Source organism: Micromonospora sagamiensis (assembly GCF_014680085.1).
Classification (GTDB): Bacteria; Actinomycetota; Actinomycetes; order Mycobacteriales; family Micromonosporaceae; genus Micromonospora; species Micromonospora inyonensis.
Genome location: NZ_AP023438.1, coordinates 3,326,344 through 3,441,444, shown reverse-complemented (window position 1 = coordinate 3,441,444; position 115,101 = coordinate 3,326,344). Strand labels below are relative to the sequence as shown.

Sequence of the window (115,101 nt, the reverse complement as noted above, 5' to 3'; positions counted from 1 at the left end):
CGAAGGCGGCGATCGCCACCAGCACGGCGGAGATCACCGCGGAGAGGTAGAAGGCCCGGTTGATCGCGGTCAGGCCGGAGCGGTCCGAGGCGCGCAGCCGGGTGATGAAGACACCGATGATCGCGATGACCACACCGATCGTGGAGATGATCAGCGGGAAGACCAGGCCCTCCTCGCCGAACGCGGCCCGGCCGAGGATCAGGGCGGCGACCAGGGTGACCGCGTACGACTCGAACAGGTCGGCGGCCATGCCGGCGCAGTCACCGACGTTGTCGCCCACGTTGTCGGCGATGGTGGCCGCGTTGCGCGGGTCGTCCTCGGGAATGCCCTGCTCGACCTTGCCGACCAGGTCCGCACCGACGTCGGCGGCCTTGGTGAAGATGCCGCCGCCGACCCGCATGAACATGGCCAGCAGGGCGGCGCCGAAGCCGAAGCCCTCCAGCACGGTCGGCGCGTCACCCCGGTAGAGGAGGACGACCAGCGCCGCGCCGAAGAGGCCGAGGCCGACGGTGAGGAAGCCGACCACACCACCGGTGCGGAAGGCGATCTTCATCGCCGCCTCGCGACCGCCCTGCCGCTCCCGGGCCGCTGCGGCGACCCGCAGGTTGGCGCGGGTGGCCAGCCACATCCCGGCGCCGCCGATGAAGGCGCTGAACACGGCGCCCACGACGAAGAAGGCCGACCGGCCGATCTTCACCATGGTCTCGCTGCCGTCGGTGTCGTGCACCGGCAGCAGGAAGAGAAGCACGACGGCGACGACCACGAACACCGCGAGTGTCCTGAACTGCCGGAGCAGATAGGCCGAGGCGCCCTCCTGGACGGCCCCGGAGATCTCCTGCATGTTGGTGGTGCCCTTACCGGCTGCCAGTACCGCCTTGGTCAAGGCGGCGGCGAAGACGAGCGCCACCAGCGCGATGACCGCGGCGATGACGACGTACGACACGTTGGCGCCGGTAAGGGAGAGCTTGCCGCCGTCGGCGGCCAAGATCCCGGACATCTGTGTCCTCCTGTACCGAACACTCGCGTCGGCCGGTGGGACGTACCGGCCGGACGCCTGGATGCGGACTCGCAAGCGGAGCCGGCCCACCACCGATACGCGGACAGCGAAGATCACCTATAGCCGCTGGTGATGGGCGGGACACTTGCTGACAACCCGCGTACTGTAGCCCCATCCAGTGTCAGAGGTCACACCGAGGGTACGCCTCGCGTGGATGATCTTCATCGCTGTGATATGTGAGGAAATCTGATATAGGCGGGGATCACGACGAGAAGGTCGTGCCCCGTCGGCGGGGACACGACCTTCGTTGATGTCCGGAGACTTCGCCGACGGGGACGCGATTCGTCGACGTGACGCCTGAGCGGCCCGTGGCCGGCGGAGGTGCCCGGAAGCTGCGGGCGTCAGCGGCCGACGGGCCAGACCATCCGGACCTCGGTGCCGATGCCCTCGTCCACCGGCCGCACCTGGAGGTCCTCGACGAAGCCCGCGAGCAGGGCGAAGCCGACGCCGGTGGTGAGGGCCTCGTCGGTGAGGGACTCGTTGGCCAACTGGTCGGCGTCCAGCGCGGCCAGGCCGAGACCGGCCTCGATCGGAGCCCGGTCGACCACCCGCACCGCGTACGCCCCGCGGTCCGACATCTCCACCAGCACCGGGTCGGGGATGTCGTACTGCCGGTGCAGGGCGACCGCCCGGGTGCACGCCTCACCGATGGCGAGGCGAACCTCGTCCAGCAGATCCTCGCGGACCCCGGCCCGTCGGGCGACCGCCACACCCACCAGTCGGGCGGTGCGGACGTGGACCGGCGCGGGTGAGAAGGAGAGCCGGACCGTTGCCATCACGCGCCCGGGGCGGACGGGTCGGCGGCGACCGCCGCGTCGACCGTCGGGTGCAGCGGGAAGACCTGGTCGAGCGCGGTGATCCGGAAGATCTTGAGCAACGGCTCCTTGTCGCAGACCAGAGCGAAGGTGCCGCCGGCCGACCGGAGCCGCTTCAGCGCCCCGACCAGCACTCCGAGACCGGTGGAGTCGAGGAAGTCGACCCGGCCCAGGTCGACCACCACCCGCCGCGCACCGCCGTCGATCAGCTCGATGAGACGCTCACGCAGACGGGGGGCGGTGTAGACGTCGACCTCACCACCGACCTCGAGCACCGTGTGCTCCCCCACGGCGCGGGTCGCCAGTGACAGCTCCATCGGTCCCTCCTCGCAAGAGCCCAAACTCTCCTGGGCATCTAACCATCTCCGCCGCCGCGCCGAACGGGTCACCGGTGGCGGGAACCTCCTTACCCGGGTCCGGGTGGTCGAATTCCGGGTTCCGGTGCGAGAGTGCACGATGTGACCTCCGCAGCCACCGTCTCGACCGGCTCCGGACCCGGGCCCGCCCCGGCCGAGCTGCTGCGCCGGCTGCGCGCCCGGAGCGCCGCCGATCCGGTCACCCACGTCGAACGGGTGCCGCCCCGGCCGGGCGTACCGGTGCCCTGGCCGGAGTGGGTCCCGCCGGAGCTGCGCGCGGCGTTCGAGCGGCGCGGCGTGGTCGCGCCGTGGCGGCACCAGGCCGAGGCGGCGAGCCTGGCGTACGACGGCCAGCACGTGGTGGTCGCCACCGGCACCGCGTCCGGCAAGTCCCTGGCGTACCAGCTCCCGGCGCTGGCCACCCTGCTGGCCGACCCCCGGGCCACGGTGCTCTACCTCGCGCCGACCAAGGCGCTCGCCGCCGACCAGTTCCGTGCCGTCGCCGAACTGGAGCTGGACGGCGTACGCCCCGCCTGCTACGACGGGGACACCCCGCGCGCCGAGCGGGAGTGGATCCGCCGGCACTCCCGGTTCGTGCTGACCAACCCGGACATGTTGCACCACGGGATCCTCCCCGGGCACGCACACTGGTCCGGCTTCCTGCGCCGGCTGACCCACGTCATCGTCGACGAGTGCCACACCTACCGGGGTGTCTTCGGCTCGCACGTCGCCCACGTGCTGCGCCGGCTGCGGCGGCAGTGCGCCCGGTTCCGGAGCGCCCCGGTGTTCGTGCTCGCCTCGGCCACGTCCGGCGACCCGGCGACGGCGGCCGGACGACTCACCGGACTGCCGGTGGCCGCCGTCACCGAGGACACCTCGCCGCGCGGCGGGGTGACCTTCGCGCTCTGGGAGCCACCGCTGCTGCCCGCCACCGCCGACGATGCGTCGCAGGACCTGACCCCGACCCGCAGGTCGGCGCTGCGCGAGACCGCGGACCTGCTCGCCGACACGGTCGCCGCAGGGGTACGCACCCTCGCGTTCGTCCGGTCGCGGCGAGGTGCCGAGGTGGTGGCGAGCACCGCCCGCCGCGCCCTCGACGAGGCGGTGCCGGGGCTCGGCGCGCGGGTGGCCGCGTACCGGGCCGGCTACCTGCGCGAGGAACGGCGGGCGCTGGAGCGGGCGCTGCTCGACGGCGACCTGCTCGGGCTCGCCTCGACCAACGCGCTGGAGCTCGGCGTCGACCTGGTCGGGCTGGACGCGGTGCTGATCTGCGGGTACCCGGGCACCCGGGCCTCGCTCTGGCAGCAGGCCGGGCGGGCGGGGCGCTCCGGTGGCGAGGCGCTCGCCGTGCTGGTGGCCCGGGACGACCCGCTCGACACCTATCTGGTGCACCATCCGGAGGCGCTGTTCGGGGCACCGGTCGAGGCGACCGTGCTCGACCCGGCCAACCCGTACGTGCTGGCCCCGCAGCTGGCCTGCGCGGCGGCCGAGGCCCCGCTGACCCCCGCCGACCTGGAACTCTTCGGTGAGGGGGCGAAGGAGGCGGTGGACACGTTGGTCGCGGCCGAGGCGCTGCGGCAGCGGCCGACCGGCTGGTACTGGCGGCACCGGGAACGACCCGAGGTGGACCTGCGCGGCTCCGGCGGCGCCCCGGTCTGCGTGGTGGAGTCGGCGACCGGACGGCTGCTCGGCACGGTCGACGGCGGCTCGTCGCACTTCCTGGTCCACCCCGGCGCGGTCTACCTGCACCAGGGCGTCTCGTACGTGGTGGACGACCTGGACCTCGCCGACGGCTGCGCGCTGGTGCACACCGAGGAGCCGGACTGGTCCACCCACGCCCGGGACGTCACCTCGCTGTCGGTGGTGTCGGTCCGCTCGTCCGTCGACGCCGGACCGGTGCGGTTGTTCCTCGGCGAGGTGGACGTGACCAGCCAGGTGGTCTCGTACCAGCGGCGGCGGCTCTCCTCCGGTGAGGTGATCGACACCCGGCCGCTGGACCTGCCGGCCCGCGAGTTGCGGACGGTCGCGGTCTGGTTCACCGTCACGCCGGAGGCGCTGGCCGGGGCGGGGGTGGAGCCGGTCGACGTGCCGGGCGGACTGCATGCCGCCGAGCATGCGGCGATCGGCCTGCTGCCGCTGGTGGCGACCTGTGACCGGTGGGACATCGGCGGGCTCTCCACGGCACTGCATCCGGACACCGAGGCGCCAACGGTGTTCGTCTACGACGGGCATCCCGGCGGGGCGGGCTTCGCGGAGCGGGCGTACGGGACGGCGGCGGCGTGGCTGCGGGCGACCCGGGACGCGATCGTCGAGTGCGGCTGCGAGACCGGCTGCCCGTCCTGCGTCCAGTCCCCGAAGTGCGGCAACGGCAACAACCCGCTCGGCAAGGCGGACGCGGTGCGGGTCCTCGACGTGGTGCTGGCGAACCTGCCGGACGCAACGGGCGAACCTTCGACGACGGTGACGGTCCACCGAACGCAGGCATAGATCGACCCCGTTCGGGGCATCTGACATGGGAGCGCTTCCATGCCCCGAGGAGGAGTCGTGGCCGACACCATCAGCGAGACCGTTGACCTGCTCTATGCGGTCGACCAGGAGAACCTGACCCGCGACCAGCAGATCGCCCTCGGCGCGGCGCTGGCCCAACTCGCCCAGGCCGAACGACTGGAACAGATCAACGAGCGACTGCGCGCCATCCACCAGATCCTCAACACCTGGGTCCTGCGCGCCACCACCGACACCCGCTGAAGCCCCGATCCGCTCTGCCGATCATGGAGTTGGCGCCGCCCACACCCGTGTGTCACGAGGTCAACTTCATGATCAAGTGTGTCGGGTGGGCGGAGATGTGCAAGAGTCGGGCGCATCGGACGGAAGGAACCTTCATGCAGCTCGACCAGCTTCAAGCCCAACAGCGGTTCCACATCCGGCAACGCCTGCGGTTCATGGTCAACCAGTACGAGGTCCACGCGGTCGCGCCGGACGGCTCCGAGGGCGGCCTGCTCGCCTTCGCGCAGCAGAAGCGGCTCGCCTTCAAGGAGCAGGTGACCCTCTACACGGACGACACCAAGCAGCAGCCCGTGCTCGGCTTCAAGGCCCGGCAGCGGCTCGACATCGGGGCGACGTACGACGTCACCGACCACCTCGGCAACCCGATCGGGCTGTTCCGCAAGGACTTCGCCCAGTCGCTGCTGCGCTCCACCTGGCACGTCGAGCAGCCCGGCCTGCCGCCGGCGACCGGCCAGGAACGCAGCATGCCGGTGGCCCTGCTGCGGCGGTTCGTCGACTCGCTCTCGTGGCTGCCGTACCACTTCGACTTCGTCGCCGGGGGTCAGCCGATCTTCTCGGTGGTCAAGCAGTGGGGGCTGCGCGACCGGTACACCGTCGAGGTGACGCACCCGCAGATCGACCGCCGTCTCGTCATCGCGATGGCCATCGGGCTGGACGCCCTCCAGGGCCGCTGACGCCGGGGGAGGTCGCCGTCGCCAGCGGTCGTGCTGCTGTTCGCCGTCACCTGCCCCCGGGCCGGGACGGTGCGCCGGCTCAGCCACGTACCGGACCGGCACGGGAGGTGGCGGCGGCCTTCCGGTGCAGCCCGGGCAGCGGTGCGACCGTCACCTCCACTGTCACCTGGAGGTCCAGCCCGTCCAGAGCGCACCCGACCAGCTGAGCACCGTTGGCGAGGGCCAGTTCGGCGGCTCGGCGGCAGGCGGTCTCCTCGCCCCGGAGACTGATGCCCGCCCCGGCCAGGGCCGCGAAGTCGGCCGCCACCCGCGCCTGCTGCCGAGCCGTACGGGCTGCGCCGGTCGCCGCGCCGAAGAGCCCGACGAGCAGGAACACCAGTCCCACCGCGAGCACCAGGACACTCGCCCCACCCCGATCCCCCGCTCTCGGCGTCTCCTCGTTCCTTTTGCCGGGCAAAGCACTCCTCCCTTCGACGCGGGACCGTCACGACGCGGGGAACGGGGTGCCGGGCTCGACGGCGGCGACCGCCGTTGCGGCCACCGTGATCCGGGGCAGGTTCGCGCCGAGCGCCCGCACCGGGGCCCGTACCGTCACGGTCACCCGGTCCTCACCCACCTCGACCGCGATGTCGGCCCCGGCCGGGGCGACCCGGGCTCCAGCCGTCCGCCCGCTCTCGCCCCGGGAGGCGGCGAGCGCCGCCTCCCGGGCCGCGTCCAGACAGGTGGCTTTCGTGGTCGCCGCACTGACCACGGTCAGCCCGGCCAGGAGCAACAGCATCAGCGCCGGCAGGCCGGCCGCCAGTTCAGCCGTGAACGAACCCCGGTCACCGCCGGACCTCACCCCGATGACGACGGCCCGACCGCCACCACCGGTCGGTGCTGCGGCGATGCGCGGGTCACGGGCACGGCCGGCCCGCCGGCGCCCGGTCACTTCAGGGCCCGGTCGATCACCGCGGTCAACGCCGACTGCACGTTTCCGCTGGTCAGAACCTTCAGAAGGATGCCGGCGAAGGCGACGGCGGCGAGGGTACCCACGGCGTACTCGGCGGTGTTCATCCCGGCGTCCCCGCGCAGGCGGGCCATCAGTTTGCGCACGTTACGGTCCTTTCTCGACGGTTGTCAGAGCACGTCACCGAGGACGGCGACGATCACCGGCACCAGGCCGGCGAGAATGAAGGCCGGCAGGAAGCAGAGCCCCAGCGGCAGCACGATCAGCACGCCCGCCCGACGGGCCGACGCCTCGGCGGCGACCGCCCGGTCGGTCCGGAGGTCGTCGGCCAGGCGGCCCAGGGCCCCGGCCAGCGCCGCGCCGCTCTGCGCCGACCGGACGGCGGCGTTCACCAGTCGGTCCGCCCCGGCCACCGGGGCGAGGTGGACCCACGCCTCCTCCGGTGTCCCACCCAGCAGGAGGGTGCGGCCGACCCGACCGAGCCGATCGGCAAGCGGCCCACCGAGCGCCTCCGCCACGGCGATCACCGCCCGGTCCACGGGTGCGCCGGCGCGCATCGCCGCCGCGAGCAGGTCGGCGGCGAGCGGCAGGTCGGCGACCTCGGTGAGTCGTCGGTTGCGGACGGCCGGCGGCTCGATCCTGCGGAGCAGCCGGTCGAGGGTCGCCGCAGCCAGCGCTCCCCCGGCCAGCCCGGGCCAGCCACCGACGACCACGGCGACCGCGATCCCGGCGAGACCGGCGGTGAGCCGGACGACGTCCGGCCGTCGTCGGGACGTCGCCTCGGCCTCCGGGCCCGACGGGCGTCTCCGCTGGCCGGGCGAACGGTGGGAGCGTCGGTGTGCCATGGCGACGACCAGCGCCGCGACGACCAGGCAACCGGCGGCGGCGAGCTGGGCGGTACCGGCACCGGCCGGACCGGCGAGGGCCACGGGCCCGGGAGCGAGAAGGGAGGAGCCGTCGACCAGGACGGCGGAGTCGTCAACCAGGACGGAGACGCCGACGATGTCGCCCCCGAGCAGGGCCGTGAGCCGGGCGCCCATCAGGTCGCCCCGCCGGGGGTGGCGCCGAGCCGTTCGGCCCAGAGCAGCCCGACGACCTGGAGCAGGGTTGCCACGACCGCGCAGCCGGCACCGACCGGGGTGTGCAGCAGCACCCGGACCGGGTCGACGCCGATGCCGTATCCGAGGGCAATGCCGCCGAGCGGCAGCGCGGCGAGCAGCCAGGCGGTGGCCCGTGCCCCGGCGGCCTGGGCGGCTGCGGCGGCCAGGCCACGATCCATCGCCCGCATGTCGGCCTCGATCCGCTCCACCAGTTCGGCCAGTGGCGCACCCGTCCGGTCGGCGAGGCGGATGGCCGCCCGGGTCAGCCGGTCGATCCGATCGAGAGGGGCCGGACCGGCGGCGTCGTCCACAGAACGCTCCAGCCGGTCGGCCGGGTCCACACCGTCCGGGACGGCGGGGTCGTCGCCGACACGGACCGGGACCGACCGACCGGCTTCCGACGGCGCGGATTCGTCGGCGAGGGTGGTCGGGACCGGCAGACCGGCCCGCAGGTCGGCGGCGAGCGCGCCGAGTTGGTCCAGCCGGTGCCGCCGGAGTCGTTCCGCCGACCGGGTCAGCCGACGCCGGAGCAGGGCCCGCATGCCCAGGGCGCTGTACGCGGCAGCCACCAGGGCAGCCACCGGCCCGGCGAGCAGCCCACCGCCGACCGCCCCGACACCGGCCGTCAACACCATGTTCCGCCTCGGCGACACCGCCCAACGGCCGGTGATGCCCCCACCGGCATCGACGAGTCGCCGGGCCGCGTCGGTGGCCGTTGCCGGCAGGGTCGGCCCGATCCCGGCGTGCCCACCGGTGGTGCCCGATCCGCCTTCGCCGACCGGGCGAGACGGGTCGCGGCGGTTGGGTGGCCCCGCCGCAGTCCGCCGGCCGGTGGCACGCCCCGGACCGGACCGCCGGAACCCGGGGAGGTGGGCGACGTGTCGCAGGTAGACCCTGATGTCCCCGTCGACCGGAGGGGAGACCTGACGCCCGGATCGGAACAGCGCCCGGTACCGGGACCGGCCGCTGCCCGTCGGCCAACCGATGACGGCGGCGGCGGCGAGCACCAGCAGCACCACCGGCCAGGCGGCGGCGCTCACGACGGCGTCCCCGACGCACCGGGCCACGGCGGGGACAGGATCGGCGGCACCGGCACGCCGCGCTGCTGGAGCAGCGCCCCGAGGTTACGGGCGGCCCGCCCCGGGCCACGTCCACGTACCCAGGCCGGCACGACCGTGACCAGGCGGTCCGGCCCGTCGGGCAGGAGCAGCGAGACCGACTCCAGCACCCGGCCGCCACGCCCCCGCCGCATCTGGAGCAGCACCTGGAGAGCGGCGGTCACCTGGGCGTGCAGGGCCGCGCGGGGCAACCCGCCGAGCAGACCGAGGGCCTCCAGCCGGGCCGGTACGTCCGACGGCGCGTTGGCGTGCAGCGTCCCGGCCCCACCGTCGTGGCCGGTGTTCAGGGCGGCGAGCAGGTCGACCACCTCACCGCCCCGGCACTCCCCGACCACGAGCCGGTCCGGCCGCATCCGCAGCGCCTGCCGCACCAGGTCGGCCAGGCCCACCGCACCCGACCCCTCCACGTTGGCGGTGCGGGCCTGCAACCCGATGACGTGCGGATGCACCGGGCGCAGTTCGGCGGCATCCTCGACCAGGACGATCCGTTCGGTGACCGGCACCAGCCCGAGCAGGGTGTTCAGCAGGGTGGTCTTGCCGGAGCCGGTGCCCCCGGTGACCAGGTACGCCAGCCGGGCCGCCACGACGGCGGCGAGCAGCGGGGCCACCGGCGGGGACACCGTGCCGTGATCCACCAGCTCGTCGAGGGTGAACGGACGCTGCCGGAAGGTCCGCAGCGACAGGTAGGGCCCGCTGGTCGCCACCGGGGGCAGGACGGCGTGTAGCCGGGTTCCGTCGGCGAGCCGGGCGTCCACGAACGGGGAACCGTCGTCCAGCCGCCGGCCCGCGCCGGCCGCGAGTCGCTGTGCCAACCGGCGCACGTCGTCCACCGTCCCGACCGGGACGGCCACCTGCCGCAGGCCGTCGCCCCGGTCGATCCAGACCCGGGTGCCGTTCACCAGCACGTCGGTGACCTGCGGGTCGGCCAGCAGCGGCCCGAGCGGCCCGGCCCCGACGAGGTCGTCGTGCACCCGGTCGGCCATCCGCAGCACCACGGTGTCACCGAGGACGGCGGCAGCGGGCTCGGCGCGTACCGCGGAGACGACCGTGGCCGGGGTGACCGGGGTGGCCTCGGCGGCGAAGCGCTGGCGTACCCGGGCGGAGAGTTCGCCGACGGCGGCCGGACGGTCCGCCGGGTGGTGCGGCGCGCGGGGGTGGTCGGTCATGCCGCACCTTCCGCAGACCGACCGGTCAGGTCGGCGACGATGCGCTGGCAGAGGATGGCGAGCGGGCCACGGCCGGTCGCCGCCGGGGCCTCGCCCCGCTCCAGGCCGCGCGAGATGCCCGGCTCGGGTCGAAGCGTGCCCGCGAGCGGCAGGCCGAGTGCCCGGGCCACCTCGGCGGCCCTGAGCCGCCCCGGCGCGGGGCCCCGGACGATCACCGCCAGGTCGGTGCAGTGCGGTGCGGCGGCGGCTACCACCTGAGTCGCTGCGGCGGTGGCCCGCAGCTCGGCGGGGACCACCAGGAACACCCGGTCGGCAGCTTGCAGCGCGAGCACGGCGGCGTCGTCGAGCTGGCGGGGCAGGTCGACCACGACCAGGTCCCGGCCTCGACGGGCGGCGTCGAGCGTGGCGGCCATCGCGGGTGCGGGCAGCGGCAGCGGGTCGCCCCGGTCCCCGGAGAGGACCACCAGGTCGCCCCGGCTGGGCAGGGCCTGGACCAGGGCGGGCGGATCGACCCGGCCGTCGGCGTCGGTGAGCGCCGGCCAGCGCAGCCCTTCCAACTGCTCCCAGCCGAGCACCAGGTCGAGGCCGCCACCGAGCGGATCGGCGTCGACGAGGAGGGTCCGGAGCCGGGCCCGGGCGGCGGTGACCGCCAGACCACCGGCGAGGACACTCGCGCCCGCGCCACCCCGGCCACCGAGCACGGCCACCACCCGGGCATCGGCGGTGGCCTGCTGGGGCGCGCACTCGGCGAACCGGTCGACGAGCCATGGTTCGGCTGCGGGCAGGGTCGCGACGTGTTCCGCGCCGATCAGCTCGGCGACCTCCCAGCCGGGGTCGGCCGCGCCGGAGTGCCCGACCAGCACCAGCCGGGCCCGACGCGGCAGCCGGGCCCGCAGGCAGGGTTGCGCCTGGTCGCCGCCGACGAGCACCAGCGGGGCCGGCGACCACCGGGACCGGGCCGCCGCCGGGTCGGCGGCCACCTCGACCTCCGTACCGCCCGCTGCGGCGAGCCGGAGGAGGTCGTCGAGGAGGTCGACGTCCGCGGTGACGACCAGCGGGAGTCGTCGGTGCGGCCGGACATCGGTACGGGGTGGCATCGCGGCCTCCAGCAGTCAGGCTCGGGGGTGCTGCCGAGAGACTGCGCCGCCGGAGGCCCCGTCCGCTGGCGTGACCGCCGTACCTGTGGACAACCGGAGCGCCTGTGGACAACGCCCGTTCCCGCCGTCGATCTGCTATGGGGACGGCCTTCGGATCGCCTGTCCGCGCAGCCCCAGCCATGATCGGAATCGGCCACGCCGACAGGGTCCATTGACGCATGCAAAGATCGCTTCTGGATAATCGTGGGCCCGTGCGGCCTGCCCGGGGCGGCACCCGAGGGGAGATCGGCCACTGATGACTCGTGCGGCAGGATCCGGACCACAGGAGACCGGCGGGCGGCGGCTCCGCTCGTTGTGGTGGGCGTACTCGCTGGTCGCGGTCATGGTGGGGGCGGTGACCGTGGCGGTGGTCTGGGCACTCGGCACCGCCACCACGCCCGTACCCAGGCCGGTGGCGGACCCGTCGGTGCCGGCGATCCCGCTGCCCACCTTCGTCGGTGCGACCCCGCAGGCGGCGGCGGCCACCGCCCGGACCGCCCCGACAAAATCCGCCTCCCCGACCCCTGCCTCCCCGTCACCCACCCCGACGCCGTCCCCCGACCGGAGCGCCACCGCGAGCGGCCGGCCGGGCTCCGCCCCGAGCCGGTCGGGCGCACCGGGCGTCGTGGAGCTGACCCCGCTCCCCGCCGAGCAGGAACGCGACCTGCGGTCGGTCGACGGCGGGGCGGACACCACCGTCGAGTTCGTCAACCGGCGAACCGGACAGGTGACCGTCTACTGGCTCAACCAGTGGGGGTACCGGGTGCGCGTCGAGCGGCTGTCACCGGGCGAGTCCCACCGGCAGGACACGCAGGTCGGTCACCCCTGGGTCGTCACCGACGGCAACGGCCGGGCGTTGGCCGTCTTCCAGCCGGTCGCCGCGCCGGGCCGGGCCACCGTCCGGTAGCAGGCCGGGCATCCGTCGGGCCGGACCAGCGACCGACGGGCTGGCCGGGCGGATGCCCGCCCCTTCTCCCCCGTCGGTGTGCCGCCCCGTACCTGCCGGTTCCGCTCACCCCTCGGCCAGGACCTCACGCAGCCGGACGGCGAACCGCTCCGGATCGCCGACGAAGCCGATGTGGTCGCCGGGAAACATGGTCGGCGCGACGCCGAGCCCCGCCGCGAGCGCCCGCGAGGTGCGGTCGCAGAGCTGACCGGCGGACTCCTCCCCGATGCCGACGACGATCCGGGTCGCACCGGACCGCAGGGCCGGCAGGTCGGGCTGCCAGCGGGTGGTCGGGATCAGCATGTGCGCGTACTGGAAGTGCTCGTCCGCCACCGTCTGCGGGTCGCGTTCCCCGCCGAACATCGCCGCGACCATCTCCTCGGGCATCTGGATGTTCGCCACGGCCAGGAACTGCCGCCACGCGCCCGCGGTGTCACCGGTCAGGTAGGTGGCGACCATCTCCTCGGTACGGGCCTGCAACTCCTCCCGGTCGTCGAGCAACTCGTCGAGCGGCGGTTCGTGCGCGACGACGGTGTGCACCTGTCCGGGGTGGGCCTGCGCGAGCGCCAGCGCGCTGACCGCGCCGCCGCTGGAGCCGAGGACCGCCGCCGGCCCGGCGTCCAGGTGGGTCAGCAGTCGGGACAGGTCGTCGGCGCGCAGTTCGGGGGTCGAGTCGCGGTCGGGGTCGTCGACCGGACTCCGGTGGATGCCCCGGGGGTCGGTGGTGAGCACGGTGTGGTCGACGGAGAGCAGGTCGGCCAGGGGCGCGAACGGCCCGGCGTCCATCGGCGCGCCGACCAGCACCACCAGCGGACCCCGGCCGCGTACCTCGTAGTGGAGGGTGGCGTCGGGGACGCGCAGGGTGCCGACGGTGACGGAAGCGGTCACGGTGGGGTTCATCAGGTCCTCCGGTCGCACGGGTGGATCGTTCGGTCGAGGAGGTGACTCCCGTCGTGGGGCAGAATCGTCGCTCGTGGGGAACATTTCTCGGACGGCCCCGGGCCCGCCCTCCGACGCGGCGGCCGGTTCGCCTCCGGGCCGACCGGCCGACGCGGCGACCGATCCGGTCCTGAACCGGGCACGGGCCGGCGACGACGAGGCGTTCGACCGTCTCGTCGCGCCCCTGCGTCGGGAGCTGCACGCCCACTGCTACCGGATGCTCGGTTCGACCCACGATGCCGACGACGCACTCCAGGACGCCCTGCTGCGCGCCTGGCGGGGGCTCGCCCGTTTCGAAGGACGCAGTTCGCTGCGCTCCTGGCTGTACGCGGTGGCGACCCGGGTCTGCCTGGACACGGTGGCGGCCCGGGGTCGACGCGCACTGCCGGTGGACCTCGGTCCGGCCAGCGACCACCCGGTACTCGGCGACGCGCCGCTGGGCCGGGTCGCCTGGCTCGGTCCGTACCCGGACGGGGAGTTGACGGACGGTCCGGCACACCCGGGCGCACGTTGCGAGCAGCGGGAGGCCGTCGAACTCGCCTTCGTCGCCGCCCTCCAGCACCTACCGGGCAACCAGCGGGCGGCGCTGCTGCTCTTCGAGGTGCTCGGTTTCTCGGCCGCCGAGATCGCCACCATGATGAACACGTCGACCGCGTCGGTGAACTCGGCGTTGGCACGGGCCCGTCGGCTCGTCGCGGACCGGGTCGGCCCGTCCAGCCAACAGCACACGCTGCGGAAGATCGGTGACGCGCGGCTGCGACAGATCGTCGACGGGTACGCCACGGCGCTGGCGAACGCCGACGCGGACGCCCTGGTCGCGCTGCTGACCGAGGACGTCACCTGGTCCATGCCGCCGCTGCCCGCCTGGTACGCGGGCATCCGGGCGGTCACCGACTTCGCGGTACGGGTGCCGTTGACCGGGTGCGGGACATGGCGTCACCTGCCCACCCACGCCAACGGGCAGCCCGCCGTGGCCAGTTACCTCGACGCCGACGGCAGCGGTACGCACCGCGCGTGGTCGATCGACGTGCTGACCCTGCGCGGTGACCGCGTCGCGTCGATCACCTCGTTCCTGGATCCCGGGGTGTTCCGCCACTTCGGCCTCCCGGCCAGCCTTCCCTGACCTGGCGGCTCGTCGGCCCCACCCCGGTCGGCCGGGCGGGACCGGTGGACGGTCACTCCGCCAGGTATCCGGTGGCGGGGTCGATCTGGGCGAGGAAGTCGCGGGCGGCTTCCGTCATCTCGGCCGGGCTCATCGTGAAGCCGGCCGCTCCGGAAAGCCCGAAGCCGTAGTCGTGCGGCCCGGTGAGCCAGTCGAAGTCGTAGGTTCCGGGCTCCTCGGCACGGGCACGGACGCGGAACTCGTGTCCGTCCACCACCAGCCTGACCGGTTCACCCTGGTACCTGATGTTTCGCAGGTGCTCGGGGGCGAGGCCGGGCTCAGGTGCGGTCGACATGCCTGCTCCTCTCCTCAGCCGCCAGGCAGGAGGATGCGCGATGGCGCGCTTCCACCTGGTCGAGGTACTGGTCGTCCGACCGCCATTGTGCCGGCCGGCAGCGGGCACCTCGCCGGTCGCGACGGGAGTGACGAAAGGGACGACCCCCGTCGGGGGGAGACGGGGGTCGTCGGGGAGTTCGGCTCCGGGGGGGATTGAGCCGAACTCGCTCAGCGGTTACGGGGGGTGCAACCGCCGAGGGTCGGTGTTGTACACATGCGAAAAGTCGTCGCAAGTACAAGCATGCCGTAGCAGACCTGCTCACGTCGAGTGGCGCAACCTCCACTCCCTGCGAAATTATGCCTACGGGGTGTGACCGTGATCACTCCGATCGAGGGGCTTCGAAGCATGTTCGCAGGTGAGTGAGGTTCGCCACCCCCGGGCACCCGCCGACCCTAGACCATCGGGCTAGACTTTCGCGCCGTGGGCCGAGGTGCCGCTTTCTTCGATCTGGACAAGACCGTCATCGCCAAGTCAAGTGCCCTGGCGTTCGGTCGGCCGTTCTACCGGGATGGCCTGATCACCCGTCGGGACGTGGTCAAGTCCGCGTACGCCCAGCTCATGTTCCGGCTCGGCGGCACCGACGAACAGACCATGGCCCGCACCCGGGACTACCTGGCGACCCTCTGCAAGGGCTGGCAGGTGGAACAGGTCCGGCAGATCGTCGCGGAGACCCTCCACGAGCTGATCAATCCTTACGTGTACGCCGAGGCAGCCGCCCTCATCGAGGAGCACCAGGCCGCCGGCCGGGACGTCGTCCTGGTCTCCGCCTCCGGCGAGGAGATGGTCCGTCCGATCGGGGAACTGCTCGGCGTCACCGACGTGATCGCCACCCGGATGGCGGTGCAGGACGGCCGGTACAGCGGCGAGGTCGAGTTCTACGCCGCCGGGCCGAGCAAGGTCGACGCGGTCGGCGAGCTGGCCACCGAGCGGGGCTACGACCTGGCCGAGTCGTACGCGTACTCCGACTCGTACAGTGACCGGCCCCTGCTGGAGTGCGTCGGGCATCCCACCGTGGTGAACCCCGACCGACAGCTGCGCAGGCTGGCCACCGAGAACTCCTGGCCGGTGCTGGAGTTCCGGCACCCGATCCCGCTGGGCCGCCGCCTGCGGGAACGCCCGGGGGTTCCGGTCGCCGCCGCCGCGCTCGGCGTCGGCGTGGGGGTCGCCATCGGCATCGCCTGGTACGGCCGGCACCGCCGCACCCGCATCGCCCCGGTCGCCTGACCGACCACGCGGCCCCCGCACGCCCCGACGCAGACTTCGACTACGCACCGCCGCACGTCCGGCCACGCTCCTCCGCAGGCCCGGCCAGACGCTTCCGCACACCCCGCGACCCGCGCCTTCTCAGGCCCGGCCGGCGCCGACAGGGCGGTTCAGGAAGCGGCGAGGATCTCGTCGCCGACGAGGGTGAGCTGGTCGGCGGCGACCTCGATGGCGGTCGTGTAGTGGCGCAGCCAGGACCGTAGCCCGTCCGGGGTGCCGGTGGCGAAGGCCCCGGCCGAGCCGACGTACTCGGGCTCCCGCTCGCGGTGCCCGACGTCCACCGCCACCAGGCCACGTGGGTCCAGGCCGGTCGACATGAGCACCAGTCGGGCAGCGGCGCGGGCCACCACACCGGACGGGCCGGCGAACGGCCGGAGCGCCAGCAGCTCTCCGTGCACCACGGCGGCGAGCAGCAGCGGCGGGGCCTTCGTGCCCCCGGCGACCAGCCCGGCCAGGCCGTCCAGCCGGGCCCCGACCACCGGGTCGGTGACCGGCCGCCCCAGTTCCTCCTCGGCCACCACGTCCCGGGCGGCGAGCACGTGCAGCCTCGCCAGCACCTGCCGGGGTGCCCTCGACCAGCGTTCGGTCAGTCCGGGCAGCGCCCCGGCCACCCGCAGCGCCCCCTGGAGCACCGGGTCGGTGACCGTGCCGGCCCGGACCGCCTCGCGCTCGTGGGCGTACCCCTCGAGGGCGGCGCTGGCCACCGCGGACCGCAGGCTCACCTCGGCGGCGACCTGCCCGCCGTGCCGGCGCAGCGCGCGGTGCCGCATCGCCTGGTCGACGTGGTCGCGGGCGCGCTCGACGGCGGGTGCGACGTCGGCGAGCGTGAGGAGCGGGGCGAGCGGGTCGGAGGTCACCCGCCCACGCTAGCGACCGGCTCGGACGGGCCGACCGGCAACGGGTCGGGTTGCGGTGCGTCGCGCGGCGCTGGGGTGGTTGCAGGGGGCCCTTCCTCGACAGAAAGCGGTAGCAGGGGACCCCTGCTACCACCCCAGCCCACCGGCCACGCCGATCGGCGCGTCGGACGGGCCGCTGGGCGCGTCGGTGACGATGGCAGTCGCGGGGGCTGGTCGGCGAAGTTAACCTCTCTGCAACGAGACGCAGGTCATCCGAGCGACGAGGAGTCACGCCCATGAGCGAGGCCTTGGCCAATTTGCTGAACGAGACGCGGCAGTTCCCGCCGCCGGCCGCGCTCGCCGCGAACGCCAACGTCAAGGCCGACGCGTACGCCGAGGCCGAGGCCGACCGGCTCGGTTTCTGGGAGCGGCAGGCCCGTCGGCTGACCTGGACGAAGGAGTGGGACCAGGTGCTCGACTGGTCCAACCCGCCGTTCGCGAAGTGGTTCGTCGGCGGCCAGTTGAACGTGGCGTACAACTGCCTGGACCGGCACGTCGAGGCGGGGCTGGGTGACCGGGTCGCCATCCACTGGGAGGGCGAGCCGGGCGACACCCGCACGATCACCTACGCCGAACTGCACAGGCTGACCTGTCAGGCGGCGAACGCCCTGACCGACCTGGGCGTGGTGGCCGGTGACCGGGTGGCGATCTACCTGCCGATGGTGCCGGAGGCAGCGGTCGCGATGCTGGCCTGCGCCCGGATCGGCGCGACGCACAGCGTGGTCTTCGGCGGTTTCTCCGCCGAGTCGCTGACCAACCGGATCCAGGACGCCAGCGCCAAGGTGGTCATCACCGCCGACGGTGGCTTCCGGCGGGGCAAGCCGTCGGCGCTGAAGCCGACCGTGGACGAGGCGCTGGCAAACTGCCCGTCGATCGAGCATGTGCTGGTGGTCCGGCGCACCGGTGAGGAGGTCGCCTGGTCGGAGAAGGACCGCTGGTGGCACGAGACGGTGGAGACCGCCTCGACCGTGCACACCGCCCAGCCGTTCGACGCCGAGCACCCGCTGTTCATCCTCTACACCTCCGGCACCACCGCCCGCCCGAAGGGCATCCTGCACACCACCGGCGGCTACCTCACCCAGACGGCGTACACCACGCACGCGGTGTTCGACCTGAAGCCGGAGACGGACGTCTACTGGTGCACCGCCGACATCGGCTGGGTGACCGGGCACTCCTACATCGTGTACGGCCCGCTGGCCAACGGCGCGACCCAGGTGATGTACGAGGGCACCCCGGACACGCCGCACAAGGGCCGGTTCTGGGAGATCGTCGACCGGTACGGGGTGACCATCCTCTACACCGCGCCGACGCTGATCCGCACCATGATGAAGTGGGGCGAGGACATCCCGGCGCAGCACGACCTGTCGTCGCTGCGGCTGCTCGGCAGCGTGGGCGAGCCGATCAACCCCGAGGCGTGGATCTGGTACCGCCAGCACGTCGGCCGGGGTGAGCTGCCCATCGTCGACACCTGGTGGCAGACCGAGACCGGGGCGATGATGATCTCACCGCTGCCGGGGGTGACCGAGGCCAAGCCGGGCAGCGCGATGACCCCGCTGCCGGGGATCAGCGCGGACGTGGTGGACGACCAGGGCCAGTCGGTGCCGAACGGCGGCGGCGGTTACCTGGTGCTGCGCGAGCCGTGGCCGTCGATGCTGCGGACCATCTGGGGCGACGACAACCGGTTCATCGAGACGTACTGGTCGCGGTTCGAGGGCATGTACTTCGCCGGGGACGGCGCGAAGCGCGACGACGACGGGCACATCTGGCTGCTCGGCCGGGTGGACGACGTCATGCTGGTCTCCGGGCACAACATCTCCACCACCGAGGTCGAGTCGGCGCTGGTGTCGCACCCGTCGGTGGCGGAGGCGGCGGTGGTCGGCGCGACCGACCCGACGACCGGGCAGGCGATCGTCGCGTTCGCCATCCCGCGCGGCACCGTGGACGCCTCCGGCGAGGCGGGCGAGCAGCTCATCGCGGACCTGCGCAACCACGTGGCCCGTACGCTCGGCCCGATCGCCAAGCCCCGGCAGATCATGCTGGTGCCGGAGCTGCCGAAGACCCGCTCCGGCAAGATCATGCGGCGGCTGCTGCGGGACGTGGCGGAGCACCGGTCCCTCGGTGACGTGACCACGCTCCAGGACTCCTCGGTGATGGAGTTGATCTCCTCGGGCATGGGTGGCGGGAAGTCCGACGAGGACTGACGCTGCGCGTACCCCTTCCGGTGGGTGACGGTCCGCACGGGCCGTCACCCACCGTCTTTTTCGCCGGAGTACGCCCTCCGGGTGGTTGCAGGGGGCCCCTGCTACCCAAAAAGCGGTAGCAGGGGGCCCCTGCAACCACCGCAGCAGCGGCGCCGAGCCGGGTGGACCGTCGGGTTCGGACGGTCGGGTGAGCCCCGGCGGGCTGATCGGGTGGAGAGCGACCGGGGACCTGTCCCCCCGTCGATTTCTGAATTACGTTCACGCCGTCGGACCCGTTGACGTTGGTCGTTGCACGACGTCGACGACTCCGACGTTCTCTCCCCATGCCCAGAATTGGAGTGGCATGCACCAAACTGGTCCGCAACGCGGGTCGCGGCGACGTCTGCTCGTCGCGCTGCCCGCGATCGCGCTCGCCGCCTCGGCACTGGTCGTGCCGGGCAACGCCTCGGCCGAGCAGGCCGAGGGAATCCGCGCCAAGATCGGCACGGACGAGTTCTACATCAACTACGCCGAACCCGCGGTCCAGCCGGACAGCGGGGGTCGGGAGGTCAAGGGTGCCGGCGGCATCCACGCGCCGGCGGTCGACTCGGCCCGCGCGTACGACCGCAAGTACGCCCGGGGCAACCCGTTGGCCGCCCGCGAGCTGGCGCGCAACGAGGCCCGGGCGATCCGTACCGGCAAGAGCCCACGGCAGTTCAAGAAGGCTCCGCAGACGCAGACCGCCAAGCTGCTGACCCTGCTGGTGGAGTTCAACGACAAGGCGAACGACGACTTCACCGGGACCATGGTGCCGAAGACGGTCTTCGGGGACCGGACCTGTGTGCCCGGAACGGTCCAGAACGGCCCGTTGCACAACAACATCCCGAACCCGGCCTCGTACGCCAACGAGGACAACAACTCGTTCTGGGTGCCGAACTTCTCGCCCGAGCACTACAACAAGATGCTCTACAGCACGGAGGGCATCACCCAGCGGGTCCGCACCGACCTGACCGGGCCGGACGGCAAGCCGGGCATCGACATCTCCGGCCGCAGCATGCGCAACATGTACCTGGAGATGTCGAAGGGGGCGTACACGGTCGACGGGCAGGCCAGCCCGTGGATCAAGCTGCCGCACTCGGAGGGCTGGTACGCCGCGTCCCGCTGCTTCCAGGACGAGAACGGCAACTGGGTGGCCGGTCGCGAGCAGTCGCACAACGGGCACCCGGACAACCCGCTCGGCGCGGGCCGGCTCGCCACCGACGCGGTGGACGCACTCGCGCAGATGGACCCGAGCTTCCCCTGGGCCGACTACGACATCGAGGACCAGGGCGACCGGGACGGTGACGGCAACGTCAACGAGCCGGACGGCGTGATCGACCACCTGGTGCTGGTGCACGCCGGCCAGGGCAAGTCCCGCGGCGGTGGCGCGCAGGGCACGTACGCCATCTGGGCGCACTCCTCGGCGGTGGCCGGCGGCTACCGCATCCCCGGCACCAACCTCCAGGTCTCGAACTACATCGTGCAGCCGGAGGACGCCGGGGTCGGCGTCTTCGCCCACGAGTACGGCCACGACCTGGGCCTGCCGGATCTCTACGACACCTCCGGCAACGCCGACTCGGACGTCGACTTCTGGGACCTGATGAGCTCGGGCTCGCACGCCGGCGAGGTGTTCCAGGCGCTCCCCACCCACATGGGCATCTGGGACAAGTGGGTGCTCGGCTGGGCCGACCCGCTGGAGATCCCGGTCGGCGCGGACCCCCGGACGGTGCTGCTCGGGCAGACCTCCCGCACCCCGCGCGGCACCAAGGACGGCCTGAAGGTCAACCTGCCGGACAAGGTGATCACCCTGGCCACCCCGCACAGCGGGGCGAACATGTGGCACAGCGGCGGCGACCAGGACTGGGCGGACGTCAAGCTCCGCCGCGAGGTGGCCGTACCGGCCGCCACGGACGCCAAGTTCTGGATGTGGAACAACTACACCATCGAGGAGGACTGGGACTACGGCTTCGTCGAGGTGTCCACCAACGGTGGCTCCACCTGGACCGAGCTGAAGGTCTACGACGAGGCCGGCAACCTGGTCAGCACCAACGACGGCTACGCCGACCCGAACGGCCGGATGGCCGACTACGGCGGCAAGAAGTACGGCCTGCACGGTGACTCGCACGGCTGGCGGCACGACTACGTCGACCTGTCCGCGTACGCGGGCAGCACCGTTCAGGTGCGGCTGCGCTACGCCACCGACGCCGCGTTCGCCGATCGTGGCTGGTTCGCCGACGACTTCTCGGTCACCGGCGGCGGGGCCACCACCTGGAGCGACGACGTCGAGGGTGGCGCGAACGGCTGGACCCAGACGGGTGGCTCGTTCACCGACACCACCGGCGGCGGCTGGCGGATCGACACCGGCACCCGGGTGCAGGCGCACTACTACCTGGCCGAGTGGCGCAACCTCGACGGCTTCGACAAGGGCCTGAAGTACACCTACGACACGGTGTACTCCAACGAGGCCTGGAAGGTCGACCGGATCGCGTACAACGCGCCGGGCATGCTGGTCTGGTACCGGGACACCACCCTGGGTGACATCAACCACGTGACCGCGCAGATGACCGCGCTGCCCAGCTACGGCGCCAAGGGCGGGCTGCTCATCGTCGACTCGCACTTCGACCCGCTGCGCCGCACCGGCGAGGCGGCCGTGAAGGACCCGTCGACGCTGGACAACCTGCCGAGCCGTCCGCAGTCGTCGAACGCGGCGTTCGGGCTGCGCCCGACGTCCCCGTTCACCGAGTGCCTGGAGGCGACCGGGGAGCCGTACAGCGAGTACTGCACCAGCTTCCCGTCGCAGCCGGCGGTGCGGGGCTTCACCGACGCCAAGGGCTGGTACCCGGGCATCGAGGTGCGCAACGGTTCGCAGCTGTTCGCCCGGGACAACGACGCCTCGGTGGTCGTGCCGTCGCGGGACGGCACGCCGTACACGACCCGGGTGGTCAACCCGGACGGCACCCCGGCGACCGGACTGTACGGACAGGACCTCGGCTTCACCATCCTGGGCACCGGCAACCCCGGTGACCAGGGCGTGAGCTACGGCGTCTCGATCACCATCAAGCGCACCGCGCGGGACAACACGTACGCCTCGGTGTACGTCACCCCGGCCACGAGGTGACGCCCGCCCCGTGAGGGGCACCCCGGTGGGTGGCTGTCGGCCGTCCCGCCAGCGGCCCGCTCGGAGCAGTCTGCTCCGGGCGGGCCGCGCCCGTTCCGGCATGTGACGTTTTCGCTCGCCCCGACGCTCCCCTAGGGGAACCACATAACCACGATCACCTTAAGTGATCGTTGCCAAAACGTAACGTTACAGATTTTCTGGCGCCCTCTCATTTCGTGCGCTTTTTACCTGATTGATGCAGCAGTAGAACGCCCATCCATCGACGTCTGGCGGATGACAAGCACCATCCCGTCTGCAAGGGTGAGTGCCGCATCACATGACAGTGCCCGCCACAGGCTGCCCTGCCATGTAACAGGTCCACAAAGGAGGAGAACCTTTGAGGAGACGAGTCACGGCCGGCCTGGCCACCGCCACGGCCGCGCTGCTGGCGGCGGGAGTCGCGGCGACGCCGGCCAACGGCGCCCCGACCGCCGACGCCGCCCCCGGTTCCGACAGGGCCCAGCACCGCAGGGACAACCTGCCCGACCCCCTGGCCGACCAGCGCCGGGAGGTCCGCAAGCAGGCCATCGCCGACCTGCTCTCGGGTAAGGCCAAGCTCCAGACCAAGAACGGCTCGAAGGTCATCCAGGTCAAGGACGACCTGTTCGTCGAGTACCAGCAGGCCCCGAAGACCGACCCGATCTTCACGATCCTGGTCGAGTTCGGCGACCAGCAGGACCCGCGTACCGGCGGCACCGCCGGCCCGGTCCGCAACCAGATCCCCCAGCCGGACCGCAACTGGGACGGCAACGCCACCGACGACAACACCACGCTGTGGCGGTCCGACTTCAACCGGGCCCACTACCTGGACCTGTTCTACGGGGCCGGCGAGTCGATGGCGGACTTCTACCTCGACCAGTCCGGTGGCCGCTACACCGTCGGCGGCGACGTCAGCGAGTGGGTGAAGGTCCCCTACAACGAGGCCCGGTACGGCAGCAACAACATCGCCGAGTCCGACGGCTACTGGAACTTCGTCAAGGACACCGCCACCTCGTGGTACGACTCGCAGGTCGCCGCCGGCAAGACCCCGGCGCAGATCAAGGAGTACCTGGCCCAGTTCGACGTCTGGGACCGGTACGACTTCGACGGTGACGGCGACTTCAACGAGCCGGACGGGTACGTCGACCACTTCCAGGCCGTACACGCCGGCGAGGGCGAGGAGGGTGGCGGCGGCGCCCAGGGCGAGGACGCCATCTGGTCGCACCGCTGGGCCGCGTTCCCGAACCTGGCCGGCAGCGCCGGTCCGGGCGACAACAAGGCCGGCGGCGTGCAGATCGGTGACACCGGCCTGTGGATCCGGGACTACACCACCGAGCCGGAGAACGGCGGTCTGGGCGTCTTCGCCCACGAGTACGGCCACGACCTCGGCCTGCCGGACTACTACGACACCAACGGCGGCGACAACGGCGTCGGGTTCTGGAGCCTGATGGCCTCCGGTTCCTGGCTGAGCCACGGTACGGACGACATCGGCTCGACCCCGGGCTACATGGACCCGTACTCGAAGCTCTTCCTCGGCTGGCTGAACTACTCCACGGTGGAGTACGGCAAGGGCACCACCCAGGTGACCCTCGGCCCGGCCGGTGACAGCGACGGGCCGAAGGCCCAGGCGGTCGTGGTCAACCTGCCCCCGCAGACCCAGACCACCTCGTACAACACCCCCTACGCGGGCTCGTACGAGTGGTGGGGCGGCAGCGCGGACGACCTCAACACCACGCTGACCCGCACGCTGGACCTGACCGGGACGACGTCCGCGTCGATCACGGCCAAGGCGTGGTACGACATCGAAGAGGACTACGACTACCTCTACGCCGAGGTCTCCACCAACGGTGGTTCCTCCTGGACGGCGCTGGGCAACGCGGGGATCGACGCGGGTGAGACCGGCGTCGACGGTTCGAGCAACGGCGCGTGGGTCGACCTGACCTACGACCTGTCCGCGTACGCCGGCCAGACCGTGCAGTTCCGCTACCGCTACCAGACCGACGGCGGCGTGCACCTCGCCGGCGCGTTCCTGGACAACGTCTCGCTGGTCTCCGGCGGCGCCACCGCCTGGACCGACGACGCCGAGACGCTGGCGGCGGAGTGGACCGCCCGGGGCTGGACCCGCAGCACCGGTTCGGTGACCGACTCGTACCCGCGCTACTACATCGCGGAGAACCGCACCTACGTCGGGTACGACGACAACCTCCGCACCGGTGGCTACAACTTCGGGTTCAACAACACCCGGCCGAACTTCGTGGAGCGGTTCTCGGTCCAGCCGGGCATGCTCGTCTGGTACGTGAACACCGCGTACGGCGACAACAACACCTCGGAGCACCCGGGCTACGGCCTGAACCTGCCGGTGGACGTCCGCCCGAGCGCCATCAAGGTCCCGGGCCAGGGCACCATCACCAACCGGCGTAGCGGTTACGACGCCACGTTCAGCAAGTTCGCCAAGCCGGCGCAGACCTTCCACCTCAACGGGGTGCCGGTCACCGTCCCGGAGCTGGAGCCGAACCCGGTGTTCAGCGACAGCGGGGCGAACCGCTACTGGAACGCCAACAACCCGCAGAACTCGGTGAAGGTGGCCGGCACCGGCACCCGCATCGAGATCATCGAGCAGGGCACCAACCCGACCGACGACATGGTCGTGCGGATCAGCAACTGACGGTTGTTCCCCCACGGGGCCGGTGGCGATCACGCCACCGGCCCCGTGCCGTACCGGCGGGGCACGGTGAATGTGACACTCATTTACATCCAGGACCGGGCTGTGCAACAAAACGACGTCAGCGTCTTCCCAGCGGTCCCAGCAGTGTCTATGTTCACAGTGGTCCCACTCGTGGGATCTCTTCCACCGACCCCGTACCCCGATCGGGTCGGTTTCCCTTACACCGGAGGTACCACGTGCGCAAAGTCGCAGTGGGTCTGCTCGGGTTGACGCTGACGGCCACCGGCTTGACGGTTGGCACGACCGCCAGCGCCGCGCCCCCGGCCGGCACGCCGGGAGCGGCCCCGTCGGCCGCCGAGTCCGCCCATGCCGAGCACGACCTGCCCAACCCGCTGGAGAACAAGCGGCGCGCGCTGCGCCAGGAGGGCCTCAGCGAGGTCCTCTCCGGCCGGGTCAAGGCCGAGCGGATCAACGGCAGCACCGTCGTCAAGGTCGGCAAGACCCAGGCCGCCGGCGGCCCGTCCGCCCGGTCCGCAACCGGCGCCAGCCAGACCCGGGACCAGTACGTCGAGCTGGCCCGCGAGCAGACCGACCGGATCTTCGTGATCCTCGCCGAGTTCGGCAACGACCGGCACCCCAGTTACCCGGACCAGGACACCGACCCGGACACCCCGGGACCGGCCCGCTTCGACGGTCCGCTGCGCAACGAGATCCCCCAGCCGAACCGCGCGGTGGACAACTCCACCGTCTGGCAGGCGGACTACAGCTCGGACTACTTCCGCAAGCTCTACTTCGGCACCGGCGAGGGCGACGAGTCGCTCAAGCAGTACTACGAGGCCCAGTCCTCGGGTCGGTACACCGTCGACGGCACCGTCACCGACTGGGTGAAGGTGAAGTACAACGAGGCCCGGTACGGCCGGTCCAACGGCTACCCGTGCGACGACACCACCTGTAGCAACGTCTGGGCGCTGGTCCGCGACGCCGCGAACCAGTGGGTCGCCGACCAGAAGGCCGCCGGCCGCACCGACGCGCAGATCGCCGCCGACATGAAGTCCTTCGACAAGTGGGACCGGTACGACCACGACGGCGACGGGAACTTCAACGAGTCGGACGGCTACATCGACCACTTCCAGATCGTGCACGCCGGTGGCGACCAGGCCGACGGCGACCCGCACCAGGGTGAGGACGCGATCTGGAGCCACCGCTGGTACGCCTACGCCAGCGACCAGGGTGTCACCGGCCCGCCGAACTTCCCGGCCGGCGGTACCCAGATCGGCAGCACCGGCATCTGGGTCGGTGACTACACCATCCAGCCGGAGAACGGCGGCCGGAGCGTCTTCTACCACGAGTACGCTCACGACCTGGGCCTGCCGGACGACTACAACCTCTACAACGGCGGCGACAACAACAACGAGCACTGGACCCTGATGGCCCAGAGCCGGCTCGGCGCCAAGGGTGACGAGGGCATCGGCGAGCGCGGCGGTGACCTCGGCGCGTGGAACAAGCTCCAGCTCGGCTGGCTCGACTACGAGGTGGTCGTGGCCGGGCAGAAGCGCACCATGACCCTCGGCCCACAGGAGTACAACTCCGACAAGCCGCAGGCCGCCGTGGTGGTCCTCCCGCAGCGGGACTACACCTTCGACAACGGCAAGCCGTTCGAGGGCACCAAGCAGTTCTTCTCCGGCAACGACGACGACCTGAACAACACGATGACCCGGACGATCGACCTGACCGGGAAGTCGTCGGCGTCGCTGTCGATGAAGGGCCGCTACAACATCGAGGCCGGGTACGACTACCTGTTCTTCGAGGCCTCGGTGGACGGTGGACAGACCTGGGCCGCCCTGCCGGGCACGGTGAACGGGCAGCCGCTTCCCGAGGTCACCCCGGGCCGCCCCGCGCTGGACGGCTCCAGCGACGGCCAGTGGGTCGACATCGCCATCCCGATGGACTTCGCCGCCGGCAAGACGGTGCAGTTCCGGCTCCGGTACCAGACCGACGGTGGTGTCTCCTCGGGCGGCTTCTACGGTGATGCCATCACCGTGACCGCCGACGGTGCGACCGTCCTCTCCGACGGCGCCGAGAACGGCACCGCCGGCTGGACCGTCGCCGGCTGGTCGGCCGTCGAGGCGACCTACACCCGGGCGTTCGACAACTACTACATCGCCGGTCACCGCTCGTACGTCCAGTACGACAAGTACCTGAAGACCGGCCCGTACTACTTCGGCTACGCGAACACCCGCCCGGACTACGTGGACCACTACGCGTACCAGGAGGGTCTGCTGATCTCGTACTGGAACCTGCGGTGGCCGGACAACGACACGTTCGAGCACCCGGGTGAGGGTCGGAACATGATCATCGACGCGCACCCGCGGCCGATCTACAACCTGACCGGAGCGCCCTGGCGGTCCCGTGTCCAGGTCTACGACGCGCCGTTCAGCCTGAAGAAGGCGGACTCGTTCACGCTGCACCACAACAGCCAGCCGCAGTACATCCGCGGCCAGGCGGCGCAGCCGCTGTTCGACGACACCAAGCAGTACTGGTACCCGGAGCTGCCGAACCACGGCGTCAAGCTCCCCGCGACCGGCACCAAGATCAAGGTGCTGGAGCAGGACGGGACCTCCATCAAGGTCCGCTTCTCCTGATCCGACCGGTCATCGACGGCGCCCGGGGCACCCGCCCCGGGCGCCGTCCCCGTTTCTCCCCCACCCGGTCCGCCCGACCCGCCCGAGCAGGCCGGATGCCTCCGGGCCCTAGGCTTACGCACATGACCGACCAGCATGACGGGCCGATCGACGAGTCCTGCGTCCTGACCGACGGGCCGTGGACGCACCGGTTCGTCGGGGCGAACGGCAGCCGGTTCCACGTGGTCGAGGCCGGCACCGGCCCGATGGTCCTCTTCCTGCACGGGTTCCCCGAGTTCTGGTGGGCCTGGCACGAGATGCTGCCCGCCGTCGCGGACGCCGGCTTCCGGGCCGTCGCGGTGGACCTGCGCGGCTACGGCGCGACCGACAAGCCACCCCGGGGGTACGACGGCTACACCCTCGCCGCCGACGTCGCCGGGCTGATCCGGGCCCTCGGTGAGCGCTCCGCCACCGTGGTCGGCACCGGGGCCGGCGGGCTGCTCGGCTGGACCGCCGCCTCGTTCCACCCACGACTGATCCGGCGGCTGGTGGTGCTCGGCGCACCGCACCCGCTGCGGCTGCGGGCGGGCATCTTCGCCGACCCCCGGGGGCAGTTCAGCGCTGCCACCCCGACGCTCAAGTTCCAGCTCCCCCGCTACGAGCACCTGCTCACCCGGGACGACGCGGTCCGGGTCGAGGAGATGCTGCGCCGGTGGGGCGGTCGGCGCTGGGTGGACAGCCCCTCCTTCGCCCCGTACGCGGCCCGTTGCCGGGAGGCGATGCGGATCCCGCAGGCCGCCTTCTGCGCCCTGGAGGCGTACCGGTGGGCGTTCCGCTCGGTGCTGCGGCTACACGGGTACCGCTTCGTCAAGCTGATGCAGAAGCCGCTGGTCACCCCGACCCTGCAACTGCACGGCGCGGAGGACGTCGCCTCGCTGCCGCGCACCGCCCAGGGTTCCGGCCGCTACGTGCTGGCCCCGTACGAGTGGCGGCTGCTCGACGGCGTCGGGCACTTCCCGCACCTGGAGGCACCGGACGTGGTGCTCGGCGAGATCCTCCGCTGGGCGAAGTCCTGACCGGCCCGGATGCCGGGTCAGATCCGGTGCTCGCGCAGGTCGGCGACCTCGCTGGCCGGGGCCCAGCCCTGGTACACCCCGAAGTCGAAGACCTCCAGCCCCATCGCCTGCGCCACCGGCCAGCGCCCACCGGTGTACTCCACCCGTAGCCAGCCGTCGTGCTCGGCGAGGACGATGAACGGCTGTCCCTGCCAGGTGCAGGTGGTCCGGATGTACGCCAGGTCGTCGACCTCGTCCACCGGCAACACCCGCACGTAACGGCCGGGACGGACCTCCTCGAAGCCGTCGGCCGGTTCCGGCTGGTAGATCCGGACGTCGCTGCCGTCCGGGCTGGCCTGGTACTCCCGCCCGCGCCAGCGGGCCACGTAGCCGTCGCGCATCACCGCTCCCCGGCCTGTCGCCAGAGCAGGGCGTCGGTGTCCAGGGTGGCGACCACCCGCTCGCTGCCGTCCGCGCCGATCCGCCAGAGCTGCGCCCCGTGCGGCAGCCGGGCGCTGTCCACCTTGAACTCGGCCACCACGTCGCTGCTCTCCCCCGGGGCGAAACCGTTGCCCCGGAACGGTGGCCGCTCGATCACCCAGCCCTCCATGGCCCGCATCGCGCTCTCGTTCTGCCCGCCGTACGGAATCCGGTAGAGGCTCGGCCGGTACGCCGGCCAGCGCAGCACGTAGATCTCCTCCGCGTCGGGGGAGAACGGGGAGTCGGGGTACCCGAGACCGAGCGCCGCGTGCAGCTTCGCCGGGGTGTTCAAATGGGCGACCTCGCCGGCCCGGTGCACGAAGCCGGAGACCCGGTCGTAGCCCCGGTCCAGGTAGTAGGCGAGCTGGCTGGGGGCGATTGCCTTCTGCATCATCGGCGGGCGGTTCGGGTCCTCCGGCGTCGTGGCGTACCGGGCGGGGCTGGCCGGCTCCTCGGCCGGCGGGGTGGTGACCGGCTCCGGCTCGACGTCGTCGCCCAACCCGACCTCGGCGGCCCAGTTGGCCAGCGCGACGATCTGCTCACCGGGCAGCTTCGCGCCGACCGGAGTGCCCGGGTTGACGGCGAACGACCACTGTTCGTCCGGCCACCGCCGGATGAGCTGGACGAACTTGACCAGGACCGTCTCGACCGGGGTGTCGACATGGTCGGCCAGCCGCTCCGGCGAGGTGTAGACGACCACGTACGGCTCGCCGTCGAGCTGCTCGGTCCGCCACACGAAGCCGCTCTCGCCGGGGCGGGCACCCGGCGCGGCGTCGGGGGCGACGGGCAGCAGCACGCGGGCCAGGAGGAGGGTGGACAGGAACGTGTCGGTGCTGCCGGTGCCGGCGGCGGCGAGCAGCTCCTCCTCGACGTCGTTGGCGGGACGGAAGTCGAGCGCCGGGGACACCGGAGGAGGCGAACCGAGCGCCCCGGCGCCGGTTCCGTCCGCCGGTTCCGTCGCAACCGTCCGGAGCTCGGGCTCGACGGGCTCGTACGCCGACTCCGGCGGAAGTGCAGCGCCGGTCTCGTGGGCCGGAGCACCAGGCTCGTGCCCCGGCACGGCCGGCTCGTGCGCGGCCGTGGCAGGCTCGTACGCCGCCGGCTCGTACGCCGGGCCGGTCGTCGGGTCCGGTTTATAGCCGGTACCCGACGGGTAGCCGGCACCGGCGTCCGGATCCGCCGCATACGCCGGTACCGGGTCGACGAGGTCGCGGGACTCGACGACGGTCCCCTCGATGACCAGCGGCGACGGTGACCGGGCCGGCTCGGGCCCGGCGTACCCCGCCGGTTCGGCGGTCCCGACGTCGGCGTAGGCGGTCGACGCGGTGGGCTGCCCGACGTCGACGTAGGCGGTCGACGCGGCGGGCTGCCCGACCTCGGCGTGGGTGACCGGCTCGACCGGCGGCGGGTCGGCGGGGTGCACCGGTCCGGAAGGCTGCGGGATCGGCTGGGTCGGCTGGGTCGGCTCCTGACCCAGCATCTCACTGCCGCCCGGTGGCACCCGTCGAGGCAACGGCTGGGTGGGCTCGGCGGCCGGCTGGGGCGGCACCCGGCGGGGCAGGGCCTGGGTCGGCTCACCGACGGCCGGGTCCGGTCGCGGCTGGCGTCGGGGCAACGCCTGGGTCTGTTCGGCCGCCGGGGTCTCCGCCGGGAACCGGTTCGGCGGTGGGGCGGGCTGCTCGGCCGGAGCCGACTCGGTGAACCGGAACGCCCGGGTGGGCTCGTCCCCGGCCTGGTCCGGCCGGTAGGGCCGCCGCCGGGGGAAGGCGCGGCCCGGTTCGCCCAGCCGGGACGGGGGAACGGCCCGGTCCTGCGCCCGCAGCGGGGAGATCGGTGCCGGGCCGGTGCCGCGACCCGACGGTGCCGGATCGAAGAACGAACTCCGGCCGGCGGGTTGGCCGTTGGACGGCGGTGTCGCTCCCGGGTCGGGGGGTGCCGGCTCCGGGCGGAGCTGGCGGCGTGGGTTGGTCAACCAGCTCGAGGTCGGCTCGGCGGCCCCGTTCGACGACGGGGGTTCGGCCGCGCCGCGCGGGTCGGGCTGCCCCATCCGGAGCGCCTCCGTGGCCTCGCCGGACTGGTCGGTCAGACCCCGGCGGGGCGGCGTCGCGACGGGCGGCCGGTTGGCTCCGTACGGCGGGGCCGGCGACGACGCTCGGGGCGGCTCCGGGGCCGGCGGCGCCCGGGGCGGCTCCGGCGCGGGCGGCTCGCCACCGGTCGCCCGGCTGCGGGCGAGCTGTTCCATCTGCTCCAGACGCGCCCGCGCGCCCAGGGTACGGCCGGGTAGCCGGACGTCGCCCCGGGAGAGCTGCGACACGAACCAGGCCGGCAGGTAGCCCTCGATGGGCAGGCCGGGGTTGACCGCCAGCCACCACTCGTGGTTGGGCCAGCCCGCCGCCAGGTCGTGGTAGGCGCAGCGCCGGCTCGACCCGCCGGTGGAACCCAGGCAGGCCCGGAGGGCGGCGTCGGAGGTGAAGGCCAGCACGTGCGTCCGACCGTTGGTGGTCCAGGTGCCCCAACCCATCGGGGCCTGCCCCGCCAGGGCTTCCGCGGAGATCGGCAGCAGCAGGTCCGTGCGGGCCAGGATCCGGAAGTAGAGTTCCTGGTCGTTGGCGCGAAGCGCGTCCCGCATCGCCGCCTCGGCCTCGGTAGCCGGCTCCCAGTCGGTCACGGCCACCTCTCCTCCCGTGAACAGGCCATAGGCATCGCGTACAACCTACAAGGTAGTAACAAGATCACAATGTCTGGCCGGCGCGATCCGCGTCGATGACTTCGGGGGCGATAACATGCCGTCCCGGAGCCGACACGATACGGAGGCGACGAATGCCGCGATCGACTCCACGTCCGGCCGCCGCCGCGCTGGTCGCCATCCTGGCGGCCGCGCTCCCGGCCACACCGGGCTCGGCCGCACCGGGCTGCACCGCCCCGCTCGCGCCGACCCGACCGGTCGCCGAGGCACCCTGGCCACAGTTACGGTACGCCCCCGACCGGCTGACCCCGTTGGCGACCGGTGCGGGCACCGTCGTCGCGGTGATCGACTCGGGGGTGGACCGCCGGCACCCGCAGCTCGCCGGCCGGGTGCTCGACGGAACGGACTACCTCGACCCGGGCGACGACGGCGGCCGGGACTGCGCCGGGCACGGGACCGGAGTGGCGAGCGTCATCGCCGCCGCGCCACGGGCGGGGGTCGCCTTCCGCGGGTTGGCCCCGGGTGCCCGCATCCTGCCGGTTCGCGTCAGCGAGCAGCAGGTCGTCGACGGCCGGGAGTCGGGGCGTACGGTCAGCGCGGCGGTCTTCGCCCGGGCGATCCGGTGGGCCGTCGACCGGGGCGCGGACGTCCTCAACCTCTCCGTCGTGCTGTACGCCGACGACCCGGCCGTCCGCGCTGCCGTCGCGTACGCGGTGGAACGGGACGTGGTGGTCGTGGCCGCCGCCGGCAACCTGCACACCGAGGGCGACCCTCGCCCGTACCCGGCTGCCTACGACGGCGTGATCGGGGTCGGCGCGATCTCCGCGAACGGGCTCCGGGCCGACTTCTCGCAGGTCGGTGGCCATGTCGACGTGGTCGCCCCGGGCAGCGACGTGCTGATGGCCGCGCCCGGCCGGGGCCACCGGCGCGCGGAGGGGACCAGCTACGCCACACCGTTCGTGGCGGCCACCGCCGCCCTGCTGCGCGACTACCGGCCGGAGCTGACCGCCGCCCAGATCGCGCAGCGGATCGTGGCCACCGCCGACCCTGCTCCCGGGCGGGGGGCCGGGTACGGCGCGGGGGTGCTCAACCCGTACCGAGCGGTCACCGAGACCGGGGCCGGGACGACCGGCACGTCCCGCCGGGCCGACGCGCTCCCCGCCGAGCGGATGGACCCGGCGCGGCTGGCGCGGGACGCCCGGCGGGCCGACACCCGCGAGCGGGCCCTGCTGGTCGCCGCCGTGACCGCCGCCCTGGCCGTCACCGCCCTGCTGCTCGCGGTGGTCGTGCCGCGCGGTTCCCGCCGTGGCTGGCGGCCGGGCTGACCCGACCGCGTCACCGGCGGGCGCGGTCCCGGCCGGGGCACCCCGCCGGGACCGCCCGGTCTCACTGGAAGAGGTTGACGTTGCGCTTCTCCGTGTTGAGGTAGTCGGCGGCGGAGTCGTCCACGGCGACCTTGATGTCCCGCAGCATCGCCTGGAGATCCTGCGAGGCGGAACGCCAACGGGTCTGACGCACCGAGTACGCCTCCCGCGCCTCGCCGGTCCAGCTCGCCACGAGCGGGGCGGCGTCCCGCTCCAACTGGCCGAGCTGCGAGTCGAGCGTGTTCAGCGCCCGCTGGATGTCCGCGCCCGCCTGCTGGAGCGCGGCGAAGTTGACGACCAGCACACCGTTGTCCATCAGTTCTTCCCCTCAGTCGCGGATCGGTCAGAGCGGCAGCTGGATGCCACGGTTGGTGCCGGCCACCCGGCTGGCCGCCTCGGCGTCCGACGTGTCGTACTGCGTGCCGGCGGTACGGATGGCCTGGGCGGTCTCCCGCAGGGCCCGCTGCAACGCCGCCTGGTCCTGCGACCACTGCTGCCGGACCTGCTCGAACGACCGGCCCCCGGCCCCGCGCCAGGCCTGCTGCAACACCTCCAGCTCGGCCATGAGCTGGGTCAGCATGGTCTGCAACGACTGGTCGACCTGCTCGAACTTCGCGGCGGTCTGCTGCATCACCGCGGCTTCTGCCTGGGTCTGGGACACCCGGACGTCACCTCGTCTCGTGTGGTCGTGGCTGCCCACCGACGCCCGGTGCGGACGCGTCGGCCGCCCGCCGTGGGGACGGGCCATGGTGGATCGGGCCAGCGGAACTCGTCGCTGACGGTAGCGGGCGTCATCTGCTTCTGCTACCCCGCCCCGGTCGCCTGTGGACAGAGCAGTGTCTCCACCCGGTCGCCCGAACCCCTACCATGGGCCGCTGTACCACGTAATCGTGACGGCGGAGGAGGCGCACGGTGACGGTGGCGACGACCCGCCGGCCGACCCCGGCAGCCGGCGTTCCGACCCCGACCGGGCCCCCGGACCGGAGCGGGACGCCCACCACGCCGGGCACCGGATCCGCGTCCCGGCCACCGCAGCCGGCCCGGTGGACCGTGCGCCGGTCCCGCCCCGGACGCGGGGTACGGGCCGGACAGGTCGTCGCCGCCCAGGTGGCGCTCGCCCTGGTCGGCGCCGCCCTCGGCCGGGGTGTCCCGGCCACCGCCGGTGCGGTGCTGGTCGCGGTGCTGCTGCTGGCGGTCGCCTGGCTGCGGTTCCGACGACGGTGGCTCTTCGAGTGGCTGGGCACCGCCACCGGTCACCTGACCCGACGCCGGGTCCTGCCGCCGGCCACCGCCCCGCCCGCACTGCTCGCCCTGGTCGCGCCGGACGCCTCGGTCCACGGTGCCGAACTGGCCGGCGACCCCGCTGCGGTGGTCGGTGATCCCGAAGGGCTGACCGCCCTGCTCGAACTGACCGACCCGGGCGGCATGCTCGGTGACGGCGAGCGGAACCTGCCCGATCCGGCGGCGCTGCTCCCCCCGGCCGGCCCGGACACGCCGCCGCTGCGGATCCAGCTGCTGCTCGCCGGCACGCCCGCACCCGGCCCGGGGGCGGGGGGCAGCCAGGTGGCGACCTCCTACCGTCAGCTCACCGAGGGGCGGGTGCCCGGCTACGAGCGGGCGGTGCTGGCCGTCCGGGCGTTGCGGGTGGACGGCTGGTCCGACGAGGAGCTGCGCCGGGCCCTCTCCGGTGCGGTACACAAGGTGGTGCGCCGTCTCGCGCCGGTCACCGCCCGCCCGCTGGGCACGGAGGCCGCGCTGCGCGTACTCGGTGAACTGGCCCACCACGACGGCGGCCAGCCGGGCCGGGAAAGCTGGCAGGTGCTCCGCCTGGGCGGCCTGTTCCAGTCCACCCACCGGCTTCGGCGCTGGCCCGACCTGCGCACCGAGGGCGGTCGGCAGCTGGTGCCACGGCTGCTGGGACTGCCCGCCTCGGCGATCACCGTCTCGCTCTGCGCCGGTCCGCGCGGCGGCGGCCCGACGGCGGTGCCGGTCGAGCTGTCGGTACGCGTGGCCGCCGACACCCCCGGCGACCTCTCCGTCGCCGAGCAGGCGCTGCGTCGACTGGTGGACGGCCTGGGCGGGGAGGTACGCCGGCTCGACGGGGACCAGCTCCCCGGGTTGACCGCCACGCTGCCGCTCGCCCGCGCCGGGGTCGGGGGGCCGACCACCACCGGGCCCCTCGACGGGGTGGTACTGCCGCTCGGTACCGCCGGTCTGGTGATCGGCGCGAACCGGCACGGTGGTCCGGTCACCCTGCGGGTGTTCCGCCCCGAGGCCACCCGGATCGTGCTGGTCGGCGGGGTACGCGCCGCCCAACTGGTCGCTCTGCGGGCGATGGCGCTCGGGGCCCGGGTCGTGGTGCAGACCGCGCGCCCCCGGGCCTGGGAACCGTTCGTCCGGGGGGTGGGCGTGCCGGGCGGCGCGGTCGCGATGCTCCCGCCCGGACGACCGCCGGGCGGGGCGCCCGGCACGCCGCTGCACCCGCTGCTGGTGGTGGTGGACGCCGGCCCGGTGACCGCCGACGCCGCGCCCGGTCCGGGCTGGCAGGCCACCCTCGTCGTACGGGACGAGCTGACCCCGGCCGACGGTGACGCCCTCGCCCGGGCCGACCTGGCGGTGCTGCAACCGCTGAATCCGGCCGAGGCCGCCGTGGCCGGCACCGCGCTCGGGTTGGGCGGCTCCGCAGAGTGGCTGACCCGGATCCGGGAGGACATGGTGGCGGTGGTGAACCGGCGGGCGCTGCGCTGGGCGCTGATCGCTCCGACCCCGATCGAGGCGCAGCTGATCGGCCCACCCAGTCGCCGCTGATCGGTCCGCCCAGTCGCCGCCGACCCGTACCGCACGGGTTCCGTCGGTTGGCCGGGCGTGGCACCATCGCCGCCATGACGTCTCTGCTGATCCGGTTGGGAAGCACGGTGGTGGCTCTCTGGCTGGCCACCCTCCTGATTCCCGGGATCGCCCTCAACTCCGACTCGACCACCGAGACGGTCACCACGCTGGTCCTCGTCTCGGTGATCTTCGGCGTGGTCAACGCCGTGCTCCAGCCGATCATCAAGACCGTGGGCTGCGGCTTCTACCTGCTGACGCTCGGTCTCATCGCGCTGGTCGTCAACGGACTGCTCTTCCTGCTCACCAGCTGGATCGCCGGTCAGGCCGGGCTGCCGTTCGAGGTGGAGAACTTCTGGCCGGCGGCGGTGCTCGGCGCGCTCCTGGTCAGCGTGGTCACCTGGCTCCTCGGCGCCCTCCTCGACCGGGACTGAGCCCGCCACCCCGGGTGGCGCGAGCCGCATCCCGGGAAGTGGCTGTTCAACCCCCTGGTCGTCGGGGTTAGCCTCGCGACGTGCTGAACCTGACCCGCGCCGACGGCTACCAACTCTCCACCGACCCGGCCCGCCTCGACCTGGACCGTGTGCACCACTGGCTCTCCACCGACACGTACTGGGCGATGGGGCGGGACCGGGAGACGGTGGACCGGGCGTTCGCCAACTCCCTGCCGTTCGGGGTGTACCGGCCGGGCGACGGCGTCCAGGTGGCGGTGGCCCGGCTGGTCACCGACCGGACCACCTTCGCCTGGCTCGCCGACGTCTACGTCGACCCGACGGAGCGGGGCAACGGACTGGGCACCTGGCTGGCCGGCGCGGTCGGCGACCACGTCACCGGGCTGGGCGTACGCCGGCTCGTGCTGGCCACCCACGACGCGCACGGGGTGTACGCGAAGGTCGGCTTCGGCCCGCTGGACCACCCGGAACGCTGGATGCAGCTCGACCGGCGCGCCGGGTCGTGACGCCCCTCCGGCTGGGCTACCTGTACGCCTTCGGGGCGTACCTGGTGTGGGGCTTCTTCCCGCTCTACCTGCGCCTGCTGCGCCCGGCCGGACCGGTCGAGGTGCTCGCCCACCGGATCGTCTGGTCGGCGGTCGTGGTCGCGTTGCTGCTGGCCGCGCTGCGCCGGATCACCGTCCTGCGGGACCTGCTGCGCCGCCCCCGCACCCTCGCCGGGATCGCGCTCGCCGCCTCGCTGATCGCGGTGAACTGGGGCGTCTACACCTACGGGGTCGACACCGACCAGGTGGTGGAGACGGCGCTCGGGTACTTCGTCAACCCGCTGGTGTCGGTGCTGCTCGGGGTGACCGTGCTGCGGGAGCGGATGCGGCCCGCGCAGTGGGTGGCGGTGGGCGTCGGCGGGCTGGCGGTCGCCGTGCTCACCGTCGACTACGGCCGCCCGCCGTACCTGGCGCTGATCCTCGCGCTCAGCTTCGGCGGGTACGGCCTGGTCAAGAAGCGACTCGGGCTGCCCGCCGCCGAGGGCCTGTTCGTGGAGTCGGCGGTGCTGCTGCTGCCCGCCGTCGGCTACCTGGCCTGGCTCTGGTCCGCCGGTGGGCTCACCTTCGGCCGGATCTCGGCCGGCCACACCGCCCTGCTGATGCTGACCGGCGCGGCGACCGCCGTCCCGCTGCTCTGCTTCGCCGGGGCGGCCAACCGGCTGCCGCTGACCGCGCTCGGCATGATGCAGTACCTCACGCCGACCCTCCAGCTCGCCTGCGGCGTGCTGATCCTGCACGAGCCGATGCCGCCGGCCCGGCTGGCCGGCTTCGGGCTGGTCTGGGCGGCCCTGGTGGTGTTCACCGTGGACGCCCTCCGGCACGCCCGCCGACGCCGCGCCACGGCGGCACCGGACGGCCCCGCCGACGTGGACGGCGCGGGCCCGGCCGACGTGGACGCCGTGGGCCCGGCCGACGTGGACGCCGTGGGCCCGGCCGACGTGGACGCCGTGGGCCCGGCCGACGTGGACGCCATGGACCCGACCGGTGGCTCGCGCGACGTGTCCCCGCCCCGTCCGGCTCAGCGGACGTCGTAGCCGAGCACGGGGGTGCCGTCGGCGCGCAGCAGTTCCAGCCGGACCAGTTCCGCGTCGGTGAACCGGGTCGCCCCGGTGAACCGGACCTCGTCGCCAGGGGCGGCCACCCAGGACCCGACCTGCTCCGACGCCCCGTCCGGACCGTACGCCACCAGCCGGAAGACGTACGCCTTGACGTAGTCGGGACGCGGGTCGTACCCGCAGCGCATGGTGATCTCGGTGCCCCACTCGGTGCCGGTCAACCCGATCTCGGCACGCACCGGGGGAGCCCCGGCGACCGGTCGCATCGCCACCATCCGGACCCGGTCGTCGGGCTGCCCGGCAGGGCGCAACGCGGCCACGCCGAAGCCCACGACCAGCGTGAACACGGCAGCGGTCAGCACGGTCACGGCGTACCGCCAGCGGCTCCGCCGTCGCTCGCGGCGACGCTGCTGGTCGGCGGCGGCGAGCAGCGCCGGCACCCGGGGTTGTTCCGGCGTCGGCACCAGGTGCTCCACCTCGGCCGCGTCGAGGCGGCCGAGCAGGCCGGGCAGGGCGGCCACCTCGGCCACCGCCGTCCGGCAGTCCGCGCAGCCGGCCAGGTGCCGCTCGTACGCGGCCCGCTCGGCGGGAGCGAGGGCACCGAGCACGTACGCGCCGTCGTCGTACGCGAACTCGCAGCCCCTCACTTCGTCACCCCCATCTCGGCCAGCACCAACCGTAGTGACCGCAACGCGTAGTGGGTGCGGGACTTGACCGTCCCGGGCGGCACGCCGAGCCGGGCCGCCGCCTCGGCCACCGAACGCCCCTGGTAGAAGCACTCGACCAGCACCTCCCGGTGGGTCGGGCTGAGCCGGGAGAGCGCCTCGGCGATCGTCCACGCCTCCACCGCCCGCTCGGCCTCGTCGACCGTCGGCGGTGGTTCGGGCAGCGCGTCGGTGACCACCTCACCCACCCGGGTCGACCGCCGCCGCCAGGCGTCGATGGCCAGGTTGCGGGCGGTGGTGAAGAGCCAGGCCCGCACCGAACCACGTTCCGGGTCCAGGGACGCGGGACTGCGCCAGGCCCGGAGCAGGGTCTCCTGCACCAGGTCCTCGGCCCGTTGCCGGTCGCCGTCGACCAGGCGCAGGGCGTACGCGTGGAGCGCGTCGGCGTGCTCGTCGTGCAGGGCGCGGAGCAGGTGGGCGTCGTGGTCGCTGATGGCGGTCTCCTCGCAGTCGCCGCAGCGGGGCGTACGCCGCAAGATACGCGCCGCAGACCGGATCGGTTCACTGAGCTGGAGGTGTTCACGTCCGGTTCACGCCGAGGCCGACGTCCGCTCAACCAGCCCTCCTAGCGTCCGGCAGGACACGCGCCCAGAGTCGTCCTGCGCGCGCACCCACCCTCCAGGAGGCTCCTCCCCATGAGCGACCGACGCCGGCTGCTTCCCCTGCTGGGCGCGAAACGCCACGGCAGCCGCGACTCGATGACCTGTCTGTACCGGTGCGGCAACGCCTGCGACCACCCGGTCCCCAACACCTCCGACAACCCGTACCTCGGCGACATGGTCAACGCCGAGGTGTCCCGGCGCGGGGTCGTCCGGGCCGGCGCGGTGGGCGCGCTCGTCCTCGGGGTCGGCGGCTCGCTCGCCGGAGCCGGCGTCGCCTCGGCCGCCCCGGCCGGCGGTACCGCCCCCGCGCTGCCCGAGGTGGCCGACTTCTCCGCCCGGCAGCGGACCGGCAACGGCGCGCTGACCTTCCGGGCCGTCCCGCCGAACAAGCTGGACACCTTCGTCGTGCCGAACGGCTACGACCACGCGGTGGTCATCCGCTGGGGCGACGAGGTCGTGCCGGGTGCGCCCGAGCTGGACGTCCGCCACCAGACCGGGGCCAGCCAGTCGAAGCAGTTCGGCTACAACAACGACTTCGTCGGGGTGCTCCCGCTGGACCGGCGCGGCCGACGCGCGCTGCTCGTGGTCAACCACGAGTACACCAACGAGGACCTGATGTTCCCCGGCTTCACCAGCCAGGACGCGCTCACCGTGGAGCAGGTGCGGGCCGCGATGGCCGCACACGGCCTGTCGGTCGTCGAGATCGAGCGGGTCGGCGACACCGGCCGGTGGCAGCCGGTGGCCCGGGGTGCCCGCCCGTACAACCGGCGGATCACCGCGCTGGCGACGAAGTTCGACGTGACCGGCCCGGCCGCCGGCTCGGCGTGGCTGAGGACCGCCGCCGACCCGTCGGGGCGGACCGTCGTCGGCACGCTGAACAACTGCGCCGGCGGGATCACCCCGTGGGGCACCGTGCTCTCCGGCGAGGAGAACTTCAACCAGTACTTCGTCGGCGGGGACGCCGTGTCGGAGGAACTCAGGCCGAAGCTGGCCCGGTACGGCATCGACACCGCGAAGCGGTACCCGTCCGGCAGCCGGAAGTGGGAGCGCGCCGACGAGCGGTTCGACCTGGCCAGGCACCCGAACGAGGCGAACCGGCACGGCTGGATCGTCGAGGTCGACCCGTTCGACCCGGACGGTCGGCCGCGCAAGCACACCGCGCTCGGCCGGTTCAAGCACGAGGGCGCGAACGTGATCGTCGCCAAGGACGGCCACGTGGTGGCGTACATGGGCGACGACGAGCGGTTCGACTACCTGTACAAGTTCGTCTCGGACAAGAAGTACCTGAAGGGCAACTCCTGGCACGCGCGCCGGCACAACCTGACGCTGCTCGAGTCGGGCACGCTCTACGTCGCGAAGCTGGAGTACACCAGCACCGACGAGGTCGACGGCTCCGGCAAGCTCCCCACCGACGGCGCGTTCGACGGCCGGGGCCGGTGGATCAAGCTGGTCAGCGGCAACCGCTCGTACGTCGACGGGATGACCGCCGCCGACGTGCTGACCTTCACCCGGCTCGCCGGGGACAAGGTCGGGGCCACCAAGATGGACCGCCCGGAGGACGTCGAGCCGAGCCTCGCCACCGGCAAGGTGTACGTCGCGCTGACCAACAACTCCAACCGGGGCGTCGGCAGCAATCCGAAGGCGGACGAGGCCAACCCGCGTACCGCCAACAAGCACGGGCACGTCCTGGAACTGGTGGAGGACCGGGGAGACAACACGGCCGAGACGTTCGCCTGGTCGCTGCCGATCGTCTGCGGCGACCCGACCGACCCGTCGACCTACTTCGCCGGGTACGACAAGACGAAGGTCTCGCCGATCTCCTGCCCGGACAACGTCGCCTTCGACAGCGTCGGCAACCTCTGGATCTCCACCGACGGCAACGCGCTGGGCAGCAACGACGGCCTCTTCGCCACGCCGGTCGAGGGCCCGGAGCGGGGTCACCTGAAGCAGTTCCTCACCGTGCCGCTCGGCGCGGAGGCCTGCGGCCCGTTCATCACCACCGACGACCGCTCGGTCTTCGTGGCCGTACAGCACCCCGGTGAGATCAGCGGTGCCTCGATCGAGAACCCGGCGTCGAACTGGCCGGACGGCGACTTCGCCAAGCCCGGCGTGGTCGTGACCTGGCGCCTCGACGGCGGCCACATCGGCGCCTGAGGTGTATGCAGGGGTCCCCTGTTACACAAAAAGCGGTAACAAGGGACCCCTGCTACCAAGCAGCCGGGGGCGGGCGGAAGCCGGAGCAGCCGGGGCGGGCCGAGGGCTCAGTGTTCGGCGGTGAGGCCCTCGGCGACGGTCCGGGCCACGGTGAGCAGCTTGGCGCGGACCACCCGGGCGGAGGTCATCAGCTCCCCGGCCGGCATGGCACAGGCGAGCACCACCCGCCGCTCGATGTCCTTGTCCGGCGCGACGAGGACCGCCGCGCAGGCCACCCCCTGCCGGAACTGGCCCAGTTCCATCTGCATGCCGCGCCGGTCGCCGGCGGCCAGGTCGGCCTCGAACGCCTCGACCGTGGTCAGCGTGGTGGCGGTGAACGGACGCATGCCGTACTCCCGCAGGTAGCGGAAGCGTTGCTCGGCGGTGAGGGTGGCCAGCATGGCCTTGCCGAGCGCCGTGGCGTGGGCGGCCTCGTCGAACCCGGGCATCAGATCCTCCAGGTACGGCGAACGCGCCCCCTCGGCCACCGCCGTGACCGCCACCTGGCCGCCCACGAATCGGCCGAGGACGTGGCTGTAGCCGCTGTCCAGGGCCGCCCGGCGCAGCGTCTCACCGACCACGCTGGGGCCGCGGAAGGCGGTCACCAGTTCCCGGTACCGGTCGGCGATCTCCAGCCCGACGATGTACGTGCCGTCCTCCCGCCTGATCACGTATCCCTCGTAGGCGAGGGTCCGGACGAGATGGTAGGTGGTGGCCACCGTCAACTCGCAGCGCCGGGCGATCTGCTTGACGGTCAGGCCCTTTGGGGCGCGACCGACCGCCTCGAGCACTCGTAGCGCGCGGGACACGCTCCGGATGAGATCGGAAGGTTCCGCCAAGGGGTCGCGCACAACCACCTCCGCCGCCGGGGATCTACACCATATGAAAAACAGGCCTCGTAGGAAATGCCTGCCCGATCGAGGATGCCAGATATTCATCGACTGTGTGTGCACCGACAGACACCGTGGGTTGATCGACTGTGATCCGTGCGGCGAATTCATCGGGAGTTGACCCCCGCTGGGTAGGTTGGCCGCACCATGACCGACACCGTCCCCGCCGCCGCCGTGCGCCCGGCCCCGGCCCGACCGGTACGCGTCGGCGTCGGCGCGGTCACCACCACCGTCGCCTGCGTGCTGCCCGTCTTCCTGGTCGGTGGCCTGGCCGTGCAGATGGGCTCCGAGCTGGGCTTCTCCGCCACCGGGCTGGGCATGGCCGTCGCCGTCTACTTCGGGGTGAGCGCGCTCGCCTCGGTCCCCTCGGGGGCGCTGGTCGAGCGGTACGGCCCCGCCCGGATCGCCCGGGCCGGCATCCTGCTCGCCGCCGGATCGCTGCTTGCCGTGGCCACGGCCGCGCGATCGTACCCGGTTCTGGTGGCACTGCTGGCGGTGAGCGCCGCCGCGAACGCGCTCGGCCAACTCGCCAGCAACGCCGCCCTGGCCCGGCACGTGCCCACCCGCCGGCAGGGGCTGTCGTTCGGCGTGAAACAGGCCGCCGTCCCGGTCGCCACCCTGCTGGCCGGTGCCGCCGTACCGGCGGTCGCGTTGACCGCCGGCTGGCGCTGGGCGTTCGTCATCGCGGCGGGCGCGGCCGTGGCCGCGTTGTTCGCCGTACCGGGTGGGGAGGCCGGCCCGGTACGGCGTGATGGCACCGGCCGGCGGAGCCGGGCACCGGCGCCGCTGGTGCTGGTCGGGGTGGCCGCGACGCTCGCCGCCGCCGCCGCGAACGCGCTCGGCACCTTCCTCGTCGACTCCGCCGCCGCCCGTGGACTGGATCCGGGGCTGGCCGGTCTGACGCTGACCCTGGGCAGCGCGGTCTGCGTCCTGGCCCGGGTGTCGGCCGGTTGGCTCGCCGACCGGCGCACCGGCAGTCACGTGGCGGTCATCGCCGGGATGCTGGGCGTGGGCGCGGTGGGGCTGGCACTGCTCGCCGTGGCCGGCACGGTCCCGCTGGTGGCCGGCGTGGTGCTCGGCTTCGGTCTGGGCTGGGCGTGGCCCGGGGTGATGACCTTCGCCGTGGTCCGGCTCTACCCGCAGGCCCCGGCCGCCGCCACGTCGATCACCCAGACCGGCGTGTATGCCGGCGGCTGCCTCGGCCCGCTGGTGCTCGGCCTGCTGGCCGACCGGTTCGGCTACCACGTCATGTGGGCCACCGGCGCGGTGGCGATGCTGCTGGCCGCCGCCCTCATGCTCACCGCCACCCGCACGCTCCCCCGCCCGTCGACCAGCGAGCCCCCGGCCCGTTGACCACGAGGGTGGCGGGGCGATCGGTGACCGGGAACGCCGCCTCGGCGGGTGGGTCAGCTGGTGCGGTCGGCCACGAAGTCGCAGAGGGACTCGAGGGCCCGGCGGGCAGGGCCGTCGGGGAGCGGTGAGAGCTGCTCCCGGGCCTCCTCGGCGTAGCTGCGCACCGTCTCCCGGGCCCGCTTCAGAGCCGGACTCTCCCGCAGCAGGCCGAGCGCCTCGGCGTGCAGGTCGTCGTCGGTGAGGGGGCCGGTGGCCAGGATCTCCCGCAGCCGCACCGACGCGGCGTCGGCGTCGTCCGAGGCCAGCGCGTAGAGCACCGGCAGGGTGGGGACCCCCTCGCGCAGGTCCGTACCCGGGGTCTTGCCCGACTGCACCGACTCCGACGAGATGTCGAGCAGGTCGTCGGAGAGCTGGAAGGCCAGGCCGATGGTTTCGCCGTACCCGGCGAGCGCCTCGACGTGGGCGGCCGGGGCACCGCCGAACATGCCGCCGAACCGGGCCGAGGTCGCGATCAGTGACCCGGTCTTCTCGGCGATCACCTGAAGGTAGTGCTGCACCGGGTCGTCCCCGGGGCGCGGGCCCACCGTCTCGGCGATCTGGCCGTGCACCAGGCGGGCGAACGTGCGCGCCTGGAGGCGGACGGCCTCGACGCCCAGGTCGGCCGCGATGTCCGCGGCGCGGGCGAAGAGGTAGTCGCCGACCAGGATGGCGATCGAGTTGGTCCACCGGGAGTTGGCGCTGGGCGCGCCCCGGCGCACCGCGGCCTCGTCCATCACGTCGTCGTGGTAGAGCGTGGCCAGGTGGGTGAGTTCCATCACCACCGCCGCCGGGACCACCTGCGGGCCGGTCGGGTCGCCGAACTGCGCACCGAGCGCCACCAGCAGCGGCCGGAACCGCTTGCCGCCGGCCTCCACCAGGTGCCGGGCGGCCTCGGTGACGAGCGGGTCGGCACTTGCCACGCTCGACCTCAGCTCGGCCTCGACCGTCTCCAGCAGTCCGAGGACGGACGCCTCGACCTTGGCGTCCGCGAGGTAGAGACCGAGCGAGTCGAATTGCCCCGTTCCCGGCCGGCTCCGACGACCGCCGGAGCCGGGGGCACCTGTTCGCTGGCCAGCCGCTGTCTCCACGCCCTCAACCATGCCACACCCGCTCGACCAGGTCCGGTCGGGGCGGTCCCGGCGGCACCCGGCCGACCACCGGCGCAACCGTCCCGGCCGCCACCTCGGAGACCCGCCAGGGCTGCCGACCGGTCAGAACCGACCGGACGGGACACAGGGGCGGGCAGTTGCGTACGAAACGGCCGGCCGGTCCCGGCCACTGCCGTGGCGTCCGGTGGACCGGAGGCGACGACGGTGGCCGGGACCGGCCGGCCGGACGGATCATCGAAGGAACTGGGCGGCACCGTCTGCCAGGTCGAGCAGCGGGGCCGGGGCCACCCCGAGGAGCACGGTGGCGGCCACACCGATCATCAGGGCGGCGGCGGTCAGCCCACCGGGCACGGTGACCGTCGGGGTGGAGTCGCCCGGCTCGGAGAGCCACATCATCACCACGACCCGCAGGTACGGGAAGGCGAGCACCATGCTGGTCAGCACACCGGCGATCACCAGCCACGCCTGCCCGCCGTCCAGGGCCGGACCGAAGACCGCGACCTTGCTCATGAAGCCGCTGGTCAGCGGGATACCGGCGAAGGCCAGCAGGATGAGGGTGAACAGGGCGGCGTAGAACGGCGACCGCCTCCCCAGGCCCGCCCAGCGGGACAGGTGGGTGGCCTCACCGTCGGCGTCGCGCACCAGGGTCACCACGGCGAACGCGGCGAGCACCGAGAAGCCGTACGCGACCAGGTAGAACATCGTGCCGGAGAGACCGTCCCGACCCGGGGCGAGCACCCCGACCAGCAGGTAGCCGGCGTTCGCGATGGACGAGTACGCCAGCAGCCGCTTGATGTCGGTCTGGGTGACCGCCAGCACCGCGCCGATCAGCATGGTGAGCACCGCCACCGCGCCGAGCACCGGGGTGAAGTCCCAGGCGGCCCCACCGAAGGCGACGTGGAAGATCCGCAGCAGCGCGCCGAAGGCGGCGACCTTGGTGCAGGCGGCCATGAAGCCGGTGATCGGGGTCGGCGCGCCCTGGTAGACGTCCGGGGTCCAGACGTGGAAGGGGGCCGCCGCGGCCTTGAACAGCAGGCCGATGGAGAGCAGGGCGATACCGGCGAAGAGCAGCACCCGACTGGAGGTCGACTCGCCCACCGCCGCGGCCACCGTGTCCAGGTCGACCCCGGCCTCCCGGCCCGGCGTGCCGGAGGTGAAGCCGTAGATCAGCGCCACGCCGAACAGGAAGAACGCCGAGGCGTACGCGCCGAGCATGAAGTACTTCAGGGCGGCTTCCTGGCTCAGCAGCCGGCGGCGTCGGGCCAGCGCGCAGAGCAGGTAGAGCGGCAGCGAGAAGACCTCGAGGGCGATGAACATGGTCAGCAGGTCGTTCGCCGCCACGAAGATCAGCATGCCGGCGATGGCGAAGGTGGTCAGCGGGAAGACCTCGGTCGCCCCGTTCTGCCCGTCCGCCTGCCGCCGGTCCTCGGTCGACTCGGCCCGGACCGCGGCCTGGGCGACGAACGCCCCGCCCCGCTCGACGGTCCGCTCGCCGATCAGCAGCAGCGCCACCGCGGCGAGGAGCAGGATGCCGCCCTGGAGGAACAGGGTCGGCCCGTCCACCGCGATCGCCCCGCCGGCGGTGATGCCGCGCCGGTCGTCGGCGAGGACCACCGCCACGAAGGCGGCCACCACGGCCGCCAGGGCGAGCAGGAGCTGGACCGGGTGGCGACCCCGGCGCGGCACGAACGCCTCGACCAGGACGCCGAGCAGGGCCGCGCCCAGCATGATCAGAATCGGCAGGAGCGCCCGATAGTCGATCGAGGGCAACTCGAGTTCGGTCACTTTGCGGCCTCCTGGACGCTGCCGACCGTCGGGGCGGGGTCGGTCTTGCCGACGTCCTGCATGGTCGCCTGGACGGCGGGGTTGATGACATCGGTGAGCGGCTTGGGATAGAAGCCGAGCAGCACGATCAGCGCGATCAGCGGGGCGACCACGACCTTCTCGCGCAGGTTCAGGTCACGCCGCATGCCCTCGACCTCGGTCAGCGCCGGGTTCAGCGTGCCCTGCGTGGTGCGCTGCACCATCCAGAGCACGTACGCGGCGGCCAGGATGATGCCGAGCGTGGCGATCACCGCGACCGGCTTGTTCACCGTGAAGGTGCCGATCAGCACCAGGAACTCGGAGATGAACGGCGCGGTGCCGGGCAGTGCCAGCGAGGCGAGACCGGCGAAGAAGAGCACCCCGGCCAGGACCGGGACCAGCTTGCCCGCACCGCCGAAGTCGCTGATCAGGGCCGAGCCACGGCGGGCGATCAGCATGCCCACCACCAGGAAGAGCAGGCCGGTGGCGAGCCCGTGGTTGACCATGTAGAGCACCGCGCCGGTGCCGGCCTGGGTGGTGAAGGCGAAGATGCCGACCCCGATGAAGCCGAAGTGGGCGATCGACGTGTACGACACCAGCCGCTTCAGGTCGTTCTGCCCGACCGCCAGCAGCGCGGCGTAGACGATGCCGATCAGGCCCAGCGCCAGCGCCCACGGCGCGAACCACTTCGACGCCTCCGGGAACATCGGCAGGCAGTACCGCAGGATGCCGAAGGTGCCGACCTTGTCCATGACGCCGACCAGCAGCGCGGCGGAACCGGCCGGGGCGGCGCCACCGGCGTCCGGGAGCCAGGTGTGGAACGGGAAGAACGGCGCCTTGATCGCGAAGGCGACGAAGAAGCCGAGGAAGAGCCAGCGCTCGGTGCCGGCGGAGATGTCCGCCTGCACCAGCGCCTGCCAGTCGAAGGTCTTCCCGCCGACGACCCAGAGGCCGATCACCGCGGCCAGCATGAACAGACCGCCGACCAGCGAGTAGAGGAAGAACTTCACCGCGGCGTACTGGCGCTGGTGGCCGCCGTAGCTGCCGATGAGGAAGTACATCGGCACCAGCATGACCTCGAAGAACACGTAGAACAGGAAGACGTCGGCGGCGGCGAAGACGCCGATCATCGTGCTCTCGAGCACCAGCAGCAGGGCGAAGTAGGCCGGCACCGACCGCTTCGAGGCGTCCGCGTCGTGCCAGGAGGCCAGGATCACCAGCGGCACCAGCACCGCGATCAGCATCAGCATCACCAGGGCGATGCCGTCGGCGGCGAAGGTGAACCGGGCGTCCCACTGCGGGATCCAGGTGTAGGACTCGCGGAACTGGAACCGCTCGCCACCGGCCTTGAACGCCACCCACATGACGACGGTCAGCGCCAGCACCACCAGGGACCAGACGAAGGCCACCTGCTTGGCGAACTCCGGTCGGCTACGCGGCAGGAAGGCCACGATCAGGGCGCCGACCAGCGGCGCCACGGTCAGCACCGAGAGGAAGGGGAAGTCGGACATTATGCGGCCTTACCTCCGTCGTGACTGCGCGGTCCGCCGGCGGCGGCGACCGCCGGGAAGAGGTCGATCACGCCAACCACCCCGCCTGTACGGCCAGGAACGCCGCCACCACCAGCAGCGCGCCGGTCAGGATCGACGTCGCGTACGACCGGACGAAGCCGGTCTGGAGCCGCCGGAGCCGGCCGGAACCCCCGCCGATCGCCGCGGCGAGACCGTTGACCAGCCCGTCGACGCCACGGTTGTCGAGGTAGACGAGCGCCCGGGTGAGGAAGATGCCCGGCTTCTCGAAGACCGCCTCGTTGAACGCGTCGGTGTAGAGGTTGCGCCGGGCGGCGGTGACCAGCACCCCGGCCGGCTGTGGCGCGGTGGCGGTGCCGTTGCGGAACAGCATCCAGGCCAACCCGGCACCGAGCACCGTGACCAGGAGCGAGAGCACCGTGATGACGGTGTGCGACAGGACCGCCTCGTGGTGCCCTTCCTCGCCGCCCAGGCCGGCGGTGGCGGTCAGCCAGTCCGGCACGGAGGTGGAGAGGAGGAAACCGGCACCGACCGAGCCGGCGGCCAGCAGGATCAGCGGGATGGTCATCAGGGCCGGCGACTCGTGCGGGTGCTCGATGTCCTCGGTCCACCGCTTCGGGCCGTGGAAGGTGAGCACGAAGAGCCGGGTCATGTAGAAGGCGGTCAGCCCCGCGCCGAGCAGCGCCGCGCCACCGAACAGCCAGGCCGTCCAGTCGTCCCGCTCGAACGCGGCCACGATGATCGGCTCCTTGGAGAAGAAGCCGGAGAACGGGAACATGCCGATGATGGCGAGCCAGCCCATCATGAAGGTGATCCAGGTGATCTTCATGTACTTCGACAGCCCGCCGAAGCGGCGGATGTCCACCTGGTCCTTCATGCCGTGCATGACCGAGCCGGCCCCGAGGAACATGTTGGCCTTGAAGAAGCCGTGCGCCAGCAGGTGCACGATGGCCAGCGCGTACGCCGCGCCGCCGAGCCCCACGCCGACGAACATGTAGCCGATCTGGCTCACCGTCGACCAGGCCAGCACCCGCTTGATGTCGTCCTTGGCCGCGCCGATGACGCAGCCGATCAGCAGGGTGAGCGCACCGACGCTGACCACCACGAGCTGGAGGGTCTCGTTGGCCGAGTAGATCGGGTTGGAGCGGGCGATCAGGTAGACGCCCGCGGTGACCATGGTGGCCGCGTGGATGAGCGCGGACACCGGGGTCGGGCCCTCCATCGCGTCCGGGAGCCACGCCTGGAGCGGGAACTGGCCGGACTTGCCGGTCGCGCCGAGCAGCAGCAGCAGGCCGAGGACCAGGACGGTCCCGCCAGCGAGGCCGCCCACCCCGTTGAACACCTCGTCGTACTGGGTGGTGCCGAGGGTGGCGAACATGATGAAGATGCCGATGGCCAGGCCGGCGTCGCCGACCCGGTTCATCAGGAACGCCTTCTTGCCGGCGGTGGCCGCGCTCGGCCGGTCGTACCAGAAGGAGATCAGCAGGTACGACGCCAGACCGACGCCCTCCCAGCCGAAGTAGAGCATCACGTAGTTGTTGCCGAGCACCAGCAGGAGCATGGCGGCGACGAACAGGTTGAAGTACGCGAAGAACCGCCGCCGACCCGCGTCGTGCGACATGTACTCCACCGCGTACAGGTGGATCAGGAAGCCCACGCCGGTGATCAGCAGGACGAAGACCGCGGCCAGCGGGTCGAAGAGCAGGCCGAAGTCCACCCGGAAATCACCGACGGCGATGAAGTCCCAGAGGCTTCGCTCGACCGACTTGTTCTCCAGGCCACGCAGCTGGAAGAAGTAGGTGAGGCCGAGGACGAACGCGGCACCGATGGCGGCCACGCCGAGCCAGTGCCCCCAGCGGTCGGCCCGCCGGCCCAGCAGCAGCAGGATCGCCGCGCTGACCAGGGGGATGGCCACCAGCAGCCAGACGCTGCCGAGCAAACCCGTGGCCTCTGCGTAACGCACAGTTTCTTCCACTGCGTCGGCCCCTCTAGTACTTGAGCAGGTTGGCGTCGTCGACGCTCGCCGAGCGTCGAGTCCGGAAGATCGACATGATGATCGCGAGTCCGACCACGACCTCGGCGGCGGCCACCACCATCACGAAGAAGGCCATGATCTGCCCATTCAGGTCACCGTTGATCCGGGCGAAGGTGACCAGGGTCAGGTTTGCCGCGTTGAGCATCAGCTCGATGCACATGAACAGCACGATCGCGTTGCGTCGGATGAGCACCCCGACCGCGCCGATGGTGAAGAGCACCGCGGCCAGGATCAGGTAGTAGTCCGGAGTCACCGGTCGGTCCCCTTCAGCGTCGTCTCCTCCGCGCTCAGCTCCCGGACCGGCATGATCTCGGGGATGCTGCGCTCGGTCAGCCGGCCGTCGGGCAGGCGGGCCGGAGTGGCCACCGACGAGGAGGTGGCGAACACACCCGGGCCCGGCTTCGGGCCGGGGTAGTTGCCGGGGGCGAAGCGGGCCTTCATGGTCGCCACCTGGTCCATCTTGTCCTCCCGGCGCCGCTCGACGTGCGCCAGCACCATCGCCCCGACCGCAGCGGTGATCAGCAGCGCCGAGGTCAGCTCGAAGGCGAAGACGTACTTGGTGAAGAGCAGCCGGGCGATGCCCTGCACGTTCCCCTCGGCGTTGGCCTCGTCGAGGCCGACCGGCGTGGTGCCGTCGAGCGCGCGGGCCAGACCACCGGCGACCAGGCCGGCGAAGCCGAGACCGAGCAGGATCGCCGCGACGCGCTGGCCACGCAGCGTCTCGATCAGCGAGTCCGACGAGTCCCGGCCGACCAGCATCAGCACGAACAGGAACAGCATCATGATCGCGCCGGTGTAGACGATGATCTGCACCATGCCGATGAACGGGCCCGCCTGGAGCACGTAGAACACACCCAGGCAGAGCATCGTCAGCACCAGCCAGAGCGCCGAGTGCACCGCGTTGCGTGCCCAGAGCATGCCGATCGCGCCGAGCAGGGCCAGCGGGGCGAGGATCCAGAAGGTGATCTCCTCGCCGCCGGACACCTCGCCCGCCGCGGCCAGCACCGTAGACGTGGTCATGCCCTGTCTCCCTTGCTGCCCTTGGCCGCCTCGGCCCGCTGGGCCGCCTGCTCGGCGCCGGGGAACGTCACGCCCGGGGTCTCGTCGAGCGCGTACCGGCCGGGCCCCATCGGGGAGCGCTCGGCTCCGGCCGAGGTGCCCGGGTTCTCCAGCGCGCCGACGTAGTAGTCCTTCTCGCTGTCGCCCAGTCGCATCGGGTGCGGCGGCTGCTCCATCCCCTCGAGCAGCGGCGCGAGCAGCTGCTCCTTGGTGAAGATCAGGTCCTGCCGGTTGTCCCGGGCCAGCTCGTACTCGTTGCTCATGGTCAGCGAACGGGTCGGGCAGGCCTCGATGCAGAGCCCGCAGAAGATGCAGCGGGCGTAGTTGATCTGGTAGATGCTGGCGTACCGCTCACCCGGCGAGAAGCGCTGCTCGTCGGTGTTGTCGCCACCCTCGACGTAGATCGCGTCCGCCGGGCAGGCCCAGGCGCACAGCTCGCAGCCAATGCACTTCTCCAGCCCGTCCGGGTGCCGGTTGAGGATGTGCCGCCCGTGGTAGCGCGGCGCCGGGGTCGGCGGCTTGAACGGGTAGTCGGTCGTGACGACCTTCCTGAACATGTGCGAGAAGGTGACGCCGAAGCCCTTGAACGTTCCGGTGATCCCGCCCACGTCACACCTCCTTCGAGTCCGGGCCGGCGCCGATGTTGGCCGGCTCCCGCTCGGCCACCACCCGCTTGGTGCGCGGGCTCGGTGGCACCTGCAGGTCCATGGGGGGCACCGGGAAACTGCCGTGCGGTCGGCTGTCGACCTGCTCCTGCAGGCTGGGCTTGCGCACCGGCTTGCGACTCGGCCAGAGCAGTACGGCCAGGAGCAGCACTCCGGCCAGCACACCGACGCCGGTCAGCCGGCCCCGGGTGTCCCAGTCCTCGATCGAGCGCAGCCAGGCCAGCACCAGGATCCAGACCAGGTTGATCGGGAGCAGCACCTTCCAGCCCAGCCGCATGAACTGGTCGTACCGGAGCCGGGGCAGGGTGCCCCGCAGCCAGACGAAGACGAACACCAGCATGACGACCTTGGCGAAGAACCACAGCATCGGCCACCAGCCGGAGTTCGCCCCCTCCCAGAAGGTGGTGATCGGCGCGGGCGCCCGCCAGCCGCCGAGGAACAGCGTCACGGTGAAGGCCGACATGGTCACCATCGCGACGTACTCGGAGAGCATGAAGAGCGCGAACTTCAGCGAGCTGTACTCGGTCATGAAGCCCGCGACCAGCTCCGACTCCGCCTCCGGCAGGTCGAACGGCGCCCGGTTGGTCTCACCGACGGTGGCGATGAAGAAGATGATGAAGCTCGGCATGAGCAGGATCGCGTACCAGCCCGGGGCGGAGAACTCCTGCCCGAAGACGTTCAGCTGGGTGCCGTTGGCCTGGGCGGCGACGATCCCGCTGGTGGACATCGTGCCGGCGGTCATGAAGACGGCGACGATGCTCAGCCCGAGCGCGACCTCGTACGAGATCATCTGGGCGCTGGAGCGGAGACCACCGAGCAGCGGGTACGTCGACCCGGAGGCCCAGCCGCCGAGCACGATGCCGTAGACCGCCATCGAGGAGCAGGCCAGCACCACCAGCACCGCCACCGACACGTCGGTGACCTGGAGCGGCGTCCGGTGGCCGAAGATGCTCACCATCGGGCCGAACGGGATCACCGACAGCGCGGTGACCGCGCAGATCACCGAGACGGCCGGGGCGAAGAAGTAGACGACCTTGTCCGCCGCCTTCGGGAGGATGTCCTCCTTGAAGGCCATCTTGAGACCGTCGGCGAGGGTCTGGAGCAGACCAAACGGCCCGATCTGGTTCGGGCCCGGCCGGACCTGCATGTAACCCACCACGCGCCGCTCGAACCAGACGCCGAGCAGGGTGGCGAGCAGGCCGAAGGCGAAGGCGAAGACGATCTTGATCAGGACCAGCCACCACGGGTCCCTGCCGAAGTCGGCCAGCGTCGGGTCCTGCGCGAGGTAGACCGCGTTCACTGGGATACACCCCCGGTGTTGAGGAGCGGACCCGGGCGGTCGGCGGCGTCCAGGGCCACGCGTTCCGGCGTGGTGGACGGCCCCGCCGCAGCGGAGACGCGTACCACCGTGCCGGACGTCGCGCCGAGGCTGCGCCGGACGGTCGAACCGGGTGAATTGGTCGGCAGCCAGACGACGCCGTCCGGCATCTCGGTGATGGCCGCCGGCAGGGTCAGCGCCCCCCGGTCGGTCCCCACCATCACCGCGTCACCGTCGGCGACGCCGAGCGCCTCGGCGGTGCCCTTGCCCAGCCGCACCACCGGCGTCCGGGCGGTGCCGCCCAGGTGCTCGTCACCGTCGATGAGGCTGCCCAGGTCGATGAGCTGGTGCCAGGTGGCGAGAACCGCCTCGCCCGCGCCCGGCTGGGGTGCCGGCTGTGGCTCCACGGACGGTGCCGACGGCCGGTCGGTCCGGGTGGCCGGCAGGGAACCCAGCTCACGGCGGACGCTCAGCACGTCACCGGTGCCGAGTCGGACCCCGAGCCGGTCGGCGATCGCGTCGAGCACCCGGCCGTCGGACATCGCCGGGGTCTGGAGCACCGCGTCGAACGGCCGCAGCCGCCCCTCCCAGTCCAGGAAGCTGCCGGCCTTCTCGACCACCGGGGCCACCGGGAGGACCACGTCGGCCCGGCGGGCCACCGCGCTCATCCGCAGCTCCAGGCTGACCAGGAACGGCACCTCGTCGAGGGCCTGCTCGGCCAGTCGCGGGTCGGCCAGGTCGGCCGGGTCGACCCCGGCCACCACCAGCGCGCCCAGCGTGCCGGCCGCCGCGGCGGCGATGATCCCGTCGGTGTCCCGACCGGCCTGGCTCGGGATCACCCCGGCCGCGATGTCCCACGCCTCGCCCAGCTCGGCGCGGGCCGCCGGCTCGGTGACCAGGCGTCCGCCGGGAAGCAGGTTCGGCAGGCAGCCGGTGTCCACCGCGCCCCGGTCACCCGCGCGCCGCGGCACCCAGGCCAGCTTCGCCCCGGTACGCCGGGCCACGTCGGCAGCGGCGGAGAGGCCACCGGGGACGGTGGCCAGTCGCTCGCCGACGATCAGGATCGCGCCCTCGGCGCTCAGCGCCTCGGTGACCGTGGCGTGGTCGGCCAGCAGCGGCGCCTCCTCGCCCGGCACCACCCGGGCGAGCTTCGCGCCGAGCTTCTCCAGGCCCCGGGTGGCGAACGGCGCCAGCGCGTAGACCTTGAGCTTCTTCTTCAGGTACGCCTTGCGCAGCCGCAGGAAGAGGATCGGGCACTCCTCCTCCGGCTCCAGGCCGGCCAGCACCACCGCCGAGGCGTTCTCGACGTCGGCGTAGGTGACCTCGGTGATCCCGGCGACGTTGCTGGCCAGGAACTCGGTCTCCTCGCGGGAGACCGGGCGGGCACGGAAGTCGATGTCGTTGGTGTTCAGGGCGACCCGGGCGAACTTGGCGTACGCGTAGGCGTCCTCGACGGTCAGCCGGCCACCGGTGAGCACCGCGGTGCCCTGCCCACCGTCACGGGCGGCGGCCAACCCCTCGGCGGCCACGGTGAGCGCCTCGCTCCAGGACGCCTCGCGCAGCTCACCGGTCTTCGCGTCCCGCACCAGCGGGGTGGTGATCCGGTCGAAGGCGCGGGCGTACTGGAAGCCCCAACGGCCCTTGTCGCAGTTCCACTCCTCGTTGACCTGCGGGTCGTCACCGGCCAGCCGGCGCAGCACCTTGCCCCGTCGCCAGTCGGTGCGCTGGGAGCACCCGGCCGAGCAGTGCTCGCAGACGCTCGGGGTGGAGACCAGGTCGAACGGGCGGGCCCGGAAGCGGTACTGGGCCCCGGTGAGCGCGCCGACCGGGCAGATCTGCACGGTGTTGCCGGAGAAGTACGAGTTGAACGGCACGTCGCCGTCGTCCTCGCCGTCGGCGGCACCGTACGCCTCGTCCCGGTAGATGTTGATCTCCTCGGCGGAGGAGCGGCCCATCAGGTCGATGAACTTGTCCCCGGCGATCTCCTCGGAGAAGCGGGTGCACCGCTGGCAGAGGACGCACCGCTCGCGGTCCAGCAGGACCTGGGTGGAGATGTTCAGCGGCTTCTCGTACTCCCGCTTGTGCTCGTGGAAGCGGGAGTCGGCGCGGCCGGTGGACATCGCCTGGTTCTGCAACGGGCACTCGCCGCCCTTGTCGCACATCGGGCAGTCGAGGGGGTGGTTGAGGAGCAGCAGCTCCATCACCCCCTCCTGCGCCTTCTTCGCGACCGGGGAGGTGAGCTGGGTGCGGACCACCATGCCCTCGGCCACCGTCTGCGTGCAGGAGGCGACCGGCTTGCGCTGCCCCTCCACGTCGACGAGGCACTGCCGGCACGCGCCGGCCGGGGCCAGCAGCGGGTGGTCGCAGAACCGGGGGATCGCGATGCCCATCTGCTCGGCGACCCGGATCAGCAGCGCCCCCTTCGGGGCGGTGACCTGGACGCCGTCGATGGTGAGGGTGACGGTCTCGGTCTGCTTCGCTACGTCGGTCATCAGTGCGCTCCCACCAGCTGCTTGGCCGACAGCCTCGGCGCGGTACGTCCCTCGATGTAGTCGAGGTAGTCCTGCTTGAAGTACTTCAGGGACGAGGTCACCGAGCTGGTCGCACCGTCGCCCAGACCACAGAACGAGCGGCCGAGGATGTTGTCACAGGTGTCGAGCAGGGTGTCCAGGTCCTCGTGGGTGCCCTGGCCGGCGAGGATCCGCCGGTAGACCCGGACCATCCAGTAGTTGCCCTCGCGGCACGGGGTGCACTTGCCGCACGACTCGTGGTGGTAGAACTCCAGCCACCGGTAGACCGCGTAGACCGGGCAGTCCTGGTCGGAGAAGATCTGGGTGGCCGTGGTGCCCAGGATCGAGCCGGCCGCCGCGACGGCCTCGAAGTCCAGCGGGACGTCGAGGTGCTCGGCGGTGAGCAGTGGCGTCGACGAGCCGCCCGGCGTCCAGAACCGCAGGTGGTGACCGGGCTGCATGCCCCCGGCCAGCTCCAGCAGCTCACGCAGCGTGATGCCCATCGAGCACTCGTACTGGCCCGGGTTGGCGATCCGGCCGGAGAGCGAGTAGATCATCGGCCCGGAGGACTTCTCCGTGCCCATGGTCTTCCACCAGTCCGCCCCGCCCAGCACGATGTACGGCACGCTGGCGATGGTGCCGACGTTGTTGACCACCGTCGGGCTGGCGTAGAGGCCGTGCGTCGCCGGGAAGGGCGGACGCAGTCGGGGCTGGCCCCGGAAGCCCTCCAGCGAGTCCAGCAGCGCGGTCTCCTCGCCGCAGATGTACGCGCCCGCGCCCGAGTGCACCACCAGGTCCAGGTCGAACCCGGAGCCGAGGATGTTCCGGCCGAGGTAGCCCCGGTCGTACGCCTCGCGCACCGCGTTGCGCAGCCGGCGGGCGGCGTGCACCGCCTCACCGCGGATGTAGATGTACGCGCGGTTGGCCCGGATCGCGTACGACGCGATGATCACGCCCTCGACCAGCGAGTGCGGGTCGTGCGTCATCAGCGGCAGGTCCTTGCAGGTGCCCGGCTCGCCCTCGTCGGCGTTGACCACGAGGTAGTGCGGCTTGCCGTCGCCCTGCGGGATGAAGCCCCACTTCAGGCCGGTCGGGAAGCCGGCGCCACCCCGACCGCGCAGCCCGGAGTCCTTGACCAGCTGGATCAGGTCGTCCGGGTGCGCCCTGAGTGCCTTGCGCAGGGCGGCGTAGCCGTCCAGCCGCTGGTAGGTGTCGATCCGCCAGGCGTCCGGCGAGAGCCAGCGCTTGGTGAGCACCGGGGTCAGCTTGGCCAGCGTCTCCGGCCGAGGCGTGGTCACTTGTTGGCCTCCGCTTCCTTGAGCGAGCGCTCCTGCGCAGCGGCGTTGTCACCGGCGGGCTTGCCGTCGCCCGCCGGTGCGTTGGCCGCCGCGCCCTCGGCCTCGGCGGCCCGCGCGTCGCGGGTGGCCGGCGAGGTGCCGCCGGCCGGCACCTTGGTGCCGGGCGCGTCCGCGACGGCGGTCTTCGCGTCCGGCTGCCGGGTCTCGGCGGCGCGCACCTCGGGCGACTTGGCGTCCGGGGCCTTCACGTCGGGCGCGGTGCTACCGGTGGCCGCCTGCGGCGACGCCGGGGCCGGCTGGCCCGCCGGGGCCGGCTTCGCGGCCTCGGCCCTGGCCTTCGCCTCGGCGGCGGCCTTGTCGGCTTCGGCCTTGCTGCGGATCGGGGTGTTCGGGTCGAAGCCCGGCACCGAGATGCCGTGCTGCTGCGCCAGGCGCAGCCCGCGCAGGGTCGGCTCGCCCGGCCCGCCGTCGGCGACCGCGCCCTCCCGCTCGTCGGCGAAGCCGGCGAGCTGGACCGCCATCTCCTTGAGGGTGCAGAGGCGGGCGCCCCGGGTCGGCATCGGCCGACCGCCGGAGCGCAGCTCCTCGACCACCCCGAGGGCCGCCTGCGGGTCGACGCCGTCGAAGAAGTCGTAGTTGACCGTCATCACCGGGCCGTAGTCGCAGGCCGCGAGGCACTCGGCGTGCTCCAGGGTGATCTTCCCGTCGGCGGTGGTCTCGTCGTGCCCCACGCCCAGGTGCTCGGCGAGGGTGTCGTAGACCTCCTGGCCGCCGAGCACGTTGCACATCGTGTTGGTGCAGACGCTGACCAGGTAGTCACCGGTCGGCCGGCGCTTGTACATGGTGTAGAAGGTGGCGACCGCGCCGACCTGGGCCTTGTTCAGGCCGAGCACCTCGGCACAGAACTCGACCCCGGCCGGGGAGACGTACCCCTCCTCGGACTGCACCAGGTGCAGCAGCGGGAGCAGCGCGGAACGCGACCGGTCGGCCGGGTAACGGGCGATGATCTCCCGCGCCCGGGCCCGGGTCTCTTCGGTGAAAGTCGTCATCGGTCACAACCACCCATCACGGGGTCCAGCGAGGCACCACCGGCGATCACGTCGGCGATCAGGCCACCCTCGGCCATGGCCGGGAGCGCCTGGAGGTTGACGAAGCTCGGCTCCCGGTAGTGCACCCGGTACGGCCGGGTGCCGCCGTCGGAGACCGCGTGCACGCCCAGCTCGCCGCGGGGCGCCTCGATCGCCACGTAGACCTGGCCCGGCGGGACCCGGAAGCCCTCGGTGACGAGCTTGAAGTGGTGGATCAGCGACTCCATCGACTGACCCATGATCTTCGCGACGTGCTCCAGCGAGTTGCCCATGCCGTCGACGCCGATGGCGAGCTGCGCCGGCCAGGCGATCTTCTTGTCGGCGACCATCACCGGGCCCGGCTTCAGCCGGTCGAGGGCCTGCTCGACCAGCTTGAGCGACTCCCGGATCTCGGCCAGCCGGACCTGGTAGCGGCCCCAGACGTCGCCGTCCGGGTGGGTCGGCACGTCGAACTCGTACGTCTCGTAGCCGCAGTACGGCATGGTCTTGCGCAGGTCCCAGGGGAGCCCGGCGGAGCGGAGCACCGGCCCGGTCACGCCGAGCGCCACGCAGGCGGTCACGTCGAGCACGGCGACGTTCTTCGTCCGCTCGGTCCAGATCGGCTGCCCGGAGAGGAGGTCCTCGTACTCCTTGAGCTTCTTCGGCATCTCCTTGAGGAACTTGCGGATCTTGACGATCGCCTCGTCCGGCACGTCCTGGGCGACCCCGCCCGGTCGGACGTACGCGTGGTTCATCCGCAGGCCGGTGATGATCTCGAAGATCTCGAGGATGTACTCCCGCTCCCGGAAGCCGTAGAGCATGATCGAGATGGCGCCCAGCTCCATGCCGGTGGTGGCCAGCCAGACCAGGTGCGAGGAGATCCGGTTCAGCTCCATCATCAGGACCCGGATCGTGGTGGCCCGCTCGGTGATCTGCTCGGAGATGCCGAGCAGCTTCTCCACCGCCAGCGCGTACGCCGTCTCGTTGAAGATCGGCGCGAGGTAGTCCATCCGGGTCACGAAGGTCGAGCCCAGCACCCAGTTGCGGTACTCGAGGTTCTTCTCGATCCCGGTGTGCAGGTAGCCGACGACCGAGCGCGCCTCGCGGACGGTCTCGCCCTCCAGCTCGAGGACCAGCCGCAGCACCCCGTGTGTGGACGGGTGCTGCGGACCCATGTTGACCACGATCCGCTCGTCGTTGATCGGGTCGGTGCCGGAGACGACCCGGTCCCAGTCCCCGCCGGTGACGGTGAAGACCTTGCCCTCGGTCGTCTCGCGCTCGGTGGCGTAGCTCGGGGTGCTCACTGGTAGGACCTCCGCTGGTCTGGCGGTGGGATCTCCGCGCCCTTGTACTCGACGGGGACACCGCCGAGCGGGTAGTCCTTGCGCTGCGGGTGCCCCTCCCAGTCGTCCGGCATGAGGATCCGGGTCAGGTTGGGGTGGCCGTCGAAGACGACGCCGAACATGTCGTACGTCTCCCGCTCCTGCCAGTCGGCGGTCGGGTAGACGGCGGTCACGCTCGGCAGGTGCGGGGCCTCGGCCGAAACGGCGGCCTCCAGCCGTACCTGGCGGCGGTAGGTCATCGAGGTCAGGTGGTAGACCACGTGCAGCCGGCGCTCGTCCGCGCCGAGGTAGTCCACCCCGGAGACCGAGGAGCACAGCTCGAAGCGGAGGGCGAGGTCGTCCCGCATCACCTGGCAGACCTCGGCGATCTTCTCCGGGCGGACGTGCAGGGTCAGCTCGCCCCGGTCGACGACGACCTTCTCGATCGCCTCGTTGAAGGCCGGGTACGCCTCCTCCAGCGCGTCGCGGACCTCGTCGAAGTAGCTGCCGTACGGCCGGGCGGCCTCCTCGATCGGTCGGCGCGGCCGGACCAGGCCGCCGAAGCCGGAGGTGTCACCGGAACCATGGATGCCGAACATGCCCCGGCCGGCCGGGCTGGCCGGCGGGTACTCGGCCGGCGCGGTGCTGCTGGCGCCGGCCGGCGTCACCGGCACCGGGACGCCCCCGTCGTTCGGCTTGTCGTTCGGTGCGGTCACCGTACCCACCTTCCGTTCGCGACTGCGGGGCTCGCGCACTCACTCCTCGCGCTCACCGCGACCCACCCTCCGTTCGCGACTGCGGGGCTGCGCTCCGCGGCACTCCTCGCGCTCACTTGATGCCCCGGGGTGGCTGGAGGTGGTTCTGGGCCTTCATCCAGTTCTCGATCCGGAGCTGCTCCTCGCGCCCCTCCCGGACCGCCTGGGTCCACTCGGCGCGGCGGGCCTTGTCCTCCCGGTACGAGGACGGCATGGAGCCGTAGGGGACGACCGGGACGTCACCGCGGGCCTGGCGGGCCTCCAGCATCTTGCGGCCGTTCGGGCCGAGCGGCTCGTGCCCGATCTTCTCGCGGAGCTTGAGGATCGCGTCGATCAGCATCTCCGGCCGGGGCGGACAGCCGGGGAGGTACATGTCGACCGGGACGACGTGGTCGACGCCCTGGACGATGGCGTAGTTGTTGAACATCCCGCCGCTGCTGGCGCAGACGCCCATCGAGAGCACCCACCGGGGCTCGGCCATCTGGTCGTAGATCTGCCGCAGGACCGGGGCCATCTTCTGGCTCACCCGGCCGGCGACGATCATCAGGTCCGCCTGGCGGGGCGAGGCCCGGAAGACCTCCATGCCCCAGCGGCCCATGTCGTAGTGCGGGCCACCGGCGGCCATCATCTCGATGGCGCAGCAGGCCAGGCCGAAGGTGGCGCCCCAGACCGACGACTTCCGCGACCAGTTGACCAGCTTCTCCACCGAGGTCAGCAGAATGCCGGCGGGAAGCTTCTCCTCGATACCCATGTGAGGTTCCTCCCTCAGTCCCAGTCCAGGCCGCCGCGCCGCCACACGTAGGCGTACGCGACGAAGACCGCGACGATGAACAGGACCATCTCCACGAAGCCGAAGATCGGCAGGGCGTCGAACGAGACCGCCCAGGGGTAGAGGAAGATGATCTCGATGTCGAAGACGATGAAGAGCATCGCCGTCAGATAGAACTTGATCGGGAACCGGCCACCGCCGACCGGCTGCGGGCTCGGCTCGATGCCACACTCGTACGCCTCGAGTTTGGCCTTGTTGTAGCGGCGCGGGCCGGCGAGGCGTGCGGACGCGATCGAGAAGAGCGCGAACGCCGCAGCGAGGGCGAACAGCCCGATGATGGGTGCGTAAGGCGAGAGCGTCATCGTTGTCTCCTGCTCGTCCTTCCCTGCCCTCGGTCGATGGCGAAATCACACTATTCACTTCACCTCCGGCAACCGTCGCCGGGGTGTGGCTAGACCGCTGGAGCCGCCTTCGTCATCGCGTTGATGACCCGGTCCATCGCGTCCCCGCCGCGCGGGTCGGTCAGGTTGGCCAGCAGTTTCAGCACGAAGCGCATGAGCATCGGGTGCGGCATGCCGTGCTTGGTGGCGATCCGCATGATCTCCGGTCGGCCGATCAGCTTCACGAAGATCCCGCCGAGCCGGTAGTACCCGCCGAACCGCGCCTTCAGCTCGGTCGGGTACGCCGTCAGCGCCCGCTCGCGCTCCGCGCCCGCCGGACGGGCCAGCGCCTGCACCGCGATCTCCGCGGCCAGTTCGCCGGACTCCATCGCGTACGCGATGCCCTCGCCGTTGAAGGGGTTGACCATTCCACCGGAGTCGCCGACCAGCAGCACACCCCGGGTGTAGTGCGGCACCCGGTTGAAACCCATCGGCAGCGCCGCGCCGAGGATCGGACCGTCGGCGTTCGACTCGTCGGTCATGCCCCAGTCGGCCGGGGTGTTGGCCAGCCAGTCGGTGAGCAGCCGCCGGTAGTTCGTCTTACCGAAGGCGGAGGAGGAGTTGAGCACGCCCAGGCCGACGTTGACCCGGCCGTCACCGAGGCCGAAGATCCAGCCGTACCCGGGCAGCAACGCGTCGCTGCCCTTGCTCCGCAGTTCGAGCCAGGATTCGAGGTAGTTGTCGTCGTGCTTGGCCGGGCACCGGTAGTACCGCCGGACCGCCACGCCGATCGGACGGTCCTCCCGCTTGGCCAGGCCGAGCGCGAGGGGGAACCGGCCGGAGACGCCGTCGGCGGCGACCACCAGCGGGGCGTGGAAGGTGGCCGGGGTCTTGTCCGGGCCGACCTCGGCCTCGACGCCGGTGACCCGGCCGGTGGGGTCGAGCACCGGGCCCATGACGTTCACGCCGGTGCGCAGCTCGGCGCCGGCCGCGACGGCGCGCCGGGCGAGCAGGTCGTCGAAGTCCAGCCGGGTGCGCACGAGACCGTAGTTGGGGAAGCTGGCGAGGTCGGGCCAGTCCAGCTCCAGCCGCAGGCCGCCACCGATCACCCGCAGGCCCTTGTTCTGGAGCCAGCCGGCCTCCGGCGAGGTGTCCACGCCCATCCGGATGAGCTGCCGGACCGCGCGCGGCGTCAGTCCGTCACCGCAGACCTTCTCGCGGGGAAACTCGGTCTTCTCGAGCAGCAGCACCCGGACCCCGTGCCGCGCCAGGTGGTACGCGGTCGCCGAGCCGCCTGGACCGGCGCCCACGACGATCACGTCGGCGTCGTGTTCCACCGCCGTCATCCGGGCCTCCTCCCCATACGCTCGTGAAACGCTTCACAAGCCAGTCGGGGAGGAGTCTATGACCGTCTTTACCCCCGCCCAGGGTTAGGTGACCCTAACTTCCCTGGAGGGGGGTGCCGGGAGCCTGAGTGAACGCTCAGGGATGGCCGGGAGCCGCCCTGTCCAGCCCCGCGTCGAGCCGGATCGCCTCGGGCAACTGGTCGCGCAGCGCCCCGCCGGCCACCCGGTCCAGCGCCGTCAACACCTCCAGCACCACCTGCCGGACGGTGGCCGGGTCGGCACCCGCGAGCTGCCGGAGCTGGGCGACGAGTTCACGCGTGTCGTCCTCGTCCGCGGTCACCCCGTACGCCTCGTCTGCTCCCGTCATGGCGGACAGCATACGGGGTCAAAGGCTACTTAAAACGGATAACACGGAACATGAGGGCGACTAGGTGCGGACCGCCCGGTGCAGCGCCGCGATGCCGCCGGTCAGGTTGCGCCACGCCACCCCGCCCCACCCCGCGGCACCGATCCGCGCGGCCAGCGCCGGCTGGTCGGGCCAGGCCCGGATCGACTCGGCCAGGTAGACGTAGGCGTCCGGGTTGCTGGAGACCGTCCGGGCCACCGCCGGCAGGGACCGCATCAGGTACGACAGGTAGAGCGTGCGGAACGCGGGGTTGACGGGGGTGCTGAATTCGCAGACCACCAGCCGCCCGCCGGGCCGGGTGACCCGGGCCAGTTCACCCAGGGCCGCGTCCGGATCCGACACGTTGCGCAGGGCGAAGGAGATGGTCACCGCGTCGAAGGTGGCGTCGGCGAAGGGGAGGCGCAGCGCGTCCCCGGCGAGCAGTGGCACCTCCGGCCGCACCCGCCGACCGGCGGCGAGCATGCCCAGGCTCAGGTCGGCACCGACGGCGTAGGCCCCGCTGCGGGCCAGTTCCTCGGTGGACACCCCGGTGCCGGCACCCACGTCCAGCACCCGTTCGCCGGGCTCCAGCGCCAGCGCGGCCCGGGTCGCCCGGCGCCACCCCCGGTCCTGGCCGAAGGAGAGCACGGTGTTGGTCAGGTCGTAACGGGCGGCCACGCCGTCGAACATCGCGGCGACCTCGTGCGGCTGCTTGTCCAGGCTGGCGCGATGGCCCTGCGGGGTACGGCTCACTCCCCCACTCTGCCAGCCCGGTGCACACGACGGCCGGGCGGGATGGTCACCCATCCTGCCCGGCCGTGGTGTGTCACCGGCGTCAGTCGGTGGACCTCTCGTCGGCCGGGGTGACCAGCACCACCCGACGGCGACGGGAGAGCACCAGCAGCGCCCCGCCGACGAGCAGGACGGTGCCGCCGACGCCGCCGATCAGGCCGGCCTGGACGCCGGTCACCGGCAGCCCGCCGCCGCCACCGGCCACCGGCGGGACGCTCGGGGAGGCCGTCGGCGAGGTGGTCGGCCCCGACGTGGGGGCGGTCAGGTCCACGAAGACGTCGAAGACGGCGCTGTTGTCGACCTCGTCGACCTCGGAGAACGTCCGGCGCTGCGCCGGTCCGGCGACCTCCGGCTCCTCCTCCGGCTCGCCGTCGACCACCCGGTCCAGGCCGGCGGCGAAGATGTTGCCGATCCGCAGCACCGGCTCGGTGACCTCCTTGGCCACCGTCACCCGCACCGTGGCGGTGTAGAACTCACCCGGCTTCAGCACCACCGCCGGGTCCTCGCAGAACGCCTGGGCGAACCCGAGGAAGTCCTCCTGGACGCAGTTCCCGGGCAGCTCGGCGAAGCTGACCCCGGCCGGCAGGGTGATGCCGTAGAACAGGCCGGTCGCCCGCCGGCTGCCACCGTTGTAGACGGCCCAGTCCAGCGGAGCGGTCCCGCCCGGCCGGACCGGCCGCAGGCCGGTCTCCTCGTCACCGTCGACGACGACGTCGGCGTAGACGTCCTGGGCCCAGGTGACCAGGTCGTAGCCGGGCCTGGTCACGTTGAGGTCGACCTCGACGGTGTTGTCCTCCAGGTCCGCCTCCGCGGTCTCGGAGGTGATGGTGACCACCAGGGTGCCGGCGGCACCGCGCTTACCGGTGCTGAACAGCGGGATACCGAAGTCCTCGCTGGTCCCGGCGGTCAGGTCGCCGAGGACACAGGAGTAGACGGCCTTGCCCTGCTCCTGGCAACCGTCGGGGACGGAGAGGCCGACCTTCTTCTGGTTGACCTTCCGGAAGTCCACCTTGACGGTGACGTTGCGGGCGTCCGCCGTGCCCCGGCTGTTGTCCACGGTGAACTTGAAGGGCTTGGCCTTGGCCTCGGAGACGCCCTTGGCGAGCTGGCCGCTGACCGGGATGAGAGCCAGTTCGGCCTGGTCGGCCGCGTGGGCCGGGGCGCCGACCGCGACCAACCCGGCCGTGAGGAGGGTCACGGCGCCGGTGCGGGCCAGCGCCGTGCGAGTGAACAGGTTCATGCGGTCCCTCGGGGTTGGGAGAGGTGGGACAGGCGCGGCCCGGACGGGGCCGCGCCTGAAGACAGTGGGGGCGGGACGGTCACCCATCCCGCCCCCACCGCGGTGCGTTATGTAAACGGCCCGCACGGGCCGGTTGAGGACGACCGTCAGACGGTCGACTTCTCGTCGCCCGGGGTCACCAGGACCACCCGGCGACGACGGGCGGCCAGGAACATGGCGCCACCGGCGAGCAGGACCGCGCCGCCGATACCGCCGATCAGGCCGGCCTGCGGACCGGTCACCGGCAGGCTGCCCCCGTCGCCGCCACCGGAACCGCCCTTGGCGGTGACGACGACCGCGTAGCCGTCGGTGTTGTCGCTGGCGTCCACGTCGGTGGCCCGGATGCCGGTGACGTTCTCCGGCAGCTTGTTGGCCTCCCGGGCCATGCCCCGCAGGCCCCGCTCCGCCACGATCGGCTCGACGGTCACGCTGCCGCCGGTGAGGCTGCCGGCCTTGACGTCCGCGCCGACCGAGAGCAGGTGGAAGAAGTCACCGCCGGAGAAGACGTCGTCGTTGCCGTCGGTGTCCTCGTCCACCGGGACCAGCGGAAGCTGGCGGTAGGTGCAGACGGCCTCGGTGTTGGCCGCGTTGTACTCGCAGTCCGGCTCCGCCTCGGTGAAGGTCACACCCTTGGGGAGCTTGACCGTGACGGTGAGACCCGCGGTCGCCTGGTCGCCCTGGTTGACCACGAAGTACTGGAGCAGTCCGGTCTGGCCGGCGTGCAGGTCGCCGACGATGCTGAGCTCGCCGTCCTCGCCGACCTTGACCGCCTGCTTGACGTCACCGGCGAGCACGAGCAGGTCCGGGCCGCTCTCGTCGGTGAGCTCGATCGTGGCGGTCTTGCTGTTGTTGCTGGCGTCGGTGTCGTCCGTGGACTCGATGGTGAAGGTGACCGGCGCCTTGTACGTGCCCTTGATGTCTTCCTGCTTGAAGAGCACCACCGGAAGCTCGACCGTCTCGCCCGGGCCGGGCAGCAGCTCGGTCGGCACGATGCAGGTCCAGTCGGCGACGTTCAGGCTGCAGTCGGGCACGGCCGGGAGGGGCACGGCCTTTTCGGTGTCCACCTTCGACAGGTCCGCGCTGATCGACAGGTTGGTCGGGGTGTTCTTGCCCTTGTTGGTGACCTTGGCGAAGACGACCTTTCCGTCGGCGCCAGCGGCGACCCGGGTGCCGACGACGTCCAGGGCAAGGTCGGTCTCGGTGCCGGCGGCCTGGGCCGGAACGCCGAGCGCGGTGAACACGCCGGAGGCCAGGAGTGCGGCAGCGCCGACCCGCGCGAGCGCTCGGTTACGGAAAATCATGAAGACGTTCCCCCATGGAAGACGGGAAGAGAATGCGTCCGGGCACAACGTCCGCCCGGGGCCGCCGACCGCACGTTATCGGTCGACGATCGCCCCCGCCACCCCTTCGGGAAACCCGGGGTGAGCTGCTTACCTAAGAATCACTTAAGGATTGTCCGAATTGATGCGCTTGCCGGACGGATCCGCAGGTCACACTGGCCCCAATGGTCACAGTGATCAACCCTCCCGCCGAGCAACCATTGCCCGTTCGGTCGATCCCGGAAAAGGACGGTGATTACCGACCGTTCACTGGACATCAACCAGAGGCAGCGGACGGCCGACCCCGCCCCCCGCAATCGCGATCGACGAGAAATGCGACACGACGCGGTCGTCGGTCGGGTCGTCCGCCGGAGTGTGATGAATCGCCAACCGACGGTAGAGGGTGTCCCGCTGCGCCGGGATCCGGTCGGCCGACCGGATCATCGCGATCAGCTCGTGCAGGTTGGACCGGTGCCGCGCGCCGGCCGAGGAGATGACGTTCTCCTCCAGCATGATCGAGCCGAGGTCGTCCACCCCCATGTGCAGGGCCAGCTGGCCGACGTCCTTGCCGGTGGTCAACCAGGATGCCTGGAGGTGCGGCACGGTCTCGAAGAAGAGCCGGGCCACCGCGACCAGGCGCAGATACTCCAGGGTCGTCGCCTGGGTGCGCCCCTTCAGGTGGTTGTTCTCCGGCTGGTACGTCCACGGGATGAAGGCACGGAAGCCCTTCGTCCGGTCCTGGACGTCGCGGATCATCCGCAGGTGCTCGATCCGCTCGGCGACGGTCTCGCCGGTGCCCATCATCATGGTGGCGGTCGACTCGACCCCCTGCCGGTGCGCCAGCTCCATGACCTCCAGCCAGCGCTCGCCCGACTCCTTCAGCGGCGCGATCGCCCTGCGGGGTCGCTCCGGGAGCATCTCCGCCCCGGCCCCGGCGATCGAGTCCAGCCCGGCGGCCTTGATCCGGGCGATCGCCTCGTCCAGGCTCACCCCCGAGACCTTCGCCATGTGCAGGATCTCGCTCGGCCCGATCGAGTGGATGGCGAGCTGCGGGTACGCCTTCTTCACCGAGGAGAACAGTTCCTCGTAGTACTCGACGCCGTAGTCGGGGTGGTGGCCGCCCTGGAGCATCACCTGCGTCGCGCCCAACTCGACCGCCTCGCCGCAACGGCGCAGGATCTCCTCGGTCGGGTGGGTCCACCCCTCCTTGTGCTTCGGCGCGCGGTAGAAGGCGCAGAACTTGCACGCGGTGACGCAGACGTTGGTGTAGTTGATGTTGCGGTCGATCAGGTACGTGACGATGTTGTCCGGGTACCGCCGCCGCCGTACCGCGTCGGCCGCCTCGCCGAGGGCGTGGAAGGGCGCCTCGGTGTAGAGCAGCAGCGCCTCCTCGGGCGTGATCCGCCCGCCGTCCGCGCCGCGCTGCAGGATGTCGTCGATCTCCCGGCTCACACTCACACCTGCGAGCCTACGTCGGTCGTTCGATCACCGGCACGCCCCTCCGACCAGGGTGACGCAGGCCGTAGGCCGCAGTCGGTCAGGCCGCCGGACCGGACAACTCCGACGTACCCTCGTCGCCCACGCGATCCGGGCGCCCCCGGTAGTTGCCCAGCACGTCGGCGAGTTCCGCCCGGATGAACCCGTTCCCCACAGCGCATTGATCCCTTACGATCTTCGCCATGCCTGCCGAGAGATCCTTAGCCGCCCCTGGCGCGCTGACCGGCCGCCGCGCTGACCCGCCGGAGGCGTGATGGCCACCATTCCCTGGCTCGTCGACGTACTCCGCACCGCCGGGGTCCAGGTGGTCGAGCACGGCAACTGGCTCGGCCGGGTCGCCGGCAGCTCGTTCAACCCGATCGGCGTGCTCTGGCACCACACCGCGGCGACCTCCAGTGCCAGCAACCCGCACCCCGCGCTGAACATCTGCATCAACGGCCGCTCCGACCTGCCCGGCCCGCTCTGCCAGGCGCTGGTTGACTACCACGGTGTCTTCCACGTCATCTCCGGTGGCCGGGCCAACCACGCCGGCACCTGCCGGGGCAGCGGACCGATCCCGGCCGGCGACGGCAACACGATGCTGATCGGCTGGGAGATCGACTACAACGGGGTCAACCAGGCGATGACCCCCGCGCAGTACTCCGCCTCGGTGCTCGCGACCGCCGCCGTGCTGCGCCAACTCGGGCGGGACGCCAGCCACGCCCGCGGACACCGGGAGACCAGCACCAGCGGAAAGATCGACCCGTCGTTCATCGACCTCGACTCGATGCGCGCCGACGTGGCCCGTCAGCTCACCGGCAATCCCCCCCTCGACCTGTGGAAGGACGACATGAAGCTGATCCAGTCGCCCGGCCGGGGCATCGCCCTGGTCGGCCCCGGCTACTTCCGGCAACTGCGCAACGACGAGGAGGTGCACGCCGCCGTCGCACTGGCCGGCAACCCCCTGGTCGGCAACGACCGTCAGTTCGACCTGTGGCGCAGCATCGCCTACGACGGTCAGGTCAAGGCCCCCAGCTGACCTGCGTGACTCCGGCGCAACGCGGCCGTCGGTGACCCCGCTCCGGGGTGGCGGCGTCCGGCGAGGATGGCGGGATGCTGCTGCTGGTACCCGCCGACCCGCTCCGCGCCCACCGTCCCGACCCGCACTTCGCGCCGGAGGCGACAACGGCCCGGGAGGCCGGCGTACCGGTCGCGGTGGTGGACCACGACGCGCTCGTCCGGGGCGACGCGGCTGCCGCGCTGCGGCGCCTGCCCGAGGCGGGCGAGGCGGTCTACCGGGGCTGGATGCTCCGCGCCGAGCGGTACGCGGCCTTCGCGGACGCGTTGGCCGCCCAGGGCGTCACCCTCCGCACCGGAGCCGCGCAGTACCGGCGGGCGCACGAACTGCCCGGCTGGTACCGGGAACTGGCGTCGGTGACCCCGGCGACGACCTGGACCTCGGGCGACGCGCGTACGGCCTTCGACCGGGCCCGCGCCGATCTGGGCGACGGCCCCGCAGTGCTCCGCGACTACTGCAAGTCGATGAAACACCACTGGGACGAGGCGGCGTTCATCCCCGACCTGGACGACGCCGAGGCCGCCTGGGCGGTGGCCCGCCGGTTCCGCGAGCTGCGCGAGGACGACTTCGTCGGCGGGTTCGTGCTGCGCCGCTTCGAGCGGTTCACCTCGGCGGAGGTCCGGACCTGGTGGTGCGACGGCCGGTGCGTGCTGGTCGGCCCGCACCCGGACACCCCGGACCGACCGCCCGTCGCCGACCCCGACCTGGCCGCTGTCGCGCCGCTCGTCGCCGCGCTGGCGCTGCCCTTCGTCACGGTCGACCTGGCACTACGCGACGACGGCTTCTGGCGGGTGGTCGAGCTGGGCGACGGTCAGGTCAGCGACCGGCCCCCCACCGTCGCTCCGGCCCGCCTCCTCACCCCGCTCCTCGACCCGCTCCCCACCCCCAACTCCGTCGATCATGGACTCGCGGCGCCTGACTAGTGGCAATTGTGAGGCTTGGGCGGTGCCCGAAGTCCATGATCGACGGGGTGGGCGGGGGTGGGGGTGGGGGTGGGGTGGGGGTGGGGGTGGGGTGGGGGTGGGGGTGGGGGTGGGGTGGGGGTGGGGTGTAGCAGGGGTGGGGGTGATCAGGGGGTTTTCCACAGGGGGCGGAGTTGTCCACAGGTGGGGCGTCGGGGGTGGGAGGGGCGGTGAGGATCGCGGTGTGGCCGATGACCTGTATCGCTATCCGGAGTTGCGCTCCGCCGGCAACACCCGTGGTGCCGTGCGGCACGCTGTCGAGGCTGGACGCCTTCGCCGGGTGACCCGGGGCATCTACACCGGCTCGAACCGCGAGCCTGGCGAGCAGTTGCGGGCCATGCTCATGCGGCTGCCGGCCGAGGCGGTGGTCGGTTTCCACACCGGAGCCCACCTGCACGGGTTCGGTGACGTGTCGCAGGATGACCTGCACGTGATCGTGCCGGCCGGGTCGGTCGTACCGAAGATCGCCGGGGTGGTCGCTCACGAGGTGGTGCTGCCGGTACCCGATCCGGTGATGGTCTCCGGCGTACCGGTCGCCCCGGCCGCCCGCTGCGCCATCGACCTGGCCCGCACGCTGCGGCGGATCGAGGCTCTGCCCATCCTCGATCTTGCGCTGCGATCCGGCGCTTGCCGGCCGGGCGACCTTGAGCGGGAAGTGAGGCGACACGGCCGGTTGCGCGGGGTGCGTCAGGCCCGACAACTCGTACCCCTGGCGGACGCGAGGTCGGAGTGCCGGCAGGAGAGCCAGCTACGTCTCGTGCTCGTCGACGGCGGCCTGCCTCCCCCCGAGCCGCAGATCCGGATCAGCGACGAGTGGGGACGCCGGACCTTCCGGCTCGACCTGGGCTACCGCGCCCACCAGGTCGGCGTCGAGTACGACGGCGGGTCCCACCTGACCCGCGAGCGCCTCCGGAGCGACCGCGCCAGGATGAACTGGCTGTCGGCCCACGGCTGGACCATGCGCTACTTCACCGATCGGGACCTCTACCTACGCCCGGATCACATAGTCCGAGAGGTCCGCCGAACCCTCGCGCTGGCCGACGCGACCCACCACCGGCGCTGGGGACCGGACCGGCGGTGGTCGACCGGTCAGGCGTCGTAGTCGATGACGACCTGGTCGGTGGTCGGGGAGGACTGGCAGGTCAGGACGTACCCGGCGGCCACCTCGTCCGGTTCGAGGGCGTAGTTGCGGGCCATCGACACCTCACCGGAGACGACCTTCGCCCGGCACGTCGAGCAGACCCCGCCCTTGCAGGCGTACGGCAGTTCACCCCGTACCTTCAGGGCGGCGTCGAGCACCCGCTGCTCGCGTCCCATGGTGAAGGTCGACGCCCGGCCGTCCAGCATGATGGTGACCTCGGCACCGGTTCCCGGCGCGTCGGCGGGGCGGCGTGGCGGCTCCGGTGGCGCGTCCACGTGGAACAGCTCGGTGTGCACCGCCGGCGCCGGGACGCCCCGGTCGGCCAGGACCGCCTTCGCGTCGACCACCATGCCGTACGGGCCGCAGAGGAACCACTCGTCGATCACCGCGCCGGGCACGATGCTGTCGAGCAGCCGGCCGAGCCGTTCGGCGTCGACACGCCCGGAGAGCAGGGGCGACTCGCCCGGCTCCCGGGAGAGCACGTGCACCAGGTGCAGCCGGGTGGGGTGACGGTCCTTCAGGTCGGCCAGTTCCTCGGCGAACATCACGGTGTTCGCCGTGCGGTTGCCGTACACCAGGGTGAACGTGCTGGCCGGTTCGACGGCCAGCGCGGTCGCGACCAGCGCGAGGACCGGGGTGATCCCCGACCCGGCCACCACCGCGCCGTAGTGGCGGACCCGGTCCGGCGCGAACGCCGTGGTGAAGTGCCCGAGCGGCGGCAGCACCTCGACGGTGTCGCCGGAGCGCAGCGCGCCGCAGGCGAAGGTGGAGAACGCTCCGCCGGGGACCTCGCGCACCCCGATCCGCAGCCGACCGTGCCGGGCCAGGTCGTCCGGGGTCGAGCAGATCGAGTACGACCGGCGCACCTCGGCGTCGTCGGCTCCGCCGTCGGGCAGCCGCACGGTGAGGTGCTGGCCGGCGCGGAACGCGAAGGTGTCCCGCAGTTCCTCGGGCACCGCGAAGGTGATCGCCACGGCGTCGTCGGTGAGCCGGTCGACGGCGGCGACCGGCAGCGGGTGGAAGACCGGCCGGCGACGGACCGGGCGGGTGATCGTGACAGTCACAGCGCCTTCAGGTGGTCGAAGGGTTCCTGACAGGACCGGCAGCGCCACAACGCCTTGCAGGCGGTGGAGCCGAACCGGCTGACCTGCTCGGTCTCCGGTGACCCGCACCGTGGGCAACGGACTGCCAGGGCCAGCGGCACGGGACCGTCGGCCCGGACCGGGGCCGGCGGGGCGATGCCGGCGGCGGCGAGCTTGGCCCGACCCGCGTCGGAGATCCAGTCGGTGCTCCAGGCCGGGCTGAGGATGGTACGGACCTCCGCGTCGGCGTGGCCGGCGGCGGTGAGCGCCCGGCGGATGTCGGCACGGATCACGTCCATCGCCGGGCAGCCGGTGTAGGTGGGGGTGATCGTCACGACGACCCGACCGGTGGCCGGGTCCTCGTCGACCGACCGCAGGATGCCCAGCTCGTCGATGGTGACCACCCGGATCTCCGGGTCCACCACCGCTGCCACGGCCGCCCTGGCGCCCGACGGTGCCACCGTCTGTTCCGCGACTGCGGGGACCCGCTGCGCTGCACTTCTCACGGTCACCACTTCGCCCCCGCGTGGGCGCGGTGCAGCACCTGCATCTCGGCGAGCAGGTACGACAGGTGCTCGGTGTGCACGCCGTCGCGACCGCCGGAGGGGCCCCAGCCGTCGGCCGGGCGGGTCAGCGTCGCGTCGGCGAGCACCGGCTCCACGGTCTCCCGCCACTGGTCCCGCAGGGTCGACGGGGCGGCGGCCAGCCCGGCCGCGTCCAGCCGGGCGGTCAGCTCGTCGGCGGCGAACAGCTCGTGGGTGTACGGCCAGATCTCGTCCACGGCCGCCTGCATCCGGCGGTGCGACTCCTCGGTGCCGTCACCGAGCCGCCGCACCCAGAGCGCGGCGTGGTCGAGGTGGTACGCGGACTCCTTGCGGGTCTTCGCGCCGATCGCGGCGAGCCGTTCGTCGGCGCACCCGGCCAGCGCGGTGTAGAGCGGGAGCTGGTAGGCGGCGAGGAGGAACAGCTTGGCCATGGTGACCGCGAAGTCGCCGTTGGGCAGCTCGACCAGCAGGCAGTTGCGGAACTCCCGGTCGTCGCGGAGGAACGCCAGCGCGTCCTCGTCCCGCCCGGCCCCCTCCAGCTCACCGGCGTAGGTCAGCAGCAACCGGGCCGCGCCGAGCTGGTCGAGGGCGATGTTGGCCAGCGCGACGTCCTCCTCCATCTCCGGTGCCCGGGTGGTCCACTCGGCGAGGCGCTGGGCCGCGACCAGGGCGTCGTCGCCGAGCCGGAGGGTGAACTCGTGCAGGTCGCGGTTCACAGGTGGGCCACCCCGTCCGGCACCTCGTAGAACGTGGGGTGGCGGTAGACCTTGTCGGCGGCCGGGTCGAAGAAGGCGTCCTTCTCGTCCGGGCTGGACGCGGTGATCGCACCGGCCGGAACCACCCAGATCGAGACTCCCTCCTGGCGACGGGTGTAGAGGTCCCGCGCGTTGCGCAGGGCCAGCTCGGCGTCGGGGGCGTGGAGGCTGCCGACGTGCGTGTGCGACAGGCCGCGCCGGGCGCGCACGAACACCTCCCACAGCGGGGACAGTTCCTGACTCATGCGGCGACCCGCTCCTTCTTCCGCTCCGCCTGCTTGGCCGCGTACGCCGTGGCGGCCTCGCGCACCCAGGCCCCGTCGGTGTGGGCGCGGCGGCGGTGTTCGATCCGCTGCCGGTTGCACGGTCCCTCGCCCTTGATGACCCGCATCAGTTCGGCGTAGTCGGGCTGGGTGAAGTCGTACGCCTGCCGCTGCTCGTTCCAGCGCAGGCCGTCGTCGGGCAGGGTCAGGCCGAGGATCTCGGCCTGCTGCACGCACATGTCGACGAAGCGCTGGCGCAGTTCGTCGTTGGAGAAACGCTTGATCTTCCAGGCCATGGACTGCGCGGAGTGGGTGGAGTCACCGTCCGGCGGGCCGAACATGGCCAGGGACGGGTACCACCAGCGGTCGACGGCGTCCTGGGCCATCGCCTTCTGGGCCGGCGTGCCGTGCGCGAGGGTGTGCAGGATCTCGTAGCCCTGCCGCTGGTGGAAGGACTCCTCCTTGCAGACCCGGATCATCGCCCGCGCGTACGGGCCGTACGAGCAGCGGCACAGCGGCACCTGGTTGACGATCGCGGCGCCGTCCACCAGCCAGCCGATCGCGCCGACGTCGGCCCAGGTCAGGGTCGGGTAGTTGAAGATCGAGCTGTACTTCTGCCGGCCCGAGACGAGCATCTCGACCAGTTCGTCGCGGCTGGCCCCGAGGGTCTCGGCGGCGGAGTAGAGGTAGAGCCCGTGCCCCGCCTCGTCCTGCACCTTGGCCAGCAGGATCGCCTTGCGCTTGAGCGACGGGGCCCGGCTGATCCAGTTCCCCTCCGGCTGCATGCCGATGATCTCGGAGTGGGCGTGCTGGGCGATCTGCCGGATCAGCGTCTTCCGGTACGCCTCGGGCATCCAGTCGCGGGGCTCGATCTTCTGGTCGGCCGCGATCACCTCGGCGAAGTACGCCTCCAGGTCGGTGCCGGGTGGGGCACCGTCGGGACGCCCCCGGGCGGCGGCCTCCCGCAGGGCCGCCTCCGCCGCCTCGACCTGATCGAGCAGGCCCCCGCCGGGGGCCTCGTCCGGGTTCGCGAAGTCGTTGCCGTACACGGTTCAAGTGTTACAGCTCCCCGTAGCGTGCGCTAGAGGGATGTAACAGCGATCAGGACCGGACGGCCCGCCGCCGGACGACCACCTCCAGCCCGACCGAGCAGGAGAACCGGCAGACAGTGGGACATGTCACACCGCAGAACCCGAACAAAATGCACCAATGCGCTGGATGTCCCGGTTTTCGGCGCGTCGGCCGGCCACGGGTTCTGGCGCGTCCGGGTTCCAGACGTAGACTTTGCCGGTCACACCGATCGGTTGCGGGCGAACGCCGTCCCCGACAGGCCGCATCCCCCGGCCTCGGCCGTCCCGCCGACACACATCGGAAAAGCTGGTCCCCCGGCCCTGACTTCTGGGAGTTCGCCCACTCATGCGTCCCCGCGTGACCCTGGTGCTCGCCGTCCTGGCGGTTCTGCTCGGTGGCGGCATGCTGGTCCCCGCCGCATACGCCCGCCTCGCCGATGACGACGGCGGCTCGGGCGGCGGCCCGGAGAGCGTCGCGGTTCCGCCGCCCGCCGCACCACAGCCGCCCACCCTGACGAACGCCCCCGTGTCGGTGCCCTTCGACGGCAAGTACTTCTCCTGGGCGCTGATGGACCGGGAGACCGGCACCATCTCGGGCGCGAAGAACCTCACCACCACCAACTCCACCGAGTCGATGATCAAAACCTGGATCGTCGCCGACTACCTGCGCCGTCTCGGTGACGCGCCACTCCCCGCCGAGCGACGCAAGCAGGCCGTCGTCGCGATCCGGGACAGCAACGACACCGCCGCCCAGTCGCTCTACCGCGCCGGCGGCAGCCGGGCCGTCCTGGAACGGCTGATCAGCTTGTGCAAGCTGACCGACACCCGGATCGACGCGCAGGCCAAGTGGGCGTACACCCAGATGTCGCCCCGGGACGCGGTCCGGATGGGCGACTGCATCGCCGACGGCACGGCTGCCGGCCCGAAGTGGACGCCGTTCCTGCTGAAGGAGATGGCCAGCGTCCGGGGCACCACCGCCCCCGAGGACCAGCAGCTCAAGGAGGGCGGCGGCCGGTGGGGGATCATCGACGGCCTGCCCCCGTCGATCACCGCCCAGGGCCCGGTCAGCATCAAGAACGGCTGGACCATGCTCTGGGCGGACCTCCAGTGGCACCTGAACTGTCTGGCCGTGACCGACAAGTGGAGTCTCGCGGTGATGATGCGGTACCCGAAGGACCACGGGCTGGACTACGGCGCGCAGGTCTGCCAGAGCGTGACCACGCAGCTCGTCACCCCGCAGCCGGGTGCCGCGCTCAAGGTCCCTCAGCCGGTGGCGAAACCCTGATGGCGGGCAACCGCCGGGCCACCCGGTCGGGCGGCGGCGATCCCTCGCCGCTGCGGCTGATCGGCGTCGCCGTCGTCCTGATCGGGCTGGTGCTGGTCGCCCTCCGGCTGCTGCCCGGATCGCCCTTCGAGTCGGACGTCGCCGCCCGCTGGGGCGTCAGCGGCGACCCGGCCGCACGGGTCACCGACGGGGCCACCGACCGCAGCACGCGCAGCACCCCCACGCCGACCCCGTCGCCCGAGCCGCCACCGCTGCCGCTGCGGCCGACCACGGTCAAGCTGGACGCCGAGGGCTGGTGGAGCTGGAGCCTGCTGGACACCCGGACCGGCGAGATCGCCGGCTCGGCGAACATGAGCGAGACCAACACCACCGCCTCGCTGATCAAGGCCTGGATCGTCGCGGACTACCTGCGTCGCGCCGACGAGGCCGGTCGCACGGTGAGCGAGGCGAAGCTCGACGACGCGACCAGGATCATCCGGGACAGCGACAACACCCGGACCCAGCAGTTCTACGAAACCCTCGGCGGCGCGCCCTCGATCAGGCGGCTGATCACCACGTGCAAGCTGACCGACAGCAGTCCGGCCGCCGACGGGGGCTGGAGCCGGACCAACCTCTCCGCCCGGGACACCGCCCGGATGGGGGCCTGCATCGCCGACGGCCGGGCCGCCGGCCCGGAGTGGACCGACTGGCTGCTCAACGAGATGAAGCTGGTCCGGGGCACCGGTGACTTCGGCATCCGCAAGGCGTTCCCGACCGCCGAGCAGAAGCGGATCGCCATCAAGAACGGCTGGGTCGACCGGACCCGCGAGCAGGAGATCCACGTCAACTGCCTGGCCATCGGGGAGGGCTGGACCATGGGCGTGATGGTCCGCTACCCGATCAACCTGGGCTACGAGTACGGCATGGACAACTGCGAGAAGGTCGCCGAGCAGCTCCGGGCGGCCGCCACCTGACCTCGTCGGGACGGCCGCCGGGGCGTCTCCCTCAGCCGGCGAAGAACTCCGGACCGCCGGCCGGCAACGCCGGGGCCTCGCCCGCCTCGGCGGCACGGCGGGCGAACTCCCGCAATCCCGCGACCTGGCGGTCCCCGAGGGAGAAGTCCAACACCCGGAAGTACGACGCCAGCGTCTCCGCGTCGAACGGCTCCCACCGGGCGGCGGAGGCCGCGACGTCGTCCAGCTCGGCCAGGCAGAGGTCACGCGAGCGCAGGAACGCCTCGTGCACCCCCTTGACCAGGCCCGGGTGGGCGGCGGCGAAGTCCCGGCGGACCGCCCAGACGGCGAAGACCATCGGCAGGCCGGTCCACTCCCGCCAGGCCTGCCCGAGGTCGGTCACCGCCAACCCGCGCCGCGGCGCCTCGTAGAGGGCGCGCAGCGCCACGTCGCCGATCAGCACCCCGGCGTCGGCCTCCAGCAGCATCTGCGTCAGGTCGGGCGGGCAGCGGAAGTACTCGGGATGCACGCCGTACCGCTCACCGAGCAGCAGCTGGGCCAGCAGCACCCCGGTCCGCGAGGTGGAGCCGAGGGCCACCCGGCGGCCGTCCAGCTCGGTCAACGGCCTGGTCGAGACCACGTTGACCGAGAGCACCGGGCCGTCGCTGCCGACCGCCAGGTCGGGCAGAAGCAGCAGTTCGTCGGCGTGGCGCAGGTACTCCACGTGCGAGATGGGCCCGATGTCCAGGTCACCGGCGACCAGCGCGGCGCTGAGCCGGTCCGGCGAGTCCTTGTGCAGGTCGACGTCGATCAGCGCGCCGGAGCGCATCAGACCCCAGTAGATCGGCAGGCAGTTGAGGAACTGGATGTGCCCGACCCGGGGGCGTGCGACGCGGTCCATGCCCCGACCGTAACCCCGCCGGGAACCGCCGGCTCACCGGGCGGGGGCGGGAGTGGCCAACCCCGCACCGCCGGCCGCGTCGTCGACCGGGCCGTCCGCCGTCGGGTCGGCAGCCGGGCTGTCCGGCGCGGCGGGCGGGCCGCCCGGGGCCGGTCGGTGCCGACGGTCGGCGCGGACCGCACGCGCGACCGGCGCCACGGCGACGGCCACCACCAGCAGGCCCGCCACGCCGCAGGCGGCGACCAGCAGACGGGGCGCGGCCACCGCCATCGCGAGCCCGCCGACCAGGTAGCCGACCATCGCGGCCCCCTGGGTGGCCCCGCCGAAGACCGCGAAGGCCCGGCCCCGGTTCGCCTCGGGCACCCGGCGGACCAGCAGGAGGTTGTTCAGCACGCTGTCGCCGCCGTTGGCCACCCCGCCCAGCAGCCAGCACGGCACCACCAGCAGCGCGATCGGCACCGCCGCCCCGGCCAGGACCATCAGACAGCAGACGGCCAGCAGGACCAGCCCGCCCCAGAGCAGCGTGACGTCGTCGGTGAACCGGGGGGCCAACCGGGCCAGGAGCCACGCCCCGGGCAGGATGCCGAGCGGCCAGGCCGCGGTGACCACGCCGAACACGGTCGCGGAGGCGTCCAGGGTCTCCCGGAGGTAGAAGACCTCGACCACCCCGAGCGCACCGAGCGCGCCGACCACCGCGGCCATCGTGGCCACCATCGCCACCAGCAACGGATCGCTCCGCAGCCGCCACGCCGGTGCGGGGCGGTCGGGCCCGGACGCCACCGACGACACGGACCGGGAGCCACCCCGGCGGGTACGGATCACCAGCCCGGCCAGCACCAGCGCGAGGTAGCTGGCAGCGTCGACGAGCAGGGGCACCCGGGTGCCGAACTGCCCCACCAGCAGCCCGGCCAGGGCCGGGCCGCCGAGCATGCCGATGGTGGCGGCGGTCTGGTTGAACGCGCTGGCCCGGGGGAAGTCCTCGGCGCGGACCATCGCGGGCAGCAGCGCGGCCAGCACGGGCTGGGTCACCGCGAGACCGCTGGCGAGCAGCGCCACCAGCGCGACGATCAGGACGGGGTGCCCGGCGTACGCGAGGCCCAGACAGACCGCCGCCTGGGCCAGCCCGGCACCGACCAGCAGGGTGCGACTGTCCACCCGGTCGGCCAGTCGCCCGGTCAGCGGGGCGAGAACCACCAGCGGCAGCGTCGCGGCGAGCAGCAGCGCCGACACCGCCAGCCCACCGGCCCCGGCGGACTGGAGCGCCAGGGTCAGCGCGGTGGCGGCGAGGAAGTCCCCGCAGGTCGAGACGCCCCGGGCGACGGTCGCGAAGCCGACGTCGGACCAGCGGGAGGAGGGCGGGCACGCCGACAGCGCGGAGGGGGAGGGCATTTCGCGGAACGTAGTGGGGCGCGCCCTGCCGGGACAACCGGTTAACCCGGAATATTCGGCGGCTGTGGCGGGTGGCTGGGCGTAGACTCTTCGTTCCGCCGACGGCCGCGGTGATCGAGCACCGCAGCGGACGTCCCGCGCCGACCGCACGGTCGGAAACGCGAGCGGCAGTGTCTTCTCCCCCGTGTCGAGGAGTACGTCGGATGTCCCTGCACGCCCCCGTGTCCCTGGCGGCCGAACTCGCCGCCGAGCAGGCCCACCTGGCCGCGTCCCGTACGGCGCTGCGCCGGATGCGCGAACGCGCCGAGGTCCTCTTCGCCGGTGGCGACAAGGTCGCCGGCGACGCCTACACCGCCGAACAGCTCGGTCGGCACATGGCCCGGCGGGTGGCGGAACTCGCCGACGATCCCACCACCCCGCTCTTCTTCGGTCGCCTGGACTTCGGGGACACCGACCCGGACCACGCCGGGCACCGGTACCACGTCGGGCGGCGGCACGTCACCGACGAGGACGGCGAGCCGCTGGTGCTGGACTGGCGGGCCCCGGTCTCCCGGTCGTTCTACCGGGCCAGCGCCCGCGAGCCGCAGGGCGTGGCGACCCGACGCCGGTTCGGTTTCAGCGCCGGCACGCTGACCAGCTTCGAGGACGAGCACCTCGACCGGGGCGAGGAACTCGGCACCACCAGCCGGATCCTGACCGCCGAGATCGAACGCCCCCGTGTGGGACCGATGCGGGACATCGTCGCCACCATCCAGCCCGAGCAGGACGAACTGGTCCGCGCCGACCTGGCCGACTCGATCTGCGTGCAGGGCGCGCCGGGCACCGGCAAGACGGCCGTCGGCCTGCACCGGGCCGCGTACCTGCTCTACCTGCACCGGGAACGGCTGCGGCGGTCCGGGGTCCTGATCGTCGGCCCGAACCGGGCGTTCCTGTCGTACATCGCGGCGGTGCTGCCCGCGCTCGGCGAGGTCGAGGTGGAGCAGGCCACCGTGGAGGACCTGGTCGCCCGGGTCACCGTCCGGGCGGTCGACGACCCGGCGGTGGCGACGCTCAAGCACGACCCGCGGATGGCGGAGGTGCTGCGCCGGGCGGTCGGGGCGCACGTGGGCGAGCCGACCGAGCCGATCGTGGTCTCGGACGGGTCGTTCCGCTGGCGGATCGGGCTGGACCCGCTGCACCGGGTGGTCGAGGAGACCCGCCGGGAGGGGCTGCCGTACGCCACCGGGCGGGAACGGGTCCGGGCCCGGGTGGTGGGGCTGCTGCAACGGCAGGCCGAGGCGCGGCGGGCCGAGTCACCGGGCGACGCCTGGCTGCGCCGGATGGGCCGGGCCCGGCCGGTCACCGCGTTCCTCGACGCGGTCTGGCCGGTGCTCACCCCGGAGGGGCTGGTGCACCGGCTGCTCGCCGACCCCGGGTTCCTGGCCGAGGCGGCCGACGGCCTGCTCGGCCCGGCCGAACAGGCCCTGCTCACCTGGGCGAAGCCGGCCCGGACGCCGAAGGCGACCCGGTGGAGCGCCGCCGACGCGGTCCTGGTCGACGAGGCCGCCGGTCTGATCGAACGCCCGACCGGCTACGGACACGTGGTGGTGGACGAGGCGCAGGACCTCTCCCCGATGCAGTGCCGGGTGATCGCCCGGCGCAGCGAGCACGGCTCGGTCACCCTCCTCGGTGACCTGGCCCAGGGCACCGCCCCGTGGGCCGCCACCGACTGGCGGGAGACCCTCGCCCACCTGGGCAAGCCGGACGCGGCGGTGGTGCCGCTGACCATCGGCTTCCGGGTGCCGGCCGTGGTGGTGGCGTTCGCCAACCGGCTCCTCCCGGCGCTCGCCGTGGACGTACCACCGGCCGAGTCGCTGCGCCGCGACGGCGCGCTCGACGTGCGTACCGTGACCGACCTGGCGGCGGCGACGGTGGCCGAGGTGCGCGCCGCGCTGGCCCACGACGGCTCGGTCGGGGTGATCGCCGCCGACGACGCGGTCGACAGCCTGCGCGCCGCCCTGGACGCGGCCGGCGTGCCGACCGGCGGCGCGGACGACGTCGAGGCCGCCGCGAGGGTCACCGTCGTCCCAGCTACGCTGGTCAAAGGCTTGGAGTACGACCACGTGGTGGTCGTCGAGCCGGCGGCGATCGTCGCCGCGGAGCCGCGTGGCCTGCACCGCCTCTACGTGGTGCTCACCCGGGCGGTCTCCCGCCTCGCCGTCCTGCACACCACTGGCCTCCCCGCCCCCCTCACCGAACCGGCGTAGCGCGGCGGGCTCACCCCCGAGGAGCCGCGATGGTCGTCGCCCGTGCCCGACAACTCACCCGCCGCTACGGTGACGTGCTCGCTCTCGACCGGGTCGACCTCGACGTCCACGCCGGTGAGCTGGTCGGCCTGCTCGGGCCGAACGGCGCGGGCAAGAGCACCCTGCTCAACCTGCTGGTGGGGCTGCGCCGTCCGACGTCCGGACAGGTGGAACTCTTCGGCGGCGATCCCCGTCTGCCGGCGAACCGCCGGCAGGTGGGGGTGACCCCGCAGGAGACGGGTCTGCCCGGCACGCTGCGCGTCGGCGAGGTGGTGGACTTCGTCTCCGCGCACTACCCCGACCCGCTGCCCCGGGCGGAGCTGCTCGACCGGTTCGGCCTGACCGACCTCCACCGGCGCCAGACCGGCGGCCTCTCCGGCGGGCAGCGTCGCCGGCTCGCGGTGGCGCTGGCCTTCGTCGGCCGGCCCCGGCTGGTGATGCTGGACGAGCCGACCACCGGCCTGGACGTGGAGGCCCGCCGCACCCTCTGGGACGGCATCCGGCACTTCCACGACGAGGGTGGCACCGTCCTGCTGACCAGCCACTACCTGGAGGAGGTCGAGGCGCTGGCACACCGGGTGGTGGTGGTCGGGCAGGGCCGGGTGCTCGCCGACGACACCGTCACCGCGATCCGGGCGGTGGTCGGCATCCGCCGGGTCAGCCTGGTCGCCGACGATCTGCCACCGCTGCCGGGCGTGGTCGGGACGGAACGCGCCGACGGCCGCGTCCACCTGCTCACCAACGACGCCGACCAGCTCGTCCGCGACCTGGTCCGGGCCGAGGTGCCCTTCCGCGACCTGGAGGTCCGGCCCACCTCGCTCGAGGAGGCGTTCCTCACCATCACCACTCCCGCCGGCCAGCCGGCCACCGCCTGAGGAGGCCGACCGTGCGACTCGTCCTCGTGCACACCCGCTACCAGTTGCTGGAGAGCTTCCGGATCCCGATCGCGGTGGTCGGCAGCGCGTTCTTCCCGGCCGTGGCGATGCTCTTCTTCGTGGTGCCCTTCGCCGGGGACGACCCGGTCGGCGCCACCTTCGCCACCGCGTCGATGGTGACCTTCGCGGTGATGAGCACCAACATCTTCCAGTACGGCGTCGGAGTCGCCGAGGACCGTGCCCAGCCCTGGGACCCGTACACCCGGACCCTGCCGGTGGGACCGCTGCCCCGCTTCGCCGGGCGGGTCATCGCCGGTCAGGTGATGACCCTGGTCTCGCTGCTTCCGGTGGTGCTGATCGCGGCGGTCGCCACCGAGGCCCGGGTCAGCGCGGCCGGGTTCCTCGCCGCCGTCGCGACCCTGCTCGTGGTGGCGGTGCCGTTCGCCCTGCTCGGGCTGGCCATCGGGTACGCGCTGCCGAGCAAGGCCGCGATCGTGGTGGCGCAGGTGGTCTTCTTCCCGCTCGCCTTCGGCGGCGGACTGCTCTCCGCCCCCGGTCAGGCGCCGGCCTTCGTGGAGACGGTGGCACCCTTCCTGCCGACCCGGGGCGCGGCCGAGCTGATGTGGGCGGCGGTCGGCGACTTCCGCCCCGACGCGGTGTCACTGGTGATGCTCGGGGTCTGGATCGTGGTCCTGACGGCACTGGCCGCGTGGGCGTACCGACGGGACGAGGGTCGACGCTTCCGGTGAGCGGCGGTTCCTGAGGTTCTGCCCGGTTCCCCGGACGCGGCCCGCCTGCCGGTGTGAGGATGCCGGCAGGGCGTGCCGCCGGGGTGCGCCCCGGCGAGAGGGGGTGCGGTGCACGGTTCCGCGCCACCGGGTACGCCCTGCTGGGCCGACCTGGCCACCCCCGACCTGGCGGACGCGCGGCGCTTCTACCCGGAGCTGTTCGGCTGGACCGCGCACGTCACGCCGGAGCCCGAGGCACAGGGGTACACGATCTTCCGGCACGGCGGTCGGGCGGTCGCCGGTGCGGGGCCGCCGGCCGCCCCGGACCAGGTGCCGATCTGGTCCACGTACGTGGCCACGGACGACGCGGACCTGCTCGCCGGCCGGGTCACCGCGGCGGGGGGCCTGGTGTTCGTCCCGCCGTTCGAGGTCTTCGACCAGGGCCGGATGGCGGTCTTCAGCGATCCGGCGGGGGCGGTGCTGTCGGTGTGGCAGCCGATGGCGATGCCCGGCGCGGAGTTGCTCGGCGCCCCGGGCTCGATGGCCTGGAACGAGCTGGTGACCCCCGACCCGGAGCGGGCGAAGGTCTTCTACGAGCTGGTATTCGGCTGGCACCCGGAGGAGCAGCGGATGGACGGCCGGTACACCGGCTGGCGGCTCGGGGAGCGGATCGTCGCGGGCATGATGCCGCCGCTCGGGGACGGTTTCCCGGCCGACCTGCCGGCGTACTGGGCGGTGTACTTCGCGGTGGACGACGCCGACGCGACCGCCGACCGCGCGGTCCGGCTCGGCGGGGAGGTGCTGGTGCCGCCCGGGGACGCCCCACCGGGCCGGTACGCCGCCCTCCGCGACCCGCAGGGCGCGCTCTTCTCCGTCGTCGCGGCGGCCGGATAGCGGTCAGGACGTCGTGGACGGCGACCGGGCGGGACGCACCGGCACCACCAGGGGACCGTGGGTGCCGTCCACGACCCGGACCCGGGCCCGGTAGTGCGTGGCGAGCAGTTCCTCGGTGAGCACCTCGCGGGGAGCGCCGGTGGCGACCGCCCGCCCCTCGGCGACCAGCACCAGGCGGTCGGCGTACTCGCCGGCGACGGTGAGATCGTGCATGGTGGCGAGCACGGTCAGCCCGTGCGCGTGCCGGAGCTGGTCGACCAGCTCGAGTACCTCCTGCTGGTGGCCGATGTCCAGGGCGCTGGTCGGCTCGTCGAGCAGCAGCAGGGTGGCCCCCTGCGCCAACGCCCGCGCCAGGAAGACCCGCTGCCGTTCCCCGCCGGAGAGGGTGGCCAGCTCGCGGCGGGCGAAGCCGGCCAGGTCCAGCCGGTCGAGCACCTCGTGCACGGCGGTCAGGTCGGCGGCGGACTCCCGGCCCAGCGGCGGGATGTACGGGGTCCGCCCGAGCAGCACGTAGTCGAACACCGACATGCCGGCCGGGACGGCCGGGGACTGCGCGACCGTGGCCACCACCCGGGCCCGCTCGCGGCGGCGCAGGGCCACGCTGGGCGTACCGAACAGGGAGATGGCGCCGGACGTGGGCAGCAGGCCGCCGACGGCGCGCAGCAGGGTGGACTTCCCCGCGCCGTTCGGGCCGATCACGGTGACCCACTCGCCGGCGGCGACGGTCAGGTCCACGCCGGTGAGGATCGGGACGCCGTCCAGGCTGACGTGCAGCCCCCGCACCTCGACGGCGGGGGCTGCGCCGGCATCCGCCGGGCCGTCGGTGCCCGCCCGGACGGGCCGGTCGGCGCTCACGTGAGCACCCGGCGGGCGGTCCGCAGCACCAGGACGAAGAACGGCCCGCCGAGCAGGGCGGTGACCACGCCGATCGGCACCTCGGCGGGGGCGGCGGCGGTCCGGGCGATCACGTCGGTCAACGCCAGGAACGCCCCGCCGAAGAGCATCGACAGTGGCAGGATCGCCCGGTAGCTGGAGCCGGCGAGCAGCCGTACGGTGTGCGGCACGATGATCCCCACGAAGCCGATCAGGCCGGAGGCGGAGACGGCGGCGGCGGTGCCGAGCGAGGCGGCGGCGACCAGCAGGTAGCGGGAGCGCTGCGGGTGCAGGCCCAGGCTGCTGGCCTCGTCGTCACCGAGGGCGAGCACGTCGAGTTCGCGCCGGTGCAGCAGCACCACCACGGCGGTCAGCACGAAGTACGGCAGCACCAGCAGCACGTCGTGCCAGCCGGCGGTGGCCAGCCGCCCGAGCAGCCAGGAGTAGACCTGCTGGATGTTGTCCGAGTTACGTTGCAGCACGAAGGTCTGGCCGGCGGAGAGGACCGCCGAGACCGCCACCCCGGCCAGGATCAGGGTGGCCGGCGAGCGGTCGCGCCCTCCGGCGGCTCCGAGCAGGTACGTCATCGCCACCGCCCCCAGCGAGCCGACGAACGCGGCCAGCGGGACGGCGAACGGCAGCCGGGTCAGCGCGCCGTCCGCGCCGCCGAGGGCGATCACCGCGGTGACCGCCAGGCCCGCGCCGGCCGCCACCCCCAGCAGGTACGGGTCGGCCAGCGGGTTGCGGAAGACGCCCTGATAGCAGCCGCCGGCCAGGGCGAGCAGCCCACCGACGAGCAGACCGAGCACCGCGCGGGGCAGCCGCAGCTCGGTGATGATCGCGATCTCGCGCTCGGTGAGCCCGCTGTCGAGGCGTACCCCGGGGATCAGGTTGAGAAGTTCGAGCGCGACGCTGCCGGGCGGCAGGCTGACCGGGCCGAACGACACTCCGGCGACGAGCGCGACCAGGACGGCGGCGATCCCGGCGGCCAGCCACGGCAGGCGCAGCCCGGCCGGCCGGGCCCCCGCCCGACCGGCCGCCACCGCCGAACCCGCCCCGCCCCGGTCTGCGGAGCCGCCTCGGTGTGAGGAGGGGTCCCCTGTTACCGCTTTTTGCACTGGAGGGGACCCCTGCTACCAACTCGGCACGGTCACGCGACCGGCGCCTTGGCGACGGCGTCGACGATCGCGCGGAGCAGGTCGACCACGCGCGGCCCCCATCGCGAGGCGATGTCGTCGTCGAGCGGGACGATCTGGTTGTTCTTCACGGCGGTGAGGCCGGCCCAGCCGCCGCGCGCCCCGACCGTCTGCGCGCTCTGCTGGCAGCACTTGGTGTCGGCCAGGAAGATGAAGTCCGGGTCGGCGGAGACGATGACCTCCTGGGAGAGCTGCGGGTAGCCGCCGCTCTTGCCGTCGGCGTCGGACGCGTCGGCGATGTTCTCCAGCCCGACCAGCGCGTACAGCGAACCGATGTAGGTCTTGCTGGTCGCGGTGTACAACTCCGGGCCCAGCTCGTGGTAGTAGGTGAGCTTCTCGGCGCGCTTCGGCAGGTCCTTGACCAGCTTGGCGATGTCGTCCTTTATCCGCCGGGTCAGGTCGGCCGCCCCGTCGACCTGACCGGTGAGCTGGCCCAGCTCGCCGATCTGCCGGTACGTGTCGTCGAGGGTCTGCGCCGCCGGGGTGAGGTGGACCGGGATCTTCAGCGCGGTGAGCTGGTCGACGATCTTGTTCATGTCGTCGGAGAGCACGACGAGGTCCGGGTTCTTCGCGGAGATCGCCTCGGCGTTCGGCTGGAAGCCGGAGAGGTCGGTCTTCGGTGCCTCCGGCGGGTGGTTCGACCGCTCGTCGACCGCGGTGACCTGCGCGCCCGCACCGATGGCGAAGAGCATCTCGGTGGCGGTGGCGGAGAGCGAGACGATCTTCTCGGGCCGCTTCTCCAGGGTCAGGTTGCCGACCGTGACCGGGAACTGTCCGGCTGCGCCGCTCGCGCCGGCGTTCGGCTCGTCGGTGTCCGGCTCGGCGCAGGCACCGAGCGCGAGCGCGGTGACCGCGAGCGCCACGGTGAGGAGCCGGGGGGTACGTCGTGTCATCTGGCCTCCTGTCGGTCGAGGAGTGTGCTTCGCCGACAGGGGCCGAGGGCCCGACCGCCCGCGAGGCGCCCTTCCTCGAGAGCGCGTGTCGCGACCCTCCGCAGGCGGCCTGGCTCGTCCTCCCGCTCGGCTCTGGCCGGTGGCCCGGCGGCGAGCGAGCGTCCCGGCCCGGGAGGCCGGAATGCGCCCGGCCGGCGGGCCGGGGCGGAAGGCGTCACAGTTGCGGGACAGCGCCGGGTTCGGACCGGCTTCGCTGCGGGTGGTCCGGGGGAACGGTAGCGCACCACGGACGGTGCGGGCGGACCGGCGTGGCCGGCCCGCCCGCACTGTGTCGCTGGTCAGACCGTCAGGGTCCAGGAGTTGATGTGACCGGTGTCGGTGGTGTAGATGTCGCGCACCTGCAACCGCCAACTGCCGTCGGCCGTCTCGCCGGACACGTCCACCGTGTAGGTGGCGTTGATGTTGTCCGCGCTGTCCGAGCTGCTGGAGTTCTTCAGCCGGTAGGCGGTGCCGTCCGGAGCGAGCAGGTCGACGACCACGTCACCACGGTAGGTGTGCGGGATGTCCACGGTGACCGTGGCGGTGGCCGAGGCCGCCCGGCCGCAGTCGGCGATGGTGATCGCGCTGGTCACCGCCGAGCCGCCGTCCGGGATCGCGACGTCGGTGTCGTTGGTGCCGGTGCAGCCGGTCGGGTCCGGCGGCGGGGTGCCGGTGCCGCAGTAGGTGCCCTGCTTGCCGATCGCCCGGTACGGGCAGTCGGCGTACTCGCTGAGCAGCAGCACGGCGTCCTTGTTCCGGGCGGTCTCCCGGGTGATCACCTCGTCGGGCGGGTAGAAGCCGCCGCTGAAGGCGTTCTTCGGGTACATCTCGAAGGTGTACGCCCAGATCTTGTGCTGCCCCCACATCCAGTCCAGGCTGTCACCGTCGGTGATGTAGAGGTCGCTGGACTGCTCCGGGGTGTAGCCGTTGAGGTTCGCCATCTGCTGGCCGATGGCGGCGAAGGTGTTGTACTGGTCGGTGGTCATCCCCGGCGCGGTGTTGTTGTAGGTGTAGCCGAACGGCCAGAGCACCAGCTCCGAGTACGTGTGGAAGTCGATGTTCGCCTTGATCTGCTGGACGCCACCGATCACCCGGCTGTTCACGAAGTCCCGGAACGCCGCGGTCTCCGGCGCGGAGAACGCGGACGGGCCACGGTAGGTGTCCGACCCGGGCGAGCCGGACGAGCCGCCGCAGCAGCCCCACTGGTAGCCCCAGTTCCGGTTCAGGTCGGTGTCGACCGCCGTCGAGCCGCTGTTCGGCTGCCGGTTCTTCCGCCAGGACCGGTACGAGCCGGTGGCGATGTCGTACTCGCTGCCGTCCGGGTTCACGGTCGGGATGATCCACAGCTCCCGGCTGTTCACCACGTTGGTGACCCGCGAGTCGGTGCCGTAGCTGTCGGTGAAGAGGTTGAGCAGGTAGATCGCCATCTCGACGGTGAGGTGCTCCCGGGCGTGCTGCTGGGAGTTGAACACGATCTCCGGCTCGTCCTCGTCGGTGGCGACGTTGTCGGAGATCTTGACCGCCATCAGGTCGCGTCCCTCGTACGAGCGACCGATGCTGATCTTGCGGGCGAGGGTGGGGTGGTCGGCGACCACCTTGTTGACCACGGCGGTCAACTCGGCGTAGTCGTGGTAGTTCGAGTCGGCCGGCGGGAAGGCCGCAGTGCCGGGATCCGCCGACTCGGTCGAGTGGTCGTGCGGGTCGGCCATCGGGTCGAGCCGGAAGCCGAGCTTGGTGATCGCGGCGGCCTCACTCGGGGTGGCCGAGACGACCAGCCGGCCGTGCTCGATGCCGTCGATGCTGGCGCCGGTGCGGGCCACCGCGCTGCGGTCGTCGACGGTACGCGGGCCGTGCACCTGGTACTGCGTGGTGGTCGGTTCGGACCGGTCGGCGCGGGGCTCCGCGGAGACCGGTCCGGCGACCACGGCGAAGAGCCCCACCGCGGCACTGACGGCGAGCACCACTCCACGACGGAGTGTGACGGATTTTCGGAAGGCCATGCCAACCTCCTGACGGCGCGGAGTGTCTCCGCTGGTGGATCACACTTCACCACCGGCCCCATGGTCATATCAATATTGACAGCCTTCTCTTTCATGCCAAGCGGATCCTCACATCGGCAAAAATTTTCCCCTCAATGGACATCTGGCGAAACTTCCCGCCGAACGGGATAGTGATACCAAACGATGCACCCCCTCCTACCAGCAGCGGAGCTTCCATGGCCGGACCACGTCTACGCACGGTCGCCGTCGTCGGCGTCACCGCGTTCGCCCTCCTCGCCACCACCGCCACCGCCACCGTCGCCGCCCCGGGTTCCGCCCCGGCGGGCCAGACCATTCACGACGAACAGATCACCTGGCAGGACTGGACCGGAACGGCCGACTGGAGCCGGGGCACCGCCGCCGGCACGGTCGCCACCCCCGCCGGGCTCACCCTGGGCGTCCCGGCCGGGAGCACCACCTACCGGGACCCGCACACCGGGATCAAACGCAACTGGGCGTACGGGACGTGGACCTCACCGGTCACCCCGATCGGCTTCGACGCGAGCGAGATGATCGCCTCCTGGAACGCGACCACCCCGGCCGGCACCTGGATCCAGGTCGAGTTGCAGGGTCGCTACACCAGCGGCTCCTCGACCCCCTGGTACGTCATGAGCCGCTGGGCCTCGGGCGACGCCGACATCCGCCGGGCCAGCGTCGACAAGCAGGGGGACAAGCACTCCGACGTCTGGACCGACACCCTCTCCGTCCGGGACGCGGCAGCCGGGCCGCTGCTGCGCGCGTACCAGCTCCGGCTGACCCTGTACCGGGCCCCCAACCAGCAGGCCGCCCCGGTCGTCCGGATGGTCGGCGCGATGAGTTCGTACGTCCCGGACCGGTTCACCGTCACCCCGAGCGCCGGGGGCATCGCCTGGGGCGTCGAGCTGCCGGTGCCCCGCTACTCGCAGATGGTCCACTCCGGCCACTACCCCGAGTACGACGGCGGTGGTCAGGCGTGGTGTTCCCCCACCTCGACCGAGATGGTGGTGGAGTACTGGGGACGCCGCCCGAGCGCCGAGGAGACCTCCTGGGTCGACCCGACGTACCCGGACCCGACCGTCAACCACGCCGCCCGGAGTGTCTACGACTACACGTACGCCGGAGCCGGGAACTGGCCCTTCAACACCGCGTACGCGGCCAGCTTCCCGGGCCTGGAGGGACGGGTGACCCGGCTGCACTCGCTGGACGAGCTGGAGCGCTTCATCGCCGCCGGCATCCCGGTGGTGACCAGCCAGTCGTTCCTCGCCAGCGAACTCGACGGGGCGAACTACGGCACCGCCGGCCACCTCTTCGTGGTGGTGGGCTTCACCGCCGACGGCGACGTCATCGTCAACGACCCGGCCTCGTCCAGCAACGACGTGGTCCGCAACGTCTACAAGCGGGAGCAGTTCGAGCAGATCTGGCTGCGGACCAAGCGGACCACCGCCAGTGGTGGCGTCGCCGGTGGCCCCGGAGGCGTCGCCTACCTGATCAAGCCGGTGGACCGCCCCTGGCCGGCACTGCCGGCCGGCTCCACCAACTGGTAGTCCGGTCCGCCGGTCACCGGTGAGGCCCCGTCGGATCCGGTCCCCCGGTCACCGACGGGGTCCGTCCGGTACGCCGGTCACCGCCGGTCGTCGGCGGGCGGGGCCTCAGGCCCGGGCGTGACGTCGGACGTGGTGTCGGTCTGGTCGTCGCCGGCCAGGGCGGAGCGAAGCCGCTCCTTCTCGGTCCGGCGGCGATCGGCCGCGCCCGCCATCTCCTCGGCCATCTCGTCCCGCCAGGCGCGCAGCAGGAAGAAGGAGAGCGCGGCGGAGAAGGCCAGCGCCACCATCAGCTTGATGAAGATGTTCAGCTCGACCGGCCAGAGGGCGAGCAGCACGACAGTGAACAGCCCGATCCGGCCCAGGGTGTACTTGACCGCCGCGCTCACGTTCCCACTCCTGTTCTCCCGCGCCGGGCGTGTGCCCGACGCGAGGTCTCGACCCGTCCGCCGGGCCGGTGTTCAGCCTGTCCGGTGTTCAGCCCGTCCGGCGGGCCAGCCAGTGCACGCCGTGGAACCAGACGACGGCGTAGACGACGGTGAAGACCGTCGCCGCCAGCGTGCCGGAGACCAGCGGCGGCAACCCGCCGGCCAGCCCCGCCACCAGCAGGCCACCGGCCACTCCCAGCACCGCGGCCAGCAGCGCGGCGACCACCCGGGCGGCCCCGAAGCTCCAGGCCCGGAAGTCCTCCAGGAAGAGCCAGGCCGGCAGGATCACCGCGAGCCAGCCGTTGGCCTGGCCGAAGTCGCCCGAGCCGATCAGCTCGAACGTCCAGTCGAACAGGACCAGGGCCAGGACCCCGATGACCACGCCGGCCAGGGTCACCCCGAGCAGGTCGCCCAGGGCGACGACCCGCCCCTCGGCGTCCCGCCGGGGGAAGCCGTCCCGTGCCTCGTCGCGCTCGCTCATGTCGCTTGCAGGGTACGTGAGCAGGCCGACCGACCGACGGCGACCGGCCCTGCGACGGTCAGGCCCACACCTGCTGCGGCTCGGAGCGCCGCTGCGTCAGCGACGGGGCCGGGTCGTACTCCCGGACGACCTCGTAGCGGGTGTTCCGCTCGACCGGGCGGAACCCGGCGTCCCAGATCAGGTGGAGCAGGTCGTCGCGGTGCATGGTGTTCGGCGTGCCGTAGGAGTCCGCGTCGTGGGTGATCTTGTATTCGACGACCGAGCCGTCCAGGTCGTCCACGCCGAAGTTCAGCGAGAGCTGCGCCACCGAGAGGCCGTGCATCACCCAGAAGCACTTCACGTGCGGGACGTTGTCGAACAGCAACCGGGAGACCGCGAAGGTCTTCAGCGACTCGGCCGGGGAGGCCATCGTGGTCCGCGCCTGGATCCGGTTACGGACCTTGCCGTCCGCCGAGTCGACGAAGTCGTGCTGGTAGCGCAGCGGGATGAAGACCATGAAGCCGCCGGTCTCGTCCTGGAGTTCGCGCAGCCGCAGCACGTGGTCCACCCGGTGGCGGGGCTCCTCGATGTGGCCGTAGAGCATGGTCGACGGGGTCCGCATGCCCTTGCTGTGGGCCAGCCGGTGGATCCGGGACCAGTCCTCCCAGTGGCAGGCGTGGTCCACGATGTGCTGCCGGACCTCCCAGTCGAAGATCTCCGCGCCGCCCCCGGTCAGCGACTCCAGACCGGCGTCCATCAGCTCGTCGAGGATCGCGTCCGCAGGCAGGCCACTGATCTTCTCGAACCACTGCACCTCGGTCGCCGTGAACGCCTTGAGCTTGACGTTGGGCAGCGCGGCCTTCAGCTCGCGCAGCACCTTCGGGTAGTAGCGCCAGGGCAGGGTCGGGTGCAGGCCGTTGACGATGTGCAGCTCGGTGAGCTGCTCGTCCTCCATCTCCTTGGCCTTGCGGACGGCCTCGTCGATCCGCATCGTGTAGGCGTCCTTCTCGCCCGGCTTGCGCTGGAACGAGCAGTACGCGCACGAGGCGGAGCAGACGTTGGTCAGGTTGAGGTGCCGGTTGACGTTGAACATCACCCGGTCGCCGTTGCGCTCGGTACGCCGGTGGTGCGCCAGGCGGCCCAGCCAGGCGAGGTCGTCGCTGTCGTAGAGGGCGACACCGTCCTCCCGGGTCAGCCGCTCACCCGCGTACACCTTGGCTTCGAGCTCGCGCTTGAGTCCGGCGTCCATGAAAAGCCCGTCCTTCCACCTCGGTCCGGGTCGAGCCTACGTCGCGGGGTCCCCCCACCGTCGAGGGCGGGCGTCCGCAGCGACGTAGTTCACCGGACTCTCAGGCTGTCGTTACCGCCACACCATCGACACAACCGAAACATTGAGGTAAGACAAAGTGGGACGCGCAACACGCGTCCGGACGCCGCGCTCCACGAGCGCGGCTTCACCACGCCGGACGGGGAGCGGAATGACCGACAGCAAGCGCACGGGACGGCCGCGACGGAGGACACCGCTGATCTCTCCGGTGCTTCGCCCCAAGCTCTGGTCCGCGCTGCTCGGCATGGTCGCCGCAGCGGCCATCGCCACCCCGGTCTTCGCCGACCCCGCCCTGCCCCAGTCCGTCCCGGACACCGGTGCCCGGCCGGTCCCGGCCGGACCGCTCTACCTGCCCGGCGGGCCGACCGGCGGCAACGGCCCGCTCGGCACCGTCCCGGTCGCCCCGATCGGCACCGGCCCGCTCGCCGCGCAGATCGCCGCCGCCGAGGCACAGGTCGGACTGCTCGGGCAGGAACTGCTCAAGCTCGAACAACTCCAGACCGAGGCGAAGACCCAGCTCGTCACCGCCGAACGCGACCTGAAGCTCGCCCGGGACACCCTTGCGGTCGCCCAGCGGGAGGCCGACGCCGCTGCGGCCGAGGCGATCAAGGCCGCCGCCAAGCTGCCCCCGGGCAGCCTCGGGACCGACCTGCACGGGTTGAGCGTGCTGGAGCGGATCTACCGGGGCGAGCAGGTCGAGGGCACCACCACCGCCGCGACCGGCGAGCTGAACCGGGCCCGTACCACCGAGCAGGCCGCGAACCAGGCGTACGTGGCGGCGGAGGGCCGGCTGCGTACCGCGACGGAGCAGTTCACCACCGCGCAGCGGAACTACCGCACCCAGGAAGCGGCCCTGCTCAAGCTGCGCCGGGACAACGCCGCCCAGCTCGCCGAGATCGAGCGGCAGCAGGAGGCCGCCGAGCAGCAGCTCGGTGAGCAGTACATCCAGGGCGCGACCGCCAACGGGCTGACCTCCCACCCACGTGCGATGGCCGCCGTCCGGTACGCCCTGGCGCAGCTCGGTGACCCGTACCTCTGGGCGGCCGAGGGGCCGAACCGTTTCGACTGCTCCGGCCTGGTCTGGGCCGCGTACCGGTCGTCGGGCGCCGACTACACCGGGCTGCCCCGGGTCTCCCGCGACCAGTACAACGCCACCCGGTCCCGGACCGTCAGCCGCAGCGCCCTGCTCCCCGGTGACCTGCTCTTCTACGCCTCGGGCAGCAGTTGGACGACGATCCACCACATGGGCATGTACATCGGCAACGGCAAGATGGTGCACGCCCCGACCACCGGTGACGTGGTCAAGATCTCCAACGTCCGCTGGTCGCGCCTGTACGCGGCCACCCGGGTCATCGACGCGGTGCCGGCACCGGGGGCCACCCCGTCGCCCACCCCGACCCCCACCAAGTCGCCCACCCCGAAGCCGACGAACACCGCCACCCCGAAGCCGACCAACTCGGCGACGCCCAAGCCCACCGGCAGCCCGACCCCGAAGCCGACCGGCACGCCGTCCACGTCGCCCACCCCGACGCCCACGACGACCCCGTCGACCAACCCGACGCCGAGCGTCACGACCGCGCCGGAGCCGAGCACCAGCAGCACGAGTGGTGGCGAGCCGAGCGCCTCGGCGAGCGGCACCGGCGAGCCCGGGGGCACCCCGGCGCAGAGCGGGTCGGCGAGCCCGAGCACCGGTGGCTGACCGGTAACCCAACTCCGGCTGTGCGGCCGGACCGGAATATGGCACCGTGAGAGCCAGGCACTCCCGGCTCGGCGCCACGGGTCCGGGTGCGAGCACGGAGGACGAACATGGGCGAGCAGCAGGTTCCGGCGGGAACCGTCGAGGCCGGTGCCGGGTCCCGCCCGCTGACCGGTCCGCCCGGTGACGGCGACACCCCGCCGGGCGGTTCCGTCCCGGCCACCGCCGGCAGCACGTCCACCGCCGCCGGGAGCGCCCCGAACGCCGCCGGCACCGCGCCGTCCGGCGCCGCGGCCCTGGACGGTGGAGCCGCCGAGGTCGGGCGGCAGTCGGGCACGGCTGCCCCCGCCGCCACGGCGCGGGGCCGGGCCAGCATCGTCGTCGCCAGCCCACCCGCCGGTACGGCGGACGCGCCCGTCGTGCCGGCCCCGCGCAGTCCCACTTCCTCGGCCCGGGCCAGTGTCGCCGTGCCGGGCCGGCAGCGGATGTCGCCGGAGGAGGCCGGAATCGCCGCCGGCGTGCGTACCGGTGGGGCGAAGGTGTACCGGTCCGCCGAGTCCACGGCCGCCGGGTCCACCGGCACCACCCCGGCCGCGCCCACCGGTGCCCCGTCTCCCCGGCAGCCGGAACCGGCCACGCCGCCGGAACCGGCCACGCCGCCCGGGCCGGCCGAGCCACCGCCCCCGCCCACCCCCAGTCCGGTCCCGGAGCCACAACCCGAGCCACTGCCTGTTCCCACGCCGGTCCCGGAGCCACAACCCGAGCCGCTGCCCGAGCCCTCGGTGCCGACACCCGCACCGCCCCTGCCGAAGCCTCCGGCACCGCACCCGCCCGGTCCGGCCCCCACGCCACCCGGTCCGGTGCCGCCGACGCCGGGCCCGCCCGCACCGCCGCCCGGCCCGCCGATTCCCCCGCCGCCGGCACCGCCCGGACCGATGCCGGCACCGCCGTTCCCGCCGCCCCCGGCCTCCGCCACCCCGGTCCCGGGCGCTGCGGCCCCGAACCTCCCGGTCCACGACGCCCCGTCCTCCGGCATCCCCTCCACCACCCCGCCCTCCGGTGCCCCGGTCTCCGGCAGCCCGGCCGCCGCCGCTGTGGTGCCGGCGCGGGTCACCGGCAGCGCCTCCGTCCCCGGATCGCTGGCAGCACGCCTCGCGCCCTCGGACGCCGAGTCGGCTCCGTCCGCCGGACCGGGGGCTCCGGTCGTCCGGGGCAGCGCCCGAGTGCCGGCACCGCCGACGCGAGGCACGCCGAGCACTGTCGACACACCGGCCGCTTCGGGTGGCGCCCAGGCCGGCGGCCCGGCCACCCCGACCTCCACTCCGCCCACTGCGTGGGACCCGCCGACCTCCGGACCACCCGCTGCGTGGGCCACACCGACCTCCGGGCCACCCGCCCCGACCTCCACCCCACCGACGACGCCCCTGGCGGCGCACCCCGCCGACCCGTGGGCCACGTCGGCACCGAGCCCGACGGCAGCGTGGGCCCCACCGGCCTCCGAACCGTCGGCACCGAGCCCGACGGCAGCGTGGGCCCCACCGACCTCCGAACCGTCGGCACCGCCGGTCGTCCCGGAGCCGGCCCTGCCCGCCTGGCCGCCGCCGACCGACCCGCCCGGACACAGCCGGACCGCCCCGGGCGGGTGGTCCGCACCGGCAGGGCCCACACCCCTCGCGCCCACCAGCGGTGGGCCGTTGCACCACCACCTGCCGCCCAACGGGATCCCGGCCGCCGGGGACCACGCCGGCGCCGACGACCGTCCGGGTACCTCCGCCCAGCCCGGGACGGTCTACGGCGGTTCGGCCACCGACGGGCCCGGTTTCGCCACGGTCGCCCTGCCCAGCGGGAACCCGGTCGAGAACACCGGTTCCCTCACCGGGCACATCCTCGCCCAGGGCTGGACGGACACCCCCACCGAGCGCTCCCGTTCCACCGCCAAGGTGGTGATCGTGCTGGCCGCCTCGCTCGTGCTGCTCGTGGCGATCAGCCTCCTGGTGGTCCTGATGGCGAACGACGCGATGGGTGGCCTCATGGAGAACCTGATCAACGGGTGAACCGCCGCCCCGGAAGCGGTCCCGGAGTCGATCGCTCGGGGTGAGCCCGCCCACTACCCGCCGCGTCGTGGTGGCCGACCGCGCGGAGCGCCGTACACTGTCTATTGATCACTGACCTGGTGCGCGTCGTCGCGTGCCCATGGGCGATCTTGCGGGCGAACCGGCGGCGTCACCTTCCGCGGCGGGCCATCGCGAAGATGCGCCCCGCTGGAGAGGTATTTCTTGACGACCTTTGCTGACCTCAGCACGTCCCCGTCCGCCTTCGACACCTCGCTGGTGACCCCCGGCGACCACGCCGCCCCCACCGACGGCACCGACCACGTCGACTTCGCCGCGCTGGGGCTCCCCCAGCCGCTCGTCCGGGCGCTGGCCCGGCAGGGCATCACCGCCCCGTTCGAGATCCAGCGGGCCACCGTGCCGGACGCCCTCGCCGGACGGGACGTCCTCGGCCGTGGCCAGACCGGCTCCGGCAAGACCCTCGCCTTCGGCCTGCCGCTGCTGGCCCGGGTCGCCGACGGTGGCCGGGCCCGGCCGCTGTACCCCCGGGCCCTCATCCTGGTGCCCACCCGGGAACTCGCCATGCAGGTCAACGACGCGCTCGTGCCGCTGGGCAAGGCGGTCGGGGTGTTCCTCAAGACCGCCGTGGGCGGAGTGCCCTACGACCGCCAGATCGACGCCCTCCGGCGCGGTGTGGAGATCATCGTGGCCACGCCGGGACGGCTCGGCGACCTGATCTCCCGGCAGGTGTGCCGCCTCGACGACGTCGAGATCACCGTCCTGGACGAGGCCGACCAAATGGCCGACATGGGCTTCCTGCCCGAGGTGACCGAGCTGCTGGCGAAGACGCCGGCCAACGCCCAGCGACTGCTCTTCTCGGCCACCCTGGACAACGACGTCGACTCGCTGGTCAAGCGGTTCATGACCGACCCGGTCACGCACTCCACCGCCCCGGCCACCGCCGCCGTCTCCACCATGGACCACCACCTGCTGCTGATCCCGCCGCACGACAAGTTCGCGGTGGCGGCGTCGATCGCGGCCCGCCCCGGGCGGACCATGATGTTCGCCCGTACCCAGCTCGGCGTGGACCGGTTGGTGGAGCAGCTCGGCGCGGTGGGCGTGCGGGCCGGCGGCCTGCACGGCGGCAAGACGCAGCGGATGCGTACCCGCACGCTGGCCGAGTTCCGCGAGGGCCGGGTGAACGTGCTGGTCGCCACCGACGTGGCCGCCCGCGGTATCCACGTGGACGGCGTCTCGCTCGTGGTGCACATCGACCCGCCGAAGGACCCGAAGGACTACCTGCACCGGGCCGGGCGTACCGCGCGGGCCGGTGAGTCCGGCGCGGTGGCCACGCTGGTCCTGCCGAAGCAGCGACGGACCACCCTGGCCATGATGGAGAAGGCCGGTGTCGAGCCGGGCCAGCTGCGGGTCCGGCTCGGTGACCCGGAGTTGACCGAGCTGACCGGTGCCCGGGAGCCCAGTGGCGTGCCGGTGTCCAACGAGCCGCAGGAGCCGCGCCGGTTCGGCGACCGCTCCAGCGGTCCCCGGCGTTTCGACGACCGCGACGGCCGGAGCGGGCAGCGGTTCGGCGAGCGGCGCTTCGGTGACGACCGCTCCGGTCACCGCAGCCGCACCGACGAGCGCCCCGCCTACCGCAGCCGCACGGAGGACCCCCGGGGCTACCCGGTTCGGACCGACGACCGTGGGGGCTACCCGGTTCGGACCGACGACCGTGGGGCCTACGCGGGACGGTCCGACGACCGTCGCGGATTCGCGGGCCGCACCGACGACCGCCGGGGCTACGCCGGCCGGAGCGACGACCGTCGCGGACTCCCGGGACGGACCGACGACCGGCGCGGATTCAGCGGACGGGCACCCGCGCGCAGCTACTGAATCAGCCGGACGCCGCCGTGGTGCACCTGTCGCCACGGCGGCGTCCGTGTCATTTCTCCAGGTCAGCGATCCGGGCCGGCTCGCCGGGTCGGCGTCCCGTGTCGCCGGTCGCCGTCAATGGGGTCCCGCGACCCGGGTGCCGGCTCTGCCGGCCTGCCGTAGTGTCCGGCTCATGCCGACCATGCCGAAGTCGCTGTTCTGGAGCCGCACCGACACCACCGGCTGCGAGCACGCCCTGCTGGACGACGCCCAGGGGCTCACCGCCCGGGGGACGGCACAGGCCGTCGACACCGTCCCGTACACCTGCCGGTACACCCTGACCACGACGCCGCAGTGGGCGACCGTCCGGCTGGAGGTCGAGGTCGAGGGGGCGGGTTGGTCGCGTGGGGTCCGGCTGGAACGGCAGCCGGACCGTTGGCGGGTCGTGACCAGCGAGCAGGGCGACCTCGACGCCGTGCTCCGCGCGGCCGGCCGGCCACCCGTCGGGTTGCCCGGCACCGACGACCCCGATCGGCTGGCCGACGCGGTGGACGTCGACCTGGGCGCATCCCCGCTGTTCAACAGCCTCCCGGTACGCCGGCTCGGGCTGGGCGACGCCGCGCCGGGCACCGAACGGCGGATCGAGGTCGTCTGGGTGCTGGTGCCGAGCCTGCTGGTGCTGCCCGCCGAGCAGACGTACACGGCACTCGGTGGCGGACGGGTCCGGTTCGCCAGCGGCGACTTCACCGCCGACCTGGACCTCGACCCGGACGGCTACGTGCGTCACTACCCGGGGCTCGTCGAGCGGGTCGCCCCCGGGCGCTAGTCGACGGGCCAGGCCCCGGTGCTCAGGAAGCGCTCGACAGTGGCGAGGTGCGGGGCGAGGTCCAGCCCCTGCGCGGCCACCCAGTCGTCGGCGTAGTACGTGTCGGCGTACCGGTCGCCGGCGTCGCAGATGAGCGTCACCACCGAACCGGTCCGCCCCTCGGCGAGCATGGCGGCGATCAGCCCGAACGCGCCCCAGAGGTTGGTGTCGGTCGAGTCGCCCACGCGCCGGCCGAGCACGGCCGAGCCGGCCCGCATGGCGGCCAGCGAGGCCGCGTCGGGCACCTGCACCATCCGGTCGACCACGCTGGGCAGGAACGACGCCTCGACCGTCGGCCGGCCGATCCCCTCGATCCGGGAACCCCGGCCGGTACGGACCGACCAGTCCGCCGCCTGCCAGGCGGGGTAGAACGCGGAGTTCTCCGGGTCGACCACACAGAGCTTGGTGGGCAGCCGGCGGTACCGGGTGAACCGGCCGATGGTGGCACCGGTGCCGCCGGTGCCCGCGCCCACCACGATCCAGGCCGGCACCGGGTGCCGCTCCAGGCTGAGCTGGGCGTAGATCGACTCGGCGATGTTGTTGTTGCCCCGCCAGTCGGTGGCCCGTTCGGCGTAGGTGAACTGGTCCATGAAGTGCCCGCCGGCGTCCTCGGCCAGCCAGCGGGCCTCGACGACCACCTTGGCCGGGTCGTCGACCAGGTGGCACCGGCCCCCCTGGAATTCGATCTGGGCGATCTTCTCCGGGGACGTGGAGGCGGGCATCACCGCGATGAACGACAGTCCCAGCATCCGCGCGAAGTACGCCTCGGAGACGGCGGTCGAGCCGGAGGACGCCTCGATGATCGTGGTGTTCGGGCCGATCCAGCCGTTGCAGAGCCCGTAGAGGAAGAGCGAGCGGGCCAGCCGGTGCTTCAGCGAGCCGGTCGGGTGCACCGACTCGTCCTTGAGATAGAGGTCGATACCCCACCCCCTGGGGAGGGGAAACGGCAGCAGGTGGGTGTCGGCCGACCGGTTCGCGTCGGCCTCCACGGCGGCGATCGCCTCGGTCACCCACGCCCGGACAGCCTCGTCGCACCGGTCGAGATGAGTCACGCCGAGAACCTAGCAATCTTCACGTCCGGCCGGTACCGGCCGGTTCACGTACCGTCGACCCGGCGACGCTGGCGGCGCTGCCCGGCCCGGCCCGTGGCGCGGACCAACGGGGCCAGCCGGACCGCCAGCCCCGGCAGGGCGTCGAGCAGCCGGACCTGCGCGCCGCGCCAGCGGGGCAGCGCGACCACCGGTCGGGGGCGCCGGGCCAGCCGGGCGGCCCGACGGGCCACCCGCTGCGGCGAGAGCAGCGTCCCGGTGAAGGAGGCCACCGCCCCGGGGTCGTCCAGCCGGTCGTGCAGCATCGGGGTCCATATCCCGTCCGGGCACAGGCAGGAGACGTGTACGTCCCGGTACCCGGCCAGCCGCAGGTCGGCGAGGGTGCCGAGGCTGAAGGCGAGCAGGGCGTGCTTGCTGGCGGCGTAGACGGTCTCGCCGGGCGGGGCGACCAGCCCGGCCAGCGACACCACGTTGAGTACGTGCCCGCGACCCTGGTCACGCATCACCGCCAGCGCGGCGAGGGTCCCGTTCATCGCGCCGAGGGTGTTCACCTCGACCACCCGGCGGCGGGTCGCCGCGTCGTGGCTCCACGACGGGCCGGTCACCAGGAGGCCGGCGTTGTTCACCCAGAGCCCGAGGCCGCCGGCCCGGGTGGCAGCCTCGGCGGCCACCCCCGCGCAGGCCGCCTCGTCCCGCACGTCCAGCGGGCGGGACCAGCCACCGAGCGGGCCGGCGACGGCGGCCACCGCCTCGGCGTCCAGGTCGGTGAGGAGCACCCGCCAGCCGTCGGCGTGCAGCGCGACGGCGATGGCGCGACCGAGCCCGCCGGCCGCACCGGTCACCACCGCCGTCCCGGGAGTCCGATCCGTCACCGCCGCACCGTACCGCGCGGGCACCGGTTCGGCGGGGCCGCTCAACCGGCGGGTGGGGCACCCGGCTGGGGGCGGTTCTCCCACTTCGTCGACAGGGCGATGCCGGTGCGGGTGGAGGCCACCCCGGGGGTGCGGTTCAGCCGGAGGATGAGCCGCTCCAGCTCGGCGATCGTGGTGACCCGGGCCTTGAGCAGGAAGGACTCCACGCCGGCCATGAAGTAGCAGGATTCGATCTCGGGCATCTGCCGAAGGGCCTCCAGCACCTCGTCGGTGTCGGCGGTGGAGTCCTCGACGATGCCGATCAGGGCGGTGACGGCGAGCCCGATCGCCTCCGGCTCGACCTCCGCCCGGTACGCCCGGATGACCCCGCCCGACTCCAACTTGCCGACCCGTTCGTGTACGGCGGGAGCGGAGAGACCCACCTGCCGGGCCAGTTCGGCGTACGACAGACGGGCGTTGGCCCGCAGCAACTCCACGAGCCTCAGGTCGATGGCGTCCACGGACTGTAGACCCTAGTCGTGCGCTGCCCCGCTGACACTCTTGTGGCTCTGGGCGCGCTGGGCTTCCCGTGGGAGACGATCGTGGCTGCCGACAACGGCTCGCGGCTGGACGTTGACGTCCGCGGCTTGGTGGACCTGGTCCGGAACCGGATCATGCCGGCGCTGCGCGAGGTGATCGCCGCCGCCGAACGGTCGGTGTTGATCACCGAGGCAGCCCCGCTCGCCCGGTACGGGCAGCTCGAACTGTTCCAGCCACAGTGGACTCACAACAAGAGTCTCCGCGTGTGGAAGCGTTCGAGTCTCTGTCGGCGTACACCGAGGTGCAAACGCATGGATTCGAAGTGGACCTGCTGGCCGCGCGCGGCAACCGTCTGGTCCTGGCCACCGTCAAGTCGGCCTTCGGATCGCGCGGCGTGGTCGCCGAGCATGTCACCGGCGAGAGCAGCAACCTCCGCGCGAACAAGCTCTACGCGTTGCTCAACAACGAGACCGTACGAGACGCTGTCGTCCTCGGCGCAGCTCAGCGGTTCGGCTACCAGGTAGATCAGGTCGAGCTTCGCCTCTATGTCGGCCGGTTCGCGGCACCCACCACCGGTACCCACGAGGCGAAGATCAGACAGTGGTGCGCGGAGCAGAAGGCGGGCTCGGGACCGATCGGGGTCTTCAACGTGAGGGAGGTCGTCGCCGGGGTCATCCGGTCGGCACAGAAGAAGCAGTACCGGAACAACCCCGTCCTGGTGACTATGAAAGCCCTCGAAGCAGCCGGCCTGCTAAAGCTCACACTTCCTGACCACATCGATGACGATCTCGTTCTGCCCACGGGCGACTGGATATCCGACGGGGAGGTATCCCATGCCACAGATCAACGACCACGTCATCCTGCGGGCCTGGCGGCAACGCGGCGAAAGCGGGCGCATCCACTACGTGGCAGCCAAAGCGGGTGGCGGCGAGCAGGGCTGCTGGTCCCGTGTCAGTCGGCGGTCCCGGCCGGAACGACCCAGGTGGTGGGCTGGCCGGTGATCGCGGTGATCAGGTCGAAGTCGCCGTCGTAGTGCAGGACGGTGGCTCCATGCCGCTCGGCCGTGGCCGCGATCAGCAGATCCGCCATGGAGAGCGCACGGTGGTTGCCCTTGTGAAGCGCCTGCACCTGGATGTCGATCGCCCGATCCCAGACTTCGTCGGGCATCGACAGCCACCGGAAGCCGCTGAGCAGCCACCGGGCACGCTGGGCCTCCTTGGCGGTGCGGGCGCTGCGGATGACCTCGACCTCGACCGCCCCGCACACCGCGAGCAGGCCACACTCGGAGAGTTCTTCGAGCACCGGAGCCACACGGGGCTTCGGCCAGCGGGCGAGGGCTGACTTGTCGAGCAGGTAGTGCTCGTGGTTCACGCCGCGTCCGGCTTGGTCGCCTCGACCGGGCCGGTCAGATCGGGCAGCCCTCCACTCTTCAGCCAGTCCGCGAACTGCCGCCGTTTCTCCCGGTCGACGACCGCCTTGAGGGCAGCGTTGACGGTGGCCTTCTTCGTGGTGGTGCCGAGGATCTTTCCGGCCTCGGCAAGTAGCTCGTCATCGACGTCAAGGATGGTCCGGCTCACGGTGGCTCCTTCGATCCGCGACACCCAGCGATGATATCAACCCAGTCCGTTCTTGATATCACGACCTGGTCGGCGACTACAGGGCTCGCCGGGCAGGACGCTGACCGGCTCAGGTGAGCGAAGGTGCCGCCGCCATCCTGCGTCAACCCACCCGCTTCGTACCCTTGAACTATCGGCATCAGGTCAGGACGTCCGCCCACCAGTCCTTACGTTCCGACTCCGTGCATTTTTCGCGTTTGGCGGACCGCGTCACCTCGCCGGTGCTGTAATTGCCATACGTCCCTCATGACGGCTCTGGGCTCGCACCGGCCGGGGGCAGTGTGTTCAGCCGAGGGCTTCGTCGACGCGAGGAGGGGGCTGTGGACACTGGAGATCGCCTGCTGACACCGGGCGAGGTGGCCGCGCTGTTTCGGGTGGACCCGAAGACCGTGACGAGATGGGCGGCAGCCGGCCGGATCGGCAGCATCCGGACGCCAGGCGGGCATCGCCGGTTCCGGGAATCCGAGGTGCGGGCGCTGCTTGAGGGGGAGGGCATGCTCGACGAGGGGGAGGACGTGGCGAACCGGCCACGCAACGTCGGACCGACGGCCTCCACCGGCCCGGGTCCGGCCAACGCCGGCATGTACTGACGGGTGACGGGTCACGCGGACCGGGCGGCAGATCGCCGGTCCGTGTCCCGTCGCACCACGGCTGGCCGGTCAGCCCAGGGTCGCGCCGAGTTCCCCGGACCACCGGCGGAAGAGCGTGTGCGGTACGCCCAGCGCGTCCAGCACCTTGCCGGCGACGAAGTCGACCAGCTGCTGAGCCGAGGCAGCCGCCCCGGCACCGTAGAAACCGGGGCTGGCGGGGAGCACCACCGCACCGGCGTCGTGCAGTGCGATGAGGTGCTCCAGATGACTCCGGGTCACCGGGGTCTCCCGGGGCACCACGACCACCGGCCGCCGCTCCTTGAGGTTGACCTCGGCGGCACGCTGCAACAGGTCCTTGGAGAGCCCGATGGCGATGCCCGCGCAGGCCGCCGTGCTGGCCGGCACCACCGCCATGCCGCGTACCCGGTAGGAGCCGCTGCTCGGGCCGGCGGCCAGGTCACCGGCGGGCCAGTACCGCAGGTCGGCCCCGTCGAGGTCCCGCCCGAGCCAGTCGCCCAGGTCGTCGCGCCAGTGCCCGTCCCGGAACGGTCGGCCGGTCTCGTCGAGGACGGTCAGCCGGGCCGCCCGGGAGACGATCAGGTCGACGGCCGACCCGGCGTCGAGGAGCCCGCGCAGGACCGCCGCCGCGTACGGCGTACCGGAGGCCCCGGAGACCCCGACCACCCATGGTTCGCGCATACCGACAAGCGTGCCTGGTCGCCCACGCGGCGTGTCCACCGCCCCCGCTTGTGGTTGCAGGGGTCCCCTACTACCGCTTTTTGGGTAGCAGGGGACCCCTGCAACCACCTCAGCCGCCCCGGGCCGACTGACGGGAGAGCGCTTGCACCTGGCATGCTGCGGGGGCATAACGTACAGCGGGGAAGGAATCGGTGATGACCGGCGGATCCCTCGGATCGCCACGGTTCGACTGCCCCATCCCGCCCCGGCTGTCGCCGCACGCCGACGCCACGCAGGAGTGGCTGTCCACCTGGCTCGCCCGGTTCGACCTGCCGCTGGACCGGGGCGCCCTCGACCGGCTGGACCGGGCCGGCATCGCCCGGTACGCGGGCCGGATCTACCCGGACGTCAGCCCGACCGACCTGCGCACCCTCGCCGCCCTGTTCACCTGGTTCTTCCTGGTCGACGACCTCTGCGACGCGCCGCACCGCTCGACCCCGGAGGAGGTCGACGGGCTGCGCCAGGGGGTGGTGAGACTGTTGCGGGCCGGCCCACGCTCGCGCCACCCCGGTTTCACCGGCCCGTTACGCCGGATGCTGGTGGACGCCTGGCGGGCTCCCCGAGCACGGATGCCCACCCGGTGGCAGGTCCGCTTCACCGACGCGATGGCCCACCACCTGGACGGGGCATGGCGCGAGTCGGTCAACAAGGCCGCCGGCCGGGTGCCGACGGTCGCCGAGTACGTGCCGCTGCGCCGGGCCACGTCGGCGGCGTACGTCTCGTACGCGCTGGTGGAGTTCGTCACCGGTCAGGTGCTGCCGGACGTCGTCTACCACCATCCGCTGCTGGTCCGGATCGCCGAGACCGCGAACGACCTGCTCTCCTGGTTCAACGACGTGGTCTCGCTGGAGCGGGACCGGGTCGGTGCCGGCGGGCACAACCTGGTGCTGGCCACCGCACACGAGCGCGGGGTGCCGGTGGAGACCGCGGTCGCCCTGGTGGCCGACGCGTGGCGGGCGGCGATGGACCGGTTCGTGGCGCTGCGCGCGACGGTGCCGTCGTTCGGGCCGGAGTTGGACCGGGCGGTCGCCGTCCACCTGGACGCGATGGCGAACTCCGTGCGCGGCACCATCGACTGGACGCTGGAGAGCGCCCGCTACCCGGTGCCCTGACGGGGGAGCGCCCGCCACCCGGTGCCCTGAGGCGACCGGGTGGGTCGGCTCAGGCCCCCAGGCCCTGCCGGAGCACCAGGTCGAGCAGGGCGAAGAGGAAGAGCGCGATCCCGACGAACCCGTTCGCGGTGAAGAACGCCCGGTTGACCCGGCTCAGGTCGGTCGGGCTGACCACCACGTGCTGGTAGCCGAAGGCGAGCGCGGTCAGCGCCAGTCCGGCCCACCAGGGCCAGCCGAACCCGACGAGCGCCCCGAACCAGACGAAGAGCGCGAAGGTCACCACGTGCGCCGCCGTGGAGGCGTGCAGGGCGAAGCGCAGCCCGTACCGGGACGGGACGCTGCGGACCCCGATCTCACGGTCCACCTCGGCGTCCTGGCAGGCGTAGATCAGGTCGAACCCGCCGATCCACAGGCCCACCGCGACACCGAGCAGCCAGGCCGGCCACGAGCCGGCGAAGGTGCCGGTGACGGCGAGCCACGCGCCGACCGGGCCGACCGCCTGGGCGACCGCGAGGATCGCGTGCGGCCAGTCGGTGAACCGCTTGCCGTACGGGTAGACGACCAGGGGCACCACGGCCAGCGGCGCGAGCACCAGGCAGAGCGGGTTGAGCAGGGCGGCGGCGGCGAGGAAGACCACCAGCGCGACCACCGCGCCGGTCCAGGCCGTCCGCACGCTCACCGCCCCGGTCACCAGTTCCCGCCCGGCGGTACGGGGGTTCCGCGCGTCGATCCGCCGGTCGATGATCCGGTTGGCGGCCATCGCGAACGTCCGCGCCCCGACCATCGCGACGGTGATCAGCAGCAGGTCGAGCCAGCGCACCCGCCCACCGTCGACCCGCATCGCGGTCAGCGCGGACAGGTACGCGAAGGGCAGCGCGAAGACCGAGTGCTCGATGGCGACGAGTCGGAGGAAGGACTTCACCCGACCGGGTCGTTCGGTGACCGCGGTCATCGGATGCCGTACTCCTTCCAGCGCTTGTCCACCAGGGCGACGACCTCGGGCGACATGGTCATCTCCTCGGGCCAGCCCCGGGTGTAGCCCTCGGTGGGGAGCTTGCGGGTGGCGTCGATGCCCGCCTTGCCGCCCCAGAACTGCTGGTACGACGAGTGGTCCAGGTGGTCCACCGGCCCCTCGGTGAGCAGCAGGTCCCGCGAGTAGTCGACGTTGCCGAAGGCCCGGAAGGCGACCTCGTGGTAGTCGTGCACGTCGCAGTCCTCGTCCACCACGACGATCAGCTTGACCAGGGACAACAGGTGGGCCCCCCAGATCGCGTTCATGATCTTCTGGGCGTGCTTCGGGTAGCGCTTGCGGATCGAGACGATCACGCAGTTGTGGAACACCCCGGCGGCCGGCATGTCGTAGTCGACGATGTCCGGGATCAGCATCCGCAGCAGGGGCAGGAAGATCCGCTCGGTGGCCTTGCCCGGGCCGTGGTCCTCCTGCGGCGGCTTGGACGTGACGATCGTGTGGTAGACCGGGTCGCGCTGCATGGTCATCGTCTCGACGTGCATCACCGGGAACGGCTCGACCGGCGTGTAGAAGCCGGTGTGGTCGCCGAAGGGGCCCTCCGGCAGCCGCTCACCGGGCTCGATGTAGCCCTCCAGCACCACCTGGGCGTGCGCCGGCACCTGGAGCGGCACGGTCAGGCAGTCGACCATCTCCGTACGCTCGCCGCGCAGGAAGCCGGCGAACAGGTACTCGTCGATGTCGCTGGGGAGCGGCGCGCTGGCCGCGTAGCTGACCACCGGGTCGCAGCCGATGGCGATCGCCACCGGCAGCCGCTGGCCGAGCCGCTCGGCGACCGCGTGGTGCGCGGTGGAGTCCTTGTGGATCTGCCAGTGCATGCCGATGCTGTTGTGGCTGTGCTGCTGGAGCCGGTAGAGCCCGAGGTTGCGCTTGCCGGTCTCCGGGTGCTTGGTGTGGGTCAGCCCGTAGTTGTGGAAGACCCCGCCGTCCCCGGGCCACACCTGCAAACCCGGCAGCCGGTTCAGGTCGACGTCGTCACCGCGGTAGACCACCTGCTGGCAGGGGGCGGTCTTCACCTTGCGCGGGGGCAGCGACTTCAGCTGCATGACCTTGCCGAGCCCGTCCCGGATCCCGGACCAGCCGACCGGCAGCTCCGGCTTGATCATCGCACCGATCCGGTCGCCGATCTCGTCCAGCGACTCGACGCCGAGCGCCATCGCCATCCGCTTCTCGGTGCCGAACAGGTTGACCGCCACCGGCATCTCGCCCCGGGTGGGGCGCTCGAAGAGCAGCGCCGGCCCGCCCGCCCGTACCGTCCGGGTGACGACTTCGCTGATCTCCAGCGTCGGATCCACCGGCACGCTCACGCGCCGCAGTTCCCCCGCGCGCTCCAGCGCCGTGAGGAAGTCCTTGAGATCGGTGTACGGGAAGCCACGAACCGCCATACCCCCAGTCTCCCGCACCGCCCCGAACCCCGTCCCACCCGGTCCTCACCGAAGCCTGCCGCCACCACCCCGGTGATCCACTCCTCTTCGGCGATATCGCGGTATCCCGTTCGCGGGACACCGCCGTATCGGCGAAAGTCCGACGGCGTCGCCGGACATCAGGGCCGGGGCGAGGGCAGCCGACGCGAGTTCGGCCGGTACTGCCGCGCGTTCCGGACGGGCGTCCCGTTCTGAGCGGGTGGCGCGTTCTGAATGGGTGGCGCGTTCCGGGTGGGCGGGGCGGGGTTGCGGCACCACCCGGAGCCCGGCCCACTGGACGAAGACGCTCCGCCGCGCGACGGCGTTGCCCTTCGTGTCCAACTGGTAGCCATCCAGCCAGACCCAGCCGTCGAACGTGGTCCAGTCGTCCTTCACCCGGATCAGCCGGAACATGATCGGCCGGTGGAACTGGACACTCGCGGCCCGGGTCAGGTGGAGGACGTCCCCCGCCCTGAGCCGCATCTCGGCCGGGGCCGCCCTCGCCGCCCCGTTGCCGGCCCGGACGAGAGCGCTCACGCGCCGAACCGCCGCCAAGCGCGGATACGCCGTCGGGCCAGCTCGACTCGGGGGCAACCGCCGCCGAGCCGGCACGACCCGCACCGCCGGCTCCGGTGGTACGTCAGGACGAGCCAGGAGCACCGGACGAGTACGGGTTCCCTGTGCGTCATGGCCGGTCGCCTCCCCGGGGCTGGGCTGGGTCTTCGCGGCACCCCGGCCCGCCGGGTCACGCCTACACCGAACCGGGGCACCACGTAACCGATCCAACACCCAGCGATACCCGTGTCAACGTTGACGCGCCTCACACGACGTGTCCTGACAATCGCGCCATCGACAACACGATTTCCTTAGCTGCTCTTATTAACGTGTCAACTGAGACGCGAGCGAACTGGTCTACCTTTGCTCACATGACCGATGAGGTGCCGGGGCCGCTCGTCGCCGCAGGCGAGATCCTGAAGATGCTGGGCGTCAGCCGGTCGCGGTTTCGTGCCATCGCAATGCATCCGAACTTCCCGCGGCCCTTCCAGACGTTGTCGGTCGGCTCGGTGTGGCTTCGGTCGGACGTGGAGGCGTACATCGCCAAGTACCGTCAGCCCCGCCCTCCAGCCGACGAAGACGAGCCGGGCTGACGCGCTGCGACGGGTGGGTGGAGCACCTGATCTACGTAGGTGCTCCGGGCTCGGTTCCACTGCTCGCGGCAGAAGATGAGTACGACAACTCATCCTCTTCGTACCGCTGGCCAGCACCCATGTGACCATGGCTCCTCGTCGCCCGACAAAGCTGGCAACGGTCGCAGCTCTGGTTCTCATGCTGGCGGCGTGCGGGTCAGACGCGCCCATGCGGGACGAAGCCACCCGGGAAGCGCAATCGGCCGCAGTCCGACAGGCAAGCACGTCGAAGGCCGAGCAGATCAGCACGGTGCTCTCCGCCGCGGCCCGGCCGTCGCCGCTCAAACCGGTCGCCGCAGAAACACTCGACAAATGCCATGCCGGAGCCACCAATGGCCTGTTTGGCCACGACGAGTACCGCCTCACCTGCCGCCTCAGCGAGACCAGGTACTTCGGGATTGGCGACAACCTTCTGGATGTGCTGCGCGAGGTCGACAAGGGGGCCAAGGCTTCCGGCCTGATGCCGGTCACCACCTCGGCCATCGAAGATGTCGAGAGGTACTACGCGGCGAACGGCAGGACCGAAGACGGGCTACTGCTGCCCCTACCGGGGTTGAGCTACTTCGCCCCTGGGCACGACTCGCCGATTTGGGTCGGGTGGTCGCAGGTCAGCGACCCGCTGGACAGTCAATCGGTCCCGGACCTCACCTGGCCGACCGTCTTCGTCGAGGCCCAACCGGTCGACCTCGACGCACTGCGGGTTGGTCCGCTGCAAAGGCACCAGTATCTCGTCACCATCTCCTCGGGGTCCAGGTACTACGAGGTCCCCTGGTCCTCCTGACGCGAAGCCAGACCGCTCGCCGATCATGGAGTTGTGGCACCCGATTGGTTCGTGATTGCGGAGTTTGGGAGGTGCCCAAACTCCATGATCGAACGGGGTGTTGGTACGCGCCGTCTCCGGTCGGTCAGTCGCCGGAGTAGAGGCGTTCGGGGTCGACGACGAGGACGTCCGGTCGTCGGGCGGCGATCTGCCGGAGTTCGTCGGTGAAGCCCGCCCCGCTGGCCAGTAACAGGCGGGCGCTCCCGGCGTCCCATCCCGGCCGTGCGGTCAGCAGGACGCGGGCCCGCTCCAGCCGGTCCAGGTCCGGTCGGCCGAGGGTACGACCCCACTTCACCTCGCCGATCGCGAGCAACGGCCGTGGGCCGTCCCCGAGCGGCGGCTCCCCCAACGCGACGAGGTCCAATTCGTGGCTGGTCCGGCTGGCCGGGTCGGTCAGGGTGGCCGCGCTTGCCTCGGCGACGATTCCGCCGAAGGTCTCCGGGGCGGCGAAGCGGAGCGTCCACTGCCGGACGGTCTCCTCGAAGCCCGGCCCGAGCACGGCGCTGGCGTACCGGCGTTGGGAACGACGCCAGACGTCGGCGCCACGCCGCTGCTCAAGGGCGGTCCAGGCCGGACGCATGACCGCCTGGTAGAAGGTGATCAACGGCTCGGTGATGCGGTACCGGCTCCGACCGCTGCGCAGCGGATCCGGATCCCGGGCCAACAGGCCGGCGTCCTCCAGCACGGTGAGCGGGTGTTGAAGATCGGTGGCCTTGCGACCGATGTAGCCGGCGATCCCGCCCCGGGTGCCGTTCCCTTCGGCCACCGCCGCGAGCACGGAGTGGTAGAGCGCGGCATCGCGGAGGTCCGGATCCTCGGCGAGGAGGTACCGGGCCTCCCGGAACAGCGGCCGGGCGGGGTTCAGCACCGACCGCACGACCCAGTCGTCGAAGTCGTCCGGGCCGCCCGGCGCGTCGTCCTGGACGTACTCCCGACGGTAGGCCGGGGTACCCCCGACGATGGCGAACAACTGGGCGGCGAGGAGCGGATCGTCGATCCCCCAGAACGCTGCCGCCGCCCGGTAGTCGAGCGGAGCGACCGGAAGCTCCAGGCCCGCGCGTCCCCGCAGGGGAGCCGATCCGGCGAGCAGTCCACCCATGAAGGAGAGGGCGGACCCGCAGAGCAGCAGCCGGGTTCGGGACTCCGTACGTTGCGGTCTGCCCGGGGTGAGCGCGTGCTGGATGGTCGACGGCAGGTCCCGGCTCGCCCGCGCGAGGTAGGGGAACTCGTCGACCACCACGGTCACCGGCCGGTCCCGGCCGAGGGCGAGCAGCGCGTCGACGGCCTCCGTCCAGTCGGCCAGCCGGACCGGCCCCGGCGCCTCGGTGTACCGACCGATCGCCTCGCCGAGCCGACGGAGCGATTCCGCTGGGGTCGCCTCCGTCGCGCCGAAGTAGAAGCCGTTGGTCGCCTGGGCCAGCTCGTACAGGAGGAGCGTCTTCCCCTGCCGACGACGACCGGTGACCACGCCGAGGGTCGCGCCGGGGCGCACGTCGGTGGCGAACCGGACCAGTTCAGCCCACTCGACATCCCGATCGAAGATCCCCGCCGGCTTGCTGAGCGTCATGGGCACCCCAAAACGTATAACTACACTTCTAAGAAGTGTAGTTATACATTCTGCGGACGGCATGGCGATTGAGGTCGGGATGGAACGCGCCGATCAGGGGCGTACTCCAGCGGCTCGACGACCGCGCCCTCGGCGGGGACGCCGTACTCCCTGGTGTGGAACTGCCTCGCGCCGCGCGGCCGTTCGCGGAAGTGCCGGAACGCCATCGGGACGCCTCGCGCGACGGAGAAGTCCCGGATCTCCATGACCTGCATGTGCAGATGCGGCTGGGTCGAGTTGCCGGAGTTGCCACAGGCCGCGACGTGCTGGCCTGCCGTCACCACTTCCCCGGGGCTGACCCGGACGGAACCGGCCCGCAGGTGGACGAGCGCGACGAACGCGCCACCGGGGAGCGCGATGACCAGGTAGTTGCCGGCCACCGCACGTACGCCCTGCCGGACCCGGGCCGCCTGACCGAGCATGTAGGGCACGAGGGCCAGTTGTGAGCGCCGCCCGGCGTGGTCGATCTCGCCGTCGTGCACCTCGACGACGGTGCCGTCGGCGGGGGCCAGGATCGGTCGGCCGTAGGCGAAGAACCGGTCCGCCGGTTCGGTGGTGAGTAAGGTCCGCCAGTCCCGGCGGCCGGCGGTCCGGCGGCGCTCGTCCACCCCGACGAAGTCGATGGCGTACCGCTCACCGAACAGGTCCGTCCCGTGGCTCGGGACCCGCCGGGCCGGACTGTTCCGGGCCAGCCACAGCCCCGTGAACGGTAGCGAAAGCGCGACCTCCGGGTGCCGCGAAGACTCCTTCTCGACCACGGCGACAGCCTAGCCAGGCCGGACCAGTCCCCGTCCGTCACTGACCGCCCTCAGCCCGTCACACCCTCCTCATAGGATTCAGTCCGCCGCTCGGCCGGACGGTCCGAGCGGCTCACCCTCCCTGAGGAGTCCCATGGCACTCGTGCGCGTTACCCGCACGTTCCAGGTCGGCGCGGCGGCGCTCGCGGCGGCAACGCTGGTCGGCCTGGCGGCGAGCCCCGCATCGGCGGAGACCGACCCCGGCCGGGTCAGTGGCTGGCTCTCCGACACCACCATCGGTGCCGCCGGCGCCCCCGGCCGGACCGCTGCTCTCGACCTGAGCAGCAGCGGAGCGACCGGTCCCCGGGTCGTCTTCGACCTGAACGGACTGGCCGGAGTGGCCACCGCCGCCTTCCCGGACTGGTGTGTCACCGCCACCGCCCAGGTCACCTGCCCGATGCCGCCCACCGCCACTCCGGACGAGTTCGGCACGCTGAACGGCACCGTGCCGGTCGTGCTGCGGGCCGTCCCCGGCGCCGCCGACGGCGCGGCCGGGACGATCGGCTACACCGTACTGGCCGACGGCATCGACGGCGAGGCCCAGCAGGCCACTGTCTCGGTGCACGCCGGGCCGGACGCGGTCAGCCTGGTCAACGAGTACGTCGACGACGTCGACACCGGCGACACCCTCGACATGCAGGTGGCCCTGACCAGCGCCGGCAACGTGGCGGCGTCCGGTATCCGGCTCACCTTCCGGTTCCCGGTCGGGCTTGAGCCCGCCGCCTACCGCAACTGCCGCTACGGTGCCGGCGGCCAGCTCAGCACCATCGTGGTTTGCGCTATCCCGGGCACGTTTTCGCCCGGACTGAGCTACCAGGTCCCGGGCGGCTTCGCCACCACGGTCGGCCCGGCCGCCATCGGCGACAAGCGGATCGTGCAGACGGTGGAGCCGGCCACGACCGCCGGCCCGCCGCCTGCGGGTGTGGTGCTGGAGCGGCGTCCCGCCGACCGCACCCTCCGGCTCCGCCAGGTGGGCGCAGCGGTCGATGTCATCAGCGCCGAGCACCAGTACCCGTCCGGCCAGTACTACCTGCGCGACATCCCCGGCGCGTTCGACGTGGTGGCGCTCGGTGCCGCCGCCACCGGTTCGGTGGGCGACACGGTGACGGTCCGGGTCGGCTTCCGCAACGACGGTCCCGGTGTCCCGGACGGCACCATCTCCGGCGGGGATCCGGGTCAGTTCGCCTTCGTCCCGCCGGCCGGCACGGTCGTCGCCAACTGGCCGACGGGCTGCTCGTCCATGGGTGGCGAGGATGGCTTCGAGGGACCGGTGACCTGGTACTGCACCAAGCCGGGTGGCGTCTTCGCGGCCGGCGAGACCTTCCTGGTCGGCTTCGACCTGCGGATCGACGGCCCACTCGGCGCTCCGGGCGAGGTCCGGATCCCGTACAGCTACCCACGGGTGGACGACGACCCGACCAACGACAGCGCCCCCGTGACCATCTCCTGATCCCGGACCGACGCGACCGCCGGCTGCCCGTCAGGGGGCCGGCGGTCGTCGTCCGCAGGGGTGGAGTGGAGTCAGTCGAGGCCGCCGTACGAGTGCAGGCCCTCGAAGAAGATGTTCACGCCGAACAGGTTCATCAGCATGGTCAGGAAGCCCAGCACGGCGATCCAGGTGGCGACGTTGCGCTTCACGCTCGGCGTGGCGCGGGCGTGCAGGTAGCCGGCGTAGATCACCCAGGAGATGAACGACCAGGTCTCCTTCGGATCCCAGCCCCACGGGCGGCCCCAGGACGCCTCGGCCCAGATCGCCCCGGCGATCACCGCGAAGGTGAAGACCGGGAAGGCGAACGCGTGCAGCACGAAGGTGAGCCGCTCCAGGCTCTCCGCCGCCGGCATCCGCTTCGCCAGCGTGTACGGGAAACTGCGCTTGCCGCGCTCGTACCCGGCGCGCATCAGGTAGGTCACCGCCGGCACCGCGCCGAGCAGGAAGAGACCGGAGGCGAAGACCACCGTCGAGACGTGGATGACGAACCAGTACGAGTTGAGCGCCGGCACCAGCGGCACCACCGGCACGTAGAGCACCAGCTCGGCGGTGGCCAGCAGGAGCACCATGACCAGGGTCAGGAACAGCCCGAGGCGGCGCAGCGAGGGTCGCTTCCAGAGCACCGCCAGCCAGCCGGCGACCCCGATGAACGAGACCGTCAGCACGAACTCGTACATGTTGCCCCAGGGCATCCGGTCGGCGGCGATGCCGCGGGTGACCAGGCCGGCGAGGTGCAGCAGGGCGGCGACCACGGTGGCGACGACCGCGATCCGGCCGGCCAGTCGGGCCCGACCGCTCGGACGCGCCGGCAGTTTCGCACCAGCCGGCCGGTCCGCCGGGGCGTCCGCGCCCGCGTCGGTGCCGGTCGTGCCCCCGCCGGACCCACCGACCCCCGCGCCGACCAGCTCGCGGGCGGGCGTCGCGGCCACCACCCGGGTACGGGCGTTGCCGAGGGCGTACTCGACGGCGTGACAGATCATCGCGACCAGGTACGCGAGGATCGCGAAGG

The 115,101-nt window shown here is 72.2% G+C and carries 104 protein-coding genes and 1 pseudogene (2 of these 105 cut by a window edge); 38 read left to right on the top strand and 67 right to left on the bottom strand.

Going from position 1 to position 115,101, the window contains the following annotated elements:
- From IGA62_RS15130 to IGA62_RS15120, 3 genes are all read right to left on the bottom strand, one after another.
- Nucleotides 1-997, bottom strand: partial view of a sodium-translocating pyrophosphatase gene (locus tag IGA62_RS15130; RefSeq protein WP_145820609.1) — the beginning only. The gene continues 1,367 nt to the left of window position 1, outside the view; the window shows 997 of its 2,364 coding nt (coding positions 1-997); it begins with the start codon at nt 995-997; its stop codon lies beyond the left edge, outside the window.
- A 401-nt stretch (nt 998-1,398) separates the two neighbouring features.
- The gene (locus IGA62_RS15125) at nt 1,399-1,836 is read right to left on the bottom strand and encodes an ATP-binding protein (RefSeq protein ID WP_145820611.1); all 438 of its coding nucleotides are present in this window, start codon (nt 1,834-1,836) and stop codon (nt 1,399-1,401) included.
- Nucleotides 1,833-2,189, bottom strand: coding sequence for an STAS domain-containing protein (locus tag IGA62_RS15120; RefSeq protein ID WP_091455277.1), 357 nt, complete (start codon nt 2,187-2,189; stop codon nt 1,833-1,835). Before IGA62_RS15120 ends, IGA62_RS15125 begins: the two co-directional genes overlap by 4 nt.
- Nucleotides 2,190-2,330: 141 nt before the next feature.
- On the opposite strand from IGA62_RS15120, the gene IGA62_RS15115 reads away from it, so the two are divergent.
- The 3 genes from IGA62_RS15115 to IGA62_RS15105 all read left to right on the top strand — a co-directional run bounded on the left by IGA62_RS15115 (nt 2,331) and on the right by IGA62_RS15105 (nt 5,689).
- A complete protein-coding gene (locus IGA62_RS15115) occupies nt 2,331-4,715 on the top strand; it encodes a DEAD/DEAH box helicase (protein WP_186500062.1) in 2,385 nt (794 codons plus the stop codon).
- 57 nt (nt 4,716-4,772) lie between these two features.
- Nucleotides 4,773-4,976, top strand: a complete 204-nt coding sequence (locus IGA62_RS15110; protein ID WP_145820615.1) for a hypothetical protein — start codon at nt 4,773-4,775, stop codon at nt 4,974-4,976.
- Between the two features lie 134 nt (nt 4,977-5,110).
- A complete protein-coding gene (locus IGA62_RS15105) occupies nt 5,111-5,689 on the top strand; it encodes an LURP-one-related/scramblase family protein (protein ID WP_145820617.1) in 579 nt (192 codons plus the stop codon).
- A gap of 79 nt (nt 5,690-5,768) precedes the next feature.
- On the opposite strand, the gene IGA62_RS15100 is transcribed toward IGA62_RS15105, so the two are convergent.
- From IGA62_RS15100 to ssd, 7 genes are all read right to left on the bottom strand, one after another.
- On the bottom strand, nt 5,769-6,146 hold the full coding sequence (locus tag IGA62_RS15100; RefSeq protein WP_145820619.1) for an Rv3654c family TadE-like protein: 378 nt from the start codon (nt 6,144-6,146) through the stop codon (nt 5,769-5,771).
- Nucleotides 6,147-6,173: 27 nt separating this feature from the next.
- Complete coding sequence (locus IGA62_RS15095) at nt 6,174-6,536, bottom strand: TadE family type IV pilus minor pilin (protein WP_145822214.1); 363 nt, start codon at nt 6,534-6,536, stop codon at nt 6,174-6,176.
- Nucleotides 6,537-6,616: 80 nt separating this feature from the next.
- Nucleotides 6,617-6,772, bottom strand: a complete 156-nt coding sequence (locus IGA62_RS15090; RefSeq protein WP_172900371.1) for a DUF4244 domain-containing protein — start codon at nt 6,770-6,772, stop codon at nt 6,617-6,619.
- Nucleotides 6,773-6,808: 36 nt separating this feature from the next.
- Nucleotides 6,809-7,483: a type II secretion system F family protein gene (locus IGA62_RS15085; protein WP_145822215.1), complete on the bottom strand. Its 675-nt coding sequence runs from the start codon at nt 7,481-7,483 to the stop codon at nt 6,809-6,811.
- 194 nt (nt 7,484-7,677) lie between these two features.
- Nucleotides 7,678-8,778, bottom strand: coding sequence for a type II secretion system F family protein (locus IGA62_RS30125; protein WP_232625018.1), 1,101 nt, complete (start codon nt 8,776-8,778; stop codon nt 7,678-7,680).
- A complete protein-coding gene (locus IGA62_RS15075) occupies nt 8,775-10,022 on the bottom strand; it encodes a TadA family conjugal transfer-associated ATPase (RefSeq protein ID WP_145820621.1) in 1,248 nt (415 codons plus the stop codon). Before IGA62_RS15075 ends, IGA62_RS30125 begins: the two co-directional genes overlap by 4 nt.
- The gene (gene ssd, locus IGA62_RS15070; RefSeq protein WP_145820623.1) at nt 10,019-11,119 is read right to left on the bottom strand and encodes a septum site-determining protein Ssd; all 1,101 of its coding nucleotides are present in this window, start codon (nt 11,117-11,119) and stop codon (nt 10,019-10,021) included. The genes IGA62_RS15075 and ssd overlap by 4 nt, the downstream gene beginning before the upstream one ends.
- Before the next feature lie 295 nt (nt 11,120-11,414).
- Here ssd and IGA62_RS15065 point away from each other — a divergent pair, with 295 nt between their 5' ends.
- Entirely contained in the window at nt 11,415-12,065 is a 651-nt protein-coding gene (locus tag IGA62_RS15065; protein WP_145820625.1) for a VHL beta domain-containing protein, read from the top strand.
- A gap of 105 nt (nt 12,066-12,170) precedes the next feature.
- Here IGA62_RS15065 and IGA62_RS15060 read toward each other — a convergent pair whose 3' ends face one another.
- On the bottom strand, nt 12,171-13,004 hold the full coding sequence (locus IGA62_RS15060; protein ID WP_145820627.1) for an alpha/beta fold hydrolase: 834 nt from the start codon (nt 13,002-13,004) through the stop codon (nt 12,171-12,173).
- 169 nt (nt 13,005-13,173) lie between these two features.
- Between IGA62_RS15060 and IGA62_RS15055 the strand changes: the two genes are divergently transcribed.
- Complete coding sequence (locus IGA62_RS15055; protein ID WP_198501274.1) at nt 13,174-14,166, top strand: sigma-70 family RNA polymerase sigma factor; 993 nt, start codon at nt 13,174-13,176, stop codon at nt 14,164-14,166.
- Nucleotides 14,167-14,218: 52 nt separating this feature from the next.
- On the opposite strand, the gene IGA62_RS15050 is transcribed toward IGA62_RS15055, so the two are convergent.
- Nucleotides 14,219-14,500 carry a hypothetical protein gene (locus IGA62_RS15050; RefSeq protein ID WP_198501233.1) on the bottom strand — a complete coding sequence of 94 codons (282 nt, stop codon included), beginning with the start codon at nt 14,498-14,500 and terminating at the stop codon, nt 14,219-14,221.
- Nucleotides 14,501-14,962: 462 nt separating this feature from the next.
- Between IGA62_RS15050 and IGA62_RS15045 the strand changes: the two genes are divergently transcribed.
- A complete protein-coding gene (locus IGA62_RS15045) occupies nt 14,963-15,766 on the top strand; it encodes an HAD family hydrolase (RefSeq protein WP_145820629.1) in 804 nt (267 codons plus the stop codon).
- A gap of 149 nt (nt 15,767-15,915) precedes the next feature.
- On the opposite strand, the gene IGA62_RS15040 is transcribed toward IGA62_RS15045, so the two are convergent.
- A complete protein-coding gene (locus IGA62_RS15040) occupies nt 15,916-16,662 on the bottom strand; it encodes a Fic family protein (RefSeq protein WP_145820631.1) in 747 nt (248 codons plus the stop codon).
- 275 nt (nt 16,663-16,937) lie between these two features.
- On the opposite strand from IGA62_RS15040, the gene acs reads away from it, so the two are divergent.
- From acs to IGA62_RS15015, 5 genes are all read left to right on the top strand, one after another.
- A complete protein-coding gene (acs, locus tag IGA62_RS15035) occupies nt 16,938-18,902 on the top strand; it encodes an acetate--CoA ligase (RefSeq protein WP_145820633.1) in 1,965 nt (654 codons plus the stop codon).
- A 343-nt stretch (nt 18,903-19,245) separates the two neighbouring features.
- Nucleotides 19,246-22,038, top strand: coding sequence for an immune inhibitor A domain-containing protein (locus IGA62_RS15030; protein ID WP_145820635.1), 2,793 nt, complete (start codon nt 19,246-19,248; stop codon nt 22,036-22,038).
- A 376-nt stretch (nt 22,039-22,414) separates the two neighbouring features.
- On the top strand, nt 22,415-24,721 hold the full coding sequence (locus IGA62_RS15025) for an immune inhibitor A domain-containing protein (RefSeq protein WP_145820637.1): 2,307 nt from the start codon (nt 22,415-22,417) through the stop codon (nt 24,719-24,721).
- A gap of 251 nt (nt 24,722-24,972) precedes the next feature.
- Complete coding sequence (locus tag IGA62_RS15020) at nt 24,973-27,363, top strand: immune inhibitor A domain-containing protein (RefSeq protein ID WP_145822218.1); 2,391 nt, start codon at nt 24,973-24,975, stop codon at nt 27,361-27,363.
- Between the two features lie 122 nt (nt 27,364-27,485).
- Nucleotides 27,486-28,418: an alpha/beta fold hydrolase gene (locus IGA62_RS15015; RefSeq protein WP_145820639.1), complete on the top strand. Its 933-nt coding sequence runs from the start codon at nt 27,486-27,488 to the stop codon at nt 28,416-28,418.
- 17 nt (nt 28,419-28,435) lie between these two features.
- Here IGA62_RS15015 and IGA62_RS15010 read toward each other — a convergent pair whose 3' ends face one another.
- Together IGA62_RS15010 and IGA62_RS15005 are read right to left on the bottom strand one after the other, a co-directional pair.
- Nucleotides 28,436-28,801: a hypothetical protein gene (locus IGA62_RS15010; RefSeq protein ID WP_145820641.1), complete on the bottom strand. Its 366-nt coding sequence runs from the start codon at nt 28,799-28,801 to the stop codon at nt 28,436-28,438.
- Nucleotides 28,798-31,545, bottom strand: a complete 2,748-nt coding sequence (locus IGA62_RS15005; protein ID WP_145820644.1) for an SseB family protein — start codon at nt 31,543-31,545, stop codon at nt 28,798-28,800. The genes IGA62_RS15010 and IGA62_RS15005 overlap by 4 nt, the downstream gene beginning before the upstream one ends.
- Before the next feature lie 152 nt (nt 31,546-31,697).
- On the opposite strand from IGA62_RS15005, the gene mycP reads away from it, so the two are divergent.
- The gene (gene mycP / locus IGA62_RS15000) at nt 31,698-32,888 is read left to right on the top strand and encodes a type VII secretion-associated serine protease mycosin (protein WP_145820646.1); all 1,191 of its coding nucleotides are present in this window, start codon (nt 31,698-31,700) and stop codon (nt 32,886-32,888) included.
- A 61-nt stretch (nt 32,889-32,949) separates the two neighbouring features.
- On the opposite strand, the gene IGA62_RS14995 is transcribed toward mycP, so the two are convergent.
- Complete coding sequence (locus IGA62_RS14995; RefSeq protein ID WP_091455188.1) at nt 32,950-33,243, bottom strand: WXG100 family type VII secretion target; 294 nt, start codon at nt 33,241-33,243, stop codon at nt 32,950-32,952.
- Nucleotides 33,244-33,270: 27 nt separating this feature from the next.
- Complete coding sequence (locus tag IGA62_RS14990) at nt 33,271-33,588, bottom strand: WXG100 family type VII secretion target (protein WP_091455184.1); 318 nt, start codon at nt 33,586-33,588, stop codon at nt 33,271-33,273.
- A gap of 257 nt (nt 33,589-33,845) precedes the next feature.
- On the opposite strand from IGA62_RS14990, the gene eccE reads away from it, so the two are divergent.
- The 4 genes from eccE (at nt 33,846) to rarD (ending at nt 37,784) form a co-directional block, all read left to right on the top strand.
- A complete protein-coding gene (gene eccE / locus IGA62_RS14985) occupies nt 33,846-35,735 on the top strand; it encodes a type VII secretion protein EccE (RefSeq protein ID WP_145822219.1) in 1,890 nt (629 codons plus the stop codon).
- A 74-nt stretch (nt 35,736-35,809) separates the two neighbouring features.
- A complete protein-coding gene (locus IGA62_RS14980; protein ID WP_145820648.1) occupies nt 35,810-36,187 on the top strand; it encodes a phage holin family protein in 378 nt (125 codons plus the stop codon).
- A gap of 80 nt (nt 36,188-36,267) precedes the next feature.
- Nucleotides 36,268-36,711, top strand: coding sequence for a GNAT family N-acetyltransferase (locus tag IGA62_RS14975; protein ID WP_145820650.1), 444 nt, complete (start codon nt 36,268-36,270; stop codon nt 36,709-36,711).
- Nucleotides 36,708-37,784 carry an EamA family transporter RarD gene (rarD, locus tag IGA62_RS14970; protein ID WP_145820652.1) on the top strand — a complete coding sequence of 359 codons (1,077 nt, stop codon included), beginning with the start codon at nt 36,708-36,710 and terminating at the stop codon, nt 37,782-37,784. The genes IGA62_RS14975 and rarD overlap by 4 nt, the downstream gene beginning before the upstream one ends.
- Here rarD and IGA62_RS14965 read toward each other — a convergent pair.
- Nucleotides 37,769-38,452 (bottom strand): anti-sigma factor family protein, encoded by a 684-nt coding sequence (locus tag IGA62_RS14965; protein WP_145820654.1) that lies wholly within the window; start codon nt 38,450-38,452, stop codon nt 37,769-37,771. The genes rarD and IGA62_RS14965 overlap by 16 nt on opposite strands.
- Entirely contained in the window at nt 38,449-38,943 is a 495-nt protein-coding gene (locus tag IGA62_RS14960) for a sigma-70 family RNA polymerase sigma factor (protein WP_232625080.1), read from the bottom strand. Before IGA62_RS14960 ends, IGA62_RS14965 begins: the two co-directional genes overlap by 4 nt.
- Before the next feature lie 222 nt (nt 38,944-39,165).
- On the opposite strand from IGA62_RS14960, the gene IGA62_RS14955 reads away from it, so the two are divergent.
- Nucleotides 39,166-41,286: a PhoX family protein gene (locus IGA62_RS14955; RefSeq protein ID WP_145820656.1), complete on the top strand. Its 2,121-nt coding sequence runs from the start codon at nt 39,166-39,168 to the stop codon at nt 41,284-41,286.
- A gap of 107 nt (nt 41,287-41,393) precedes the next feature.
- Here IGA62_RS14955 and IGA62_RS14950 read toward each other — a convergent pair whose 3' ends face one another.
- On the bottom strand, nt 41,394-42,176 hold the full coding sequence (locus IGA62_RS14950; RefSeq protein ID WP_145820658.1) for an IclR family transcriptional regulator: 783 nt from the start codon (nt 42,174-42,176) through the stop codon (nt 41,394-41,396).
- Between the two features lie 186 nt (nt 42,177-42,362).
- On the opposite strand from IGA62_RS14950, the gene IGA62_RS14945 reads away from it, so the two are divergent.
- Complete coding sequence (locus tag IGA62_RS14945; RefSeq protein ID WP_145820660.1) at nt 42,363-43,568, top strand: MFS transporter; 1,206 nt, start codon at nt 42,363-42,365, stop codon at nt 43,566-43,568.
- A 53-nt stretch (nt 43,569-43,621) separates the two neighbouring features.
- Here the strand turns inward: IGA62_RS14945 and IGA62_RS14940 are convergent, their stop codons facing one another.
- From IGA62_RS14940 to mqnC, 21 genes are all read right to left on the bottom strand, one after another.
- Nucleotides 43,622-44,707 (bottom strand): polyprenyl synthetase family protein, encoded by a 1,086-nt coding sequence (locus tag IGA62_RS14940; RefSeq protein WP_145820662.1) that lies wholly within the window; start codon nt 44,705-44,707, stop codon nt 43,622-43,624.
- Between the two features lie 240 nt (nt 44,708-44,947).
- Entirely contained in the window at nt 44,948-46,501 is a 1,554-nt protein-coding gene (gene nuoN / locus IGA62_RS14935) for an NADH-quinone oxidoreductase subunit NuoN (protein WP_145820664.1), read from the bottom strand.
- Complete coding sequence (locus tag IGA62_RS14930; protein WP_145820666.1) at nt 46,498-48,030, bottom strand: NADH-quinone oxidoreductase subunit M; 1,533 nt, start codon at nt 48,028-48,030, stop codon at nt 46,498-46,500. Before IGA62_RS14930 ends, nuoN begins: the two co-directional genes overlap by 4 nt.
- 67 nt (nt 48,031-48,097) lie before the next feature.
- Nucleotides 48,098-50,023 (bottom strand): NADH-quinone oxidoreductase subunit L, encoded by a 1,926-nt coding sequence (nuoL, locus tag IGA62_RS14925; RefSeq protein WP_145820668.1) that lies wholly within the window; start codon nt 50,021-50,023, stop codon nt 48,098-48,100.
- 13 nt (nt 50,024-50,036) lie between these two features.
- Nucleotides 50,037-50,336, bottom strand: coding sequence for an NADH-quinone oxidoreductase subunit NuoK (nuoK, locus tag IGA62_RS14920; RefSeq protein WP_088981076.1), 300 nt, complete (start codon nt 50,334-50,336; stop codon nt 50,037-50,039).
- Nucleotides 50,333-51,103 carry an NADH-quinone oxidoreductase subunit J gene (locus tag IGA62_RS14915; protein ID WP_145820670.1) on the bottom strand — a complete coding sequence of 257 codons (771 nt, stop codon included), beginning with the start codon at nt 51,101-51,103 and terminating at the stop codon, nt 50,333-50,335. Before IGA62_RS14915 ends, nuoK begins: the two co-directional genes overlap by 4 nt.
- Nucleotides 51,100-51,750, bottom strand: a complete 651-nt coding sequence (gene nuoI / locus IGA62_RS14910; RefSeq protein WP_091455132.1) for an NADH-quinone oxidoreductase subunit NuoI — start codon at nt 51,748-51,750, stop codon at nt 51,100-51,102. Before nuoI ends, IGA62_RS14915 begins: the two co-directional genes overlap by 4 nt.
- A gap of 1 nt (nt 51,751) precedes the next feature.
- Nucleotides 51,752-53,107, bottom strand: a complete 1,356-nt coding sequence (gene nuoH, locus IGA62_RS14905; RefSeq protein ID WP_145820673.1) for an NADH-quinone oxidoreductase subunit NuoH — start codon at nt 53,105-53,107, stop codon at nt 51,752-51,754.
- Nucleotides 53,104-55,617, bottom strand: a complete 2,514-nt coding sequence (locus IGA62_RS14900) for an NADH-quinone oxidoreductase subunit G (protein WP_145820675.1) — start codon at nt 55,615-55,617, stop codon at nt 53,104-53,106. The genes nuoH and IGA62_RS14900 overlap by 4 nt, the downstream gene beginning before the upstream one ends.
- Nucleotides 55,617-56,933: an NADH-quinone oxidoreductase subunit NuoF gene (gene nuoF / locus IGA62_RS14895; protein WP_145820677.1), complete on the bottom strand. Its 1,317-nt coding sequence runs from the start codon at nt 56,931-56,933 to the stop codon at nt 55,617-55,619. Before nuoF ends, IGA62_RS14900 begins: the two co-directional genes overlap by 1 nt.
- A complete protein-coding gene (nuoE, locus tag IGA62_RS14890; protein WP_190289289.1) occupies nt 56,930-57,982 on the bottom strand; it encodes an NADH-quinone oxidoreductase subunit NuoE in 1,053 nt (350 codons plus the stop codon). Before nuoE ends, nuoF begins: the two co-directional genes overlap by 4 nt.
- Nucleotides 57,979-59,304, bottom strand: a complete 1,326-nt coding sequence (locus tag IGA62_RS14885) for an NADH-quinone oxidoreductase subunit D (protein ID WP_145820681.1) — start codon at nt 59,302-59,304, stop codon at nt 57,979-57,981. Before IGA62_RS14885 ends, nuoE begins: the two co-directional genes overlap by 4 nt.
- Nucleotides 59,301-60,038 (bottom strand): NADH-quinone oxidoreductase subunit C, encoded by a 738-nt coding sequence (locus tag IGA62_RS14880; protein ID WP_145820683.1) that lies wholly within the window; start codon nt 60,036-60,038, stop codon nt 59,301-59,303. Before IGA62_RS14880 ends, IGA62_RS14885 begins: the two co-directional genes overlap by 4 nt.
- Before the next feature lie 112 nt (nt 60,039-60,150).
- Nucleotides 60,151-60,828, bottom strand: a complete 678-nt coding sequence (locus IGA62_RS14875; RefSeq protein ID WP_145820685.1) for a NuoB/complex I 20 kDa subunit family protein — start codon at nt 60,826-60,828, stop codon at nt 60,151-60,153.
- A gap of 14 nt (nt 60,829-60,842) precedes the next feature.
- Complete coding sequence (locus IGA62_RS14870) at nt 60,843-61,208, bottom strand: NADH-quinone oxidoreductase subunit A (RefSeq protein WP_145820687.1); 366 nt, start codon at nt 61,206-61,208, stop codon at nt 60,843-60,845.
- Between the two features lie 89 nt (nt 61,209-61,297).
- Complete coding sequence (locus tag IGA62_RS14865; protein ID WP_145820689.1) at nt 61,298-62,572, bottom strand: geranylgeranyl reductase family protein; 1,275 nt, start codon at nt 62,570-62,572, stop codon at nt 61,298-61,300.
- A 136-nt stretch (nt 62,573-62,708) separates the two neighbouring features.
- A complete protein-coding gene (locus IGA62_RS14860; protein WP_091458853.1) occupies nt 62,709-62,939 on the bottom strand; it encodes a hypothetical protein in 231 nt (76 codons plus the stop codon).
- Between the two features lie 60 nt (nt 62,940-62,999).
- Nucleotides 63,000-63,710: a demethylmenaquinone methyltransferase gene (locus IGA62_RS14855; RefSeq protein ID WP_145820691.1), complete on the bottom strand. Its 711-nt coding sequence runs from the start codon at nt 63,708-63,710 to the stop codon at nt 63,000-63,002.
- A gap of 82 nt (nt 63,711-63,792) precedes the next feature.
- The gene (locus IGA62_RS14850) at nt 63,793-64,989 is read right to left on the bottom strand and encodes an LPXTG cell wall anchor domain-containing protein (protein WP_145820698.1); all 1,197 of its coding nucleotides are present in this window, start codon (nt 64,987-64,989) and stop codon (nt 63,793-63,795) included.
- A gap of 146 nt (nt 64,990-65,135) precedes the next feature.
- A complete protein-coding gene (locus tag IGA62_RS14845; protein ID WP_145820706.1) occupies nt 65,136-66,329 on the bottom strand; it encodes an LPXTG cell wall anchor domain-containing protein in 1,194 nt (397 codons plus the stop codon).
- 285 nt (nt 66,330-66,614) lie between these two features.
- On the bottom strand, nt 66,615-67,805 hold the full coding sequence (mqnC, locus tag IGA62_RS14840; protein ID WP_145820714.1) for a cyclic dehypoxanthinyl futalosine synthase: 1,191 nt from the start codon (nt 67,803-67,805) through the stop codon (nt 66,615-66,617).
- A 292-nt stretch (nt 67,806-68,097) separates the two neighbouring features.
- Between mqnC and IGA62_RS14835 the strand changes: the two genes are divergently transcribed.
- The 3 genes from IGA62_RS14835 to IGA62_RS14825 all read left to right on the top strand — a co-directional run bounded on the left by IGA62_RS14835 (nt 68,098) and on the right by IGA62_RS14825 (nt 70,965).
- Nucleotides 68,098-68,862 carry a peptidoglycan recognition protein family protein gene (locus tag IGA62_RS14835; protein ID WP_232625017.1) on the top strand — a complete coding sequence of 255 codons (765 nt, stop codon included), beginning with the start codon at nt 68,098-68,100 and terminating at the stop codon, nt 68,860-68,862.
- A 74-nt stretch (nt 68,863-68,936) separates the two neighbouring features.
- The gene (locus tag IGA62_RS14830) at nt 68,937-69,824 is read left to right on the top strand and encodes an ATP-grasp domain-containing protein (protein ID WP_145820722.1); all 888 of its coding nucleotides are present in this window, start codon (nt 68,937-68,939) and stop codon (nt 69,822-69,824) included.
- Between the two features lie 223 nt (nt 69,825-70,047).
- The gene (locus tag IGA62_RS14825; protein ID WP_186500064.1) at nt 70,048-70,965 is read left to right on the top strand and encodes a type IV toxin-antitoxin system AbiEi family antitoxin domain-containing protein; all 918 of its coding nucleotides are present in this window, start codon (nt 70,048-70,050) and stop codon (nt 70,963-70,965) included.
- On the opposite strand, the gene paaE is transcribed toward IGA62_RS14825, so the two are convergent.
- Genes paaE through paaA form a run of 5 tightly spaced genes read right to left on the bottom strand, consistent with a single transcriptional unit; the run spans nt 70,953 to nt 74,698 of the window.
- Nucleotides 70,953-72,068: a 1,2-phenylacetyl-CoA epoxidase subunit PaaE gene (paaE, locus tag IGA62_RS14820; protein ID WP_145820726.1), complete on the bottom strand. Its 1,116-nt coding sequence runs from the start codon at nt 72,066-72,068 to the stop codon at nt 70,953-70,955. The two genes, IGA62_RS14825 and paaE, sit on opposite strands and share 13 nt — an antisense overlap.
- The gene (paaD, locus tag IGA62_RS14815; RefSeq protein WP_145820728.1) at nt 72,065-72,547 is read right to left on the bottom strand and encodes a 1,2-phenylacetyl-CoA epoxidase subunit PaaD; all 483 of its coding nucleotides are present in this window, start codon (nt 72,545-72,547) and stop codon (nt 72,065-72,067) included. Before paaD ends, paaE begins: the two co-directional genes overlap by 4 nt.
- A 47-nt stretch (nt 72,548-72,594) precedes the next feature.
- The gene (paaC, locus tag IGA62_RS14810) at nt 72,595-73,347 is read right to left on the bottom strand and encodes a 1,2-phenylacetyl-CoA epoxidase subunit PaaC (protein ID WP_145820731.1); all 753 of its coding nucleotides are present in this window, start codon (nt 73,345-73,347) and stop codon (nt 72,595-72,597) included.
- Complete coding sequence (paaB, locus tag IGA62_RS14805) at nt 73,344-73,631, bottom strand: 1,2-phenylacetyl-CoA epoxidase subunit PaaB (protein WP_091455081.1); 288 nt, start codon at nt 73,629-73,631, stop codon at nt 73,344-73,346. Before paaB ends, paaC begins: the two co-directional genes overlap by 4 nt.
- Nucleotides 73,628-74,698 (bottom strand): 1,2-phenylacetyl-CoA epoxidase subunit PaaA, encoded by a 1,071-nt coding sequence (gene paaA / locus IGA62_RS14800; protein WP_145820733.1) that lies wholly within the window; start codon nt 74,696-74,698, stop codon nt 73,628-73,630. The genes paaB and paaA overlap by 4 nt, the downstream gene beginning before the upstream one ends.
- A gap of 367 nt (nt 74,699-75,065) precedes the next feature.
- Here paaA and IGA62_RS14795 point away from each other — a divergent pair, with 367 nt between their 5' ends.
- Entirely contained in the window at nt 75,066-76,004 is a 939-nt protein-coding gene (locus IGA62_RS14795; RefSeq protein WP_145820735.1) for a hypothetical protein, read from the top strand.
- Complete coding sequence (locus tag IGA62_RS14790) at nt 76,004-76,957, top strand: serine hydrolase family protein (RefSeq protein ID WP_145820737.1); 954 nt, start codon at nt 76,004-76,006, stop codon at nt 76,955-76,957. Before IGA62_RS14795 ends, IGA62_RS14790 begins: the two co-directional genes overlap by 1 nt.
- A gap of 31 nt (nt 76,958-76,988) precedes the next feature.
- Here the strand turns inward: IGA62_RS14790 and IGA62_RS14785 are convergent, their stop codons facing one another.
- Both IGA62_RS14785 and IGA62_RS14780 read right to left on the bottom strand, forming a co-directional pair.
- Nucleotides 76,989-77,837 (bottom strand): menaquinone biosynthetic enzyme MqnA/MqnD family protein, encoded by an 849-nt coding sequence (locus IGA62_RS14785; protein ID WP_145820739.1) that lies wholly within the window; start codon nt 77,835-77,837, stop codon nt 76,989-76,991.
- 33 nt (nt 77,838-77,870) lie between these two features.
- Complete coding sequence (locus IGA62_RS14780; RefSeq protein ID WP_190289288.1) at nt 77,871-79,226, bottom strand: MFS transporter; 1,356 nt, start codon at nt 79,224-79,226, stop codon at nt 77,871-77,873.
- Nucleotides 79,227-79,429: 203 nt separating this feature from the next.
- On the opposite strand from IGA62_RS14780, the gene IGA62_RS14775 reads away from it, so the two are divergent.
- From IGA62_RS14775 to IGA62_RS14760, 4 genes are all read left to right on the top strand, one after another.
- Entirely contained in the window at nt 79,430-81,472 is a 2,043-nt protein-coding gene (locus IGA62_RS14775; RefSeq protein WP_145820742.1) for a HelD family protein, read from the top strand.
- A gap of 29 nt (nt 81,473-81,501) precedes the next feature.
- On the top strand, nt 81,502-82,386 hold the full coding sequence (locus IGA62_RS14770; protein WP_145820745.1) for an ABC transporter ATP-binding protein: 885 nt from the start codon (nt 81,502-81,504) through the stop codon (nt 82,384-82,386).
- 11 nt (nt 82,387-82,397) lie between these two features.
- A complete protein-coding gene (locus tag IGA62_RS14765) occupies nt 82,398-83,135 on the top strand; it encodes an ABC transporter permease (RefSeq protein ID WP_145820747.1) in 738 nt (245 codons plus the stop codon).
- A 108-nt stretch (nt 83,136-83,243) separates the two neighbouring features.
- Nucleotides 83,244-84,008, top strand: coding sequence for a VOC family protein (locus IGA62_RS14760; protein WP_145820749.1), 765 nt, complete (start codon nt 83,244-83,246; stop codon nt 84,006-84,008).
- 3 nt (nt 84,009-84,011) lie between these two features.
- Here the strand turns inward: IGA62_RS14760 and IGA62_RS14755 are convergent, their stop codons facing one another.
- The 4 genes from IGA62_RS14755 to IGA62_RS14740 form a co-directional block, all read right to left on the bottom strand.
- Nucleotides 84,012-84,791 carry an ABC transporter ATP-binding protein gene (locus tag IGA62_RS14755; RefSeq protein WP_232625078.1) on the bottom strand — a complete coding sequence of 260 codons (780 nt, stop codon included), beginning with the start codon at nt 84,789-84,791 and terminating at the stop codon, nt 84,012-84,014.
- Nucleotides 84,792-84,859: 68 nt separating this feature from the next.
- Nucleotides 84,860-85,924 carry a FecCD family ABC transporter permease gene (locus IGA62_RS14750; protein ID WP_190289287.1) on the bottom strand — a complete coding sequence of 355 codons (1,065 nt, stop codon included), beginning with the start codon at nt 85,922-85,924 and terminating at the stop codon, nt 84,860-84,862.
- 107 nt (nt 85,925-86,031) lie between these two features.
- Nucleotides 86,032-86,970: an ABC transporter substrate-binding protein gene (locus IGA62_RS14745; RefSeq protein WP_145820753.1), complete on the bottom strand. Its 939-nt coding sequence runs from the start codon at nt 86,968-86,970 to the stop codon at nt 86,032-86,034.
- A gap of 338 nt (nt 86,971-87,308) precedes the next feature.
- Nucleotides 87,309-89,009, bottom strand: coding sequence for a M14 family zinc carboxypeptidase (locus tag IGA62_RS14740; protein WP_145820755.1), 1,701 nt, complete (start codon nt 89,007-89,009; stop codon nt 87,309-87,311).
- Between the two features lie 215 nt (nt 89,010-89,224).
- Between IGA62_RS14740 and IGA62_RS14735 the strand changes: the two genes are divergently transcribed.
- The gene (locus IGA62_RS14735; protein WP_145820757.1) at nt 89,225-90,571 is read left to right on the top strand and encodes a C39 family peptidase; all 1,347 of its coding nucleotides are present in this window, start codon (nt 89,225-89,227) and stop codon (nt 90,569-90,571) included.
- A 77-nt stretch (nt 90,572-90,648) separates the two neighbouring features.
- Here IGA62_RS14735 and IGA62_RS14730 read toward each other — a convergent pair whose 3' ends face one another.
- The 3 genes from IGA62_RS14730 to mqnE all read right to left on the bottom strand — a co-directional run bounded on the left by IGA62_RS14730 (nt 90,649) and on the right by mqnE (nt 92,705).
- Nucleotides 90,649-90,957 (bottom strand): DUF4229 domain-containing protein, encoded by a 309-nt coding sequence (locus tag IGA62_RS14730; protein WP_145820759.1) that lies wholly within the window; start codon nt 90,955-90,957, stop codon nt 90,649-90,651.
- A gap of 88 nt (nt 90,958-91,045) precedes the next feature.
- Complete coding sequence (locus tag IGA62_RS14725; RefSeq protein WP_145820761.1) at nt 91,046-91,477, bottom strand: hypothetical protein; 432 nt, start codon at nt 91,475-91,477, stop codon at nt 91,046-91,048.
- Between the two features lie 58 nt (nt 91,478-91,535).
- Nucleotides 91,536-92,705: an aminofutalosine synthase MqnE gene (gene mqnE, locus IGA62_RS14720; RefSeq protein WP_145820763.1), complete on the bottom strand. Its 1,170-nt coding sequence runs from the start codon at nt 92,703-92,705 to the stop codon at nt 91,536-91,538.
- 229 nt (nt 92,706-92,934) lie between these two features.
- On the opposite strand from mqnE, the gene IGA62_RS14715 reads away from it, so the two are divergent.
- The 4 genes from IGA62_RS14715 (at nt 92,935) to IGA62_RS14700 (ending at nt 99,228) form a co-directional block, all read left to right on the top strand.
- Nucleotides 92,935-94,482, top strand: a complete 1,548-nt coding sequence (locus IGA62_RS14715) for a C40 family peptidase (protein ID WP_145820765.1) — start codon at nt 92,935-92,937, stop codon at nt 94,480-94,482.
- Nucleotides 94,483-94,589: 107 nt separating this feature from the next.
- Nucleotides 94,590-96,533 (top strand): hypothetical protein, encoded by a 1,944-nt coding sequence (locus tag IGA62_RS30120; protein ID WP_190289286.1) that lies wholly within the window; start codon nt 94,590-94,592, stop codon nt 96,531-96,533.
- Between the two features lie 276 nt (nt 96,534-96,809).
- Nucleotides 96,810-98,423, top strand: a complete 1,614-nt coding sequence (locus IGA62_RS14705; RefSeq protein WP_145822222.1) for a DEAD/DEAH box helicase — start codon at nt 96,810-96,812, stop codon at nt 98,421-98,423.
- Nucleotides 98,424-98,595: 172 nt separating this feature from the next.
- Nucleotides 98,596-99,228, top strand: coding sequence for a putative glycolipid-binding domain-containing protein (locus IGA62_RS14700; protein WP_232625016.1), 633 nt, complete (start codon nt 98,596-98,598; stop codon nt 99,226-99,228).
- Here the strand turns inward: IGA62_RS14700 and cds1 are convergent.
- From cds1 to IGA62_RS14685, 3 genes are read right to left on the bottom strand one after another with little or no spacing between them, the layout of a single operon-like run.
- Nucleotides 99,225-100,319, bottom strand: a complete 1,095-nt coding sequence (gene cds1, locus IGA62_RS14695) for an L-cysteine desulfhydrase Cds1 (RefSeq protein ID WP_145820769.1) — start codon at nt 100,317-100,319, stop codon at nt 99,225-99,227. The two genes, IGA62_RS14700 and cds1, sit on opposite strands and share 4 nt — an antisense overlap.
- 44 nt (nt 100,320-100,363) lie before the next feature.
- On the bottom strand, nt 100,364-101,188 hold the full coding sequence (locus IGA62_RS14690; RefSeq protein WP_145820771.1) for an SDR family oxidoreductase: 825 nt from the start codon (nt 101,186-101,188) through the stop codon (nt 100,364-100,366).
- Between the two features lie 41 nt (nt 101,189-101,229).
- Nucleotides 101,230-101,688, bottom strand: coding sequence for an Lrp/AsnC family transcriptional regulator (locus IGA62_RS14685; RefSeq protein ID WP_091455030.1), 459 nt, complete (start codon nt 101,686-101,688; stop codon nt 101,230-101,232).
- 284 nt (nt 101,689-101,972) lie between these two features.
- Here IGA62_RS14685 and IGA62_RS14680 point away from each other — a divergent pair, with 284 nt between their 5' ends.
- Nucleotides 101,973-102,740 (top strand): hypothetical protein, encoded by a 768-nt coding sequence (locus IGA62_RS14680; protein WP_145820773.1) that lies wholly within the window; start codon nt 101,973-101,975, stop codon nt 102,738-102,740.
- On the opposite strand, the gene IGA62_RS14675 is transcribed toward IGA62_RS14680, so the two are convergent.
- The gene (locus tag IGA62_RS14675; RefSeq protein ID WP_145820775.1) at nt 102,659-103,078 is read right to left on the bottom strand and encodes a PIN domain nuclease; all 420 of its coding nucleotides are present in this window, start codon (nt 103,076-103,078) and stop codon (nt 102,659-102,661) included. The genes IGA62_RS14680 and IGA62_RS14675 overlap by 82 nt on opposite strands.
- The gene (locus tag IGA62_RS14670) at nt 103,075-103,284 is read right to left on the bottom strand and encodes a type II toxin-antitoxin system VapB family antitoxin (protein WP_145820778.1); all 210 of its coding nucleotides are present in this window, start codon (nt 103,282-103,284) and stop codon (nt 103,075-103,077) included. The genes IGA62_RS14675 and IGA62_RS14670 overlap by 4 nt, the downstream gene beginning before the upstream one ends.
- A gap of 359 nt (nt 103,285-103,643) precedes the next feature.
- On the opposite strand from IGA62_RS14670, the gene IGA62_RS14665 reads away from it, so the two are divergent.
- The gene (locus tag IGA62_RS14665) at nt 103,644-103,913 is read left to right on the top strand and encodes a BldC family transcriptional regulator (RefSeq protein WP_088981116.1); all 270 of its coding nucleotides are present in this window, start codon (nt 103,644-103,646) and stop codon (nt 103,911-103,913) included.
- A gap of 69 nt (nt 103,914-103,982) precedes the next feature.
- Here IGA62_RS14665 and IGA62_RS14660 read toward each other — a convergent pair whose 3' ends face one another.
- Nucleotides 103,983-104,612, bottom strand: coding sequence for a UbiX family flavin prenyltransferase (locus IGA62_RS14660; protein WP_145820780.1), 630 nt, complete (start codon nt 104,610-104,612; stop codon nt 103,983-103,985).
- Nucleotides 104,613-104,806: 194 nt separating this feature from the next.
- Between IGA62_RS14660 and IGA62_RS14655 the strand changes: the two genes are divergently transcribed.
- Complete coding sequence (locus IGA62_RS14655; protein ID WP_145820782.1) at nt 104,807-105,763, top strand: terpene synthase family protein; 957 nt, start codon at nt 104,807-104,809, stop codon at nt 105,761-105,763.
- Nucleotides 105,764-105,812: 49 nt separating this feature from the next.
- On the opposite strand, the gene mqnP is transcribed toward IGA62_RS14655, so the two are convergent.
- From mqnP to IGA62_RS14640, 3 genes and pseudogenes are all read right to left on the bottom strand, one after another.
- Nucleotides 105,813-106,715, bottom strand: a complete 903-nt coding sequence (gene mqnP, locus IGA62_RS14650) for a menaquinone biosynthesis prenyltransferase MqnP (protein WP_145820784.1) — start codon at nt 106,713-106,715, stop codon at nt 105,813-105,815.
- Nucleotides 106,712-108,175, bottom strand: a complete 1,464-nt coding sequence (locus tag IGA62_RS14645; protein WP_145820787.1) for a menaquinone biosynthesis decarboxylase — start codon at nt 108,173-108,175, stop codon at nt 106,712-106,714. Before IGA62_RS14645 ends, mqnP begins: the two co-directional genes overlap by 4 nt.
- 201 nt (nt 108,176-108,376) lie before the next feature.
- Nucleotides 108,377-108,676 (bottom strand): annotated as a pseudogene (locus IGA62_RS14640) (hypothetical protein); the annotation flags it as partial.
- Between the two features lie 443 nt (nt 108,677-109,119).
- Here IGA62_RS14640 and IGA62_RS14635 point away from each other — a divergent pair.
- The gene (locus IGA62_RS14635) at nt 109,120-109,341 is read left to right on the top strand and encodes a helix-turn-helix transcriptional regulator (RefSeq protein ID WP_145820789.1); all 222 of its coding nucleotides are present in this window, start codon (nt 109,120-109,122) and stop codon (nt 109,339-109,341) included.
- A gap of 208 nt (nt 109,342-109,549) precedes the next feature.
- On the top strand, nt 109,550-110,161 hold the full coding sequence (locus IGA62_RS14630; protein WP_145820791.1) for a hypothetical protein: 612 nt from the start codon (nt 109,550-109,552) through the stop codon (nt 110,159-110,161).
- A gap of 124 nt (nt 110,162-110,285) precedes the next feature.
- On the opposite strand, the gene IGA62_RS14625 is transcribed toward IGA62_RS14630, so the two are convergent.
- Nucleotides 110,286-111,767 (bottom strand): AAA family ATPase, encoded by a 1,482-nt coding sequence (locus tag IGA62_RS14625; protein WP_232625015.1) that lies wholly within the window; start codon nt 111,765-111,767, stop codon nt 110,286-110,288.
- A 41-nt stretch (nt 111,768-111,808) separates the two neighbouring features.
- Nucleotides 111,809-112,564 (bottom strand): M23 family metallopeptidase, encoded by a 756-nt coding sequence (locus tag IGA62_RS14620; RefSeq protein ID WP_145820795.1) that lies wholly within the window; start codon nt 112,562-112,564, stop codon nt 111,809-111,811.
- A gap of 142 nt (nt 112,565-112,706) precedes the next feature.
- Here IGA62_RS14620 and IGA62_RS14615 point away from each other — a divergent pair, with 142 nt between their 5' ends.
- On the top strand, nt 112,707-114,053 hold the full coding sequence (locus IGA62_RS14615) for a hypothetical protein (protein ID WP_145820797.1): 1,347 nt from the start codon (nt 112,707-112,709) through the stop codon (nt 114,051-114,053).
- A 71-nt stretch (nt 114,054-114,124) separates the two neighbouring features.
- On the opposite strand, the gene ccsB is transcribed toward IGA62_RS14615, so the two are convergent.
- Nucleotides 114,125-115,101, bottom strand: partial view of a c-type cytochrome biogenesis protein CcsB gene (gene ccsB, locus IGA62_RS14610; protein ID WP_145820799.1) — the 3' portion only. The gene runs 28 nt beyond the window's last position; 977 of the gene's 1,005 nt are visible here — the last part of the coding sequence; its start codon lies off the right edge, out of view — the gene reads right to left on this strand; its stop codon occupies nt 114,125-114,127.

What these genes read in the sequence shown, in the direction of transcription:
- IGA62_RS15120 (WP_091455277.1), bottom strand. Translation starts at nt 2,189, where the DNA reads ATGGAGCTGTCACTGGCGACCCGCGCCGTGGGGGAGCACACGGTGCTC.
- IGA62_RS15105 (WP_145820617.1), top strand. Translation starts at nt 5,111, where the DNA reads ATGCAGCTCGACCAGCTTCAAGCCCAACAGCGGTTCCACATCCGGCAA.
- IGA62_RS15090 (WP_172900371.1), bottom strand. Translation starts at nt 6,772, where the DNA reads ATGGCCCGCCTGCGCGGGGACGCCGGGATGAACACCGCCGAGTACGCC.
- IGA62_RS15085 (WP_145822215.1), bottom strand. Translation starts at nt 7,483, where the DNA reads ATGGCACACCGACGCTCCCACCGTTCGCCCGGCCAGCGGAGACGCCCG.
- IGA62_RS15075 (WP_145820621.1), bottom strand. Translation starts at nt 10,022, where the DNA reads ATGACCGACCACCCCCGCGCGCCGCACCACCCGGCGGACCGTCCGGCC.
- ssd (WP_145820623.1), bottom strand. Translation starts at nt 11,119, where the DNA reads ATGCCACCCCGTACCGATGTCCGGCCGCACCGACGACTCCCGCTGGTC.
- IGA62_RS15065 (WP_145820625.1), top strand. Translation starts at nt 11,415, where the DNA reads ATGACTCGTGCGGCAGGATCCGGACCACAGGAGACCGGCGGGCGGCGG.
- IGA62_RS15060 (WP_145820627.1), bottom strand. Translation starts at nt 13,004, where the DNA reads ATGAACCCCACCGTGACCGCTTCCGTCACCGTCGGCACCCTGCGCGTC.
- IGA62_RS15050 (WP_198501233.1), bottom strand. Translation starts at nt 14,500, where the DNA reads ATGTCGACCGCACCTGAGCCCGGCCTCGCCCCCGAGCACCTGCGAAAC.
- acs (WP_145820633.1), top strand. Translation starts at nt 16,938, where the DNA reads ATGAGCGAGGCCTTGGCCAATTTGCTGAACGAGACGCGGCAGTTCCCG.
- IGA62_RS15030 (WP_145820635.1), top strand. Translation starts at nt 19,246, where the DNA reads ATGCACCAAACTGGTCCGCAACGCGGGTCGCGGCGACGTCTGCTCGTC.
- IGA62_RS15015 (WP_145820639.1), top strand. Translation starts at nt 27,486, where the DNA reads ATGACCGACCAGCATGACGGGCCGATCGACGAGTCCTGCGTCCTGACC.
- mycP (WP_145820646.1), top strand. Translation starts at nt 31,698, where the DNA reads ATGCCGCGATCGACTCCACGTCCGGCCGCCGCCGCGCTGGTCGCCATC.
- IGA62_RS14995 (WP_091455188.1), bottom strand. Translation starts at nt 33,243, where the DNA reads ATGGACAACGGTGTGCTGGTCGTCAACTTCGCCGCGCTCCAGCAGGCG.
- IGA62_RS14980 (WP_145820648.1), top strand. Translation starts at nt 35,810, where the DNA reads ATGACGTCTCTGCTGATCCGGTTGGGAAGCACGGTGGTGGCTCTCTGG.
- IGA62_RS14955 (WP_145820656.1), top strand. Translation starts at nt 39,166, where the DNA reads ATGAGCGACCGACGCCGGCTGCTTCCCCTGCTGGGCGCGAAACGCCAC.
- IGA62_RS14945 (WP_145820660.1), top strand. Translation starts at nt 42,363, where the DNA reads ATGACCGACACCGTCCCCGCCGCCGCCGTGCGCCCGGCCCCGGCCCGA.
- IGA62_RS14940 (WP_145820662.1), bottom strand. Translation starts at nt 44,707, where the DNA reads ATGGTTGAGGGCGTGGAGACAGCGGCTGGCCAGCGAACAGGTGCCCCC.
- IGA62_RS14930 (WP_145820666.1), bottom strand. Translation starts at nt 48,030, where the DNA reads ATGTCCGACTTCCCCTTCCTCTCGGTGCTGACCGTGGCGCCGCTGGTC.
- IGA62_RS14915 (WP_145820670.1), bottom strand. Translation starts at nt 51,103, where the DNA reads ATGACCACGTCTACGGTGCTGGCCGCGGCGGGCGAGGTGTCCGGCGGC.
- IGA62_RS14900 (WP_145820675.1), bottom strand. Translation starts at nt 55,617, where the DNA reads ATGACCGACGTAGCGAAGCAGACCGAGACCGTCACCCTCACCATCGAC.
- nuoE (WP_190289289.1), bottom strand. Translation starts at nt 57,982, where the DNA reads ATGACGACTTTCACCGAAGAGACCCGGGCCCGGGCGCGGGAGATCATC.
- IGA62_RS14875 (WP_145820685.1), bottom strand. Translation starts at nt 60,828, where the DNA reads ATGGGTATCGAGGAGAAGCTTCCCGCCGGCATTCTGCTGACCTCGGTG.
- IGA62_RS14870 (WP_145820687.1), bottom strand. Translation starts at nt 61,208, where the DNA reads ATGACGCTCTCGCCTTACGCACCCATCATCGGGCTGTTCGCCCTCGCT.
- IGA62_RS14865 (WP_145820689.1), bottom strand. Translation starts at nt 62,572, where the DNA reads ATGACGGCGGTGGAACACGACGCCGACGTGATCGTCGTGGGCGCCGGT.
- IGA62_RS14860 (WP_091458853.1), bottom strand. Translation starts at nt 62,939, where the DNA reads ATGACGGGAGCAGACGAGGCGTACGGGGTGACCGCGGACGAGGACGAC.
- IGA62_RS14850 (WP_145820698.1), bottom strand. Translation starts at nt 64,989, where the DNA reads ATGAACCTGTTCACTCGCACGGCGCTGGCCCGCACCGGCGCCGTGACC.
- IGA62_RS14845 (WP_145820706.1), bottom strand. Translation starts at nt 66,329, where the DNA reads ATGATTTTCCGTAACCGAGCGCTCGCGCGGGTCGGCGCTGCCGCACTC.
- IGA62_RS14835 (WP_232625017.1), top strand. Translation starts at nt 68,098, where the DNA reads ATGGCCACCATTCCCTGGCTCGTCGACGTACTCCGCACCGCCGGGGTC.
- IGA62_RS14830 (WP_145820722.1), top strand. Translation starts at nt 68,937, where the DNA reads ATGCTGCTGCTGGTACCCGCCGACCCGCTCCGCGCCCACCGTCCCGAC.
- paaB (WP_091455081.1), bottom strand. Translation starts at nt 73,631, where the DNA reads ATGAGTCAGGAACTGTCCCCGCTGTGGGAGGTGTTCGTGCGCGCCCGG.
- IGA62_RS14795 (WP_145820735.1), top strand. Translation starts at nt 75,066, where the DNA reads ATGCGTCCCCGCGTGACCCTGGTGCTCGCCGTCCTGGCGGTTCTGCTC.
- IGA62_RS14790 (WP_145820737.1), top strand. Translation starts at nt 76,004, where the DNA reads ATGGCGGGCAACCGCCGGGCCACCCGGTCGGGCGGCGGCGATCCCTCG.
- IGA62_RS14785 (WP_145820739.1), bottom strand. Translation starts at nt 77,837, where the DNA reads ATGGACCGCGTCGCACGCCCCCGGGTCGGGCACATCCAGTTCCTCAAC.
- IGA62_RS14780 (WP_190289288.1), bottom strand. Translation starts at nt 79,226, where the DNA reads ATGCCCTCCCCCTCCGCGCTGTCGGCGTGCCCGCCCTCCTCCCGCTGG.
- IGA62_RS14775 (WP_145820742.1), top strand. Translation starts at nt 79,430, where the DNA reads ATGTCCCTGCACGCCCCCGTGTCCCTGGCGGCCGAACTCGCCGCCGAG.
- IGA62_RS14770 (WP_145820745.1), top strand. Translation starts at nt 81,502, where the DNA reads ATGGTCGTCGCCCGTGCCCGACAACTCACCCGCCGCTACGGTGACGTG.
- IGA62_RS14745 (WP_145820753.1), bottom strand. Translation starts at nt 86,970, where the DNA reads ATGACACGACGTACCCCCCGGCTCCTCACCGTGGCGCTCGCGGTCACC.
- IGA62_RS14740 (WP_145820755.1), bottom strand. Translation starts at nt 89,009, where the DNA reads ATGGCCTTCCGAAAATCCGTCACACTCCGTCGTGGAGTGGTGCTCGCC.
- IGA62_RS14735 (WP_145820757.1), top strand. Translation starts at nt 89,225, where the DNA reads ATGGCCGGACCACGTCTACGCACGGTCGCCGTCGTCGGCGTCACCGCG.
- IGA62_RS14725 (WP_145820761.1), bottom strand. Translation starts at nt 91,477, where the DNA reads ATGAGCGAGCGCGACGAGGCACGGGACGGCTTCCCCCGGCGGGACGCC.
- mqnE (WP_145820763.1), bottom strand. Translation starts at nt 92,705, where the DNA reads ATGGACGCCGGACTCAAGCGCGAGCTCGAAGCCAAGGTGTACGCGGGT.
- IGA62_RS14715 (WP_145820765.1), top strand. Translation starts at nt 92,935, where the DNA reads ATGACCGACAGCAAGCGCACGGGACGGCCGCGACGGAGGACACCGCTG.
- IGA62_RS30120 (WP_190289286.1), top strand. Translation starts at nt 94,590, where the DNA reads ATGGGCGAGCAGCAGGTTCCGGCGGGAACCGTCGAGGCCGGTGCCGGG.
- IGA62_RS14700 (WP_232625016.1), top strand. Translation starts at nt 98,596, where the DNA reads ATGCCGACCATGCCGAAGTCGCTGTTCTGGAGCCGCACCGACACCACC.
- IGA62_RS14660 (WP_145820780.1), bottom strand. Translation starts at nt 104,612, where the DNA reads ATGCGCGAACCATGGGTGGTCGGGGTCTCCGGGGCCTCCGGTACGCCG.
- IGA62_RS14655 (WP_145820782.1), top strand. Translation starts at nt 104,807, where the DNA reads ATGACCGGCGGATCCCTCGGATCGCCACGGTTCGACTGCCCCATCCCG.
- mqnP (WP_145820784.1), bottom strand. Translation starts at nt 106,715, where the DNA reads ATGACCGCGGTCACCGAACGACCCGGTCGGGTGAAGTCCTTCCTCCGA.
- IGA62_RS14645 (WP_145820787.1), bottom strand. Translation starts at nt 108,175, where the DNA reads ATGGCGGTTCGTGGCTTCCCGTACACCGATCTCAAGGACTTCCTCACG.
- IGA62_RS14635 (WP_145820789.1), top strand. Translation starts at nt 109,120, where the DNA reads ATGACCGATGAGGTGCCGGGGCCGCTCGTCGCCGCAGGCGAGATCCTG.
- IGA62_RS14630 (WP_145820791.1), top strand. Translation starts at nt 109,550, where the DNA reads ATGCGGGACGAAGCCACCCGGGAAGCGCAATCGGCCGCAGTCCGACAG.
- IGA62_RS14625 (WP_232625015.1), bottom strand. Translation starts at nt 111,767, where the DNA reads ATGACGCTCAGCAAGCCGGCGGGGATCTTCGATCGGGATGTCGAGTGG.